Consider the following 113816-nt stretch of genomic DNA (forward strand, 5'->3'; position numbering starts at 1 on the left):
GGTCTGGGCGGGACGGGATTGGGCTGGACGGGATTGGCAGGGGCGGGGCCTACCGGGCGCGCGGGCGCCGCGTTGGGTTGCTGCGCAGCGGCTGCGGCCGCCGTGGCAGCCGCGTCCGCTTCCCGCCGGGCCTGCTCTTCGGCGGCGGCGCGCTTGGCCGCCTGGGCCGCCACGTAGGCAGCCTGCGCCGCCTGGCCCTGGCGGTACTCCCCCTCAAGGGCCGCCGTCGTACCTTTCAGTGTGGCCAACTGCGCTGTCAGCTCGGTGCCCTTCCGCTGCTCCTCTGCCACCTGCCGGGCCAGTCCATCCCGGGCAGAACTGGCGGCTTCGAGTCTTGCCCCGGCTTCCCCGGACAGCCGCTCCCGCTCGCTCCTGGCAAGCTTTTCCTGTTCGGCGAAGGCGGTGGCTGCCTTCTCCGCGGCCGCAGCATTGGTGACCAACGTGGCAGTCTTGTCGCCCGCGAGCTTGACCAGGTTGAGCCCCTGGACACTGTTGGATTCCAGCGCGTCCAGCGCGACGAAGAATCCGGTATTGGTCCCGCCGGTTTTGTAGGACTGAACGGCCAGTGCGCCAAGGTCTTTCCGGTAACGGGTTAGCTCAGCATTGGCGTGGGCGGCCCTGACGGAGAGCGTGTCCACCCGGGCGGCGGATGCTTGAAGCGCAGCGTCTGCGGCGGCGTACCCGGCAGCTGAACGCACGGCCGCATCGCCGGCTGCTTCCGACTCCGCCTCGAGGCTGCTGAGGAGCCCGGTAATGGTGGCGATTTCGGCCGCTTTTGCGGATTCGGAATCCTCCGCCGCCTGCACCTCAGCCCAGGAAGGATACCCGCCCGGCGGCTCGTCGGCGGCCGCCGGCAGCACAAACGTGGCGGCCAGGGCAAGGGCCAGGACGCTCCCGGATAACGGAAGCCTGGCCATGGTCACAATCAGGGGCATAGTCCCGAAGCCTACTGCTGTACACCGGCGCAGGGCAGGGGGCCGTTTCACTATTGTTACGCGGTGACCGGACAGGTGTCTCAACAGGGCGCCAGCCCGCCGCACCACAGGGCCGCAGGGCGGGCGGGGAATACGAGAGGGCAGCATCGCATGTTATCCAAATGTGACAATACTGCGGTTGTTGGGTTAGGGTCTTCAGGTGTCCCTCCCAGACGGGACATTCCCGTCAGCATGCCGAGCCCTGCCGCTGATCATGGGATCCAACCGCTCCAGTTGGCAGGGACGGGGGAACCAAGTTTCCACGGCCACATGTGGCCTAGGGGTTAAGTCGAAAGAGACTTCGCTGCGGCGAAGCTACTTCCGGCCGGGTATCTCCAGCCCGAACCCGACAGCTCACCCCGCAGGCATGGGAGAGGCGATCAACCGTGTCAAAAAATTCCATTACAGCCCGTCACCGCGCGACTCCGGCACGCTCCATTGTGCTTGAAGGCATCGCCGTAACAGCCAAGTCACAGGCCCGCACGCTGGGCCGCCCGGCGCTCGCCGTTGCCGCAGCGTCCGGTATTGCATTCGGCGTCGGAGCCCCGGCCCACGCAGGCGTGACCGCTCCGGACAACACCGCGCAGGCCACCGTCCAGGCTGCTTCCGCCCCAGCGGCTCCCGCTGCTCCGGCTGCAGCAGGAAACGTCCACACCGTTGCTTCCGGCGACACCCTTGGCGCCATCGCCGCAGCCTACGGCGTCAGCCTTGGCGATCTCCTGTCCGCCAACGGCCTGGGACTGTACTCCATCATCTACCCGGGTGACCAGATCCAGATCCCCGGCGCCGGCTACACCGCAGCCCCGGCTCCGGCCCCCGCAGCAGCACCGGTTCAGGCAGCAGCCGCCACCGCACCTGCCAACACCGGCATGAACATGTCGTACGCCTCGGCCACCCCCGTGGCATCCACCACCGGCACGGGCACCGGCGCCGCAATCCTCGCCTCGGCCTATGGCCAGCTCGGCGTCCAGCAGGACTGCACCGCCATGGTGGAGAAGGCACTGCGTTCGGTCGGCAAGTCTGTGGGCGACCTCGCTCCCACCCAGTTCTTCCAGTACGGCACCGTGGTTGGGGCCCCCGCTCCCGGCGACCTGATCATCACCGCCGGCCACGTGGGCGTTTACGCCGGCAACGGCCAGGTTGTCAGCGGCGGCGTCAACGGGTTCGACACCCAGGTCCACTCCATCAGCTGGCTCGGCGGCTACTCCGCCGTACGCGTAGCCTAGTCTTCGCAGTGTCCGGTGCCCTTGGCGGCGCCGGACAGACCAGGAGGGTGGCAGCCGGGAAGACCGGCCGCCACCCTCCTGGCGTTTAACCACGGCCGGGCAGCGCTTAGGTTCCGCAGAAAGTGGTGTAGCTGCCGAAGTCCTCCGGCGGGCCCTGCAGGTAGCGTTCAAGGCCTGGCCGCTCGGTGAAGGGGTCAGTGACGGCCACCAGCAGCCGCCGTACCGGGGCGAGGTCACCTGAAGTGGCAGCGGCCAGCGCCTCTTCCACCAGGTGGTTCCGCGGGATATAGGCCGGGTTTACGGTGTCCATCAGCTCCGCGTCAGGCTGCAGCGCCTGCCACCGTTCCAGCCAGGCGTCAGAGCCGGCCAGGTCACGGACCATCCCGCGCACCGGCCGCAGGTCCCCACGGGCTGCCTTACCGAGGCTGCGGAAGAAGAGGGTGTAGTCCACTGACCCCTCTTTGAGGATGGCGATGGCGTCGTCCACCAGGGCTGAGGCGGCGTCGCCGTCGTCTTCCTGGTTGCCTCTCAGGCCCAGCTTTGCCGCCATGCCACGGGTCCATGCACTGCTGTACTGACCCCGGAAACCGCCCAGAACCTCCACCGCTGAGGCCACTGCCTTGTCCTGGTCCGCGTCAATCAGCGGCAGCAGGGCCTCGGCAAGCCGGGCCAGGTTCCATTCGGCAACGACAGGCTGGTTGGAGTAGGCGTAGCGTCCACTGACGTCGATGGAGCTGTAGACGGCAGCCGGATTGAAGGTGTCCATGAACGCACATGGACCGTAGTCGATGGTTTCCCCGGAGATGGTCATGTTGTCCGTATTCATGACGCCATGGACAAATCCCACCAGCATCCAGCTGGCCACCAGCTCCGCCTGTGCGGAGACGACGGAACCGAACAGGGCGAGATAGGGGTTGGCGGCGGCTGTGGCGCTGGGACAGTGCCTGTTGATGGCGTGGTCAGCAAGCCGTTTGAGGAGGTCCATGTTCTCGGTTGCCCGGGCGTACTGGAAGCCGCCGATGCGGAGATGGCTGCCGGCAACCCGAGCCAGGACCGCGCCGGGAAGCATGCCGTCGCGCCGGACCTGACGCCCGGTGGCGACAACGGCAAGCGAGCGGGTCGTCGGAATGCGCAGTGCGTGCATGGCCTCACTGACGATGTATTCACGCAGCATGGGCCCGACGACGGCCCGCCCGTCCCCGGCGCGGGCGAAAGGCGTCCGTCCCGAGCCTTTGAGATGAATGTCGACCAGCCGGCCACCTCGGTCGGTGACCTCGCCCAGCAGGAGCGCCCGCCCGTCGCCGAGCAGGGGCGAGTACCCGCCGAACTGGTGGCCGGCGTAGGCCTGCGCCACGGGCGTGGCCCCGGCGGGCACATGGTTCCCCACCAGGAGCAGTACACCCTCCGGGCTGCGCAAGTATTGCGGGTCCAGGCGCAGATCGGTCGCCAGCCTGTCATTGAGGACCAGAAGCTCAGGGTTCGGTGCGTCCTCTGCCTGCCAGGGGACGGCGAGTTCCGCCAGTTCGCGGGCGAAATGGCCTTCAAAAGTGACCGTGGATTCAGCTGCTGCCGTCATGGTTCAACCCTATCGCCGCCACCGGGCCGCATCCCCGCCACCGGTTATTGCAGTTGCGCCACCGGATCAGGTTCCCGCCGCCGTACCGTCGCGCTCTGCCGCTCCGGCGTGGAGCCCTTTGGCGTAGGCAGCCTGGCCAACGTGCTGGAGGCAATCACCCAGGATGCTGACCAGCCGCACCCCCAAGGTCACTGGCGGATTCCAGTGCCTGTCAACCACGCGGTCCAGGGCGGGATCATCAATATCCGCCAGGACGTTGGCGGTCTGGCGGTGGACGGCGTCGTAATACTCCTGCAGCAGTTCCCGGGGCGCCCTGACCGCTTCGACTTGTTCACTGGAGTGGCCGTACCCTGTGTCCCGGTCCCCCAGCGGAAGGCCAAAGCGCGTCACAAACCCTTCCGCCAGCCACACCTGCTCCAGGCCGGCAGCGGAGGCTATCTGCGCATCTTCCACCCGGGCCGTATGCCAGATCAGCCAGGCGATGGAATTGCCAGTGCCGCCCGGTCGACGCTGCAGCTGTGCCGTATCCAGCCCCTTGAGGGATTCCGCAACAAGGGCAGGAAGCCGGTCAAAGGCGTCCATCAGCAACTCTTTGGAATGCATGGATCTCTTCCGTCCAGGGTTGGGTTCGCCGGATTTCCGGGGTTGCTAGTGCTCCAGATCCTCTGGTTCGAACTCGCTAAGCGGCGAGCCACCAAAGTTTTCCTCGTCATCGCTGGCATCCGCCTCAAGGCCGGAGGGGACTTCCCCGAAATCGACATCCGCTGCAGCTTCGCCCAACGTTGGGGCGTCCGGCGGCACCTGCTCGTCGCCGGAAAGATACCGTGCCCCTGCGCTCTCGTCCCTCAGCAGCTGCTCACTCAGCGGCTCATCCCCATTGGCCGGAAGGGCCTCTTCCTGCAGCAACGGGTCCTCCTGCCAGCGGTCCGGGTTGTTTTCCGCTGCACCGGGGTAGCTGTCCGGTTCCCCGCCGACCGGGTCGAGTTCCAGGGACGATGCCGCCCCCGGAGTTTCGTCAAGGAGTATGTCGTCCTGATCCACGACTTCCAGCTCATCCTCGGGGACGTTCTGTTCCGACATCATGGCGCCTTTCTGTGTGGCCGTTGGGAAATCAATAGTAAGCCTACTGAGCAATAGTAGGGATGGGAACCACTTCTGATGCGCCGGCGCCGTTGCTACCTGACAGAAGCGGCAGGTACCCCGTCCCCGGGTTCATGGTCAACGAGCGGACCCGACGTCCTGCCGACGCGGCTACCCTGCCCGGTCGTAGCCGCCATCACCTGCACCCCAAACTCGAAGCCTGAATAGCGGGTCCGCCTAAACATTCCGGCCTTGGGTTCAGCGTGCGCGCCGGGTCCGACCGCTGATACAAAGACATCGCCGCCCTCGTCACCACTAGCGGTAAAGGTCACCCTTCGGTGGAATATCTCCGAGTCGAATCGGGCGCGCAGCTCAACGATAATTTCGCCGCCAACTTCCACATCCGGATGCAGAACACGTAAATCACCCAATGTGATTTCGCCGGCGGGCTTCAACGATCCGTCCGGTTGCCGGACCAGTACGGTCGCACTGCCCTCCCGAATCCTGCCATCCTTTGCCCACGAAACGTCATCACGCGGATAACACCCCATGGTCACCTGGTCCGTTTTCAGAACACCAACTCCCTGATTCAATTAATTACCGGGCAGAATGTCCCGATAATATCCGGGCCTCATGTTCAGACCCGTTCGCATCGGCAGCTGTGGGTATCCGCGGTCAGAATTTCCTTTCACTGCTGTTCTGTGGGCAGAACGGGAGCAGTAGGCTCCGGGCATGCGCATACGCGAGGCGACCGTGGATGACCTTCGGCAGGTCGACGCGATCTGCGACGCCAGCGGCCGGGAACGCTGGACGCCGAAGATGGTGGTCCCGGCACGCGATCGGACCGTGCTGGCAGCGATCGTGGACGATGGGATAGCCGGCATAGCCAAGACACACTTCCACGGCGAACCGGAAGGCGGTGCCCCGGGAGGCCACTATCTTGGGGGTGTCATCGTCTCCCCGGATCACCGCCGCCGGGGCATCGGTTTTGCTCTTACCCGCGCGCGGCTGGAGTGGATCTGGGACCGGTCTTCCACTGCCTACTACTTTGCGAATGAACACAATACGGCGTCCATCAGATTGCACGAACGACTGGGATTTCAGCCCCTCGGCAGATTCCCGACAATCCGCGGAGTAACGGCCGACGACGGGCGCTCGGATTTGGTGCTATTTCGGGCTTTCCGGGCTTGAACAACCGGCCTGCTGATTTAGTGGGGAAACAGCACAACCATTGTCGCCATTCCCGTGCGCGCGGGCCCATGGCCTGAACAGCGCTTCCGTGACTTTTGGCCCTAGAGGGGCGCCCAGGCCCGGGCCAGTCTTGAAACGCAGGAATCCCAGTTCACCACCGGCAGGAAGTGCGGCAATGACATCCCAGAAACCCATAGCTGTGGGCACCAATGACTCCGCCCAAAGCCAGGCAGCGGTCCTGTGGGCAGCCCACCGCGCCCACCGCGCAGGCCTGCCGCTGGTGGTCCTCCATGTCGTGGACGATCGCTGGGTTGCAGAGCCCTATCCGTGGTTCGGGACCCTTCAGCAGGCGGGCGAGGAGCTCCTCAAGACCGCTGCGGGCCGGCTTGAAGGGGCCGTTCCCATCACCCCCGCCACGGAACTGCTCACCGGAAGCGTCGGCGGCTCCCTGGCCAAGTACTCCAAGAGAACCTCCATGATGGTCATCGGCTCCGGCAGCGGTCACCTCGGTGGCACCCTCGCCGACCGCGCCCTCCAGGTTGCCACCGCCGCCAAAGTCCCTGTCGCCGTCGTCGGAACACAGGACCTCGAAGGCAGGTCGGGAGTGGTGGTGGGCGTTGACGGCTCACCCGAGGCTACCCAGGCCGTTGCTTTCGCAGCCGCCGAAGCTGACCGCGACGGGGACGAACTCACCGTTGTCTATGCCGTCAGCGTGCCGGACCCCATCATCGACGTCGGCCTGACGCCGGGGAGGATTTCGGAGCTGGTGGTGGATGAGGAGCGGGTTGTCCTTTCCGAGACCGTGGCCGGCCTCAAGGAAGACTATCCGGACCTCACGGTGCACCAGCAGCTGGTGACGGACAAGGGCGCCGTGGATGCCCTCGTCGAGGCCGCCGCAGGAGCCCGTCTCTTGGTGGTGGGGAGCCGGGGCCGGGGCGCCTTCAAACGCCTCCTGCTCGGTTCCACCGCCCACGGCGTCCTGAAGCACCTGCCCTGCCCCACCATCATCACCCGGACCCAGGCGGCTGCGGCCGGCATCTAGGCCGACGGCCCGCGAAGCCTGCACCGCCCCGCCCGCCGCAAGCGGAAGGTTCACTCCATGAAGAAGCCCGCAGCCGTCATCATGCTGATCCTCGGGATCCTGATCACCCTCCCCGGGTTGGCCGCGTTGGCGGGCGGGGCGCTGGCGTCGGCCGTGGGGACCATCCAGGGCGACGGATACCTGACGTCGGGCACGTCGCGTTTCTCCGTCAGTTCTTTTGCCCTGACCTCGCCACGGGCGGACGCCATTGGCGAGGACGTTCCCGGCAGGCTGCCCTTCGACGTCGGCACGCTAAGGCTGCGCGTTGAATCAGTGGCACCGGAAAAACCCGTGTTCATTGGCATCGGCCCGCAGTCCGACGTCGAACAGTACCTGGCAGGCGAGCACCACTCCGAGCTACTCAATATCCGCCAGCGGCCGTTCCGGGCCGAGTACCGCGACGTACCCGGCGGAACTCCGGCGTCGCCGCCGGCCGGACAACGCATCTGGACCGCCTCCGCGTCCGGCACGGGGCAGCAGGAACTTACCTGGAACATCGCTCCGGGCGCGTGGGAGGTGGTGGTAATGAACGCCGACGCCTCCGCCGGCGTTGATGTCCAGGCACAGGCCGGGTTCCGTTCGGACCTGATCCGGCCGGCAGCCACGGGCATGCTGGTGGGCGGCATCATCGCCCTGCTGCTGGGTGTTCCCCTCATTATCTTCGGGGCTGCGGGCCTGGGCCGGCACGCCGTGCCTGCGCCCGCTGGCCCTACCGGCGGCCCGGGCACGCCCGGCATTCCCTCCGGCGGACCCGTGGCGGCCAGCCCGGGGCAACCTTCCACGACGGGTGTCCGGACGCCCCCCGGCTACCCGGCACGACTTACCGGCGCACTCGATCCTGCAATTTCACGCTGGATGTGGCTGGTCAAGTGGTTCCTGGCCATTCCGCACATCATCGTGCTCTTCTTCCTCTGGTTCGCGTTCGCCATCACCACCATTGTGGCCGGGTTCGCCATCCTCTTTACCGGCCGCTATCCACGTGCACTGTTCGAGTTCAACGTCGGCGTCCTGCGCTGGAACTGGCGGGTGGCTTTCTACGCATACGCCGCGGTGGGCACGGACGTGTATCCGCCTTTTACCCTCAAGCGCACCGACTATCCTGCCGATTTCGACGTCGCCTATCCGCAGCGCCTCTCGCGCGGACTGGTCCTGGTGAAATGGTGGCTTCTGTCCATCCCGCACCTCCTGCTGGTGGCCGTCTTCACAGGGACAAGGGAAACGGTCTGGCGCCAGGAGGGAGAGGTCAATGTCCTCGGTGCAACCTACGAGCGGGTGTCCGGGCCGTCCCTGCTGGGGCTTCTGGTCCTGATTGCTGCCGTGATCCTGCTGTTCACCGGGCAGTACCAGCGACCGTTGTTTGATTTCATCCTCGGCATCAACCGCTGGGTCTACCGCGTCCTGGCGTACACCGCACTGATGCGGGACGAATACCCGCCGTTCCGGCTTGACCAGGGCCCCTCCGAGCCGGACTGGCCCGAAGGCGCCGGTCCCGTGGGCGAGGCACCAGTGGCCGGCGCCCCGTGACCTTCGGCACTGGCCCGGGGCCGGGTACCCGGGCATGATGGGCGTGACAACACGGGTCCGACGAGGGAGCAGACATGAGCATTGCCGGGGCACCAATAGCCAGGATCGTGGTAGGCGTCGACGGGTCGGAGGCATCCGTGGAGGCGCTCCGGCAGGCCCAGCGCATGGCTGTTCCGCTGGGGGCCAAGGTCGAGGCCATCGCCTGCTGGGAATACCCGCAAATGTACAGCGGCTACGCGATGATGGGCGTGGAAGGCTTCGAGGAGGGCGCCCGGAAGGTCCTGGACGATGCAGTGGCCCAGGCTTTCGGCGCCGAACCACCGGCCAACGTCAGCTCAACCCTCGTCCGCAACCATCCCCGCGAAGCGCTGATCGATGCCAGCCGGGATGCCGACATGATCGTGGTGGGCCGCCGGGGGCACGGCGGTTTCGGCGGGCTGCTCCTGGGCTCGGTCAGCTCCGCCATCGTGGCCCACGCCCATTGTCCCGTCCTGGTGGTCCACACCCCGGAAACAGAGACCGGCAGTTCACGGGCGTCCTGACCCCGGCACCGGCGTCCAGGACGCATTCCAAGGCAGGTGATGGTGGTGCCGGCCATTGAGGCACGACGGCGGGCGCCCGCCATAGCGCTCGCCGCCGCCCTGGCGGTCCTCGCCATCATCCTTGCCCTGCTCCTGCCGGCACCCACGGCCGGGCCGCCGTCGGCTTCCCCGTCCCCGGCGGTCCCAACACCGCTCCCGGGATCAACCAGTCCGGCGGCCACTGGCAGTGCCCCACCGGCGCAGGAACCACAGGAAACCGGCACCCCCGAAGCAGGCCAGGCTCCGGTGGAGCCACCCGTGAGCGTGCCACCGGTTCCCGAACCGGAGCCGCCCGAAGGCCCGGCCCCGCCTTCGGAACAGGCCCCGCCGCCGCCGTTTCCGGAGTCCCTCCGGGGCCAGGACCTGACCGCAATTCCCGGCGCCGGCCACGTGGTGGCCCTGACTTTCGATGCGGGAGCCAACGCGGCGGGACTGGCAAAAATCCTGTCCGCCCTTGCCGCCCGCGGCGTGGCCGGGACGTTCTTCCTCACCGGGAACTGGGCGGCGAACAACCCGCAGGCCGTGGCAGGGATCGTGGCCGCCGGGCACCGCGTGGCGAACCATTCGATGACCCATCCGGGTTTTACCGGCCTGGATGAGGGCTCGATCGCACAGCAGGTGCGCGGTGCAGAACAGGCCATCCTGGCCGCCGGGGCCGACCCGCGGCCGCTGTTCCGCTTCCCTTACGGTGAGCGGGATGCCCGCACGATTGCAGCGGTCAACAGCCTGGGCTACGTGGCGGTGCGGTGGACCGTGGACACCCTCGGCTGGAAGGGAACCAGCGGGGGCGCCAGCGTCCAGACGGTGGCCGACCGCGTCCTGGCAGGCCTGCAGCCAGGCGAAATCGTCCTGATGCACATCGGATCCAACCCCGACGACGGGACCACGCTGGACGCCGACGCCCTCCCGCAGGTCATCGACCGCATCACGGCTGCGGGGTATGGCTTCACCACCCTCGATGCCCTGCCGGGACACTGATCAGGGCGGCCGCACCCATGGCGAAGAGCAGGTCCACCCGGAACAGCCGCGTGACGGCCCGGCAGCCGGACCCGTCCGGCAGCGGCACCGGATACGCCGGCGATCCTGCCCACCACGGGCTCCCTGTGCACGAGGTGGTGCTGCTGCTTGAGACGGACGCCGCACGGGGTCTGGAAGAGCCGGAGGTGGCACGCCGGCGCGCGCAGTTCGGGGCCAACGAGTTGCCCCGGCCGCCTCGGGGCGGCATCGGCCGCAAGCTGGGACGGCAGTTTAACAATCCCCTGGTCTATGTCCTGCTGGCAGCCGCCGCAGTCACCGCCTTCCTGGGCGAATTCCTTGACTCTGCCGTCATTGCCGCGGTGGTCCTGGTCAACACACTGATCGGATTCATCCAGGAGGTCCGGGCGGAGGCGGCCCTTGATGCCCTCCATGCACTGGTCCGCACGCATGCGGCGGTGCTGCGGGGCGGCGAACGGAAGCATGTGCCCTCCGAGGACCTGGTCCCCGGCGACCTCGTCCTGCTGGAAGCCGGTGACAAGGTGCCGGCCGACCTTCGCCTGGTCCGCCTCTCAGCTCTTCGGGTGGACGAGTCCGCGCTGACCGGAGAGTCAGGGCCCGTCGCCAAGGACGAAGTAGTGCTCCCCAGGGTCACGCCCGTAGCGGACCGGCGAAACATGCTGTACAGCGGCACCCTGGTGACCACAGGCACCGGCGCCGGAATCGTCGTGGCCACCGGCGGCGAAACCGAACTCGGCGAGATCCACCGGCTCATGGGTGCTGTCCGGCCCGCGGCCACACCACTGACCCTGAAGCTGGCACGGTTCAGCACCACCCTTACCGTCGCCATCCTGGCCCTCGCCGCCGTAGCATTCCTTGCCGGCGTGGCACACGGCGAAAAGCCGGCGCAGATGTTCACAGCCGCCGTCGCCCTGGCCGTGGGCGCCATCCCCGAGGGACTGCCGGCCGCGGTGACCGTCACGCTTGCCATCGGCGTCCGGCGTATGGCCAGGCGCCGGGCCGTGGTGCGGCGGCTGCCCGTGGTGGAAACACTGGGCAGCACCACCGTGATCTGCTCGGACAAGACGGGCACCTTCACCCAGAACCAGATGACGGTCCGTGCCATCTGGACCCCCTCCGGCCTGTACGACGTGTCCGGGACCGGCTACGGCCCCGAGGGACACATCACCCCGGCCGCGGGACAACACCCGGGTGCGGGACATCTGCCCGCCGACACACCGCGTCCCAGGGACGCGGCACTGGACTGGTCCCTGTTGGGCGGAGCAGCCTGCAATGACGCCAGCATCCGCAGGGAGGGATCCGGCTGGCAGGTGCACGGCGATCCCACGGAGGCCGCGATGCTCGTGGCGGCAGGAAAAGGCGGCGTCAAGGTCCAGGACTACCTGGCTGCCAACCGTCGGCAGGCGGAACTGCCCTTCACGTCCGGGCGGCAGTTCATGGCCACGCTGCACGCATCCGGGCTCCCGGAAAACGGCGGCACAGTGTTCGTGAAGGGTGCCGTGGAAAGTGTCCTGGAACTCTGCGCCTACGAAATGGACGGAGCAGGCGCCGGCAGGCCGGTGCGCAGGCAGGCTGCACTCGCCGGAGCCCACGCGCTGGCGGACAGCGGGCTCCGGGTCCTCGCCACTGCCATGATGAAGCTTCCTGCCGGTTCCCGTTCCCTCTCCGCCACGGAACTGCGGGGCAGGATGACCCTGACCGGCCTGCACGCCATGCACGACCCCCCGCGTGCGGCAGCGGCAGCGTCGGTGAAGGCCTGCCAGCGCGCCGGCGTGGACGTCAAAATGATCACCGGCGATCACGTGCGCACGGCCGTGACCGTGGCGGCGGCCGTGGGCCTGGCCGCTGACAGCGCCGCCGGGACCGCCCTGACCGGCGCAGAGCTCGATGCGATCCCGGCGGAACAGTTCCCTGAGGCCGTGGACCGCGCCACGGTCTTCGCCCGGGTCTCCCCCGAACAGAAGCTGCGCCTGATCGGTGCCCTGCAGTCCCGCGGCCATGTGGCCGCCATGACCGGGGACGGCGTCAACGACGCACCTGCCCTTCGCCAGGCGAACGTCGGTATCTCCATGGGTCGCAGCGGAACCGAAGTAGCCAAGGAGGCCTCGGACATCGTGCTGACTGACGACGACTTTGCCACCATCGAGGCAGCCGTTGAAGAAGGCCGCAATGTTTTCGACAACCTGACCAAATTCATTGTCTGGACCTTGCCCACCAACATGGCCGAGGGACTGGTCATCCTTGTCGCCGTCCTGCTGGGGGCGACGCTGCCCATCCTTCCCACCCAGATTCTCTGGATTAACATGACCACCGCCGTCGCCCTCGGCCTGATGCTCGCCTTCGAGCCGAAGGAACCGGGGCTGATGTCGCGTCCGCCAAGGCCGCCGGGCCGTCCGCTGCTGACCTGGGCGCTCACCGTGCGGATCCTGCTCGTCTCAACCCTCCTGGTGGCGGGCACGTGGTGGCTCTTTGAACACGAGGTGGCTTCCGGGGCATCGGTTGCCCAGGCCCGCACCTCGGCTGTGAACCTCTTCGTGGCCGTGGAGGTCTTCTACCTGTTCAGCTGCCGGTCCCTGGCCAGGCCGGCCTGGCGGCTGCGTCCCTTCGGCAACAAATGGCTCCTCCTTGGCGTGCTGGTGCAGGCTGCCGCCCAGCTGGCCCTGACCTACACGCCGTTGATGAACCAGTTGTTCCGCACCGCCCCCATCGACGGAGACGCGTGGCTGCGGATCATCGGCCTGGCTGTACTCGCCTCCCTGGCCGTCGCTGTGGACAAGAGGCTGCGCCCCCGCGGCTTCTAGCCGCCGTGGGCAGGCCGGAAAATGGCCGCCGGTGCGCTCTGGACAGGACCAATGGCTCTCCCGCACGGGTCCGGCACAGCCCAATACTGGAAGGGAAAGCAGACGGCTGGCGTCGGCCTTTCAGTGGACCGGAGGTCGCGGAAGTGTACGGCTGGAACGACGGCATGGGCCTGTGGGGCTATGTCCTGATGAGCATCAGCATGGTGGTGGTCTGGGGAGCAATCATCACCGGAATTGTCCTGCTGGCCCGTTCCCTGCGGGCTCCCTCGCCGTATGGCACCCATCCCCAACCACCGCGGGTGGCAGAAGACGTCCTGGCTGAGCGGTTCGCCCGCGGGGAGATCGATGCTTCTGAATACCGTGACCGGCTGGCTGTCCTGCGCGGCCACCCGGGCACCTGAGACCGTGGCACCCGCAGGCAACGGACACGGGGATGCAGCCATGCCGCTCTCTGAATTCGAGAAACGCGAACTCGACCTGATCGGCCACAGCCTGGAAGCGGAAGATCCCCGGCTGGCGGCCCTGCTCAACAAGGACGCCTTTGAGCTTTCACTGCGCAGGCGGTTCCGGCGGGGCCTCATCCTCGTCGCAGCCGGCGCGTGCATCCTGATTCTGGGGCTGATGATCCGGGTTCCAGTGCTGGGCATCGCCGGATTTGCCGTCATGAACGGGGCCGCTTACTGGGCCATCAAAGACTTCCGCTGGTCCCTGCGGCCAACCAACCGGAACGTCACCCAAGTGGAAGGCAACAGCGAGTGAACGACGACGGCGCCCCGGCTCCCGGAGCCAAGGCGCCGGGCGTCGGGGCATCAGGGCATCAGGCGTCACGGCAGCTCGGAATTCCGGGGCGAGGTGTCTCCTGTTCCTGCCTCCGGAGCGTGCACCACCAGGACGGGACAATGTGCGTGGCTCACGCACGCTGAACTGACGGACCCTGGCACAAAGTTCCCGTGCCCCCTCCTGCCGACAATCAGCAGTGACGCATTGCGGCTCGCATCGATCAGCGCCGGGCCCGGCCTGCCGCGCACCAGGCGCGGGTGCACAAAGGCCGGCACGTCCTCGAAAACATCCGCCAACGCCTGCTCCAGCACCTGGTGGGCAGCATACTTGAAGCCTTCGATCCCCACCGCCAGGTACACGCCGTAGCCTGCCGGAACGTCCCAGCAGGCCCAGGCCTCCACCGGCGCGGACAGTGGCTCGGCCAGGGCCCTGGCCACCCGCAGCGCCGCGATGGATGACTCGGAGCCGTCCACCCCCACAATGATCCTGGACCTCGGGCCGTTGGCAGGCGCCGCTGCCCCGTTCCCTGCTGCTGCCACGTTTCCTCCTGTTGACGTCCACCCCAGCGTGGACCAGAACCGCTGCCTGGTAAAGGGTCAAAGGTCATCATGGGCTCCCGCATGCCATCAAGCCATGCCCAGCACCGGCCGCGACATGCGGGGCCCGCGGACTTTGGTCCCTTCCGGCACAGTGCCGGGCAGGTAACAATGGGACCAGGCCCTTCCCGGGGGCCGCCCCGCGCAGGCGGGACTGGGCGTAAAGATTTTGGGAGTGTTCGGTGCAGATGCATGAAACTGGGGCTGATGAAGCAGCGGGATCGCCCGGCCAGGTCCGCGTGTTCATCCTCGATGACCACGAACTCGTCCGGCAGGGGCTGAAGGACCTGCTGGAAGGCGAAGGTTTCCTCGTCGTCGGCGAAAGCGGATCCGCGGCCGAGGCCACCCGGCGCATCCCCGCCCTGCACCCTGACATCGCCATCCTGGACGGCAGGCTCCCCGACGGCACGGGGATTGAAGTCTGCAGGGACGTGCGCTCGCTTGATCCGCGCCTGCGCTGCCTGATCCTCACCAGCTACGACGATGAACAGGCCCTCCGTGGGGCAGTCCTTGCCGGTGCGTCCGGATACATCCTGAAGCAGATCAGGAGTGATGACCTCCTGGCCGGTATCCGCAGGGCTGCCGCAGGGGAATCCCTGTTTGACCCGGGAGTGGAGCAGCAAATCATTGCCGGCCTGTCCACGGCCCCCACCGATCCACGACTGGATGGCCTGAGCGCGCAGGAGAAAAAGGTACTGGCCCTGATCGGCCAGGGACTGACCAACCGCCAGATCGGTGATGACCTGTTCCTGGCCGAAAAAACCGTCAAGAACTACGTGTCGTCCATCCTGGCCAAGCTGGGCTTCGAACGCAGGACGCAGGCCGCCGTCTACGTCACCAAAAGCTCCACGGACTCAGCCTGATCCAGCCCGGCAACGTCCTGCGACGGGTTACGCCAGCGGGACGCGCCACTTAATGCTGGTTCCGGCGCCGGGGACGCTGTCTATGACGCAGCTGCCTCCCAGTTGCCCGGCGCGGTGGCGCATATTTGCCAGGCCGCTGACGTGGACGGGCCCGGCAAACCCCTGGCCGTTGTCGCTGATGAGGAGCTGCACCTGGTCCGGGCCAACGGTCACGGACACCTGGATGTCATCCCCGCCGGAGTGCCTCAAGGCATTGCTGAGTCCTTCCGATGCCACCGACAAGAGGTGGACAGCCACATCTTCCCCGATCGAATCCACCGGGCCGTCCAGTGACACCTTGGGGGTGACAGGGTAGCTGCGGGAACTCTCCCGGACCACGCGCAGGAGGCGGCCCGTCAGCGGCTCGCGTTCCTCGTCAGCGGTCCGCAGCGAGTAGATGGTGTCCCGGAGCTTGCGGATGGTGTCGTCGAGTTCGGTGGTTACGGCGGCAATCCGCTCGTGCGCCACCGGGTCCATCGTGTAGCGGCGCAGGCTTTGAATGCTCAACCCTGCAGCAAACAGGCGCTGGATGACCAGATCGTGGAGGTCCTGGGCAATCCGTTCACGGTCGGTAAAGAGGAGGTTCTGTTCACGCAGGGCGTTAACCCGCGCCAGGTCCAGTGCCAGCCCTATCCGGCTCCCGAAGATGGCGCCGGATTCCGCCTCGGCCTGCGTGAACGCGGGGGCTCCCTGCGGGCGGGCCAGCAGGAGGACGCCGTTGGCGCCGGAACTGTGCCCCAGCGAACACACCAAAACTGAGCCCAGCTTCTCTGCCATGCCGTCGTCAAAGACCTGCTGCGGGTCACGCGCCACGAACGATCCGCCGTTCTGGATCACGGCGGCAACCGCCCCCGATGCCATCAGTTCGTGTCCGGTCGGCAGTCCCTGCACCCCAAGGCAAGCCCTGCACCGCAGCACGCCATCGCCCGCCGGTACGGCGATCACGGCAAGCGCCGAATCGGACACTTTGAAGGCGGTATCGGCGACGAGGTCCAGGATGGCCGCGTCCCCGGGTTGGGACGTCATGATCAGCCGGCCGCTCAGTTCCATGCCCGCCTCCAGCCACTTCTGCCGGCTGTTGCTGCTTTCAAAAAGGCGGGCATTCTGGATGGCTACGCCTGCCGCGGCCGCCAGGGCAACGGCGAGTCCTTCATCCTCCCCGGTAAAGTCCTGCCCACCCTGCTTCTCGGTGAGGTAGAGGTTCCCGAAGACTTCATCCCGGACCCGGACGGGCACGCCAAGGAAGGTCTTCATGGGCGGGTGGTTGGGAGGAAACCCGGAAGTGATGGGATGCCGGCCAAGGTCATGGAGGCGCAATGGCACTGGTTCACGGATGAGCAGGCCCAGGACACCGTTGCCGGTGGGCAGCTCACCAATGGATCGGATGGCTTGTTCATCGATGCCAACGGTGATGAAGTGGCTCAGCCGCTGGTCCTCGCCGATGACACCCAGGGCCCCGTATTTGGCACCCACCAGGGCGCACGCGGAACGGACAAGGCGGTCCAGGACTGCTTCCAGGCTCAGGTCCTCAGCGATGGCCACCACCGCAGCCAACAGGCCGTTGATGCGCTCCTGGTTATCGGGCAGGTCGTCTCCCCCGACGGTGAAGTCCCGCAGCAGGTCCTCCACCCCGTGCTCGACCGGAGAACTCCAAGGGTGCTCAGTGCCCACGTACCACCTCCTGCGGCAAGAACCTGCGGCGCTGCAGATCCCTGGCGCGGTCTAAGAGTCCGAAGCGGAAGTGCCGGCCCCCGCCCCCAATACCGCCTTCACATGAGCATGAAGACGCCCTTCCCTCCCATGGTAGGAGAGCGCGGCGGGAAATGCCCTCAGTAACCTTGGCATCTGCCGCGGGAAGGCCCTGCCCGGGACCTTCTTCCCTATCGGCAGCCGCATGGCGGCCCTAGGCTACGGCCATGAACAGCGCTGAGACAGAGCCGGAAATCAAGGAACTCGGAGTCCACGATTGCTGGCGATACCTCCGGTCAACGTCCCTCTGCAGGATTGCCTTCACTGACGGCGGCGCGGTGGAGAACTATCCGGTGAACTTCGTCCCCACCAACGGCACGTTGCTCATCCGCACCGGTGAAGGAACAAAGCTCGCATCCCTGGCCGACCGAAAACCAGTGGCCGTCGAGGCGGACGGGATGAACCAGTACGGCACCATCGCCTGGAGCGTCATCCTGAAGGGGCACGCCCTGGTGGTCTCCGACGAGGAAGAAACCAGGGATGCCATGGAAGCGGGCCTGTCCCCGTGGCAGCCGGGTCAAAAGAACATCCTGATCCGGATCACGCCGGAGGACATCAGCGGCCGGAAGTTTGTCATCGCCGCCCCCACCCACTGGTGGCCGCCCAGGGAGCCCACCGCAGACTAGCCTGCACGCCCGGACCTACACCCCACCAGAACCCCAAAGGATGGACCCCATGGCACCTGCCAAGCCAATCGCCGTCGGCATCTCAGACACCTCGGCGTCCAACGCCGCCCTGTTGTGGGCAGCAGCCCGGGCCAGCCGGCTCAAGTGCCCGCTCGCCGTCGTGAACGTTGTGGATGACCGATGGATGGCCGCGGAAGTCCTCCCGTACCTCGAGGTCCTGCGGGAATCCGGCATGGGCCTGCTGAAGGAAGCGGGCGAGAAGGCCACCGCCGCCGAACCCGGCCTGCAGATTTCACTCCAGCTCCTGGAGGGTGGGGTGGGTGCCGCCCTGGGCGACTACTCGAAGAATGCCTCCATGCTGGTGCTGGGAACCAGCGGGCAGAACCGTGGCGCCCTGACGGACCGCGCGCTCCAGGCGGCAGCAACCGCCGAATGCCCTGTGGCTGTGATCGGTGACGGCCAGGCGGACGGCCGCGGCATCCTGGTGGGCGTGGACGGCTCCCGCGAGGCAACCCAGGCAGTGGCATTCGCGGCAGCCGAAGCAGACGCACTCGGTGAGGAACTGACCGTCCTCTACGCGTTCACCGGCCCCAACCGCTGGATTGCGGCCGGGCTCCCGCAAAGCAGCTTCGCCACCCATGTGGTTGAGGAAGAGCAGATTGTGCTGGCCGAAACCGAGGCGGGCCTGCGGCAGGACTACCCGGACCTTGTGGTGCACACCGTGATGGAAACCGTGCTGGAGCCAGCCGACGCCCTGCTTCGCGCTGCTGAGGGCGCCCGTTTGCTGGTCCTGGGCAGCCGCGGAAAGGGCGGCTTCGGACGGTTCTTCCTGGGCTCCACGGCGCACGCAGTGATGGCCCAGCCGCCCTGCCCCACCGTGATCACCCGCATGCACAAACAGCACAACGACTGACCGGGCCACCCGCCTGGCCACACCATGTCCATAGCTGGGGAAAGCGGGCCGCCGGTCCGGGGGGTGGACGGCCACCATGCCCGCGGGGGCCTCACCTCTGCCCAGGTACAAGAGCTGACCGCAGCCGGCCGCATCAACAGTGTTCCAACAGCCACCAGCAGGAGCGTCGGTGACATCGTCAAAGCCAACGTGCTCACCCTCTTCAACGGCGTGGTGGGCGGATGCTTCATCCTGCTCCTGGTCCTTGGCCAGTGGCGGGACGCGCTCTTCGGCCTGTCAGCGATCAGCAATTCACTGATCGGCATCATCCAGGAATACCGGGCCAAACGCTCGCTGGACCAACTGGCCATTCTGCAGACAGCCAGGAACACCGTGGTCAGGGACGGCGTCCGCGAAAGCATCTCCTCGGAAGAACTGGTTCCCGGCGACCTCGTTGTCCTCTATGCCGGAGACCAGGTCACGGCGGACCTGCTGCTTTGCCACGGGGATCAGCTTGACGTGGACGAATCCCTGCTGACCGGTGAATCCGAGCCGGTCCCCAAAACAGGTGGCGAGGTCCTGCTGTCCGGCTCACTGATCCTTGCGGGCAGGGGCATGGCAACGGTGATGCGGGTGGGTCCGGAAACCTCCGCCTACCGGCTGGCCGCCGACGCACGCCGGTTTTCCCTGGTCACATCCGAGATCCGCCGCGGCCTGGAACGGGTGTTCATGGTCATCACCTGGCTGCTCCTTCCCACCGCACTGCTCCTCACCAACGCGCAAATGCAGGACCAGGGTGGGTGGGCAGGGGCTTTGGGATCTGAGCGGTGGATACCGGCGGCCGTTGGGGCGATTGCGGGCATCATGGCCATGATTCCTTTAGGCCTGCTGCTGATGACCAGCGTTGCGTTCGCAGTGGGCGGGCTGCGGCTGGCCCGGAGGAAGGTATTGATCCAGGAACTTGCCGCCGTGGAGGTCCTGGCCAGGGTGGATGTCCTCTGCCTCGATAAGACGGGCACGTTGTCCTCCGGCTCCATGGTGTTCGATGCCCTGCACGACGCCGGGACGGCGCGGCCTACCGGCTGGCGGTCTGCGCTGGAATGGTTCGGCGCCACCCCGGACGCCAGCAGCACCGCCGCTGCCATCGGGGCTGCTTTTCCCGGGCAGGATCCGCTCCGGGAGCAGGATTCGGTTCCGTTTTCGTCGGCCCGCAAATGGAGTTCGGCCACGTTCGCGCCCGGATCGGCCGCTGCGGGCACCTGGGTCCTGGGCGCTCCCGACGCGGTGCTCGGCTCGCCTGGAAGCGCCTGGGCCCACGGCAAAGCAGTTGCCCTTGCCGGCAGCGGCCTCCGGACCCTGGCGCTGGCCCACTTCCCGGACCCCCTGCCGCCGGGCGCCGCAGACAATGGCCTGCCGCAGGGGCTGGTGCCGGTCCTGCTGCTGACGTTCCGCGAGAGCATCCGCCCGGACGCTGCCGCGACCCTCGACTACTTCCGCCGCCAGGGGGTCGCCGTCAAGATCATTTCCGGCGACGACCCCCGCACGGTGGCGGCACTGGCGGGCGCTGTGGGTTTTGGCTCCGGCAGTGCCTGCGACGCCCGCACGCTGCCGCTGGACCCTGTCCAGCTGGAGGAGACCGTGGAGGCCTGTGACCTCTTCGGGAGTGTGACGCCATCCCAGAAGCGGGACCTCATCCAGGCCCTGAAGCGGCGTGGGCACACGGTGGCGATGACCGGCGACGGGGTCAACGACGTCCTGGCACTGAAGGAGGCTGACCTCGGCATTGCCATGGATTCCGCCTCCCCGGCCACCAAGGCAGTGGCGCGGATGGTGCTCCTGGACGGCCGGTTCGAACGGCTGCCGGCGGTGGTGGATGAGGGGCGCCGGGCCATCAGCAACATCGAGCGCGTCTCCCTGGTCTTCCTGAGCAAGACCGTCTACGCAACGGTGATTTCCGTGGTGACCGGCATTATATTGCTGGCTTTTCCGTTCCTGCCCCGGCAACTGTCCGCGCTGGACGGGCTGACCATCGGCCTGCCCTCCTTCTTCCTGGCACTGCAGCCCGGCGGCCAGCGCTACCAGCCGGGTTTCCTCCGGCGCTCGCTTGCCTTTGCCGTCCCGGCCGGGATCTGCACCGCCCTGTGCGTGCTGGGGGTCAGCGGCTTTGCCCAGTCCTGGGGCGGCCAAAGCCAGGAGGCTGCGCAGTCCGGGGCGACAGTGACCCTGGGCCTGGTGGCCGCCTGGATCCTGGTCATGGCGTCCCGGCCGCTCAGTGCCACCAAGGTCCTGATTCTTGCCGGGATGTACGCCGGCCTGGTGCTGCTGTTCACCGTGCCCTTGACGCAGGAGTTCTTTCGCGTGGAGTTGCCGCCAACGGACCTGCTGGTGCCGGCCGTCGCGGTGGCGGCGGCAGGGTGCCTGGCCATTGAATTCATTGGCCGTACCACTCTCCGCCGGGCAGCGTCCGGCGGCAGAAAGCGGCTGGGACCTTTGACTCTGGAACCGGCATCAGGGGAAGGGGAAGGTAGAAATGCCGGGCACCGCGATGGTCCGGCATCCATATGAGCAGGAGATAAGAATGAGTGACCTGATGAAATGGTTCGAGAGCCGCCGTTCCCCCATGGATGTCATCGAACGGCTTTTCGAAGGCGACATGGGATCTTCGGCCATCCGGGTTGAAGAGATGATGGACGGCAACACGCTCGTGGTGCGCGCTGAACTGCCCGGCATCGATCCGGAGAAGGACGTCGACGTGACGGTGGCCGACGGCGTGCTCTCCATTAAGGCCGAACGCGAGGAGAAAAAGGAGCACAAGGACAAGGACAGTTACCGGTCGGAGTTCCGGTACGGGTCGTTTGTCCGGCGGATTCCCCTTCCCAACGGGGTCCAGCAAAGCGACGTCACCGCCTCCTACAAGGACGGTCTCCTGGAGGTCCGGGCGCCAATGCCGGACCAGGGACAGGAAACCGCGGCGTCGAAGATCCCCATCAGCAGGGGCTGAGGACAGCCAAGGGTACGACGCCGGTGCCTGGCTCCCTGGAGGAAGAATTCCGCCGGGGTGCCAGGCATTTTCAGGTGGCGGGGCTGCCGGCGTCCTGGCCCTTGGCGGTGGCCGCCTCCGCCGCCGCGATCACGGGCAGCGTCCTGACGTACGTATCAGGGTTCAGGGACACCGAATCGATCCCCTGGCTGACCAGGAACTCCGCCAGGTCCGGATGGTTGCTGGGCCCCTGCCCGCAGATGCCGATCTTAATGCCGGCAGCGTGGGCCTTGCTGATTGCCTGCGAAATCATGGCCATCACCGCCGGGTCCCGCTCATCGAACAAGCCCGCGAGTTCCTCGGAGTCCCGGTCAACGCCAAGCACCAGCTGGGTGAGGTCGTTGGAGCCGATGGAGAAGCCGTCAAAGCGCGTGGCGAACTCCCCGGCCAGGACCACGTTGGCGGGGATCTCGCACATCATGTACACCTGCAGTCCCGCCGCACCGCGAACCAGCCCGTGCTCCGCCATGACCTGGATGACCTGGTCCGCCTCCCGCACCGTACGGCAGAAAGGAACCATCACAATGACGTTGCCGAACCCTGCCTGTTCCCGTACGCGTTTGAGTGCCGCACATTCCAGGGCGAACCCTTCCCGGTAACGGCTGCTGTAGTAGCGCGAGGCCCCGCGGAAGCCCAGCATGGGGTTTTCCTCCTGCCGTTCGAAAGCACTGCCACCAACCAGGTGGCTGTATTCGTCGCTCTTGAAGTCGCTCAGCCGGACGATCACCGGCCTGGGATAAAACGGAGCGGCGATCTTGGCGATCCCCGTGGCGAGCACGTCGATAAAGTATTCCTTCGGGTCCGCGTAGCCGCTGGTGAGCTGCCGGATCAGGGCCGCCTCCGCCGGGTCCGTCACCAGCTCCGGATGGACCAGTGCCATGGGGTGGACGCGGACCAGGTTGTTGATGATGAACTCCATCCGGGCCAGGCCCACGCCGGCCGCGGGCAGCCGCCACCATTTGAAGGCGGCCGCCGGGCTGGCGATGTTGATCATCACGGCCGTCCGGGTGGCCGGAAGTGCCGTCATGTCCACTTCCTCGACGGAGAAGTCCAGCAGGCCCTGATAGACGCGGCCCTCCTCCCCTTCAGCACAGGACAGGGTGACCTGGACGCCGTCGGAAAGCACGTCGGTGGCGTTGCGGGTCCCGACGACGGCGGGCACCCCCAATTCCCGGCTGACGATCGCAGCGTGGCTGGTGGGGCCGCCATGATCGGTGATGATGCCCGCCGCCCGCTTCATCACGGGCACCCAGTCCGGATCGGTCATCCGCGTCACCAACACTGAACCATCAACGAAGGACTCGATGTCCTTGGCATCCCGGACCACGCATGCCGTACCGCGGGCGATGGAGTCCCCAATGGCGGCGCCGGTCACCAGGACCTGCCCCGGCCGGGCCAGGTGGTAAGTCCTGAAGGTGGATGTGCTGCGCCGCGCCTGGACGGTTTCGGGCCGGGCCTGGACCATGAAAAGTTCTCCGGTGACGCCGTCCCTGGCCCACTCCATGTCCATCGGCCGCCCGTAATGGTCCTCCACCGCCACTGCCCACCGGGCCAGCTGCACCACTTCCGGATCAGCCAGCACCAGGGAGCTCCGTTCCCGCTCCGTGGTGTCGACGGTCCGGGTCCGGGCGTCCCCGCCCTGGCTGTAGACCATCTTGCGTTCCTTTGCGCCCACTTCCCGCTCAATCACCGGGCTGAAGCGCTGGTCCGCCAGAAGCGGCTTGAACACCTGGTACTTGTCCGGGTTGATGGTTCCCTGGACCACGGTCTCCCCCAGCCCCCAGGCAGCACTGATGACCACCACGCCGGGGAAACCTGATTCGGTGTCGATGGAGAACATCACCCCGGAGGCACCGAGGTCCGAACGGACCATCCGCTGCACCCCCACGGACAGGGCAACGTCCAGGTGGTCATAGCCTTTCACTTCGCGGTAGCTGATGGCCCGGTCCGTGAACAGCGACGCATAGCAGCGGCGGCATGCCTCCAGGACGCCGCGTTCTCCTGCCACATTCAGGAACGTTTCCTGCTGGCCGGCGAAGCTGGCGTCCGGAAGATCTTCGGCGGTGGCGCTGCTGCGGACAGCGACGGCGGCCTGCGGCTGTCCGGCGCGCCGGCACAGGTCCCGGTAGTGCTCCTGGATCCCGTCCGCGATGTCTGCGGGGAACGTGGCCTGCAGGAACAACTCGCGGATCGCCGCTCCGGCCTGGCGAAGGGTGGAGCGCCCGGTGCGCTGGTCCTCGAGGTGTTGACGGATCCGGGGTTCCAGGTTGTTGGCGGCCAGGAAGGCCCGGTAGGCGGAAGCGGTGGTGGCAAAGCCCTCAGGAACCCTGACGCCGGCGGACGCCAGTGCGCGGCTGAGCTCCCCGAGGGAGGCGTTCTTCCCGCCTACGGAGGCGATGTCCGCGATCCCGGTCTCCTCGATCCATATGACGTTCGTGGCAGTAGCGGCGGATTCTGCGGCGGCACTCATGGCTCGATTCTTGCCCGGCGCTGTTGGGGCAGTCAGAGTCTTTGGTCCCGGCGCCCGGCGCCTAGGTGCGGCGCAGGTTCCCCCGGACGGATTTGTGGATCCAGTCCGCAAGCAGGACCGCCGGGGCTGCGAGGAGGGCGAGGAGAAGCCCTTCCGGGGGCGGCGGGGACTGCCCCAGCAGCGCGGCAAGGGACGGCAGGTAAAGGCACGCCGCCAGGATGGCCGCCTCTGCCAGCACGGCCCACACCAGGAGCCGGTTCGTTCCCCAGCCCAGTTTCCACGGGGGCACCGTTGCGCTCCGGCAGGCGAACGCGTTGGCCAGCTGTCCCAGGACGACTGCGGTGAAGGCGGCCCCGGAGGCGGCCATCAGCAGGGCCGTGTGTGGGTCCTGCCCCCGGGTCCAGCCGCCACCGGCCAGCACAGCGGAGAACACCGCCATTTCGACGGCCGCTTCAACCGGGCCCAGGATGCAGAACACCCTGATGATCAGGCGCCGGTCCATCAGGTGCCTGCGTTCGGGCGGACGGGAAAGCACCCGTTTCCCCGGCGGCTCGGCACCCAGGGCGAGTGCCGGCAGCAGGTCGGTACCGATGTCCAGGGCAAGGATCTGGAGGACCCCGAGGGCCAGCGGAAAGTGGCCGCCGGAGAGCGCCCAGATCACGAAGGGGGTCAGTTCGGCCACGTTGTCCGTGAGGTGGTAGGTGAGGAACCGGTGGATGTTGGCGTAGGTTGCCCTGCCTTGTTCGATGGCGGCCACTATGGTGCCGAAGTGGTCATCGAGGAGAACCAGGTCCGCGGCCTCGCGCGCCACGTCAGTTCCGCCCAGGCCCATGGCCACGCCGATGTCCGCTTCGCGCAGGGCGGGGCCGTCGTTGACGCCGTCGCCGGTCATGGCCACCACGTGCCCGCGGGACTGCAGGGCCTTGGCGACGCGAAGCTTTTGCTCGGGTGAGACCCTGCTGACCACCACGCCGTCCCGGTCAAGGAGGGCTCCGAGCAGCTGTTCGTCTTCCGGCAGGTCAGCGCCTTCCAGCACGTATTCCGGCGTTCCCGTCAGGCCAATCTGCCGGGCGATCGCGGCGGCGGTGGCCGGATGGTCGCCGGTGATCATGGCCACCCTCAACCCCGCTGTCCGCGCGGTGCGGATGACGTCTCCGACGTCGGGCCGGGGCGGGTCCTGCAGCCCGATCAGGCCCAGGAACTCCAGGCCGGTTTCGAGCCCGGATGCAGGGGCACTCTGCCAGGTACCGGGGGTTTCGCCCAGCCGCCGCCGGGCCACGGCAATGACGCGCAGGCCGCGTCCTGCCATCACTTCCACCTGGTCCGTGACCTCTCCCGGCACCGGTCCGCACACGGGAAGGACGGTTTCTGGGGCTCCCTTGCAGAAGAGGTCCGGGCCAACGATGGCAGACTCCCTGCGCCGTTCCGGGTCGAAGGGCAGCCGCCGGGACGGCGCGGGACCGGAGAGCGTTCACGTTAGCCTGCGGGCCAGGACGTCCATGGCGGCTTCCATCGGGTCGCCCTGGGCACGCCATTGCCCGTCGTGCAGTTCGGCACGGCCTTGGGACGCCGAGCGGGCGGCGAGCGCCGCCTGTGCTGCCTTTTCCACGCCGCGGCCCTCGATGTGCGCCTCCGGGGCGTAGCCTTCGCCTGTCACATAGATCGTGCCGTCCGGCGTGAAGACTTCGACGGCGTTCATCCGGTTCTGCGTCAGGGTTCCGGTCTTGTCGGTGCAGATGAAGGTGGTTGAGCCGAGGGTTTCCACGGCCTCCAGATTGCGGACCAGTCCGTTGCGTGCGGCCATGCGTTGGGCGCCCATGGCCAGGGACAGCGTGACGGTGGGCAGGAGTCCTTCCGGTACCAGTGCCACGGCCACGCCGATGGAGAACAGGAATGAATCGCGCCATTGGAAGCCCACCAGCAGGGAGGCCAGGAAGAAGACGGCAGCGATGCCAAGGGCCATGCCCGCCGTGACGCGGACAATGCGCCGCAGTTCCAGGGACAGCGGCGTGGGGGGCGGAACCGCTCCGCTGGTGAGGGCTGCGATCCCGGCCAGCCTGGTCCCGGCGCCGGTTGCGGAGACTGCCGCCTCCGCATAGCCGTTGACCAGGAAGGTGCCGCCCCAGGCCTGGGTCCCCGGGTCTTTCAGGACCGGCTCGCTTTCGCCGGTCAGCATTGATTCGTCCACCGCACAGGCCGAGGCCGTCAGGAGCCGCACGTCCGCCGGTACGCGGTCGCCGGCGGCGAGGAGCACCACGTCCCCCACCACCAACGCGCTCGCGTGGACCTTGCATATCCTTCCGTCCCGCTTCACCACCACGTCGGCGGGCAGCAGGCTGCGCAGCTTCGCGGCGGCGTGCTGGGCGCGTTCCTGCTGGATATGGGCGAACACCCCGTTGACAAGGACGACGACGATGATCGCCACGGCGAGCTGCGGCATGTCTGCGATGAAGGCCAACCCGGCGGCGCACCACAGCATGAGGGCGAAGAAGTGCGTCATCTCCCCCCAGAGCTTCCGCAACTGGGAAACGGGTTTCTCCGTGGGTAGCTGGTTGGGGCCCGCCTCCTTCAGGAGCTGCGCAGCCTGTTCAGAGCTCAGGCCCTCCGCGGCCCTCACACAGCGTCCGCCTCCTGCCCTACCAGGAGCACCGGACAATGCGAATGGGCGGCGCAGGCCTTGCTGACGGACCCCATGGCCGTTTTCAGCCGCCCGCCTTCACCGTGGCGTCCAACCACCAGCATCTGCGCCCGCCGGCTCTCTTCGACCAGCACCTTCGCCGGCGGACCGAATTTGATGGTGACGCTGATGTTTTCGGGCCGTTCCCCGGAGAAGGCCCGGCCGAGGGCGTCTTCAACCAGCCGCCCTGCAGCATCCTCCAGCCTGGCGGTGAATTGCCGGTCCGCCCCCTCCAGGCGGGACATCACCAGGTAGTCCGGCATTCCCACGCAGGAGATGACTTCAAGGTGCGTGCCCAGCCGGGCCGCCAACGTGCCCGCGTAGCGGAGAGCTGCGGAGGAGTATTCGGATCCGTCCACGCCCACGATGACGGGCTTGGCCCCTGTTTCTGCGTTCATGGACACCACGATCCCGGCTGTGCAGTAGGGCGGGAAGGGCCAAAGGTCACGCGGGCCCGGCGCGTGCCGGCCGGATCAGCTGGAGGGTCAGGTTCAGCTGATGCCGGCCGGTCCACGCCGGACAGCCGGCTGCCGGTCCGCTTTGTCTTTCCGTTCCCCGCTGTGCAGTGCCCTCAGGCCGTTCAGGATGGTGGCCAGGTCCACCAGCTCCTGCAGGAGCGCGCCGGCGACAGCCGGGATGTAGCCCGTCATGGCGATGGCCATCAGTACCAGGCTGAGTCCTATTCCTGTCCGGATACTCACCAGGGCCACCGCTACCGTTCGCTTTCCAATGGCCACGGCCTGCGCAACTTTGGAGACGTCGTCGAGCATGACCACGACGTCGGCGGACTCGCTTGCCGCAGTGGCACCCTTGGCGCCCATGGCGATTCCCACGTCCGCCGCGGCAAGGACGGGAGCATCGTTGACACCGTCACCCACCATCAGGACGGGCCGTTCAAGGATGCCGGCAACGGTGTTGACCTTGTCCTCCGGAAGGCATTCGGCCTGCACGTGGCCGATTCCCGCTTCCTCGGCGATGTGCGCGGCCGTAGCGTGGGCGTCACCGGTAAGCAGCATGGTGTTCCGTACGCCCAGGATCTTCAGGCGGGCCAGGGTATCCACGGCATTGCCGCGCAGCGGATCCTTCATGATCAGCGCTCCGGCATACTGGCCATCCACCGCCACGTGGACTGCCAGCTGGCCGCTGTGGACGGCAGCCTCCCGGAACCCGGTGGCCGTGCTTCGGACCAGTCCCGCTTTGCCCACCACCACGGTCTGGCCGTCACAGACGGCTTCCACGCCGTGGGTGGCATTTTCCGTGGCGTGCTGCACGGTCAGGAGTCCAAGGCCGGCAGCCTTGGCGGCTTCAATCACCGATCCCGCCAGCACATGCGAGGAGTATTGCTCGGCGGAGGCGGCCAGCTGCAGGATCCGCCGGCTGCCCAGGTTTTCGCCATAGCCGGGTGCCACCTGGATTCCGTCCAGCACAGGGCGCCCGGAAGTGAGTGTGCCGGTCTTGTCGAACACGGCGGTTTGTGCCTTTGCCAGCTGTTCCAGCGTCCGGGTGTTCTTGATGATGATGCCCTTGTGGGCTGCCTGGCTGGTACCGGCCAGGAAGGCCACCGGGGCGGCGATGAGGAGCGGGCACGGCGTGGCCACCACCAGGACCTGGGCGAAGCGGAGCGGCTCGCCGGACAGGAACCAGGCTGTCCCGGCCATGGCCAGGGCCAGGATGGTGAAGGGAACGGCGTAGCGGTCGGCGAGGCGGACCACCGGAGCCCGGCTGTTGGATGCTTCCTCCACCAAGGCGATGATCCGGCTGTACTGGGAATCGGCCGCTGTGGCTGATGCCCGCATGCGGATGGCCGCCGTGCCGTTCACTGCGCCGCTCAGCAGCGTTTGTCCCCTGGTGCGTTCGACCGGGAGGCTTTCTCCAGTAAGCGACGATTCATCCAGGGTGGCTGAATCTGACAGGAGTTCGCCGTCAACCGGGACAAGCTCCGAAGGCCGGACCACCAGGACATCTCCCGGAGATACCTCGCCGATCGGGGTGTCCTCGAGGACAGCACCGGTACCTTCACGGTGGGCGAAGCGCGGAGCCCGGTCCAGCAGGGACCGGAGTTCGCGGGCGGCACGCCCCTGGGCAAAGTTTTCCAGCGCTTCGCCGCCCGTAAGCATCAGGATGACCACCAGGGCGGCGAGGTACTCTCCCACCACCACAGTGCTGGCGATCGCCATCAGGGCCAGGAGGTCGATCCCCCAGCGTCCTTGGCGCAACGATCTGACCATACCGGCCGCACGTACCGCCACGACGATGGCCGCGTAGGCTGACGCCAGCAAGCGGACCTGGAGTTCCAGGTTCAGCTGCAGCAGCACCAGGGTGGCCAGCAGCACCAGGAAGGTCAGGGCAACGATGGGATACCGGCTGAGGAAACCCCGGACTTTCTGCAGCGGCGAACCGGCGGCCTCCCCGGCGTCAATGCTGCCCGGGCCGCCGGCAGCCGAAGGAGGGGCAGCCTGCTTCCTCATCCGGGACACTTCGACAAAGGACGGCAACGGTCAGAGCGCATGCAGCCGAACCTACCCTGATGCCGCCGCCGGGGGTAGGGCATTTGGCCCCGCCCATCCAGGGGTGACCTTTGGCACTGCCGTGGGCAGCTGCAACGGGACAGAGTTGACAGCCACCCTCGAATGAACCCAGACCCGGAGCGTGCCATGAATTCCGCGCCGTGGACAGTGGAACGGTACTTTGCTGGCGCACCCAATGCCTTGGAGCTTTACCGGACGGTGGAACGGATGGCAGCCGGGGTGGGTCCGCATGAAACCAGGGTCAGTAAAAGCCAGATCTCCTTCCCCCGGCACCGCGGGTACGCCTACTGCTGGCGGCCGGATCTGTACGTGAAATCCACGGTTCCGCTGGTGCTGTCCCTCGCCCTGCCCAGGAATCTGGGCTCTCCGCGCTTCAAGCAGATTGTCCACCCCGCTGCCGGGATTTGGATGCATCACCTCGAGCTCGCAGACGGCACCCAGCTCGACTCCGAAGTCCTGGGCTGGATGCGGGAGGCGTATGACTCCGCCGGCTGAGGAAGGCAGTGATTTAGAGTCCTGTGACCCTGTCCCGCTGCTGTCCGGCTGGGAAGGCTGATGCCATGACTGAAAACGGCCAGCAGCCGCAGAAGATCCACATCACCGAACAACCCGTTGCCGTGGTCCGCGAACGCGTTCCCATGGACGCACTGACCAGCTTCTTCGGCCGGGCGTTCGGTGCCGTGATGGCAGCGGTCCAGATGCAGGGCGCCAGCCCCGCAGGACCTCCGTTCGCGCTGTACCACGGCACGCCGGGCGAAACGGTGGACGTCGAGGCAGGGTTCCCGGTTGCCGGTGATTTCCACAGCACCGGCGAGGTGGCCAGCAGCACGCTTCCCGACACAGATGCCTTCGAAGCCATCCATACGACACCCTGGGCGCCACCTACGATGCCATTCGGAAGAGCATTGAAGCCGATGGCGCCTCCCCTGCCGAGGCCATGTGGGAGTACTACCTCACGGATCCGGAACAGCAGCCGGATCCAGCCACCTGGCAGACCAGGGTGGTCTGGCCGGTCGCCTGAGGCCGGGACCATGCGGGTTAGGCAGGGCTGGGGGCCGCTCTACCTCGTGGCGGGAGCGTCGTCCATCCTGTTTGTCTTTCTGCTGATCACTGCCCTGGTACTCGACTTCATGGCTCCCCCGCCCGTTCATGGCGGAACAGCCACCCTCAAGTTCATAGCGTTGAACAAGGCCGGCTACGTGGCCGAGCAGATCCTGTGGATCCTGCCGAACATCCTGCCGGTGCTTGTTTTTACAGCGCTGTTCGTCGCACTCGTGGGTCACGGGAAGAGCCTGCCGCTGATAGCTCTGGTCTTCGGTGCGCTGCCGTGGGCGTTGCTGCTCGCCGTCCCGGTCAGCAGCCGGGGGTCCCTCACCCTTGTCTACCTCAGCGACCGCTATGCAGCAGCCGCCACGGATGAGGAACGCAGCACGTACGCCACCGCCGCGGAAGCCATCATCGCCGAGAACAACACCCCAGCGATCGCCGGTGTCCTCTCCGCCCTGGGGATCCTCCTGATGGGCCTGGCCATGCTCAGCGCTGGCGGGGCGGCTCTCCCCCGGCACCTGGGATGGCTGGGCTGCGCCACCGGATCCGTAGGAGTGGCCAGCGAGATCCTTCGGTACGCGGCTCCCGATGTCTACTGGGGTTACGGCGTTCTGCTGTGGGTATGGTTCATCGCCACGGGAATTGCCTTGATCCGTTTGTCGCGCGCAGCCGCGCTGCCTCCCCCGCCGGATCCGATCCGGGACCTTGGGCCCTAAAGCCGGGCAGGAGCCTCTGGGAAGGTGGGTTAGGTCGGAAGGCGCACCACGACGAGGTGGTGCGTCCTGGTTGTGCCGTGCCGGAACCCGGCAGGGCATCCAGCCTCTCCAGGAGGCAGGACGATTTGAGGAGAACAAGGCTTATGGCAGGTACGTTCGAACTGTTTGTCGACGATGATGCACAGATTCGTTTCCGGCTTGTGATGCCCGACGGCCACGTGCTGGCGGTGTCCGGACAGTTCACGGACAAGCATGCGGCAGCCGCCGCCATCGAGGAGGTCCGTGAATGCGCAGGCACCGGCCTGATCCAGGACGTCGCAACCCCGCCACCAAACCGCCGCCCTGCTCCACCGCACCCGCGTTATGCAGTCCGTGGCGGGACCCGCAGGCTCAACGCCCTGGGGGCAGCGTAGCCCGGGTGGGGCCGCCGTTCACTACAAGGCCGACGGCGGAACCCACCGTCCCGGCACACTGATCCCGACGAGTGGGGCGCGTCCAAGAGCGGGCCCCACTTTTTGTGTTCCCAGGAGGGTGGGTGCCCTCTGCCCTAGAATCCTGAGGAGCTGCCGGAACCGGAAAAGCTGCCACCGCTGCTGCCGTATCCTGTGGTGCTGCCTCCGCCCCGGGCGGAATTGACGCTGGTAACCGCAGTATTGAAGCCGGTGTTGAACGTGGCCACGGAAAAGAATGTGTAGGAGGGGTACACCGTGCCCAGGATGCTCGGTTCATAGGTCCGCTGCCTGCGGTGGTCCGTGCCGCCTTCCGCCGTCTCCATTCGCTCACGCATCATCCGGGCCTCACGGTCGTTGCGGGCGAATCCCTGGATGACCGTCTCGGCATGGTTCTCCAGCAGTTCCGAGAGCTTCGAACGCGCCGCGTAGAGCCGGTCCAGGGCCTCTTCCGCGGTGATCCGCCGGTCGGCAAGCTCAGCGGTCCAGCGTTCGATCTCCTGCTGGTTTTGGTCGCGGAAGAACCGGAGCGCCGCGGCCGTTGCCGAGTCCCCCTGCCCGTGGCGTTTGGCCAGGAGCTGCTCCAGCCCGGCCAGGTCCTTGCGGAAGGGGGCCAGCTGGCGGTCCCAGGCCGTGGGCCAGGTTTCGGCACGGTTCAGCAGCGCGTTGCTGTCCGCAATGACGTCATCCAGGGCATCCAGCTCGGCCGCGGTGTCGGCAAACTTCCGGGCAAGCTTGAGGTTCTTCCTGCTGGCCAGGCCTCGTTTGTCCAGTGCGTGCACCTGGTTGGACAGCTCTGTCGCAAGGGCATACCTGCTGAGGAAGGTGCGGTGTTTCGCCAGCACCTGGCTGCCGTAGCGCGACGATTCAGGGATGGTGCCGGCATTGAGTTCCGTCACCTCCAGGTCCATGCTGACGCTGGAGTAACTACGGTCTCCGCGTTCAATCTGCTTCCGGCAACCTGTCCTGGTCACTGCCCGGACAACCAGCCATGCCGCTGCACCCAAGGCAGCAATCCCCGCAGTCACCCATGCGGTAACCAGGAAAGCCGCGGACTGGTACCAGGGCTGGTTGATGAGCTCTGCGCCGCGGCGGATGCCGGCCAGGGTGCCCTCCGTCCACTGGGCGTCGCGGAACAGGTCCTTTGCGGCGTCCTGAATGGCGCTGCGCTGCTCAAGCGATACCTTCCGGTCCTCGCCCATATACGTCCCAACATGCCGGCCCACGGGATCGAGCGCGAAGATAAAAAGACCGTCGGCCCATTTTTGCCCGTCCGGACTGATCCACTCCGGATGCCTGGACCGTGCGAACTTCAGGACCTCTTCGTTGAGGTTGTCCTCCGCTGCGCCGTTGTACGTATAGACGGCCACGCGGGTGGGCTCATGGAACTGGATCCCTTCCACCGCGGGTACCAGGGTGTTCCGGTCCAGCACCCCTGCCGTGTCCTCCACAATGACCGCTGCCGGTGCCACAGCGGCGCCCGGGGCCGCTGCCCCCACCAGCAACGCAGCAAGAGCAAACAGTGCTGCGGTCATCCGGCGCACCATGCTGCCCATATCCCTCCCCAATGCTTAAAATCAGCATGAAACCATTAGGCGGCACGGCCAAAGGGCCGAAGGTCCCGCCGGCGAACTTCGTGGTGGTCAGGAGCGCAGAGACGTGGTGCACGATTCCGGGTCCATTGTTGTTGGTTTTGACGGATCGGAGGAAGCGGCTGCTGCCGTCCGCTGGGCGGCGCGCCATGCTCACAGCGCCGGCGCCTCCCTTCATGTGGTCCACGCGTCGATGTGGCCGCTGCTGACCCGGCACCTTGGCCCCATTCCTGGCGTTTCAGGCAGTGGCCTGGAACAGTCCGCCAAATCCATTCTTGAGGAGGGTGTAGCGCTGGCCGCCGCGGAGGTACCTGGGCTTGGGATCACGAGCACGCTCCTTCATGGCCTCCCTGCGCAGTTGCTGGCCGGGATTGCCGACCGGGAACGGATGCTGGTTGTGGGCAGCCGCGGGCTGGGTGGTTTCCTGGGCCTCCTGGTGGGCTCGGTGAGCCTTGAACTGGCAGCCACCGCCACCTGCCCCGTTGCCGTGATCCGGCAGGAACACCACCCGGACGGACCAGTGGTGGTGGCTGTTGATTCCACTGGTTCCCCGGCCGCGCTCGATGATGCATGCGCACTGGCAGCAGCATGGGGTGCACCCCTCAAGGTGGTCCATGTCCGGCATCAGCCCGCCGGGTATCGGCTTCCGGACGGACAGGACGCTGATGCGGACGCACGGAGCATCCTGGGCTCGGCCCTGGAGCGGGCAGCGGCCGCGGCGCCCACTGTCCGTGTTGACGGTTCAGTGCTCACGGACAGCTCGGTCCCGCACGCCATCCTTGAGGCCGGCGGGGAAGCCCGGATGGTTGTGGTGGGCTCCCAGGGCCACGGCATCCTCAGGGAAACCATGGGTTCCACCGCGCACGCGGTTCTGCACCACGCGCGTGGACCGGTCCTCATTTCACGGCACGGGGCCTGATGCTGCTGACGCCCGTCCCCGCGGCCTAAGCTGGTGCGATGACCCCAGCTCCCACCCCCGGCACCCTGGACGTCGTGGTCCACTCCGGACCGGCGGAGTGGTGGGTGATCCTGGCCGGACTGGGACCCCTGGCGGTCCTCGTCGCCGCACTGCTGGCCTTTTACATCAACTGGCGTACCCTCAAGCAGCGCACCGCTGCTGACAAGACAGCACTGGACCAGAAGCGCGAGGCTGACGCCAACGCCCTGCAGCAGAAGACCGCGGCGGACAGCCGGGCAGAGTGGTGGCGCCGCACCCAGTGGGCGCTGGACCGGGCGCTCGACCCTGATGAGGGAACCAAGGCGCTGGGGCTGGCCACGCTGGAAGTACTGGCCAGGAGCGAACTGGCACGCACTGAGGAGCTCGAACTGTTCGACATTGCCTGGAAGAGCGTGTCCGGCGATGAGAACGGCTACGAGACCGACCCGGGCTCCGGTCAGGAGGCCGACGTCGTGGACGGCCGCCGCAACTTAGGCGAGAATGGATTAACGGATGAAGACAGCACCCAGGAGGTTGGACCATGAGCGCAACGTCGCCTGAGCACCGGTTTGTCCACACTCCACGGAACAGCGCTGCACAGCCTGCCAAGAAGAAAGCCACCCCGGCCGAGCACCGCGTCCAGGTTGCTGCCGCCCGGTTGCGCGTCACGCTGGATGAACGCCTGGGGCGCGAGACACCCGCAAAAACCAAGGCGCTCGCCAAGGAACCGATCTAACCGCTTTGCCTGAACGGGATGACCGACGGCGCGTGGCGGGTTTCGGTGGACAATGGCGGCTGTAATTCTTGGCTGCGACGCCACGGCGCTGCGTCGCTGGAACTACCGCGCCGCCGTCGAACAGGTGGCACGGACCGGAACCTTCCTGGACCGCTGGCAAACGTTCCTTCGCCCTGATGTCTGCCCCGGGACCGAGGCCTGGCTTTTCCTGTCCGGCAGCACCGATGCCGCCAGCGGCCTGATCGGTCACGGGTTTGTGGCCTCCGGGCCTTTCCAAGGCGCGGATCCGGATCCCGGCTCCACTGACTGGTTCTTCGCACTGACGCTGGATGGACTGCTGCCGCCCGGCGAACAAATCCGTCCCGGCACCCTGGGCGGAACCCTTTCCGGTGATCTGCTGGCCAAGGTGACGGGGCCGGCCCTGGTGCCCCTCCCGCCGTCGTCCGGGCCTGGCCTGCGCCGGCTGTGGGACGCCCATGGGCCCTCCACCGCGGGTCCCGGCGAGGTATTGGGCGGCACCTTCCCGCCGGATGCCGTCAGCACCGTCCACGTGAACCGGTACGAACGCGATCCCGACGCGCGCCGGGCCTGCCTGGCGTTCCATGGCACATCGTGCGCCTCCTGCGGGTTCTCGTTCGAGGCCGCCTACGGCGGGGCGGGTTCCGGCGTCATGGGCGTCCACCATCTGACTCCCCCGGCATTGCTTGACGACAGCTACCAGCTGGACCCTATTGCCGACCTCATCCCGCTCTGCCACAACTGCCACGCCGTGGCGCACACCACCAGTCCGCCTTTGACCATTACTGAGCTTCGCCGCATCAGCTCCGCGGCAGGCCACTTGAACGGCGAGGTGGTCCAGGACCTGGCGCTCCGGGCGCAGGAAGATGCACAGCGGATCCTCGATGGCGGCCAGATGTAGGCGTTCCTGGACTATCTTTGGACCATGGCGGAGCCGGGCCGGAAAGAATACGGGGTTGACCCCGAGGAGTTCGGCTCTGCGCGGGTGGACGCGGCCGCGCTGCTGGATGCCGGACTGGGCGACGTCGACTGGTCGGTTCCGCCCCCGGGCGCCGTACGGTTCGGCATTGATGTTCCCAGCGGGACGCTGGCCGCCATGGCGTTGGGCAATCCGGCTGATCCGGGCGTCGTGCTGGTGCCCGGCGCAACAGGGTCGAAAGAGGATTTCTCGCTCATGATGCCGGATCTCGCCGAGGCCGGCTACTACGCCCTGACCTACGATTTGGCGGGCCAGTACCAGTCCGCCGGTGCCGGCCCGGAGAATCTGGTACCGCCCAGGCGGCACTACGACTACCAGCTGTTCGTGGATGATTTCCTGGCGGCCCTGGAATCCACAACCACTCCGGCCCACGTTGTGGCCTACTCTTTTGCCGGCATCATTGCCCAGATGGCCTACGTTCAGCGGCCGCAACTGTTCCGGTCCATCACGTTGCTGGGCTGCCCGCCGGAACCCGGCCAAAGCTTCCGTGGCGTAAGCCGGATTGGCCGGTTCAGCACGTGGGTGAACGGGCGTGCGGGGGCAGCTTTGCTGATCTGGGGAATCCGGAGCGGCAGGGTGGCGCATGTTCCGCCGGGCCGGCAGCGGTTCGTCAACTACCGCTTCCGTTTCACCCGCCGGGCCTCCGTCAGGGATATCTACACCCTGATGCAGAACGTTCCCGACCTCCGGGCCGCCCTGGCGGATGCGCCGCTTCCCAAGTTCGTGGCAGTGGGTGAACACGACCTCTGGCCGCTCCGCCTGCACCGGCTATTCGCCCAGGCCATCGGGGCCAGGCTGGGGGTCTACCGGGGCGGCCACAGCCCGTGCGAGACATCTCCGCATGAGTTCAGCCGCGATCTCCTTGTTCTCTACGCCAAGGACCGGGACACGTAAAAGGTTCATGTGCTCCGCGGCAGGGCAGCCCCACCGCCACCCCGATGTCGCCTAAAATACTGACATGCCTACACTTGTCCACGAGTTTGCCTGGCCTGACCGGGTGGTCATCGGTACCATCGGCGCTCCGGGGGCGCGCACGTTCTACCTGCAGGTACGCGCAGGCGCGCAGCTTGTGAGTATTGCCCTGGAGAAGCAGCAGTCGTCCCTGCTCGCCGAAAAAATCGACGAGATCCTGGACCAGCTCATCACCATCGAGGGCAATCCCTTCAGCGTTCCCACCAGCACTCCCATCGAGTTGGTGGACAACGATCCGCTTGAGTCGGTCCAGGAACAGTTCCGCACCGGTGCCATGGGCCTTGGGTGGGATCCCGCGACGGCCCAGGTGGTCATAGAGGCCTACCCCATCGGCGATTCCGACACCGATCCGGAAGACGAAGGGTTTTCCGGGGACGGCGCGGAGGCGCCGGAGATGCTGCTGGTGCGGATGCCCGTGGGCACCGCCCGGGCCTTCACCAAACGCACTCGTGAAGTGGTGGGCGCCGGCCGCCCCCTGTGCCCGCTCTGCGGGTACCCCATGGACCCCGACGGGCACGTCTGCACTCCCCCCGGTCTGTGATGCCGCACCTCCGGCAGCCACAGGTTACGGGGACGGCGATCCCACGGCGCGCCTGATTCTGCGCAGGGAGTCCGGACCGGCTGCGATCTCAATGGTGCCGTGGTCCGAGTCCAGGGCAAGGATCAGGAAGTCCAGGGGTACGTCCTGGTGATTGTCGTGGCGGTTGGCCTTCCGCACCGGGATGTCCAGGGCCGCCAGCCCGCCGAATGCCCTGCTCCGGCCGCCGGGAGTGAGCGCGTCGTCCACGATCGGCTGGAAGTCAATCCGTTGGGGGCCGGGGCCGGCGATTCCCATTTGCCAGTTGCCGTTGAGCGAGCCCGGCGGCGCATCGGCCAGCCGCAGGAAGATCACCAGGGTGCCGTGCTGATCAAGCTTCACTGCGGCAGTGGGGAAACGCTTTGTCATGAAGAACACCGCGCCACCGATCATCAGCCCGTAGAACACGGAGTTTGCAATGGCGTCTTCGGCACTTCCTCCGGCCATCAGGCCGGCCGCCAGGATCACGGCGAAGGCAACTGCGCCTATCAGGGCGGCCCGGAGCGCGGGATGCATCCCGCCCCACTTCCTCATGGCGCCATCCTAGGGGCAGAGCGGACCCGCAGCTACGGCTCCAGGCGTCCGCCGTGGGAGCCGGTGCCCTTGCGGTCGAAGGCTTTGAGTGCCGCAAGCCGTGCTTCCACTTCCGTCTGTTCGCCAAGGTCTTCCAGCGAGGCGAACTGCGCCTCCAGCGAGGACGCGGCCAGCTCCTGCTGCCCGCGCACGGTTGCTTCCGCTCGGCGGACCTCTTCCTCGTAGCGGCCGACGGCGGAGGTTGGGTCTCCGTTACCCAGGGCTTGGAGGGCGTCGTTGACCTGGGACTGGGTTGCCACGATGCGGGCGCGGCCCACCAGTTCGTTGCGTTTTGCGGTCAGTTCCGCGAGCTTGCCCCGCATCACCTCCAGGCCGTTCTTCAGCTGACCGACAACCTGGTTCTGTGCTGCCAGGGCCGGGGCCTGGGAGCGGGCCGTCGATTCCGAGTCCAGCTGCCGGGCTATGGCGAGCCGGGCCAGGGCGTCGAACTTCCCGGCGTCCACAGCATTGCCGGCGGCGCGGAACTCGTCTGCCTTGCGTGAGGCTGCCGCGGCCTTGTTGCCCCATGCGGCCGCGTCGTTCAGCGCCCGGTTGTAGTCATCTTCGGCCATCCGGAGGTTGCCGATGGTCTGCGCGGCGGCGGCCTCGGCTTCGCGGATGTTCCCGGAGTAGTCCCGGATCATCTGGTCCAGCATTTTCTGCGGGTCCTCGGTGGAGTCCAGGCGGGCGTTCAGGTTTGCTTTTGCGAGCTGGGCAACACGGGCGAAAATACTCTGCTTCACGGCATCTTTCTGTCGTCGGTGGGATTCGCATCCTACCGGAACCGCGCGTGCGCCCACCGGCGCGGCCGGAAGCTCCGGCCGCCTCCCTTAGCGGATCCCGGCCGCGCGCAGCGTCCGCGCCAGTTCAGCCGCCGCGGACTGCAGGGTAGCCACCGTTTTCGTGAGGGTTTCCGCTGTGGCCAGCTCCACAGGAATGGAACAGCTCATCGCATCGGTTCCCGGAATCCGGTACGGCACCACCACACTGACACAGCAGAGGCCCACCGTGTTCTGTTCCCATTCCACGGCGTAGCCGGTTTTGCGGAACTCCGCGAGCTCGGCCTGCAGCGCATCAAAATCGGCCACGGTATTGGGCGTCAGGCTGGAATACGGTCCAGGGCCCAGCCGCTGCAGCACCTCCCCGTCCGTGTATTCGGACAGGATGGCCTTGCCCAGCGCCGTCACCTGCGCCGGCAGTTTCCGGCCAACACGCGAAGAGAGCCTCCGCCGGTCCACCGCCTGGCGCGTGGCGAGGTAGATGACGTCGGAGCGGTCCAGGCGCGCGAAGTGCGTTGTGAACGTGGTCGTGTTGCGGACCTTCTCCAGGATCCCGGTGACGTGCTCCATCACCGGGTCCCGGTCCAGATAGGCTGTTCCGCACAGCAATGCGTGGGTACCGATCCTGTAGGCGCCCTCCGGGGTCTGCTCAATCCAGTTGAGTTCCGCCAGCGTCAACAGCAGCCAGTGCAGGCTGGAGCGCGGGTACCCGGTGAGCTTGAAAATTTCCGTCGCGGTCAGCGGCTGGGGAGCAGCGGCCACAAGTTCCAGGATCGCTATGGTCCGTTCCGCGGACTTGACCAGCTTGACCTCGCCGCCCGGAGCTTCCACAGGGGTGCCGGCCTGCACGTCAGTCGATGTCATTACTGCTCCCCCTGTCGCCACAACCGCCACCTGCTGCCCGTCACTTCGCCCCCAGGTGCGGATAGTTGTCCATTCCCACCCTATGGCCTGGCGCGGTCCAGGCACCGCCCAGCAGCCCTGCGTGTGCGTTCTCAACCCCGGTGTCCACCCCGGCAGCGTACGCTTCAGCATCGTCCTGGGGCTCGAAGCCAATGGCCCGCCCGGCCTCCAGGTTGGCCCAGCCGCGGGTATTCGCTGACACGGCCCACACCACATGGTGGCCGGGCGCCCCCGCGTCGCTCAGCGTCGCCTGGACCAGGCGGAATGAGTCCGCCGGCGACAGCCAGGAGCCGAGGGTCCTGGAGTTTTCCGGCCGTTCACCGCCGGTCCCGATCCGGGCGCTGACCACCTTCATGCCGTACTTGTCGGCATAGAGGCTGCCCAGCGCCTCCATCGCCGCCTTGCTCACCCCGTAATAGGTGTCCGGGCGCGGCGCCAGCACGCGGGCAGACGACGCGGCGTGCGTGGGGTGGAACCCCACGGCGTGCGTCGAGCTGGCCAGCAGGACACGCCCGACGCCGTTGCGACGGGCCGCTTCCAGGGTCACCTGGGTGCCGGTGATGTTGGTGGACACCAGTTCCGCCCAGGTCTTTTCCCGGTGGAGGCCGCCGAGGTGGATCACCGCGTCGGCGCCGGCGAGGGCGTGGTCCATGAACTCGCTGTCAGTGACCGATCCGACGTATACGGCTTCGCTGGTGTCCAGCCGGCCGGGCGCCACCAGGTCCAGCAATCGAACGGCGTATCCGGCTTCCGCGAGGTACGGCCGGAGCAGCGTTGCCATCATGCCGGCACCCCCGGTGACGGCAACGGTGACGGGCTTGGATGCTGCGGACACGTTTCCTCCTGATATTGACAGCGTGTGATGACGATCATACTCTCATGAAGTACGTTTCATATCGTAACAGCCATTCACATATATAAAAGGGAGAATCAAAGTGGATTCGAAAATCAAGACGCGCTCCTGCACCGCGGCGGCCATGGCCCTGGCGGCTGCAGCCGTGCTGACCGGCTGCGGGGGTGGCTCTTCGGCCCCGGCGGCCAAGGATGACGGGCAGCCCATCGAGGTATGGGCACGCGCGGGCACCGACGCCGCCACCACGTATTCGGCTTTGTTCAAGGAGTTCACCGCCAAGACGGGCGTGCAGGTCAACTTCCAGGGCGTCCCCGACCTGGACCAGCAGCTGCAGACCCGGGCAGCTTCCAAGAAACTGCCGGACCTCGTCATCAACGACTCCGCTGCCCTGGGCAACTACACTGCGCAGGGCTACCTGCAGAAGATCGACAAGTCTTCCGTGGCAGGCAACGACACCATCGCCGACTCCCTCTGGAAGGAGACAGTGGGCCTGGACGGCGCGACCTACGGCGTCCCGTTCTCCCGGCAGACCATGGTGACCTTAATCCGCAAGGACTGGCGCGAAAAGCTCGGCCTGCCCGTGCCCACCACCCAGGAGGAACTGGCCAAGCTTGCAACCGCCTTCGCCACCCAGGATCCCGACGGCAACGGACAGGCCGACACTTACGGCATGACCGTCCCCGGCTCCACCGAACGCGGATACCTGGGCTGGTGGGCCTCGTCCTACCTGTGGCAGGACGGCGGCTCCTACCTCAAGGACGAAGGGAACGGAAAGTACTCTGCCGCCGCTTCCGGCGCACAGCAGGGCGTCACCTGGATCAAACAGCAGTTCTGCACTCCAGGCAACACCCAGCCGGGCGCCCTCACGGCCGCCACCAGCGTAGCGTCCCCGTTCTTCCAGACGGGCAAAACCGGCATCATCCTCACCGGCCCGTACAACTTCTCTTCCTTTGATACGTCGCTGGGCAAGGACAAGTACGAAGTCATTCCAACCCCCAAGGGCACCAAGGACAACACTGTCCTCGCCGAGGGGGAAAACATCTACGTCACGGCCACCAACGGCAAAAAGGACCAGACCAAGCAGGTCATCGATTACCTGGTCTCGGCAGATGGACAGAAGGCCGGCATGACGGCAGGGAAGCAGCCAATCGTCCGGGTTCCCGTGAACTCCAAGGTCGACGCCGCCGCTGTCTACAACGATCCCCGCTGGTCCGTGGTCCAGGCCGCCCTCAAGAATTCCTCCAAGTCCTTCCCCTCGGCCATCAACTTCGTGCCGATCAAACAGGCTGCTGCCGAAGCACTGAACAAGATCGTCTCGGACTGCGGTACCGACAACGTCGCCTCCGGCCTCAAAGACCTCGACACCGCCATCAACAACGAACTGGCAAGCCAGAACGCGAAGTCATGACCGCAACTCCGACAAAACCGGCCAACACCCAGGCGCCGCCGAGGCCCGGCGGCCCTGTTCAACAACGCAAAGCGCGCCGCAACAACAGCCAGCTTCTTGCCATCTGGCTGTTCCTTATCCCGGCGGCCCTGCTGGGGGTGTACTTCAAGTTCATCCCCATGGTGGAGGGGATCAGGCTGAGCTTCTTCAAGGTGCAGCCGTTCCTGGGTGACGTCTTCGTGGGCCTGGACAACTATTTGGCCGTCCTGACAGATGTCCGCTTCATGGAAGCATTGGGCCACACGGTGATCCTGGGCCTCACCCAAACGCTCGGCGCACTGGTGGTGGGCTTCGCGCTTGCCCTGCTCCTGGAAGGCCAGGCCCGGTCGCTGTGGATCCTTCGCACCACCATCTTCCTGCCGGTCGTCACGGCACTGGCCGTCGTGGGCGAAATCTGGCGGATCCTGTACTTCCCCACGGCAGACGGACCGTTGAACAGCATCCTCGGCTGGCTCGGCCTGGGCCCGCTGCAGTTCCTCAACGGAACGGACACCGCCCTCTGGTCCATCGCCGTCGTCGGAATCTGGTCGGGGGCGCCGTACAACATGGTGATCATCCTCGCCGGCCTCACCGGTGTGGACCGCTCCCTGTATGAATCGGCGGGAGTTGATGGCGCCACCATCTGGCAGCGTTTGCGCTACATCACCCTGCCGGCGCTGCGGCCTTCCCTGGTGATAGTCCTGACGCTCGCCGCCATCCGCAGCCTGCGCAGCTTCACGGAGGTCTACGTCCTGACCGGTGGCGGCCCGGCGGGGTCCACAGAAGTCTGGATGACACGGATGTACTCCCTGGGCTTCCAGCGCAACGACATCGGCGTAGCCTCCGCGGCCGCCGTCCTCCTGCTGGTGGTCACCCTGCTGCTGACCGTCGGCACCCAACTCCTGGCCAAGAGGAAGGCAGCACGATGACCCACACGGTATCCCGCACCAGGACACGCCCGGCCAAACCGTCAGTAGGAGCACGATTCGACACCGCCCTTGGCTGGTCCCCCCGGCTGGGTCCGAACATGGTCCTGCGGATTGTGCTCTGCGTGCTTGTCTTCTGTATTTTTGCCCTGCCTTTCCTGGCCATTATTTCCGGCGCCTTCGACCGGAACTCCAGCCCCACCGACATTTCACTGCTGCCAAAGAGCTTCACATTGCGGAACTTCGAGGCCGCCACGGAACAAGGGTTGTGGGGCTACCTGCTCAACTCCCTGGTGGTGGCAGGCGGCGGGCTCCTGCTGCAGATGACGGTTTCCGTTTTCGCCGCCTACAGCCTGAGCCGGAAGAAGTTCCGCGGACAGGCCCTGGTGCTTCTGCTGGTGCTGATGACCATGATGCTGCCGGAAGAGATCATCGGCATCCCGCTGTCCCTGGTCCTTGGAGACCTGCCGCTGCTGGGCATCAGCCTGCGCGGCTCCGTCCTGGCCGTCATCCTTCCCGTCGGCATCTGGGGCTTCTCCATCTTCATCATGAGCGAATTCATGAAGGAGATCCCGGGTGAGATTGAAGAAGCCGCCCGGCTGGACGGCGTGGGCGAATTCAGGATGCTGTTCACGATCATCCTTCCGCTCTGCAAACCGGCCCTGGGCGTCATTGGCATCTTCGGCTTCATGATGGTGTGGGACCAGTACCTGCTGCCTCTCATCGCCGCCAACGATCCCAGCGACTACACCCTCACTGTTGCCCTCTCGGTGCTGCGCAATGACACCACGGTGGGCCCCGGCGTGCTGCTGGCCGGCGCCCTGATGGCAATGATTCCGAGCCTGCTGGTGTACCTCTTCCTGCAGCGGTCCATGATCCGCGGAATCACCTCCGGCGCCACCAAGGGATAGGCGGCCTGCCCGCTCCCCCGCCCCCTTTCCACGAAAGTAGTTCAATGAAAACCAGCTCCACCATCCAGGCAGCGTCAGCGCCCACCGCGGCGGACCTCACCATCACGGACATCACCATCACCCCCATCGCCTTTTCCGATCCGCCGCTGCTGAACGCCGTCGGGGTTCACGAACCCCTGGTCCACCGCGTGGTGATCGAAGTCCGGACGGCCAACGGACTGCTGGGCCTGGGCGAATGCGCCGGCGGACGCAGCCGGCTGGACAACCTGGCGGCGGGCGCCGCCGCCATCAAGGGCGTCAGCGTCTTTGAAACCTCGCGCATGGAGCAACTCATCGACCAGGCGCTGGATCCCTCCCTCTCAGCCTTCGAGCGTGCGGCAGTGTTCTCGGCCTTCGAAGTGGCGGCCCTGGACATCCAGGGGCATGCCACGGGCAGGACGGTCAGCGAGCTGCTGGGCGGCACCGTCCGCAACGAAGTCCCTTTCAGCGCCTACCTCTTTTACAAGTGGGCCGAGCACCCGGCGATGGACGGCAGAGCCGCCATCGGAGACGAATGGGGCGAAGCGCTGGACCCCGCCGGCATCGTGCGGCAGGCACAAAAGATGATCGCCGACTACGGCTTCAAGTCCATCAAGCTCAAGGGCGGGGTGCTGCCGCCGGCAGAGGAAATAGAGGCCATCAAGGCGCTCCGCGAAGCCTTCCCGGACATGCCGCTCCGGCTCGACCCGAACACGGCATGGACGGTGGAGACGTCGCAGTGGGTGGCCCGGGAAACTGACGGTCTGCTGGAGTACCTGGAGGATCCCACGCCCGGCCTGGAGGGCATGGGTGCCGTGGCCGCCACCGCACCCATGCCGCTTGCCACGAACATGTGCGTGGTGGCGTTCGAACATATCCGGCGGAGCGTCGAACTGGGCTCCGTCCAGGTCATCCTGGGTGACCACCACTACTGGGGCGGGCTGCGCCACACCCGTGAACTTGGGACCATCTGCGAAACGTTCGGCATAGGGTTGTCCATGCACTCGAACTCCCACCTGGGCATCAGCCTCGCCGCCATGGTGCACGTGGCCGCGGCCACCCCGGCCCTGACGTACGCCTGCGATACCCACTACCCCTGGAACGGGCACAACGATGTGGTCAAGCCCGGTGTCCTCCGGTTCGTGGACGGCAGCGTCCGGGTGCCCACCGGGACAGGACTGGGCGTGGAATTGGACCGGGAAAAGCTGGCCGAACTTCACCAGCAGTACCTGGATGCCCGGATGACGGCCCGGGATGACACCGGCTATATGCAGCGCTTCGTGCCCGGATTCACGGCGGATCTTCCCCGGTGGTAGGCACGCAGGCGCCACAGGTCACGGGCTATCTCTACCCGTGGGACGTGCTGGGTGACTCCGCCGCGGTTGCCTGGATTACGGGCAGCGGCGTGGACCGCGTGGCGCTTGCGGCGGCCTACCACTCGGTCCGTGCCGGCACCCCGCGGCACCCCTCCCGCCGCGTGGTGGATGCCCGCTCCGCGGCGCTCTACGTTCCCGCCGGCAATGCGTTCGCGGGCCGGCCCCTGGTCCCCGTCAGCGCGGAGGCGTGGACTGGAACGGACAACTCTTTCGGCACGGCGGCTTCGGCGCTGCGGGCAGCCAACGTTCCGGTGGACGCCTGGACTGTCCTGACCCACTCGAGCGCGGCCGGCGGAAACAACCCCGGCCTGTGCGTCCGCAACGCGTTCGGCGAGGTGTACCGCTACGCGTTGTGCCCGTCGCACCCGTCAGTGCGTGAGTACGCGGCCGGGATCGTGGCCCAGGTCCTGGCCCACGGCCGCCCGGACGGCCTCATCCTGGAGGCCGTGGGACCGCTCGGATTCAGCCACCAGAACCGGCACGAGAAGACGGAGGGGGCAGAGTACTCGCCGTTTGTCCAGGCGCTGCTGTCACTGTGTTTTTGCGCGGCATGCTCGGATTCCTATGAGGCGCGGGGGCTCTCCGCCACCGTGTACCAGGACCGGGTACGCGCCGCGGTCGTCCGGTCAGAGGATCCGGAACTGACAGCGGCCACGGCGGCCGACAGCCATGACTTCCTGCCGCTGCTGGAAGTCCGGTGGGAAGCCGCGGCGGCGCTGCTGGATCAGTGCCTGGCAGCCATCGATGCCTCAGGGTCCTGTCCCCGCTTATCCCTGCACGCCTCGCCGGACCCCTGGAGCACGGGACCTTTCCTGCCGGTGGAGGCACTGCGCCGGAGCCGGCTCTGGGGGCAGCGTGGTGACGCCACCGCCGTCGTGCCTTGCTGGGGAAGTCCACGTGAGGGCGCGCTGACGGTCGAGGCCATGACAGCCGCGGGACTGCGCACTGGCGCGTACGTGTTGGCGTTGCCGCCTAAAACGCCTGACGGCGGCGGGTTGGCCAAGGAGTGGGCCGCGCTGCACGCGGCGGGCGCCGATGAACTGCACGTGTATCACCTGGGACTCGCCTCGACCAGGCGGCTTTCGGCGATTTCGCAGGCAGTCGCAAACCTGCGCTAGGGGTGCGGCATCGCAGCCAACCGGCGCGGCCGGCCGGGCACAAGGGACGGGACCGGGGCCAGCGCGTGCACGGATCGCGGCTGCTGGCCCTTTCCTCACCGGACCGCCACGTCCCTCCAGACGGCCAAACGTCCCACGGCTGCGGCGAGGCCAACCGTTGACCACAACCCCAGGGCCTCGATCGACCAGCCGAAACCGAGCGTGGAACCAAGGGCCCAGAAGCAAAGCGTCGGCACGATGAAGAACGCAGCAACATGGATCCATTGGTTCCGGACCGGACGGAGCAGGAGCCCAAGGATCCAGGCCAGGGGGACGCCGGCAGCGAACGCAATGCCGTAGCCGTACATCAGCACCATCAGTGCGAGGTTGAGCAGGAACCCCTGGGACGTGGCCGCCAGCACGGCGTACAGGCCGAGCAGCCACAGCGTCGTCGTGATGGCCCAGCCCTTGAACAGCGCCCGGCCGGTGAGGATGACGCCCCTCCGGATCAGGACCTCGCCGCCCGGAGTAGCGTCGGCGCCGGGATCACGCGTCACTGCCCGCGCCCTTCAGCCTGGCGGCCGGCTGGCTGGGCGCCGGTACGGACCGCGAATCCTTGCCGTGGCATTCCACGCAGCCAAGGGCAGGTTTCTCCGTCATGCCACCTGAGCGTACCCCCTTGCGCCCCGTCCACTGCCTCCTGGTAACGTTTCAACGATGGGGGCCGACAAGAGATCCGTCAGAGTTGTCATCGTTTTCCTCGCGGGCTTCGTGCCGTGGGCGCTGCTGTGGCAGTCGATAGGAGCGGTGACCGCGTTCTTTGCGGGCCTTGCCGTTGCCGTCGTTGTCTCGGTGCTCCTTTCCCGCGGAACGCGAAGGGCCCGCCGGTGAAATTCAGGTACGGCGCTTTGATCTCCGTGGCCACAGTAGTGCTGGCCTACTGCGTCTTCCGCATCGTCCAGGGTGCAACGGTGATGTGGCTGACCGCCCTCGGCATGGTGTGCGTCATCATTTCCACGGCCGTTACCAGCCGCAGGGAACGGTAAAGAGGCGCAGCCGCAGCGCTTTGCATCCGGTACTTTTCGTACCGGATCCGAAGCCTCCCCGGCGCCCGGCTGCTGTGCCGTGGATTCTTCTCCTTATTTAGCGGCGAGCTCGCTGCGGCGGAACGTCCCGGCGATGGAGAGTTTCCGGCCGTATTCGATGGACCCGTACCTGAACAGGTGGACGGCAAGGCGCAGGATGACAAACCCGACGACGAACAGTTCGACCACCACGATGGTTGCTTCGACGGCGTTCAGGGTACCGAAACCGTTGCGGAGCAGGGCAGTCACCGGTGCAGTGAGCGGGAAGTACGTGAAGATCTGCACGATCAGCGCATCCGGGTTGGAGATGATCAGGCTGAATGTGTAGAAGGGGATGAACATCATGGCCACCAGCGGGCCGAAGACGGTGCCGGCCTCCTTGGCAGTGGGCATGATTGCCCCAATGGCCACCAGGACCCCCGTAAACACCGTGAACCCGCCCAGCGTGAGCAGGGCCCCTGCAATGATGGGCCCGGGCTCGAAGACCAGGGCGGTCAGGTCAACCTCAGGCAAGGCCAGGCGGTCCCGGAAGAACAGGTAGGCCAGGCCAACTGGGGCCAGGAACACCAGGATCTGGACCAGGCCGACGGCGAACAGCGAGATGATCTTGCCGGTGATCAAAGTGGTGGGGTTGAGGGTGGTCAGGATCATTTCGGTGACCCGGTTTTCTTTCTCCTCAAGGGTTGAGTTCAGCATCTGGTTTGAAAGAAGGATCATCGAAAAGTAGAACACCACGAGGAAAAGGAGCGGCGGGATGATTCCGCCGACGCCTGCCGCGGCGCTGCCGTCCCTGAAGGTTTCGGATTCGAATTTCACGGCCCCGGTCAGGGCGGCCGTCAGCTGCGGCGAGCCCACCTGGTTCTGGGCCGAGACCGCCAGAAGCTGCTTGGCCTTTGCCTGGTATTTGTCGTTCTCGAACATGCCTTTGTCGGCGCCGTAGACCTTCACTGTCTCCTTCGCCGGGTCGGCGGGGTAGGCGAAGTAGGCATCGGAGGTACCGTCCTTCACGGCGGCGATCGCAGCCTCCGGATCGCTGCTGACCGTCCCGCCGGCCAGCTTGGCAGCAGAGGGCACAATGATCCCGGAGGCGTCGGAGTACGTGAACGCGAACCGCGCGCTCTTCTGCGCGTCCGCGGTGTCCTTGGTGCTGGCGTTGGACGCATATACGAGGGCGAAGATGAGCACGAGGATCACCGGAAGCGCCAGGGTGGCGATCACGAAGCCCCGCTTCTTGATGGTCCGGACGAATTCGAACGAAATGACGGTGCCGAGGTTGTGCTGTGTCAGTGCCATGGTCAGCCTTCTCCGAGTTCGTGCTGTTCGCCGTAGACCTTGATGAAGATTTCATCCAGGGAGATCCGTGCCGGGGTGAATGAACGGACCCCTGCGCCGGCTTCCACCAGTACCCGAAGGACCTCCTCCTCGGTTGCCCCGGCCCGCGGCGACAGTTCGGCCCGGCCGTCTTCATCGGAGACGACGTCGAACAAGGCTGACGCGGGCAACGAACCGTCGTGGGTGACCCGGTAGACGGTACCGCCGAACTCCTCCTGGACAGCCTCCACGGTGCCGTAGGCGCGGGAAACGCCGTCCTTGAGCAGGATGACGCGGTCGCAGAGCCGCTCTACTTCCTCCATCTGGTGGGTGACCATGATGACTGTGGCGCCGGCCCGTTTGTGTTCTTCGATGATGTCCATCAACAGGCGCCGGTTGACCGGGTCAAAGCCCTTGGTGGGCTCGTCGAGGATGAGCAGCCCCGGGTTGTTCATGATGGTGACACCGAGCTGGACTTTCTGCTGCTGGCCGCTGGACAGCTTATCCAGGCGGATCTTGGCTTTGCCTGCCAGCCCCACCCGCTCCAGGTACTCCTCGGACCAGGACCGGGCCGCGGACTTGGACAATCCTTTGAGCCGGCCGAAATAGACCATCACGTCCAGGACCTGTTCCTTCTTGTACAGTCCCCGCTCTTCGGGCAGGTAGCCGAGGCTGGCCCCGTCCCGCGGTTCAAAGACCTTCCCGCCGATGTGCAGCGTGCCGGCCGTGGGCCGGTAGATTCCCAGGAGCGCCCGGAGAGTGGTGGTCTTCCCCGACCCGTTGGACCCCAGGAACCCGAACGTCTCCCCCGCATGGACGTCGAAGGACAGGTCACGGATGACCGTGGTGTCCCCGAAGTCCATCCGGAAGTCCTTGATGTGCACAAGCGGCTCCGCCGCGTCCCCCAACGTCATGTCCCCAGCCTATCGGCTCGCCTGCCTTCCGTCCCCGGCGTATTCCCACGCTTCGACGCCGGGTCACACAGGGATGTGAATGCATCCTTGACGGGCAGACCATCAGCATGCTTATGATGTTGCCATTCGGATGGGGATCCGGTTGTGGGGAAGCGAAAAGGGTGCGCTCAGCGAACGGGGCGCACCCTTTGCTTGTCCTGAAGGACATCGCGGGCCGCTGCCAAAGCTTTCCTGAATCGATCCCGCGGCTGGCTTTCGTACCGGTACCGTGGCGGAGCCTGCAGGAAAGGGGGCCACATGAAGCGGCTGCTTCGGATTTGCCTGGTGTTCCTTTTCATTGCCGCCGCTCAAACCCTCATTACGCTAGCCCGTCCCCTGCTGGGCGGGGAAGAAATCGGACCCGAACGCGTCCTCCTGTCAGCTGCCGCAGGCCTCGTGGGTGCCGCCGTTCTCTTTGCCGTCGTCCGCTGGCAGCAGGCCCGGGAGAGCAGGAAGCCCACGGGATTCCCGACGACGATGCGGTTCCGCACGGCGGTTTCGCGCGGGAGGCTTCCGGCCGAAGCTGACCGGGAGCAATGGCAACGTGAGCTGTCCAAAACCATCCGAGTGGAGAGGCCTTTCATCTGGATTGGCCCGCTGATGTTCAGGGGCTTTGCCGTCGTCGGTGTATTCATGGTTGCAGCCGATACCGGCCACCGTGGTTCTGGGTGTTTTGCATAGCCGTCTTCGCCGGCCTGGCCATGTGGGCGCCGGTCTCCGTCCTCCGACGGCGGCGCAAGATGGTATCGCTGATCTCCCAGGCCAGGGAAGGCCAGTAATCATAAGGCGGCGCCGGAAGTTGGCGTTGGCCGGCCGTCCGCACTGAAACCGATCGTCCCGTTGATTGCCACGTAGGTGACCGGATGGGAGACTGCGGGATGGGGAAACAAAAGGGGGACAAATAATGGGTGTAGATCTTGGCGCGGTACTCGCCATCGGACTTGGCGTGGCCGCTCTGCTGCCATCGTCATCCTCACCGTTGTGGCGGTGGTGCAGATACTTCGAGTCCCGTTTACGGATGAGCCACTGCTGCGCTGGCTCTGGCTGGCGGCCGTGGTCGCAGGCCCCGCGGTCGGCCCGGGATTCTGGTTTCTGATGCGGTCGAACAACTCCCGCTGGGCGCGGTAATCAGTACAGGAGCCGACAGGGACGTATTTTCGGAAGGCGAACCAAGGACCCGGCACGATCAGCCGGCCTTGATGATCCTTGGTCTTGGCTAGGTTTGCGCGTAGGGAGCAGACCCTGGCATCAGCAGCTATGGCGTCGGAACAAGTTTGAAGGCGTAACGGGTCTTGACCTCGGCGCTTGGGGCCATGGTGAAATCTGCGCCGTTGGTCTGCAACTCCACCCGGGACGTGAAGACCTCGCCGTTGCAGGGAACGAGTACTGGAGCCAAAATTTGTGCTCCCGCCCAGCTGGAAACTGTTAGCTCAGCTTCTGGTGCCCCCTCGCAGAGGAACTGCACCTCGTAGCTGCCCGCATCTGCCGACACTCCGTGCCCGGTGGTCGAACGTGAGGCTGCGGATCCCGCGAACTCCCCAGGCAGCCGTGGTTGCAGTTGCTGGGCTGACCACTCCGACATGTCCTGCAGCTCTGAAGCGCGGGGATCAGTATTGGGTTGAAGGGTGACACCCGCTGCGGCCAGCTTGTCCAGGGGCGCTACGGCTCGGATGGTGATGGGCCCTCCGGCGTGCCGGATGAACCGCTCCAGAACGGCGTCACACCTGTAGGGAACCGTCATTGTCGGCTTTTCACTGTGAACGATCGAGACCTCGACGCCGTGGACGCCGGCACATGCGCTCCTGACCGTGTAGTCACCGGGGGCGAGGACAACCGACAGTTCCCCCAGAGGCTTCCGGTCGGTCGGCATTCCAGGCTCGTCCCCAGATGCATCGAGCAGGCGCGCCACCTTGCCGAGGTTCTCCTCCATGGAAGGCTTTTGCCCGGTGCTGGACGGAGCGGGTGAACTGACCACTGCATCCGCCGGCCCCGTGTACTCACATCCTGCCAGCGGGACGATAAGGACTGTTGCCATAAACCAGCAGGTCATTGAACGCATATGCTTTGCTTCCCCCAGAGCTCGCTTCGTTCAGAGTCTAGTCCCCGGCCGCACCCAGGTTATGACAGCGGGCCACCTCCCGTGGAGGTCGACACCCATGTGCGTCGTGTTTGTCGCGATGACGCTGTTGGTTGCCGAAAAGCGCCTCCACGGAACCGTCGACAACTCGATGATGGCGTGGTTGACTCGATGAAACCGATGGCAGAGGGGGACTGCTTATGTATCCGGTAGGGCTGGGCCCAGATTGCGTTAGCCAATGCCGAAGCGCTGCCGCGACGATCGTCCGGTGGCCTAATTACGCCGGGTACCCACGTTGAGCCGCAGAACCTCGAGTGCGGTGCGGTTCGGGCTTCGCCTGTTTCTCCTTATGACTGTCCTGCTGCAGCTATGGGTCGTGCCCGCCTCGGTCGAGCGGGCGGTTTTAGCTTTTCCTGAAGTCGAGCCACTCGCCGGCCAAGCAATCGTCTGGGGTGTCTGCGCGATTGTGTGTTGGCAAGCCATCGCAGTCCTGGCTTTGCGGCTGGTTTGGCGAACTGGTGAAATCACTGAGGTCGTATCGGCTCGACGCTGGCTCTACGCGGTAATCGGATGCCTCCTCACCTTTTCCGGCCTCGTAGTTTCGGCTTTCGTCGCACTAAACGAACAGGGATACGCGCCGCCGGGCGTGATGCTCGGACTCATGGGAGGCGGACTACTAACGCTGATCGCGGCAGGTGTCCTTGCCCTCGTCGTTGAAAGTGGGTCCTAACTCCGCGTGCGCACGGGAATGCCCGGCTCGGGGCCAGCGCCGTCGGCGCTGTAGCAGCGGGGTTCGTTGTGAGCCGCCTTTCCCGTCGGGAACGCGGGTGAGCGTCTTGCGCGGCGCCGTCGTCGGCTTGGCCCTCTTTCTCCTCCTCAGCGCCGTCGGTGGGATGCTGATCGGCCGGACTGAGGTGTGGCCGACAGCGCTTGCCATGATCCTCGTCATTGCGTCAATGGTGTTGGGCGGCCGGAAGGCGACTGCCGCACTGCCCAGGCGGAAGCGTCAGCCGTGAAGCCGAGGAAGTCCCCGTCCTGGCCCTTGACCCGAGTGTGGGCCTGGGTAGTCGGCCTTGTCGTCGTCGTCATTTTCGTTCTGCCATGGTCCCTGCTCTGGGTGGGACGCTGCGTCGACTATGCACCGGGCTACGGGGAAAGCTTCTGCGAAAGCGGGCCGGTGATCGGCCAGCCCGCAGCAGGAATAGTGGGTGCAGTATCGGCGCTTCTCATGCTGTACTGCCTGTACCGGATCGTACGCATCCTGATCCAGCGCTGGAGAAACCAGCCGGCCCGGACCAAATAGTCCGCCCTGCGGCCCATCACTCGGGCACCGGTCGTAGACTCGGTCCATGAAAAAGGGTTGGGGGATCCTGGGGACGCTGCTGTTTGCCACATCGTCCGTCACCGGCTGCGGGGCCGCATGCAGTGCCGTGGGCTACGTCAGCATCATCACCGTCACCCTTGAAGGGCACGCGGCGGCTGTTGACGAGGTGCAATTGTGCAGCGACCAGGGGTGCTCCCAACGGTCGGCGGACGAGACTGCCGGCTCTGTCCAGACGGTTGCTCCAGGATCATCTGCGGATCCGTCCCCATCCCACGTCATGCAGCCGGCCTTCCTCTCTTCACGGAAGGACGCCACCACATGGCAGTTCACCGTCGCCCAAAGCGGTAACCCGCACCGCGTGACGGTCCGCGCCCTGGGCGCCGACCACACGGTCCTGGCACAGCAGCAGAACGACCTGGTCTGGACGTCGGCGGAAGGCTACGCGCCGTGTCCCGGCCCCGTCACAACACCGTCTATCACCCTCAAAGTCCCCTAGCGCTTTTAGTTCATCCGAAAGCTTGGATCAACTTCGTAGCCTCAGGCCTCCTCCCGCTGTACCGTCGTCCGAGGATTAGTTAGCGGGCATGGGGGTCGAATGGGCGGCGTGGACGATCTGCTGGCAGCGTCCGACGATCGGTGGTCCGCGGCAGAACGACGGTCAGCAGGCGTCGCCGACAAGGGACTCGGCAAAGCACTCGGGGTTTACTTCACCCTTTACTTTCCGCTCGGCCTTGCGTTGCTCTTCGGCATTGGGGTTGCACGTGGGATGCTGCTGTTCCGCGGCGAATGGGCTGACACGCTCTCCTACCTGTTCCTCGGGACTGCGCTGGCATGGCTCGGAGCCTTTTCCGGAGGCATCATCTACAACGCGAAAGTCATTCGTCCAGCCGTGGACATGGGAACGATGGGTGTCCTCATGTCCCTCACCGCCAGCGAGCAAAAACAGCTTCGACGGGAAATACTCAGCAAGGTTCCGGTGGAACCGAGGCACATCTCTGTCAAACGTGCGGCAGCGGTCTAGATGCGTAAAGGGCTGGCCACCCAGCTCATCGTGCTGGCGCCCCTCCTCGAGTTTCAGTTCCTGTTCCAAGTACTGAACGCGAAGTTTTCTGTCTGGTGGTGGTTCATGGGACTCCTGGCCATCGCATTTGGAGTATCCCTTATCGTCCCGGCCCGCCAATTCCGGGCCCTCGGACGGTTCCTTTCCGCCACATCAGAACTCACATAAAACACGGCGCCCGCTGCCTCTGTGTCAGCTGATGGACACAGTGGCAGCGGGCGCCGGCGAGCGTTGGACTAGAAGTCCCAGTCCTCGTCTTCGGTGTTCACGGCCTTGCCGATCACGTAGGAGGAGCCGGACCCTGAGAAGAAGTCGTGGTTCTCGTCGGCGTTCGGGGACAGTGCGGAGAGGATGGCCGGGTTCACGTCGGTGACGGAAGCCGGGAACATGGCCTCGTAGCCCAGGTTCATCAGGGCCTTGTTGGCGTTGTAGTGCAGGAACTTCTTGACGTCCTCCGCCAGGCCGACGCCGTCGTACAGGTCATGCGTGTACTGGACCTCGTTCTCGTACAGCTCGAACAGCAGCTCGAACGTGTAGTCCTTGATCTCCTGGCGCTTCTCCTCGGAGACCTTCTCCAGGCCCTTCTGGAACTTGTAGCCGATGTAGTAGCCGTGCACGGCTTCGTCGCGGATGATCAGGCGGATCAGGTCTGCCGTGTTCGTCAGCTTGGCGCGTGAGGACCAGTACATGGGCAGGTAGAAGCCCGAGTAGAACAGGAAGCTCTCCAGCAGCGTGGAGGCCACCTTGCGCTTCAGGGGGTCGTCGCCCTGGTAGTAGTCCATGACGATCTGTGCCTTCTTCTGAAGGTTCTCGTTCTCGGTGGACCAGCGGAACGCCTCGTCGATCTCCTTGGTGGAGGCCAGCGTGGAGAAGATGGAAGAGTAGCTCTTGGCGTGGACCGACTCCATGAACGCGATGTTCGTGTAGACGGCCTCTTCGTGCGGGGTCAGCGCATCCGGGATCAGCGAGACGGCGCCGACGGTGCCCTGGATGGTGTCCAGCAGGGTCAGGCCGGTGAACACGCGCATAGTGAGCTGCTGCTCTGCCGGGGTCAGGGTGTTCCACGACTGGACATCGTTGGACAGCGGCACCTTCTCGGGCAGCCAGAAGTTGTTGACCAGGCGGTTCCAGACATCCACGTCCTTGTCGTCCTGGATGCGGTTCCAGTTAATAGCCTCGACGTGGCTAAGGAGCTTTACTTTCTCGGTCATGATTCCGACTCACTTTCTGAAGAGAGACTTGGTTTGGCTGAGTCCTCGACGCAGTACTTGCAGTCGGCCTTCTCGATGCCTTTGTTGGTGTGATGTCTGGTGTGTGCGCTTCGCTTGCTGGAAGGCATCGTGCGGCCCTTCCGTACTGCTGACATTTTCGCACGTGTTTCGGCGCTGGCCTTCTTCCCGAAGTTGGGATTGCCGGCACCTTTTCTGGCTTCGGACAGCGCCGCACGGGACTCCGGGCTCAGTGCCTGTCCATAGCGCGGATGATCCGGACCAAACTTTCCATAGGCGGGATTGTTAGGACCAGATATCGTGCCCTTTCGTTCACGAGACCACTTTGCCCGCTGCTCCAAGCTGTGGTTCTTGCCGTAAAAGGGGGCACCCGGTCCAGACTCCCTTTTAGTCTTGCGTCCGGTTGACCGGATTCGCGCGGCTTCACGCATCGCCTCCGACCATACGACGCCAGTCGGTCCAAGACCCCCATCTGCCAGATTTAGTAGCCGGTCGCCCTCACGACGCAGGTAGCTAATCCAGTCCATTTCGGCTTGGCCCAACTCCGCTAACCCTTCGATCCAGTCCAGCTCATCAGCAATCAAATGTGCTGGGTCCTGCTTTCGCACCCAGTCGTAGAAGGGCGTCTTGCGTCCTCCCGCCGCCACGCGAAGATGCTGATAGAAACGACGACTGGCCGTCTTGGTGGTGATCCCGACGTAGCGGTACTCAACCTCCCACCGAAGCCGGATGCCTTAGACCAAGCCGCCCGTCGCCGTCGTCGTTTCCTTCCTCCCGCTCACGCAAAATCAACCTTTTCTGGTTGTCAGAGCATGCAGCTGACGCAGCCTTCCACCTCGGTCCCTTCCAGCGCGAGCTGGCGAAGGCGGATGTAGTAGATGGTCTTGATGCCCTTTTTCCAGGCGTAGATCTGGGCCTTGTTGATGTCGCGGGTGGTGGCGGTGTCCTTGAAGAACAACGTCAGCGACAGGCCCTGGTCCACGTGCTGGGTGGCGGCAGCGTAGGTGTCGATGACCTTCTCGTAGCCGATCTCGTACGCGTCCTGGTAGTACTCCAGGTTGTCGTTCGTCAGGTACGGCGCCGGGTAGTACACGCGGCCCAGCTTGCCTTCCTTGCGGATCTCGATCTTGGACGCCACCGGGTGGATCGAGGAGGTGGAGTTATTGATGTAGGAGATCGAACCGGTGGGCGGAACAGCCTGCAGGTTCTGGTTGTAGATGCCGTGCTCCATGACGGAAGCCTTCAGCGCCAGCCAGTCAGCCTGCGTGGGGATGTGCACGTCCCTGAAGAGCTCGCGGACCTTCTCGGTCTGCGGCACCCACTCCTGCTCCGTGTACTTGTCGAAGAACTCGCCGGAGGCGTACTTGGACTTTTCGAAGCCGCCGAACGTCTGGCCGGTTTCGATGGCCAGCAGGTTGGAGGCGCGGACCGCATGGAACACCACCGAGTAGAAGTAGATGTTGGTGAAGTCCAGGCCCTCTTCGGAGCCGTAGTGGACCCGCTCGCGGGCCAGGTAGCCGTGCAGGTTCATCTGGCCCAGGCCAATGGCGTGGCTCTGGTCGTTGCCCTTGGCGATGGACGGCACCGAGGTGATGTTGGACATGTCGGACACTGCGGACAGGGACCGGATGGCCGTCTCGATGGTCAGGCCGAAGTCCGGCGAGTCCATGGTCTTGGCGATGTTCAGCGAGCCGAGGTTGCAGGAAATGTCCTTGCCGGTCTCGTCGTAGGACAGGTCATCGTTGTACGTGGTGGGCTGGGAAACCTGGAGGATTTCCGAGCACAGGTTGGACATGATGATCTTGCCGTCGATCGGGTTGGCCCGGTTCACCGTGTCCTCGAACATGATGTAGGGGTAACCGGATTCGAACTGGATCTCGGCGAGGGTCTGGAAGAACTCGCGCGCCTTGATCTTGGTCTTCTTGATCCGGGAATCGTCCACCATCTCGTAGTACTTCTCGGTGACGGAGACGTCGGAGAAGGGCATGCCGTAGACGCGTTCCACGTCGTAGGGCGAGAACAGGTACATGTCCTCGTCCTTCTTGGCCAGCTCGAACGTGATGTCCGGGATGACGACGCCCAGCGAGAGGGTCTTGATGCGGATCTTCTCGTCAGCGTTCTCGCGCTTGGTGTCCAGGAACCGGTAGATGTCCGGGTGGTGTGCGTGCAGGTACACCGCTCCCGCACCCTGGCGGGCACCGAGCTGGTTGGCGTAGGAGAAGCTGTCCTCGAGGAGCTTCATCACGGGGATGACGCCGGAGGACTGGTTCTCGATCTGCTTGATGGGCGCGCCCACTTCACGGATGTTGGTCAGCGCGAACGCCACGCCGCCACCGCGCTTGGAGAGCTGCAGTGCGGAGTTGATGGAGCGGCCGATCGACTCCATGTTGTCCTCGATGCGGAGCAGGAAGCAGGAGACCAGCTCGCCGCGCTGCTTCTTGCCGGCGTTGAGGAAGGTGGGGGTGGCCGGCTGGAACCGGCCTTCGATGATTTCATCGACCATCTGCAGTGCGAGCTGCTCATTGCCGCGGGCAAGGTGCAGGGCAACCATGCAGACGCGGTCCTCGTAGCGCTCCAGGAACCGCTTGCCGTCGAACGTCTTCAGCGTGTAGGAGGTGTAGAACTTGAAGGCGCCCAGGAAGGTCTCGAACCGGAACTTCTTCTTGTAGGCGCGGTTGAACAGCTCACGGATGAAGTTCATCGTGTACTGGTCCAGCGTCTCGCGCTCGTAGTACTGGTTCTTCACCAGGTAGTCGAGCTTCTCTTCCAGGTCGTGGAAGAACACCGTGTTGTTGTTCACGTGCTGCAGGAAGTACTGATGGGCAGCCTCGCGGTCCGCACCGAACTGGATCTCGCCGTTGGGACCGTAGAGGTTCAGCATGGCGTTCAGCTCGTGATAGCCAAGACCCTTGTAGGCAGCGGGCATCTCCGGCTTCTCGGCCTTCGTTACTTCTGCGTCTGCGACAGTCGTGTCCAAAACGTCTCCAATCCTTTTTGGACCCTGGAGACGTCGTCCGGGGTTCCCATGAGTTCAAATTTGTAAAGTTGGGGCACTTTGCACTTGGCGGCCACGATGTCTGCCGCCAGGCAGTAGTTGCCCCCGAAGTTTGTGTTGCCGGCCCCAATGACGCCGCGGATCAGGTCCCTGTTCCGCGGTTCGTTCAGGAACCGGATGACCTGCTTGGGCACGGAGCCTTCTCCCCCGGTTCCCCCGTATGTGGGAAGAACCAGGACGAACGGCCGGGTGGCAACCAGGGGTGCGTCTTTGGCGTACAACGGAAGCCGGGCGAAATCAACGCCCAGCTTCCGGACGAATCGAAGGGTGTTCTCTGACGATGAGGAAAAACAGATCAGCTGGCTGTCCGTTGTGGTGGCTTCAACCGTCGATACTGCCACGGAAGTTACCTCGGTTCAGTGCTGGATAATGCGAAAGGGGAATCAGGCGACGGAGGACACAGCCGATTCGGCGAGCCCGGCGATCTTGTCCGGGCGGAAGCCGGACCAGTGGTCCTGGTCCGTGACCACGACAGGTGCCTGCATGTATCCGAGGGCCTTGAGGCGCTCCAGGGCCTCAGCGTCCTGGGAGATGTCAACGCTCTCGTAAGCGATGCCCTTCTTGTCAAGCGCGCGGTAGGTCGCGTTGCACTGAACGCAGGCCGGTTTCGTGTAGACCGTGACAGTCATATTCCCAATCCCCTTGTGTAAGTCTGCTCTTGCTGGAGACCACGGCCAGCAGGTCCGTCTCCGATGCTGCCCGGGGCTTCCGGCCTACTCAGCCAGTTGCTTCCCGAAACCAAATGTGCATCTGTCCGGGCCCCGTTCTGCATGGCGCCCGTTCCGTAAATCGATACTACATCTAGTGCGGAGCGGCCGCATTGACCCCTAGATGATGTATTACAAGTATGTCATTCCCTGCACGTTTAATCCACAGGCAGGCCCTGCTTAAATCGCCTGAAACACGGTCTTTTGGCGATCCCCGTCCACACCCTGTGGACGGAGTTGCACACATTTGCACACTGCGCGTGTCGTGTTTTTCCGGCGTGTCGCAATGTGGTCCGCCGCACGCGAAAGGGCCCGTGGACACAACATGCAGTGTCCACGGGCCCTTCGGATGTCCGGGAGGCCGTCCAGGAACGGCCGCGGGAGCCGGCGGCCTAGGGCTTGCCCGGATTGAGCCTGGCAATAGCGGTGGAGAGGACGGTGGCAAAGCCGCACCATGCCGCGTAGGGAGCCAGCGATATCCCCGCGGCGCGGTTCAGCTGGTAGGTCCGCCGCACCAGGTCGGCACTGCTGGCCGCCAGGACGGCTGCCTCGGCGGCAGCCAGCCAGGGCCGGCGGGAGCGCCAGAAGAACCAGCTCCACGAAGCGTTGAGGACCAGGTTGGCGGCCAGGGCTCCCCGGTATGAACGGAGCGCCCGGCCGTGGTCCTTCCCGGCCGCGTCCGGAGCGTCAGAGGCCCGGTCCAGCTCCGCCGCACTGTCGAGTGCGGCGGCTGACGTCACCGCCAGGTCCGCATACAAGGCCGTCCACACCAACGGGAAAGCAATGGCGGGCGGCTGCCACTCCGGTTTCCGCAGCTTCAGGTACCAGCTGCTCCGGGGATCCGTCGCCAGGCCGCCCGCCGCGGACGTGGCAACCGTCGCGGCGGCGGTCCACGCCAACGTCTTCAATCTCATGCTTCCTCCTTCTTGCCCAACCGGTACCCCACCGGGTTGCCGGTGCAAATTACAGCTGCGCCTCCCGGCGGTCCAGCACAATCTGCTGGACGTCCAGGTATCCGGACTGGAAACCGGCCCGCGAGTAGCAAAGGTAGAACAGCCACATCCGCTGGAACACGGCGTCGAAGCCCAGCTCCCCCACCTCGCGGGAGCGGGCCAGAAAGCGTTCTTCCCACAGCCGCAGCGTGGCGGCGTAGTGGTCGCCCATGCCCATCCGCTCACGGACCCGCAGGGTGGTGTGCTGCTGGGTCACGCCCTCGATGGCCCGGACGGAAGGCAGGAAGCCGCCGGGGAAGATGTACTTGTGCACCCAGGTGTAGGCGTTGCGGGTGGCCAGCATGCGCCCGTGCGGCATGGTGATGGCCTGGATAGCCACCTTTCCGCCCGGTGCCAGGACGCGGTCGATCGTCTGGAAGTAGATGGGCCAGTACTCGTAGCCCACGGCCTCGATCATCTCGACCGACACCACGGCGTCGTACTCCCCCTCCACGGCGCGGTAATCCTGCAGGGCCACGGTCACGCGGTCCGAGAATCCGGCCTTTTCGATCCGCTCCTGTGCCAGCGCCTGCTGCTCGCTGGACAGGGTGACGCTGTAGACGGTGGCGCCACGGGCTGCGGCGCGGAGGGCAAGCTCGCCCCAGCCGGTGCCGATTTCCAGCAGCCGGGTCCCCTCCCCTACGCCTGCTTTGTCCAGCAGGCGGTCGATCTTCGCCTGCTGCGCCCCCGCCAGGGCATCCCACTCAACGCCGGAGAGCGGCCCTGCCCCGTCCGGGAACAGTGCCGAGGAATAGCTCATGGTGGTGTCCAGGAAATTGGAGAAGAGATCGTTGGACAGGTCGTAGTGCCGAGAGATGTTGCTGCGGGTGTTTTGTTCGGCGTTGCGTTCCTGGCGAGGCGTCCGCGGCAGGTACAGCGAGCGCAGCTTCTGCAGCGGCATGGGGATCAGCGTGTCCACCGAGGCGGCGAAGACTTCCAGCAGCGCGGCCAGGTCTGATGCCTCCCAGTCGCCGGCCATGAAGGACTCTCCCAGCCCGATCAGCCCGTTGTCGCCAATGCGGGCCTCAAAAGCGGCCGGCCGCAGCATGGTCATCACGGGGGCGTCCGGTCCGCCCGTTCCCAGGACTGAACCGTCAGGGTATTGGACGCGCAGCGGCAGCCGCTTGATTGCACCCCTGAACATGAGGCCCGCGGCTTTGCCGGCAACATCGGCTTTGAGGCCCGACGGCGGCTGGGCAACACCGGGCCACAGTGCGGGATCGATGGTGGCCGGCGCAGCCGGGACACCGTCGGCGGTCCACGTTGCGGGGGTGTGCGTGGCGGCCTGGCCGTGGGCGTTGTGGTCGACGGAAGCCGGAGCGGTTCCGTTGTCGTCAGTCATTGTCATTGAACTGCCTCCTGTGAGGGGTGATGTGGTCTGGCAACGACGGGCAGGCGTCTTGCCCAGAGTTTAATGCCCTGGACCCGGATCAGGGCGGATACCAGCAGCGGCGCGGCCGGCACCGTCAAGGCGGCCGCAAGGATATTGGCAACGGTGGCCGGCTTGCGGCGGCCGTCCATGGTGGCCACGAAGGGACGCTGCCCTTCACGTTCCAGGACGATGGACACCGCAAGCCTGTCCCCGGGGGCGGGGAGTTTCATCCGGTACTGCCCGTCGACGTCGTTGAAAGGTGAAACGTAGAACTCTTTCGGCACCGAGGCACGGCCGTCCGGCCCGGTTTGCAGCAGGTAGCAGTGCCGCTCGCCGTAGGTGTTGTGGACCTCAGCCACCACGCACAGGAGTTCACCGGTGGAGCGGTAGCACCAGAAGAGGCTGAGCGGGTTGAAGACGTAGCCAAAAACCCTGGCACTGGCCAGCATGTGGATGGCGCCGCCGTCGGGCTCCAGCCCTTGGGTCCGCAGGTACCGTTCCACGTTGGACCGGATGCCTGCGTGCGGGTCACCCAGGTGGTCCCCGGCGCGGAACACCGCCAGGGGGCGCAGCAGCAGCGGCAGCCGGGGCAGGTTGTCCACGTCCACCAGCCAGCTGTAGCTCCGGTAGGTGAAGGAGTTCTTCAACGGGGTGCGCCGCACATGGGAGATGGACGTGCGGTAGATCGAGGCGTCCATGGTCAGACGGGTTCTGCGGACAGCAGTTCCCGCTCCCCCTCGCCGGTTGGGTCCGTGGAGTCCCCGGCCCGGGCCACCGGCCAGGTGCGGCCCAGTTTCTCCGCGGCGCGGACGCCGGAGAGGGCGCCGTCCTCGTGGAAGCCCCAGCCGAGGTACGCCCCGGCGTAGGCGATCCGGCCGTCGCTGATTGCGGCGATGGCCTGCTGGGCCTTCAGGGAATCAGGGGTGTACTGCGGGTGTTCGTACACCATGCGTTCCAGCACGGCACTGTCCGAGATCAGCTCGGATTCACCCAGGCTGACCAGGTATGGGAGCCCGTCTGCAGGCTCGAGCCGCTGCAGCCGGGTGAGGTCGTAACTGACCAGCACTTTGTCGGGGCGCGCATCGCATGCCGGGAGCCGGTAGTTCCACGACGCCCTGGCGTTGTCCGCCGCGGGCAGCACCGCAGGGTCCTGGTGGAACACCGTGTGGTTCACCGAGTACGGCATCCCGCCCAGGGCTTCCTTCTCCGCCGGTGTGGCGTCGGCCAGGAAGCCGAGGGCCTGTGCCGGATGGGTTGCGATCACCACGGCGTCAAAGTCTTCCGTACCGCCGGCCGTTGCCAGTTCCACGCCATCGGGTTGGCGCCGGACGGCGGTCACGGGGGTGCCAAGGCGTACGTCGGGCAGCGTGGCGGCAAGCTTTTCGACGTACCGTGCCGATCCGCCGGTTACGGTGCGCCACTGCGGCGAGCCTTTGAGGCCCAGCATGCCGTGGTGGCCCAGGAACGTGAAGAGGTACCGTGCCGGGTAGGCCAGTGCGGTGGTGGGATCGCAGGACCAGACGGCGCTGACCACCGGAGTCATGAAGTGGGAAATGAAATAGGCGCTGAACTTCTCCCGCGCCAGGAATTGGCCAAGCGTCAGTTCCGGGACCTCAACGTCGCCACTGACGGCCGACGGCGGCGCCGTCCTGAGCAGTTCCCGCGCTTTCCGGTAAAAACGGGTGACTTCGAGCAGCATCAGCAGGTAGCGGCCGCGCAGCAGGCTGGACGGCCGGGCGATGATCCCCCGTGCTCCGTCACGGGCACCGGCGTATTCAAGTCCGCAGCCGTCGCAGCGGATGGACATGCTCATCTCGGAGTCCTGGGTTTCGACGCCCAGCTCGGCGAACAACCGCAGGAGGGTGGGGTAGGTACGTTCGTTGTGCACGATGAATCCCGTGTCCACCCCGAGGGCGCTTCCGTCGGCCTGTGGCATGTCATGGGTGTGGGCGTGGCCGCCCAGCCTGGCATCTGCCTCGAAGAGGGTGACGTCGTCCTGCCTGTTCAATACGTAGGCGGCGGTCAATCCGGCCACCCCGCTGCCGATCACGGCTATGCGCCGCCGGCCGCCTGCACTTACTGCTGGGTCAAGTGACACTTCATGCTCCTCCGCTGAACATTTGCCGCTGCGCTGGTTGTACAGATGGCAATTCGGCGCGGTCGAAGCGCCGGATGGGTGCAGTACTGTGAACTGGTGGTAAATCCCGTGCACCTGAAGACCCTACTGGAGGTCACACGGCTGGGCTCGTTCGCCGCGGCGGCAGCGACGCTGGGTTACACCGCCTCTGCCGTTTCACAGCAGATGTCCGCGTTGGAGCGGGAAACGGGCGTAACCCTCTTCCAGCGGTCGGCACGTGCCGTGATCCCTACGGAAGCCGCCGTCGTCATGACCCGGCATGCTGCGAAGGTGCTCACTGACATCGAAGCGCTGATGGCCGCCGCGTCCCGCACGCAGGAGGCCGGAAGCCAGGAGCTGCGGCTGGGCATCTTTCCCAGCCTGGCCACCTATGTCCTGCCGCGGATCCTCAAGAATCCTGCGTGGAAGGACCTTGGCATCGACCTGCGGGTTTCCGTCGCCGAACCGGGGCAGACCATCCAGGGGCTGCGGACCGGCGGCGACCTGGACCTGGCCGTGGTGTTCCAGGTGGGACAGACCGGGTTCGCGTGGCCGAACACCATCAACCGGCAGTGGATCGGCGACGACGATTTCCGCGTGGTCCTTCCTGCCCGTTGGGGCTTCCGGGCCGACGCAAGGGTGGCGGCCGACCACCTGTCGGAGATGCCCTGGATCATGCACCATCCAGGCACCAGCGACGCCATGGTGATCGAACGGCTCTTCGCCGGCTGCAACCTGCACCCCCGGGTGGTGGCGCACAGCGATGATTTCCACGCGAGCCTGGAGATGGCGGCTGCAGGGCTGGGCGCCGCCCTGGTCCCGGAACTGGCGCTGCGGAACAAACCTGCGGGCGTGGTGGTGCTGGATGTGCCCGAGATCCGGTTGGCGCGCAACGTCTTTGCGCTGCTGATCAATGACCGGAAGACGGCCCGGGTGCAGCTTTTCGTGGACCTGCTGGCGGAAACTCTCGCGGGGATGCGCACCGCGGTGAATTAGGCCCGAATGCTGGAATGGTCTGCCCTTGGGGTCTATGTTGAGACTATGAACAAGGTAGCGAGCCAGCACTTTGGGGAGATTGAGCTCAACCACGGCAGGGACCACCTCTTCGCCGCCAAACATGAGCTGCGCGGCCATCCGCTGGAACTCGACCTGAACATCAACGCCCATGACCACTTCGATGAAGCCGCACTGCGCAAAGTCGAATTCCGGCTGCGTTTCCTGCCCGAACTGGTGGACGAAGTCCGGGAAATGATCGCCGCGGAACTGGAGCAGGAGGGCACCAGCCCCCAGGAGTACCTGCATTTCCACTGCAACGCTTTGAAGGACGAACAACTGCACAAGGTGTTTGGAGTGGAGGACCGGAGCCAGCTGACCAACGAAGTTTTCCTGAAGGCCCTGAAACTGGGCCACGTGGCTATTTTCCCCGGCCAGCCGGAACGCTACTTCGTCCTGGATTTCACCCTCGGGGAGCACTTTACCGACGAAGTCCTGGTTGCGTCGGCGGACCAGGACGGCGTGGTGGACGACGAAATCGTCTGGGAGTCCTGATTTTTTAAGCACGACGGCGGCCGGTCACCCATGGTGACCGGCCGCCGTTTTTAGTGCGGTCCTTTACTTCGCTGTTTCCAGCAGGCCGGCGCGGACCGCCTGGGTGGCCTTGACCAGGTTCCGCAGGGACTCTTCCGTCTCGGCGTAGCCACGGGTCTTCAGGCCGCAGTCCGGGTTGACCCAGAGCTGGCGGGTGGGAACGTGCTTAACGGCGGTGCTGAGCAGTTCGGTGACTTCCTGCTCGCCCGGGACGCGCGGCGAGTGGATGTCATAGACGCCCGGCCCCACGCCGCGGCCAAAGCCGTGCGCCTCCAGGTCGTGGACCACCTCCATGCGGGACCGTGCGGCTTCAATGGAGGTTACGTCCGCATCCAGGCCGTCGATCGCATCGATGATCACACCGAACTCGGAGTAGCACAGGTGGGTGTGGATCTGGGTGGAGTCGGCGGCACCGGCCGTGGCCAGGCGGAAGGAGTCAACCGACCACTTCAGGTAGTCAGCCTGGTCTGCCTTGCGCAGCGGGAGCAGTTCCCGCAGGGCGGGCTCGTCCACCTGGATGACCTTGATGCCGGCGGCTTCGAGGTCGGCGATCTCGTCGCGCAGCGCCAGGCCCACCTGGTTGGCGGTCTCGCCCAGGGGCTGGTCGTCGCGGACGAAGGACCAGGCCAGGATGGTGACCGGACCGGTGAGCATGCCCTTCATCGGCTTGCTGGTCAACGACTGCGCATACTCCGCCCACTTGACGGTGATCGGTGCGCTGCGGGTGACGTCGCCCCAGAGGATGGACGGACGGGTGCAGCGTGAACCGTAGGACTGGACCCAGCCGTGGACCGTGACGTCGAAGCCCTCCAGGTTTTCGGCGAAGTACTGGACCATGTCGTTGCGCTCGGGTTCACCATGGACCAAGACGTCATAGCCCAGCTCTTCCTGGAGCTCCACCACGCGCTTGATTTCGTCCTTCATGAGCTGCGCGTACTGCTCATCACTCAGCTCACCCTTGGTGTTGCGCGCACGGGCCGAGCGGATCTCTGCCGTCTGCGGGAAGGACCCGATGGTGGTGGTGGGCAGCGGCGGCAGGTGCAGCGCCTCTTCCTGGGCGGCTTCGCGGGCCGCATAGTCGGACCGGGTGAAGTCGGCTGCGGTCAGGGCCTCGGTGCGGGCCCGGACGTCAGCGCGGTGGACGCCTTCTGCGGTGGCGCGGGAGGCAATGACAGCTGCTGCCTCGTTGATCGCGTCCCTGGCTGAGGCGGGCTCCGCCAGGTAGGAGGCCAGGGTGGCAACCTCGACCGCCTTCTGGTCCGCGAACGCCAGCCAGCTGCGGAGCTGCGCGGGCAGCTGCGTTTCCTCGGCGACATCGTGCGGGACGTGCTGCGTGGACGTGGACGTGGAGACCGCCACTGCCCCGGCGGCGGCTTTGAGCTGATCAAGCTTTGCAGCGGACGCGGCAAGGTCGTTGCGCCAGATGTTGTGGCCGTCCACGACGCCGGCGACCAGAGTCTTGTTGCCCAGGCCCGCCAGTGCTGCCGCGGAGGGAACGGCGCCCTTGAAAACGTCGATGTGCAGGGCGTCGATGTTGGTGGCGGCAAGGGTCCCCAACTGGGCGCCAAGTGAACCGTAGGGGGTGGACACCAGGATCTGGGGGCGGTGGGCGGCAGCCGCCAGGACGTCGTACGCCCGGGCAACGGCGGCGTCGATCTCTGCGGCCGGGGTGTCCTGGTCAACCACCAGGGCGGGCTCGTCGAGCTGGACCCATCCGGCGCCGGCGGCGGCCAGCTTCTCCAACAGCTGGACGTACACCGGCAGGATGTCCTCGAGGCGGGACAGCGGCGCAAACCCTTCCGGGGCGTCGTCGGAGGCCTTGGACAGCAGCAGGTAGGTGACCGGGCCAACGATGTACGGGCGGGTTTCAATGCCGTTGGCCAGGGCGAAGGCGAACTCGTCCACCTTGGCGGTGGAGGCCAGGCTGAATGCGGTTTCGGGGCCGATCTCCGGGACCAGGTAGTGGTAGTTGGTGTCAAACCATTTGGTCATTTCCAGCGGCTGCTGGTCCTTGGTGCCGCGGGCCAGGGTGAAGTACCCGTCCAGGCCCAGCTGTCCTTCAGCGTTAAGGAGCCTGCCGAAGCGGGCCGGCACCGCGCCCAGGTGGGCGGTGGTGTCCAGGACCTGGTCGTAGTAGGAGAACGTGCCGGGCACAGCTGCCGCCTCGGTCAGGCCAAGGTCCTGGAGCCGCCTGGCGGTGGCAAGCTGGATGTCCTTGGCTGCCGCGTCCAGTGCCGCGGCATCGATCCGGCCGGCCCAGTAGGCTTCGACGGCCTTCTTGAGTTCGCGCCGGCGACCGATGCGGGGGTAGCCGAGGAGCGAAGCGGAGGGGAAAGGGGTGTTGTTTTCAGGCATGGCAAAAGTCCTCAGGTCGGAGGTAAGTCAAAAGGGCGTGGGTTATCGCGGTAAGGCGTGGAACGGTGCCGGGGCGGCGGTCAGCTGGCCAGCTGGGGCCGGGCAACTGCACTGCGGGCAGGGCTGCTGCGGTTGTGGCGCGGCAGGGCCAGTTTGTCCAGTACTTCCAGGGCACTCTGGTGCTCGTTGAACGTGTACAGGTGGATTCCGGGGGCTCCGGCGTCCAGGGCGGCATTGGCCAGGTCAACCGTGGCGTCGACGCCGACGTGCAGCCGATCGATGTCGCTGTCAGCGGCCGCGAGGCGTTCCATCAGCTTCACGTCCGGTTCAACTCCGGCCAGTTCCCCCAGCCGGTTGAGCCGGCGGAGGCTGGTGAACGGCATGACCCCGGGGATGATGGGGATGGTCACGCCGGCACGGCGGGCACGGGTGAGCAGGTCCGCGTACTGCGCGGCTTCGAAGAACACCTGGGTGATGGCAAAGTCCGCGCCGGACCGCTGCTTGGCAAGCAGGACTTCGACGTCGTGTTCCTCGCTGGGTGATTCCGGATGGCGCGTGGGGTACGCCGCCACACCGACCGCGATCTTACCGGCGCACAGCAGGGCCGAACGGCGCTGCTCCACCCGGCGGATGAGGTCGATCAGGTCCTGGGCGTAGCGGAGCGATCCGTCTGCCGGCCTGCCGCCGTCCCGGGGGAGGTCGCCGCGCAGGGCAAGGATGCCCCGCACGCCGATGTCCAGCAGGTCGCCGATGATTCCGGCGAGTTCCTGGGGCGTGTTTCCCACACAGGTCAGGTGGGCCAGCGGCCGCAGGGTGGTTTCGACCAGGAGCCGGTTGATGAGATCCAGGGCGGTGTCCCGGTTGGACCCGCTGGCACCGTACGTCACGGAGACGTAGTCCGGGGCCGTGGTTTCCAGCTCCCGGATGGTGGTCCAGAGGGTTTCCGCAGCAGCTGGCGAACGCGGCGGAAAAAGTTCGTAGGAGAGCGCCACCGGGGCGTTCTCGGACAGATGGGGATGTGCGTCAATAAGGCTTGGTGGTGACATTTGCGTCCTTGGCTTTGGGCCATTGGGGCGTCCTGCCCGAGGGGTCGGGAAGCCGGCAATGAATTTGAGTTTGGGGAACACGGAGGGACTCCACGAGGACGCAGCCGCGACTGTTACGCCTGGAATGAAGTAGTCCGTGAGCAAATGTCAGGCCCACATGGGGGCACCCACACCCTCCGGAGCGGAGGATCGCTGACACGTTACCGCGGTAACTTGTCTACGACTCTAGGGGTGCTTCGGTGTCCCTCACAAGTCGGCACCGAATTAAGACGCAGTTTTACAGCCCATTTCCGTCGCCACCGGAATTTTCTTCGCCGGCACGCCGGGCTACCAGGGGCGCTCCGGTGCGGTCCCGCTGCTGCCGTCCAGGTATTCTTCCCGCTCGCGTCCGCTGTTCCGCTCGCGTTCGGCCTGCCGTGCGCTGTCCTGCAACTGCTTCAACTGGTCCTGGCGGGGGTCCGCGGACGGTTCCGGCGACGGTTGCTCCCCCGGCGCGGGTTCCGGGTGCGGGGACTGGTTCGCGGCGCTGAGCTTGCCCTCCAGCCGTTCCCTGGCAGCCGCCAGCCGGCCGCCGGTTTCCGATCCGGCTGCCAGGCAGCCTTCGGGGGCACGGGCACCGGCGTCGAGCGCCTCTTTGAACAGTGGAACGGCCGACGCCGGGTCCCCAGCCTGGACGCGCTGGTCCCCCAGGCGCTCAATGACGAGGACCAGATTCACCCGGACCGGGCATTCGTCCGTGGAACCGGCGGGAACCAATCCCAGGCTCTCTTCGAACAATGCCCTGGCGGCTCCGTCATCCCCCGCCAAGGCAGCTGCGTCACCGGCGGCGAAGGGCGCCTTGTGCCGTTCCACCACGTTCGCCAGCCCAAGGCCGTCCGCAGCGGCGTGAACGGCATCCGCGTCGCCGGCGGCGAACCCGGTGGCGGCCCGGTCCGCCAGGATGCCCAGGCTGAGCAGTTTGGTGGCGACGCACAGCAGCAGGAGCACGGGCAGGGCTGACCACAGCAGCAGGCGGCGCCGGCGCACGCGTGGAGTCGATTGTTCAGTCACGGGCCCACCTGTCCTCGACTGACACCCGGGAACCCACGAAGCTGCCGCAGGATGGCAGTTCCCTCCGGCAGTGCCAGCAGGAAGGCGCCGGCGGCGAAGATCCAGTAGAGCTCGGTCCCGGCTGCCACCACCCCGTCTTCATCAGCACGTTCCGCACTTCCCGGGCGTGCCTGCCGCATCATGTCGGCCACCGGATCGCCGGCGGCGCGGTGGACGTAGGGCACCCCCAGTTGCCCGGCGATGCTGCGAAGCCGCCCTTCGTCGATCATGGAGAGCGCATCGCCGGTGCTGCCTGGCCGGTTGTCCTGGACGTAGCCGCGCCGGGTGCCGGCAGTCCCGGCGTCATCCTCCATCCCCGTGTTCTCCTTCATCCGGCCGCCGCCGGGCGTCCCGTACCCCAGCACCGCTCCCCCGGAGACCATCCCGCCGTCGACCTTCAGGGCGGCCGGCTCCGTGCCGCTGGTTTGTTCACCGTCCCCCAGGTAGAACACCAGCCTGGGCCGGCCGGGACGGCTCCCGCGGGCAGCGTCCAAACGTTCGGAAAGCACCTTCCCGGCGGCAGTAATGCTGCTGCCCCTGGCATAGGCGGTCACCTGCGGTTCAAGGACGTCCGCGATGGTTTCCAGCGCCAGGGTGTCGGTGCTGAGCGGCATCCGGACGTGCGCTGTGGTGTCAAAGGTGATGACGGAAAAGCGGGCGCCGGGCAGCTGCCCGGCAATCGCCTTGATGTCCTTGCGGACGCCCTCCAGCCGCGGGGCTGCGTTCCCATAGTCCTCGGCCACCATGCTGGTGCTGGTGTCCACCACGAAGAAGACGTTCAGGTCAGTGGCGGCAGCCGGCACGGAACCGCCTGGCAGGTTCAGCCGCAGGGCTGCTGCCAGGAGCAACAGCACCAAGGCGCAACGCCGCAGCCAGGCCCTGCTCCGCAACGGAGCTTGCCGCATGCGCCACAGGATGGCGCACAGGACCAGCCCGGCGAACAAGGCGATGCCCAAAGGTACGCCAGGCACCTCCGAGAACACCGCCCTCGGCGCCCCCTGGATCGAGGATGTTTCCGTCTTTTCCACGGCGTCGACGATCCCGGGTATTGCATCGGGGCTGTCCAGGGCGTAGTAGGAACCGCCCGTGGACTCCACCGCCGCACGCAACTGCGCACCGGGCTGGCCGGCACCGCTGCCATAGTCCAGGTCGCCCGGATTCAAGGCGTAGACCCGCACAGACCGCTCCCTGGCCAGCTGCGCGGCCTGCTCCAGGGTCATGATCGGCTTGCCGGAAAGGAAGTTGTCCGTGGCCAGCACAACCGACCGCGAGCGCGTGGGCGCACTGCCCGCACCTGCCGCGGTTCCGCCAGCGGCGGAGGGTCCGCCGGGGAAGCTGTTGAGGCAGGATGCCAGTCCGTCCCCGATCAGTGAGGACCCCCGCCCGCTCCATGTTCCGTCCAGGAAGCCGGAGCTCCCGGGCTTGCCGTCAAAGGCGTCCTTGGCAGCCTGGAGCTGCTCCTGGGCGTAGGCGTAGTCGTCCGTCAGCGGGAAGGCCTGGATGGCGCTGCTGTCGAAAATGGTCAGGCCGATCCGTTCGCCGTCGAACTTCTTTGCCAGGCCGGCGAAGACCTCCACCACTGCCGCGTCGGCACTGCTCATGGAGCCGGAGGCGTCCAGGCAGAGCATGATGTCCCGGTTGTGCTGCTCCGGGCGGATCGTCGTCACGTCGGCAGGCCGGGCCGCCGCCACGGCCGTGGAGACCAGCAACAGTGCGCACGCCGTTCCTGCCGCTGCCAGCAGGCGGCGGTGACGCCGGAGGGCTGCCTGGTACTCCGGCAGGCCGGTGAGCCTTTCGGCGTGCGCCACGGGCCTCCGTCGTTCCCTGGACCGGTTCCGGCGCAAGGCCACCCATGCCGCCGCCACCGCGGCCAGTGCCGCACACGGCAGCAGCCACCAGAACATCAGTTCCACGCGCGCACCGCCTCGGAAGCCCGCGCTGCCGAGACCGTCACGGCAGGCAGCGGGCCGGGCCCGAATTCGGCAGGGTACAGGGACTCGATAACCTGGGCAGCCGCAGGCAGCGGATGCCGGGCCAAATCCTGATGCGTCATCCTGGTGGCATCGACGCCCGTCGCGTCCCGGACGAATCCGCGTACCAGGAGGCTGATTTCCTGGTGCGCTGCACGGGCATCGACCGTTCCCGCCGCCGCTTCCCGCTCCACATCACGGATCCGCTGCAGGTACGCCGCCTTGAGGGCCGGCAACTCTGTCAGGGCAGTCCGGGCGGCCGTCCGCGTGGACCGGGGGGCCGGCCGGGTGCCGGCGATGACAAAGACGTACCAGCCGGCCACCAGGGCCAGGACGGCTGCGCCGCACCACATCCAGGCGGGGTTGTACTGCAGGGGGCCGTAGAGTCCAGGGTCAGCCTGCACGCCGGTGCCTCTCCAGGAGGGCGAACAGGCCGGTGACCACATCGGCGCTGGAGGCCACGTCACCCTCCGTGATCCCGGCCGCGCGCAACATGGCATGGCGGCCCCGGTCGCGTTCCGCCGCCGCCGTGGCGTACGCGTCCGCCACTGCGCCGGACAAGGCGGATTGCCGGACCAAAAGGGCGGAATCGGCCACGCTGAAGGACTCACGTCCGGCGTCCGCATCCTGGGCGTCCCGGGCCGGTTCCACCAGTTCGGCGTCCCTGACGGTCAGCCAGAGGATCTCGTGCTGGGCACGCAGCCTGCGCAGGAGCCTGCCAGTGGCATCGTCCGCGGCCAGTTCATCGGCCACGACGAACAGCAGGTTGCGGCCCTTGATGTTGCGGGCCACGAAATCGAGCTGGTCCTGGATGCTGCTGGCAGCCGCGTCCAGGCCTGTGTGGGAGTCCACGTGCCGCAGCAGCCGCTCCAGGTGGGCCTCGCCGCTCTTTGCCGGGAACGAACGGGAGCCCGACGAGTCACCGCACACCAGCCCCACCACATCGCCGTGCCGGTGGGCCAGGTAGCCCATGACGCCGAGGGACAGTACGGCGATGTCCTTTTTCATTTCCCCGGACCGCGCCTCCGCCGCCATGTTGCGTCCCGTGTCGGCAATCAGGATGACTGTCTGGCGGCGGACGGCCACGTAGCGGCGGATCAGGGGTGAGCCGTGGCGCGCCGATGCTTTCCAGTCAATGTCGCGGACCTCGTCGCCGGGCACGTAGGCGCGCAGGTCGTCAAAGTCCAGGCTCCGGCCCTTGAACACTGAACCATATTCGCCGTCAAGCATGCCGCGGGCTTTGCGGTGCGCGAAGATCGCCATCTTCGATTTCACCCGCTGGAGGAGGCTGGCCATGCCGGGTCAGGGCGTCTGCACGGCGGCAACGATGGCGTCGATCACCGATTCCACCGAAACCTGCTCAGCCACCGCATCGAAGTTCAGGATGAGCCGGTGCCGCAGCACCCTGTGGGCCAGCGACCTGACGTCTTCGGGGATCACATGGTCCCTGCCGTTCAGCAGCGCCACCGCGCGGGCTGCCCGGCTGAAGGCGATGCTCGCACGGGGACTGGCGCCAAACTCGATGAAGCCGGCAATCCTGGCATCGATGTACTGGGCCGCGTTCCGGGTCACATACACCAGCCCGACGATGTAGTTGATGACTGCCGGGTCGATGTAGATGCGGGCGGCGATCTCCTGGATTTCGGTGACGGCGTCCAGGGACGCCGCTGCGGCAGGTTTCTGGTCCGGGGCATACACGCCGGCGTCGATCCTGCGGATGATCTCGGCTTCCTCGGCGGGGCTGGGGTAGTCCAGCACGTCCTTGAGCATGAACCGGTCCATCTGTGCTTCGGGCAGCTGGTAGGTGCCTTCCTGCTCAATGGGGTTCTGGGTGGCCAAAACCAGGAACGGTGAGGGCAGCCGGTAGTCCTGGCCTCCAATGGACGTCTGGCGCTCCTGCATCGCCTCCAACATGGCGCTCTGGGTCTTGGCGCTGGAGCGGTTGATCTCATCCAGGAGCACAATGTTGGCGTGAACCGGGCCGAGCTGGGTGTGGAAGCTGCCCTTGGCGGCGTCGTAGATCTGGGTGCCCACAATGTCGCTGGGCAGCAGGTCCGGGGTGCACTGGATCCGGCGGAAGTCGCCGCTGACGGCATCAGCCAGGGTTTGGGCGGCCGTGGTCTTCGCCAGGCCCGGGACGCTCTCCAGCAGGATGTGGCCGCCGGTCAGCAGGCCCAGCAGCAGCGATTCCCGCAGCCGCGACTGCCCCACCACCCTGGCGTCGAAACTGCGTGAGATGTTGGCGGCCACCTGCTGCGCCCTGGCCAGCTCCGCGGGCTGGATTCTGGCGGGCACGCTGGTCGAAAGCACTGGATTCCCCCTGGTAACGGTGTTGGGCGCACGGACCGGACCGGTAGTGTCCCGCCCGCCATCCTATCCAAGCCGCACCCCTGGAGCCCGGCAATGGGGACCCCTCCCCTTGCGGCGGGTACAGGTCTATCCTTTTGCCATGATTGAGCTTCCAGCCACGTACAAGGAGTTCCTCGCCGACAAAAGCCAGCTGTTCATCGACACGGTCAGGCCTGTTCTGATGCAGTCTGCCGCCGATAAACTCCACGGCGTTCGCGTGGTGGACACCCACCACGGCCACCAGGCACACCTGGACGAGACCCTGCCGTTCGGCGTAGTGCTTGAGGACATCGACTAACCGCGGACAGCTCCCGACAGGGCCAGCGCGTTGCCGGACCCGCGGGACACCACGGCGTAGAGGGCCAGGACAGGGACTGAATAGAGGATGGAGAACGCGGCCAGCTGGCCGTACGCCACTGCCCCGTGCTGTCCGAAGAAGCTGAAGATCGATACCGCCGCCGGCTGGCTGCCCTCGGACAGCAGGAGCACAAACGGGACGAAGAAGTTTCCCCAGGCCTGGATGAACACGAAGATGAACACCACGCCCAGGCCCGGTCCCATGAGGGGAAGCACGATTGAACGGAGGCCGGCCAACCGGGAGGCACCGTCCACCCAGGCGGCTTCCTCCAGGGCCAGCGGCACGGAGTCCATGAAATTCTTGGTCATCCAGATCGCCATGGGCAGGCTGGTGGCAGCGAGGAACAGCACCGTGGCAGGCAAGGAATCCAGCAGTCGCAGCTGCACGAACAGGCCGTAGACCGGCACCATGATGGCCGTGATCGGCAGGCAAGTGCCAAACAGAATGCCGTACATGAACGGCGTATTGAAGCGGGACCGGTACCGGGACAACGGGTACGCGGCAAGCACGGCGGCCGTCAGCGTCACCACCCCCGTTCCCACGGACAGCAACAGGCTGTTCCACAGCGGCCGGAACAGCAGTTCCGGGGTAAGGACGGCAGCGAAATTATCCAGGCCGGGCCGCCCAGGGACCTTGACGGCGTGGCCTGCCGCCGGATCCACCGAAGCCAGGAACAGCCACAGCAGGGGCAACAGGAAGCAGGCGCCAACCAGCAGCAGGACTACGTCCGCCCAGGTGCTGCGGACCCGTTTGTGGGGGGTGGTCATGGCCGCTGCTCCCTGAGGAGGCGCAGATAGACGGCTCCGAACACAGCACCTATGAGGATCAGGACCGAGGCGACGGCGGTGCCGTAGCCGATGTCCCCGAATTTGAACGCTTCCTGGTAGGCCAGGACCGGCAGCGTGGTGCTGCCGGTGGCGGGGCCGCCGCCGGTCATGACCCAGATCAGGGTGAACACGGCCAGGGTCTGCAGCGTGACAAGCATCAGGTTGGTGGCAATACTGCCCCTGATCACGGGCAGGGTGATCAACGCCAGCCGCTGCCAGGCGCCGGCCCCGTCCATCTGCGCTGCCTCGGTCAGTTCGCCCGGGACCCCGCCGAGTGCCGACCGGTACACCAGCATGGAAAAGGCCGTCCCCCGCCACACGTTCGCCAGGACCACCGCCGCCATCGGTACCGCGTAGAGCCAGTCAGTTCCTGCCACCCCCACGCTGCCGAGCAACTGGTTGAGGGTCCCGTCCCGGCTGAAGAAGGCATAGGCCGCGAATGCCGCCACGATTTCCGGCAGGACCCAGGCGGCGACGACGGCGGTCCCGACGGTTGCGGAAACCACCGGCCGGGCGCGGCGCATCAGGACGGCGAGGGCCAGTCCCAGCACGTTCTGGCCCAGGATCGCCGAACCGGCAACAAACAGGAGGGTCAGTGCAAGGGACAGCGGAAAGACCGGGTCCTGGAAAAGCCGCTGGTAGTTCTCCAAACCGACCCAGTCCGGGTTCCTGGCATGCCGTCCGGTCAGTCCGGCGTTGGTCAGGGACGCGTGGAAAGCCCACAGGACGGGCCCGGCGAGGAACACGAGCAGGAGCACGACGGCGGGGAGCACCGGCAGATAGCGGAGCGCGTGCCGTGTGCGGTGGCTGGCGGGCACCGCTACTTCCGGATGGTCTTGTCGCCACCCACGATGCCGGCCACGGCCGCGTCGTAATCGGCTGCCGCCTCCTCCGGGGTCCTGCTGCCGGTGATAACGGCCTCGGTGGCTTCCTGGACGGCAGCGGAGATCCGGGGATAGTCGGACGTCGCGGGCCGGTATCTGGTGACGGCCACCAGGTCAGACACGTCCTTGACGAACGGGTTGCCCGACTGGTACCCGGGGTCGGCGGCAACGTCTTTGCGCACGGCGATCTGGGAACTGTTTACCGTGAACGCCAGGGAATTCCTGGCGTTCAGGGCGGTGGTCAGGAAGTTGAAGGCGAGGTCCGGTTGCTTGGTTTCCGCACCCACGGCAAGAGTCCACCCGCCGGACATGCTGACTGCCCCGGGAGCTGTCCCGTCCTGGGTGGGGAAGGGCGCCACGGCCATGTCCTGCCCGTACTCCGGCCAGGCATAGTTTCCACCCTTTTGCCAGAACGACGGCGCATAGGAACCTTCAACGGTGGCGCCGAGTTTTGCCTTGGGGAACCATTCGCCAAATACCTTTTTCCAGATGTTCGGGTCCAGCGCCTCAGCCGGAGGCACCGCCAGGTTCTCCGCATAGAGCGTGTGGAGGAACGTCAACGAATCCTTGAAACCGGCCGAGCCAACAACCCACTTTTTCGAATCGGGGTCGTAGAGGCCCGCCCCCGTGCCGTACAGCAGCTCGTAGAAACCCTGCATCACGCTGCCTTCGCCGGTGCCCTTGCCGGCGTACATGTTGAAGGGGACCACGTCCGGCTGGGAGGCCTTGATCTTCCGTGCGGTGTCCAGAATGTCCTGCCAGCTGGACGGCCGCCACGGAAGGCCGATGCCTGCCGCCCCAAGAACCTTCTTGTTGTACCAAATGGCCCGGGTATCGGTGCCCAGCGGCACCGCGTACGTCCCGCCGTCGTCCGCTTTCCCGGCTTCCTTGGCGCCGGCGTCGAACTTGTCCCAGTCCCCCCACCCGGACAGGCGGCTGTCCAGGTTCAGGAGGTAGCCGGCGTCCACGTCGGAGCGCACTTTGAACGTGTCTTCGTAGAAGACGTCCGGGGCCGTGGACGGCGAGCGCAGGGCAAGGGCCAGCTTGGTGCCGTAGTCGTCATCATTGGCCTGGATGGGCTGGAGGTCGACCTTAACGCCCTCATTTGCGGCTTCGAATTCCTTCTTTGCGTCCTGGAACATGGTGTCCAGGGCGGTGAAGGAGTCGGTCTTCTGGTATGCCACCTTGATGGTCCGGTCTCCACCCGCCGGATCGGCAGGCGTGCAGGCGGCGAGGACCATGGCGGCGGCGGCCACCACGGAGAATGTCCTGGATGCCCGGCGAAACATGTCCCGGTCAGCTTTCCAGCAGGAGCCGCTGGGCGCGGGGCGCGAGGGTATGTTCCAGGACCAGCGAGGCCGCACCGATCGCTCCGACGTCCTCCCCCACCCCGGTACCCACAACCTCAATGGGGTGGATCAGGCGGGCGGCGCTGTTGGCATCCAGCAGCGGCGGAACCAGTTCGAGGTAGCGCTGCGACAGGCAGGTCCAGAAGGGGCCGCCGAAGACCACGCGCTCGACGTCCAGCGTGTTGGTCACCACCGAGACGGCCCGCGCCACCAGGGCGGCGGACCTGTCCAGGATGGCCGCAGCACCTTCATCCCCTGCATAGGCACGGGCGCAGAGCTCGGCGAAGCTCTGCTGGATTTCGGCAGCGTTTCCTGCCGGGGGTCCCTCCAGGATGCCAGCGGCCTCCGCTTCCGCCACCAGGACCTGCGGAATGGCGGAAGATTTCACGCAGCCGCGCTGTCCGCAGTCGCAAAGGGGTCCGCCCGGGTCCACGATGATGTGGCCGATCTCGCCGGCATTGCCGGATGTCCCCCGGACTACTTCGTCGTTGAGGACGATTCCGCAGCCAATGCCGGTTCCCATGTACATGAACACGAAACTGCCGGCACCGCTGGGGCCACCCGCCCATGTCTCAGCCACGGCGGCGCTGGTCACGTCCTTGTCCACCAGGACGGAGTAGCCGGTGGCCTTGGCCAGCGCGTCCCGCAGTTCCACCCGGTCCCAGCCGGGGAGGAGCGGCGGATCCACCACGGTTCCGTTGTCCAGGTCGATGGGGCCGGGAGCAGCCACCCCCAGTCCGGCAATCCGGCCCTGGTCCACACCGGAATCCTCCACGAGCTGGGCCAGTTCCGCGGCGATGGTGGCGATAACGGCGGCCGGATCGTTTCCGCCGGGGGTCTTGATCCGTGAATGCCGTACCACCGCGCCCACGAGGTCCAGCACCACGAACGTTGTCACCGCAGGATCCAGGTGCACCCCCAGGGCGTACATGCCGCCGGGATTGAGGCGCAGAATGGTGCGCGGCTTGCCGGGGCCGCTGCCTTCCTTGCCTGCCTCGACGATCAGGTGCTGGTCCAGCAGCCGGCGGGAGATGTTGGAAATAGTCTGCGGCGACAAGCCGACGATCTGGGCGAGTTCAACCCGGCTGAGCCCGCCGGATGTCCTGCGGATTGCGTCGAGGATGACGGTGAGGTTGAAATCCCCCATCCTGGGCAGATTGGTTCCGCGCCTCGGAGAGGATTGGCGGGTCTCAGACACTGTGTCCCCTAAACGTCTTCGGCTACCTGGCGGTGGTGATGCTTTGAATCGTACGTTACGGGTGCGCCCGCGCCCATATGCGCGCGCGGTGGCGCGGCGGATGTTTTGGCCGGTGGGGCCGGGGTTCGGGTCAGCGAAGGCCGCGCGTGCTGCGGGTGACCGTGAACTTCGGGTTGCGGCCTTCAACCACTGTGGGTCCTACGTGCCGTTCCAGGGCGGGCAGGTAGGACAGGTGCCGGTTATAGACGGTCCACAACTCACCGCCGGGTGCCAGGACGCGTCCCGCCGCCTCGATCATCTTCAGTCCGGCGCCGGCGTGCACGCCCGCCCCTACGTGGAAGGGCGGGTTCAGCAGGACGGCGTCCACTGAACCGGCAGGGAACGTGCTGAGGGCGTCGTCCTGCAGCACGGTGATCCGGTCCGCCAGTCCGTTGGCGCGTGCGGTGGCCAGCGCGGACTGCACGGCGGCGGCAGACTGGTCCGTTGCCGTCACCGCGGCGGAGGGGAACTGCCTGGCATACATCGCGGCAAGGATCCCCGTGCCGCAGCCGAGGTCAACGGCGTGCCGGGCCGGCTTCATGGCCGGCAGGAACGTCAGGAGGAAGCGCGTGCCGATGTCCAGCCTGGGCCCGGCAAAAACAGCGCCGTGCGCGGCCACGTCCAGATCCAGCTCGTCAAGGTGCTCCATGACAGGAAACCGTGGGGAAGACGCAGGGGTTTTGGGACCGGAGGCATAAAGCACCCGGGATTTCTGCCGCGCGAGCTGGGGCTGGACGGAAGAGAAGTACCGTTCGAGGACTGCGTTCATGCCCAGTGACATGTGCTTCACCCGGCCACCTGCCAGCAGGCGGACGTCCGGCGCCGCGTACCTGGCCACGGCGGCCGCGATCTCCTCCAGCTCAGCCAGCGTCTTGGGCAGCTGCAGCAGGATGGTGTCCGCTCCGGCCAGCAGCTCGGGACCCAAGGGCAGCTGGAGGAAGTCGGATCCGCCGCTGCCCGGAGGGAGTCCGGCAGCGTCCCGCCGTGCTGAAAGTTCGGCAGCATTGAGCTGCAGCGCCCGCTCCCCGGTAACCAGGTCCTGGTGTACGCGCAGCGAGGCCGGGGCAAGCAGATCGGCGGCACCGAGCGTCAGGGCGCCGAAGCGGTCTCCGATAACGGCCACGGTGCTGCCCGCCCGCCCCAGCTGGACCGCCGATTCCAGCAGGAGCCGGTCGGTGGCGTCCCAGGCCTGCAGGTTGGGAGCTTCAACGTCGGGCCGCCGGCGCAGCATGTCGAAGATTTCCGCCAGGGTGTTTTCTGCCACCGGTGTCCTGCCGCCTTCTGTTGCCCTTGCCGGCCCCGGAGCCCGGGGCATCAACCCAACGTTACCGTTTCCGCCGCCGCCGCAAAGCCCGGCAGCTTCAGGATCGCAGCCACCGCAGCCCGCCCTGCCCGGTTGGCTCCGATGGTGGACGACGACGGCCCGTAACCAACCAGGTGGACACGCGGCTCGGGTGCCACCTGCGTCCCGTCCATGGCGATCCCGCCCCCAGGCCCACGGAGGTGGAGCGGCGCCAAATGCTCCAGTTCCGCCCTGAAGCCCGTCGCCCACAGGATGACATCGGCCCTCTGCAGGGTGCCGTCGGCACGGCGGACCCCCTCGGGTTCAATGGCGGTAAACATGGGCTGCCGGTCCAGAGCCCCGCGTTCCTTCGCCGCACGAAGGGCAGGCGTCCAGATCAGGCCCGTCACCGATACGACGCTTTGCGGCGGGAGCCCCTTGCGGACGCGCTCCTCCACGAGCGCTACGACGTCGTGGCCCGCCCTGGCATCAAATGCTTCGTCGCGCCACACCGGCTCCCGGCGGGTGAACCAGCTGGTGGAGGTGATCAGTGAAATTTCCGCCAGGAGCCCCACGGCGGAGATACCTCCGCCCACGACAGCGACATGCCGGCCTTTGAACTCCTCGGCGGAGACGTAGCCGGCAACGTGAAGCTGCCTGCCGCGGAACGTTGACTGCCCGGGATAGACGGGCCAGAACGGGCGGGTCCACGTGCCCGTGGCGTTGATGAGCGCCTTGGCGCTCCACTCACCGCGGGACGTCTCGATCCGCAGCCGCCCCACCGGACTGCTGTCTTCGCGCCGGACGGCCCAGACCTTGACGGGCCGGTGGACGGTGAGGCCCAACTCAGCCTCGTAGTTGCCGAAATAGCGCGTCAGGAACCCGGAACTGGGCTCCGCCGGATCTACGTCGGGTTTTGCGATGCCGGGCAGGTCGCTGATCCCGTTGACCGTACCCATGCGAAGGCTCTTCCACCGGTGCCGCCACGCACCCCCGGGACCTTCCTCGGCGTCGAGCACGGCATAGTCAACGCCCCGGCGCTGGAGGTGGTACGCGGCCGACAGGCCCGCCTGGCCACCCCCGATGACCACCACATCGGTTAGGTCAGCAATCACTCCCCAATGATAGTCGTGGAGGCCGGCCCGGCCTTAGGGTGGGCGCATGAACACAGAAGCAGCATCACCCGAACCAGGAACTACGGGGCACGCCGCGCGGCTGGAAAAGGCCTTGGGGGTTGTTTTGGGAACCGCGCACTCACCTCTGCGGCTCCGGGCGTGGGATGGCTCTGAAGCGGGACCGGCCGCCGCGCCCGTGCTGGAGTTCAAGTCCCGCAAAGCACTGCGGCGCATCCTCTGGTCGCCGGGACAGCTGGGCCTGAGCCGGGCATACGTGGCGGGCGACATCGACGCTCCCGGTGACATTTTCGCCGCCTTCACGGCCCTGAGCTCGGCGGGAAAGTTTGCAGAGCCAGGCCCGTTCCGTCCTCTCTCCGCCGGCGAGCTCTTGCTGCTGCTGCGCACCGCGGCCCGCCTCGGCGCCATTGGGCCCAACCCCGCTCCACCTCCCGAGGAAGCGCGGGTGGCCAAGAAGGGCAGGATGCACTCCCGCCGCCGGGATTCGGCCGCGATCTCCCATCATTACGACGTCGGCAACGACTTTTACGCCCTGGTGCTGGGGCCCTCCATGGTCTACTCCTGCGCCGTGTGGCCTGAGGATGCCGGGCCGGATGGTGGCCCAGTCGACGGCCTGGATGCTGCGCAGGAGGCCAAGCTGGACCTTGTCTGCCGCAAGCTGGGGCTCCAGCCGGGAATGCGGGTCCTCGACGTGGGATGCGGGTGGGGCAGCTTCGCGCTCCACGCTGCAGCCAGGTACGGCGCCACGATAGTGGGCGTGACGCTGTCAACAGAGCAGGCCACGCTGGCGCGGAAACGTGCAGCGGATGCCGGCCTCACGGACAGGGTCGAAATCCGGGTACAGGATTACCGCGACGTGACGGACGGGCCGTTCGACGCCATCAGCTCCATCGGCATGTCCGAGCACGTGGGCCGGGCCCAGACCCCCGCGTACGCTGCAGCGCTTTTCGGGCTGCTGCGCCCCGGCGGCCGGCTGCTGAACCATGCCATCTCCTGGAACGCGGGCCCCACCGCTCCGGATCCGGACTCGTTTATCCCCCGGTACGTCTTCCCGGACGGCGAGATGATCAGCCTGGGCGAGATGGTCTCCGCCCTGGAAACCGCCCGGTTTGAAGTCCTGGACGTGGAGGCCCTGCGGCCCCATTACGCCCTGACCCTCCGGGCCTGGGTCAGCCGGCTGGAGGAGAACTGGGAGGAAGCGGTGCGCCTGGCCGGTGCGGGGCGCGCACGGGTGTGGCGGCTCTACATGGCAGCCAGCGCCATCGGATTCGAAAATGGGCTCACCGGGGTCAACCAGGTCCTGGTGCGCCGGCCGGGCGGGGAGGAACCACCGCTGCGCCGTAGTGCCTGGCTGTGACGCCAGCGCCCTCCTGCCGGGACGTCACCCGGCAGGAGGGCGGTCTGGTGACCCTGCGGGCGGGCCTCAATCCGGCCCGGCTAGGCGACGGGGGAAGGTCCGCCCGGCTGGGTGAAGTGCCGCGTCTTGTCGATCTGCACCACTTTCGGATCCGTTTCGTCTGCTGCGTAGTCCGTGGGCCGGGTAAGGTCCACTCCCGCGCGGACTTTCAGGGCCCGCAGGATAAGGGTCAGCAGCGCTGCCACCACCAGGTTCAGCACGAACGCCGATACCGCGATGTAGACGCTGAAGTCCGTGCCCGGGATGGGCGCCACGGAACCGCCGAAGTGCGCCTTGGTCACGGGATTGACCACGTTGTAGGCGGATACGGTGCCGAAGGTGATCCCCACCGCCCAGCCCGCCAGGAGGGCCCAGCGGTCGAACCACCGGGTGTAGAGGCCTGCCACGACGGCGGGGAAGGTCTGCAGGATCCAGATGCCGCCCAGCAGCTGCATGTTGATGGCCGCAGACTGGTCCATGGCGATCACGAAGACCAGGGCGCCCACCTTCACCACCAGGGAGACAATTTTGGACACCTTCGCCTCGGTCTTTGGATCGACGTCCGGGCGGATGAAGTCGCGGTAGATGTTACGGGTGAACATGTTCGCCGCCGCGATGGACATGATGGCCGCCGGCACCAGCGCCCCGATGGCGATCGCAGCCAAAGCGATTCCGGCAAACCAGGCCGGGAAGTGGTCCAGGAACAGCTGCGGCACCACCAGCTGCGGATTCACCGACCCGTCCAGGTCTATGGGCCTGGTACCCGCCTTGATGGCTACGAAACCCAACAGAGCCAGGAAACCAAGCATCAGCGAATACAGCGGCAGGATGGCAGCATTGCGGCGGATGGTGTTGCGGGCCTTGGAGGCCAGCACCGCCGTGACCGAATGCGGGTACATGAAGAGCGCCATGGCCGAGCCCAGGGCCAGCGACCAGTAGGCGGAGTAGTTGGCCTCCCCGGGCACAAAGACACCTGCCGGTTTGCCCGTTGCCGGGTTGACGGTCCCCAGTTTGGTTTGCGCCGCCCCGAAGATGGAGTCCCAGCCCCCGAACTTGATGGGCAGGTAGATCACGGCGACGATCACGGCGAGGTAGATCAGCAGGTCTTTGACGACGGCGATCATCGCCGGGGCGCGCAGGCCCGAGGTGTAGGTATAGGCGGCCAGGACCACGAAGGCGAGGATCAGCGGGAGGTCCGTCAGCAGGACGTTGCCGGAACTGCCCAGGCCAAGGACGGTGAGCACCGCTTTGATGCCCACCAACTGCAGCGCGATGTAAGGCATGGTTGCGACGATGCCCGTCACGGCGACAGCCAGGGAGAGCCAGCGGCTCCCGTAGCGGCCTCCTACGAAATCGGCCGAGGTGACGTAGCCATGGCGGTGGGAGACCGACCACAACCTGCTCATGATGATGAAGATGATGGGATACAGGACGATCGTGTACGGCACGGCGAAGAAGCCGCTGACAGCGCCGGTGGCCCACATTGCCGCGGGCACCGCCACGAAGGTGTACGCGGTGTAAAGGTCCCCGCCCAAGAGGAACCACGTGATCCAGGTACCAAAGCCGCGGCCGCCGAGTCCCCACTCGTCCAGGCTGTGCAGCCCCTCCACCTCGGCGCTGCGGCGCCATTTGGCGGCCAGGAAGCCCATCACGGCCACGACGACGAAGAGCAGCACCACAATGATCAGGGCAGTCCAGTTGATGTCGCGGGCGTTCATGGCCGGTCCCCTCCGAAGCCCGATCCGGCTGAGCCGGTGCCCGCCCGCGGCGGGCCACCGGCACGGGCCTCGGCCCGCCGTCGCCGGTCTTCCCTGGTGACCAGCCAGTACGCGCTGCTGGTGAGGATCGCGGATATCGGAACCCACAGCAGCTGGTACCAGTAGAAGAACGGCATCCCGCCCAACCTCGGCGCATCAAAGGAGTAGAGCTGCGGCAGGAGGGGAATCAGGATGGCGGCAGCAAGCAGGATGCCGGCGCCGAGGTAAGGGGCGGGCCTGGCCGGTCCGCGGATGGGGGTGTCCCGCGTCAAGCGCCGCGGTTCTCCGGGAGAAGTGGGGTCTTTGGGGCTGTAGCCATCTGCGTGGGACATCTGCGACCTCCTCGTCAGCATGTCCCGCGGCCGCCGCCTCGGACGAAAGCGGTCCGGAGGCGGGACGATGTGCCCTCATTCACAGTTGTACCGCTCAGGGACCGGCATCGGAAGGGGTTTGGCCCATAACAGTTGCCGGTGGCAACAAAAAAAGGGAACCATACGGGGATGGTTCCCTTTTCTCTGTATCGGTGGAGCTGAGGGGACTCGAACCCCTGACCCCCTGCATGCCATGCAGGTGCGCTACCAGCTGCGCCACAGCCCCGTACTTTTCGCTGATCCGGTCGAATTCCCCGGAGCAACCTGACCAGAGTAATGCACTTTTCCGCCGGACGCCAATCGGCCGCCCCCTGGCGCTGCAGCGCCCTGAACGCACCCTGTCCCGGACACATTCCCCCGGAAGGCGCGGGTGCGGGTCCGGACCGCGGTGTACTTCATCTACGCCGGAGGCGCCGGGACGGGCGCACAAAAAAGTCCGCCGGAACCTTACGGTTCCGACGGACTTACCGGTGGAGCTGAGGGGACTCGAACCCCTGACCCCCTGCATGCCATGCAGGTGCGCTACCAGCTGCGCCACAGCCCCGGATGGTTGCTGCCCTTACGAGCTTTCTTCAGGGTCTCCCCCGAAGCAACTCAAATATCTTAGAACAGCAATTCCGAAAATTCCAAATCGGGAATATTCACCGCAGGGCGGGGCCTACTCGCTGTCGGAAACGGCACCGGCTTTGGCGGATGAGTCGTCACCGAGCTGGAGGTCAACCACGGGGCAGTCCTTCCAGAGACGCTCCAGGGCGTAGAACACGCGGTCTTCCTCGTGCTGGACGTGGATGACGACGTCGGCGTAATCGAGTAGGACCCAGCGGCCGCCCGACCTGCCCTCACGGCGGACCGGCCGCAGGTCCTGCTTGGCGAGTTCTACTTCGATGCCGTCCACGATGGCGTTGACCTGGCGCTCGCTGGGCGCAGATGCGATGAGGAAAACGTCAGCGAGGGCCAGCCGTTCACTCACATCCATGGCGACGATGTCCTGGGCGATCTTGTCCGCGGCAGCTTTGGCAGCTGTTCGGGCAATGGCGATGGACGATTCTGTTGCAGTCACGTGACTCCTTGGTTGGTTTAAGTATTGATGCCGGCAGGCGGGTCAGCGGGACATGCCGCTGATGATCAGGGTGACGCCGGCGATGAGGGCCAGGATCCCGAATACGAGAATGCTGAACTGGAGGACGCGGTTCCGGCGGGCCCTTGTCAAGCCCGCGGTGGCGGCGTCCAGGGGATCCAGTCCGTACGCGGACCGGGCCGGAACCCGCGGAAGATCCTCGAAAAGATCTTCCGACCGGTCCCGCGGCTTGCTGTCCCGCGTGGCGTGGGAGGTTTCCGCCGGTCCGGCTGCCTGGTTGGGACGGCCCGCAGACTTGGCGGCTGCCTCGGCCAGGGCGATGACCTGGGAACGGCCCGCGGCGGAGGCCGGGGCGGACGGCTTGGGACGGGCGGCCGGCCGCCGATTTCCTGGCACCGGAACCTTGGTGCCCGGCCTGGTGATGACCGGAACGTGGGAGGTAGCCGGTGGCTTCATGACCGGCCGGTCGACGCCGGGCACCTGGACGAACTCCAGCGGCGTCACCATCGCCAGGTTGTTCGCGGTGGACGGCCCCGGCTTGTTCTGGGGCGCAGAGTCCCGGGGAGCAGAGTCCTGGGGCGTGGGGTCTTTTGGCGCTGGCTCTTTTGGCGTGCGGCCCTTTGCTGCCGGGTCCTTTGGCGCTGGGTTTTTGCCCGGACCGCCGGCCGTACTGCCCGCCTGCTCGGCAAGCTTCTGCCGGGCGAGGGCTCGGCGGTTCATCACGGCCGCCCGTTCGGCCAGGGCAATCTGTTCGGCCAGGATGTCCGGATCCACGGCTTCCGGGTCCAGGGAGGCAATGTGCTCCATCTTGGCAATCTGGTTCCTTGCCTGCGCGGCAATCAGCGCGCGGGCCTCCAGTGCCTGTTCCACCGTCATGCCCTCAGGGGTGTTTCCGGGCGAGCCCTTGGAACCGCTGTTCTTCTCACCGGGAGCTTCAGGGCGTTCCCCCGCCGGCTTTGCCGCGGGCTCCGCAGCGGCCGGGGGTGCAACGACGGGATTGGCGGCAGTCAGCGCCTGCTCTTTGAGTTGCTGCAGACGCAGCTGGCGCCGGGTGGGCGGGCCGCCGGCGGCAAGCTGCCCCTCTTTTTCCTCAAGCTCCTTGATGGTACGCAGCGTGGCCCGGTCCCGGGCCCGGATCTGGGAGGAGCGCTGCGTGGCCGGCGACTCCGGGGCCCCTTGAGGTGGCGCCGCGGAGGTGGCTCCGACGGCGGCATCAGTGTGCGGTGCCGGATCCCGGCCGTCCCGTGAAGGTGCACTGGCAGCCGGCCGGTCCGCGGCAGGCAGGCGCTGCTCCGTGGCAGGCAGGGCAGCCTGTTGGGCGTCCCTGGCCTTCCGGAGTTCCCGGCGGCTGCGGATTGGGGGCTGTTCCTGACTCATTGAGAACTCATTCAGTACTGGCTGGTTCGCGTGCTTCGGAAGTTGGGTCGTCCACGCCTGCGGGCGGGTCGGAATACAGGCCGTACTTGGCGATGTACTGGACCACCCCGTCCGGGACCAGATACCACACGGGGTTGTTCGCCGCGACGCGGGCACGGCAATCTGTCGACGAGATGGCCATGGCCGGTACCTCCAGCAGGCTGACATCGTCGCGGCCCATGCCGTCCAGGACGTGCCCTGGACGGGTCACACCGACGAAGTGGGCAAGGGACCACAGTTCGTCGATGTCTTTCCAGGAGAGGATCTGGGCCAGGGCGTCCGCGCCGGTGATGAAGAACAGATCCGCGTCAGGGCGCTGTTCCCTCAGATCCCGCAGGGTGTCAATGGTGTAGGTGGGACCTGGACGGTCAACATCCACCCGGCTGACGGTGAAGCGTGGATTCGATGCCGTGGCGATAACGGTCATCAGGTAGCGGTGCTCTGGCTCGCTGACCTGCTTATGGGACTTCTGCCATGGCTGCCCGGTGGGGACGAAGACCACCTCGTCAAGGTCGAACTCGGCCGCTACTTCGCTCGCTGCCACCAGGTGGCCGTGGTGGATGGGATCGAATGTCCCGCCCATCACGCCCAGCCGCAGCCTCCCCCGGGCCCCGTTGCGGAGCAGGTTGTGGGAAATCTTAGTGGCCCTGCCCGCGATCGTGCTTGTTGGGGTGCTGGCGGTGCGGATCCGCGTGCTCCTCGGTGGCGGTGTGCCGGTTGCCCAGGTTGCTGTAGGACAGGGTGATGAACAACAGGACCGCCAGGATGCAGAACATGGATACGCCGAAGACCCACGGCTCAGCCCACAGGGGCGCAAGCTCCTCATGGCCTGATTCACCGGCGGCGGCGACGGACGTGGCAATCTGCTGGAGCAGCATTTTCTCCCCTATGTTCAAGGATTTACGGGCAGCGGAACTTTCCGCTGCTTTCCGGGTTCTGGTCTATGTTACCGCGTTGCTACCCGCGGACCTGGCCTTCACCCTGGACGATCCATTTGGTGGTGGTGAGCTCGGATAGGCCCATGGGCCCGCGGGCGTGCAGCTTTTGGGTGGAGATGCCCACCTCGGCACCCAGGCCAAGCTCGCCGCCGTCGGTAAACCGCGTGGAGGCATTGACGATCACCGCTGCGGAATCCACCTCCGCGATGAAGCGTTCGGCGTTGGCAAGGTGGTTGGTCAGGATCGCCTCGGTGTGCCCCGTGGACCAGGTCCGGATGTGCTGGACGGCTTCGTCCAGGCTGTCCACCATGGCCACGGCAAGGTCCAGGTCCATGTATTCCGTTCCCCAGTCCGCGTCTGTGGCGGGCTCGGTATCGATGCCGGGCAGCGCCGCCTGAACGCGCGGGTCCACATGGAGCCGGACGCCGGCTTTGCGCAGGGCGGCTGCGACGGCGGGCAGCACCGTTGAGCCGGAGTGCACCAGCAGCGTCTCCACCGTGTTGCAGACGCTGGGCCGCTGGGTCTTGGCGTTAAGCAGGATCTCCACGGCCATCTCCTCGTCGGCGGATTCGTCAATGAAGATATGGACGTTCCCCTCCCCCGTTTCGATGACCGGGACGGCGGAGTTGGTAACCACTGCCTGGATCAGGTCCCGCCCGCCGCGGGGAATCAGGACGTCGACGCGGCCACGGGCCTTCATCAGCACCGTGGCACCCGCCCTGCCGTACTGGTCCACCGTCTGGACGGCATCGGCCGGGAGCCCCACGGATTCCAGGGCGTCACGCAGGATCCGAACCAGCACCTGGTTCGTGGCCTCCGCTGCGCTGCCGCCGCGGAGGATGACAGCATTGCCGCTCTTCAAGGCAAGTCCGGCGATGTCAACGGTGACATTGGGCCGTGCCTCGTAGATGGCCGCCACAACACCCATGGGTACGTTGACCTGGCGGAGGCGCAGCCCGTTGGGGAGGGTCTGGCCGCGGACCACGTTTCCTACCGGGTCGGGGAGGTTGGCCAGGTTGTCCAGGGCCGCCACCAGGCCGGCCACGCGGGTTTCGGTGAGGGTGAGCCGGTCCAGGAGTGCGGCGGAAGTGCCGTTGGCCTTGCCGCGCTGCACGTCGGTGGCGTTGGCCGCGAGGATGGCCTGGACGTTCTCCCGGAGGGCCGTGCCCACGGCGCGGAGGGCGCGGTCCTTCCATGCACGGTTGGCGGTGGCCATCCGGCGGGCAGCGTGGCGGGAGCGGTCGGTGATGGCGTGGACAGCCAGCTCCACGTCCGCAGCGGACAGTTCTGAAACTGCCGCGGGAACCCCAGCCGCTGCCGGTTCTGCTGAGGCACCCGGCTGCACCTGGGCAGCAGTGGTTCCGGAATTTTCAGCACTATGGGTCAGGGCTTCAGTCATGATCCAAGTTTAGGCGAGGCTCCGGCTCAGACCAGCACCAGGTCGTCAACATGAACAACTTCACGGTCATAGCCGCTGCCCAGCGCCTCGCCCAGCTCATGAGTGGAGCGCCCCAGCATCCGCGGCAGTTCCTCGGAGGAGTAGTTCACCAGGCCGCGGGCAACAACGGTGCCGTCGGCTGCGGCGAGTTCGACGGCGTCGCCCGCCTCGAACTCTCCGCGCACTGCAGAGATTCCGGCCGGGAGGAGGGACGTGCGGTGGTGCCGTACGGCGCGCACTGCGCCGTCGTCCAGAACCAGCCTGCCCTGCACCGAGGCAACGTGCGCCAGCCACAGGAGGCGGACCGGCTTGCGGGAGCCATTGACGGAGAACCACGTTCCCACGTCCTCGCCGTTCAAGGCAGCTGCGGCGTTCGGCGTGGACGTCACTAGGGCGTGGATGCCGGACGCGGCCGCCATGCCGGCGGCCTCCACCTTGGTCATCATGCCCCCAGTACCCACGCCGGCCTTGCCAGCTTTGCCGATGGACACGCCCTCGAGGTCGTGCGCGCCGGTGACCAGCGGGATGCGCGTAGCACCCTGGGCGGGCGGTCCGTCATAGAGGGCATCGACGTCGGACAGCAGCACGAGCGCATCGGCGCGCACCAGGTGAGCCACCAGAGCGGCGAGCCGGTCGTTGTCACCAAAGCGGATCTCGTGGGTGGCCACGGTGTCGTTTTCGTTGACCACAGGCACCACACCAAGGTTCAGCAGCCGGTCCATGGCGCGGAGGGCGTTAGTGTGCTGGCTGCGGCGCATCAGGTCCTCAGCCGTAAGCAGGACCTGGCTGACGGTGACGCCATGCGCGCCAAAGGCCTGCGTGTACCGGGCCATGAGGAGGCCCTGGCCTACGCTGGCAGCGGCCTGCTGGGTGGCCAGGTCGCGGGGCCGCTTGGCCAGGCCCAGCGGAGCAAGTCCGGCGGCGATGGCCCCGGAGGACACCAGGATAATCTCGGCGCCCGCATTGCGCTTGGCAGCCAGTGCGTCAGCCAGGGCGGTCAGGGACTCCTCCGAGATGCCGCCCTTGATGCTGGTCAGGGAGGAGGAACCCACCTTGACCACGATCCGGCGGGCACCGGCAAGGGCACTTCTATCCGCGGCGCCCCCTGCCGGTACCGCTGTGAAGCCCTTAGAGGTCATCGCCCGTTTCCATGCCACTTTCCTTGACGGGCTGGGCAGCGCGGCGGCCACTGACGGACTCGGTCCAGATCCCGGCTTTCCGCTCTGCTTCGAGCTCGGCGCGGGCTGCAGCCTTGGCGTCCCGGCGTTCCTGCTGCTCTTCGCGCTTCTGGCTGCGCGTGGGGCGGTCGCCGATGTCGGCGAACCGGACATCGGTGCCGCGCGGCGAAGCAAGGAGCTCGGCACCGGCCATCATGGTGGGTTCCCAGTCGAAGACAACGCCGTCATCGTCACCGATGACCACGGTGTCCCCGGGCTTGGCGCCCTGCTTGAACAACTCCGTTTCCACTCCCAGCCGTGCGAGGCGGTCCGCGAGGTAGCCGATGGCCTCTTCATTGGTGAAGTCGGTCTGCTTGACCCAGCGCTCAGGCTTTTCGCCAAGAACGCGGAACAGCGGCTCCAGGTTCTTCTCCTCGCGCCGGATCTTGAACCCGGCTTCGTTGACGGCACGGGGCCGCAGCACGACGGGCTGCACCTTGGGCGGTGCAGCCGCGACGGCGTCGCGGGCCGCCTTGACGATCTCCGCCATGGCGAAGCCCAGCTGACGCAGGCCCTCGTGGCTGGTGGCGGACACTTCGAAGACGCGGTAGCCGCGGGATTCGAGCTCCGGGCGGACGAATTCGGCCATGTCCTTGCCGTCGGGCAGGTCCACCTTGTTGAGCGCGACCAGGCGCGGTCGGTGGTTCAGGGGAACCACTTCACCGTTCTGGCCGGCGTAGCTCATGTCAACGGCGTATTTCTCCAGCTCGCCCTCGATGATGGCGAGGTCGCTGAGCGGATCCCGGTCGGATTCCAGGGTGCCGCAGTCAAGGACGTGCACCAGTGCCGCGCAGCGCTCCACGTGGCGGAGGAAGTTGTGGCCCAGGCCGCGGCCCTCACTGGCGCCCTCGATGAGGCCGGGAACATCGGCAATGGTGAAGCGCACATCGCCGGCCTGCACCACGCCGAGGTTGGGAACCAGGGTGGTGAACGGGTAATCGGCGATCTTGGGGCGCGCGGCCGACATGGCCGCAATGAGGCTGGACTTGCCGGCTGACGGGAAACCCACCAGGGCGATGTCGGCGATGGACTTCAGTTCAAGGACGACGTCCCGGGAGTCACCCTCGATGCCCAGCAGGGCAAAACCGGGGGCACGGCGCTTCTGCGAGGACAGGGCCGCATTGCCCAGTCCGCCCAGACCGCCGGCGGCGGCCACGAATTCGGTGCCTTCGCCCACCAGGTCAGCGAGGACCTGGCCATCCTTGGTCTTGACCACGGTGCCGTCCGGTACAGGCAGGATCAGGGTTTCGCCGTTCTTGCCGCCGCGCCAGTCGCCCATGCCGGGGCCCCCGTTGCTGGCGTGCCGGTGGGGTGCGTGGTGGTAGTCGAGGAGGGTGGTGGTCTGGTGGTCCACGCGGAGGATGACGTCGCCGCCGTTGCCGCCATTGCCGCCGTCGGGTCCGCCCAGGGGCTTGAACTTCTCGCGGTGGACGGAGACGCAACCATGGCCGCCGGTTCCGCCGGATACATGCAGTACTACCCGGTCTACAAAGCTGGCCACGTGGTTCTCCTCAGGTGCTGTTTATCTGGCGCCCGGGGACGCCACATCGATTGTAATGCTGTTAAAAGAACAGTGGAGCGGACCCTCAGGCCCGCTCCACCGCTTCAGAACTTGTTGTTACTCTGCAGCTGCAGCAGCAACGATGTTGACCACGCGACGACCGCGGCGGGTGCCGAATTCAACGGCGCCCGGGGTCAGGGCGAACAGGGTGTCATCCCCGCCACGGCCAACGCCGGCGCCCGGGTGGAAGTGGGTGCCACGCTGGCGGACGATGATTTCGCCTGCCGAAACAACCTGGCCGCCGAAGCGCTTGACGCCGAGGTACTGAGCGTTGGAATCGCGACCGTTGCGAGTGGAGCTCGCGCCCTTTTTATGTGCCATCTGAAATGCCTGCCTCTAAATTCTGGGGAATCTGTTGAAATACCTGAACAGTAACCGGTGGTTACTTGATGCCGGTGATCTTGACCTTGGTCAGTTCCTGGCGGTGACCCTGGCGCTTCTTGTAGCCGGTCTTGTTCTTGAACTTCTGGATGACAATCTTAGGACCACGCAGGTCCTGAAGGATTTCAGCCGTGACAGTTACCTTGGCCAGGTCGGCGGCGGCGGAGGTGACCTTGTCACCATCAACCAGGAGCAGTGCGGGCAGCTCGATGGTGCTGCCGGCTCCACCGGCGACGCGGTTCAGGGTAACGAAGTCTCCAACGGAAACCTTCTCTTGGCGGCCGCCTGCGCGGACAATCGCGTACACCACTTGGGAACTCACTTCTCTCGACGTTTATTACAAAATTTGCGTGCGGAACCGACTCGGAAAAGCCAGGATTCTCGCTGTGCCTCAACGCCGTGGGGTCATAACCCAAGTGTTGGCGTAAGCACCGAAGATCCAGAATACGCTAAATCCATCTACGGCCGCAAATGAGGCTGGTTCCGGCGGCCCGGGTGTGGTAGTAACCACACCCAGCAGGCAGCACCGCAACCTTGCCTCTCCATGATACCGGCGGTGCTGCCCGTCGCGGTCAGGAATGAAGTCTCGGCGCGTCGAAGAATTCCACTTCGAGGCGGCAGGACTGTTTAAACGCGGTCACCATGGCCTCCCGTTCGCCGTCGGAGGCCCTTCGGCCAGCCGCATCCACGATGGCGACGGCCCGCCGGGTGGCCTCGGCGAAGCCCTCGTCGGCGTACGTGCGCAGCCAGGCCGCGTAGGCATGCCCGTCCGGTTTCCCCGAGGCAAGGAACTGCGTGTGCAGCTTTTCGCCCACCTCGGCGTAGAGCCAGAAGCAGGGCAGGACCGCGGCAGCCAGGACCGCATAGCTGCCCGACGCCGACGCAGCAGTGAGGTGGTCCACGTACGCCTTGGTGACGGGGCCAAGTCCGTCCTGGGCGGGACGGGTGCTGAGCCATGAGCGGTGCAGCTCGGACTCAACCTCCAGGCATTGTTGGGAAGACCCTGCCCAGAACAGCTGCTCCGCCTCCGAGGGGGCCAGGGCACTCGCGCGGGCCAGCACCCGTGAGTAGCCGTTCAGGTACAGGGCATCCTGGGCCAGGTAGTAGGCAAAGTCCTTCTCGGCGAGGCTGCCGGAGGCCAGGCCCTGAATGAAGTCCAGGGCGTAGATGTCCGTGAGGTGCTGCCGGGCGTCCACCCACAGGCGTGCGGCGAACCCGCCTTCCGCCACAGCCGGCCGCACATGGTGGAAATGGTGGACGGGACCGTTTCCGTGCCCCACCTCAAGCTGCGCCGAGTTTTCGAGCGCGCCGGCCAGCCAGGGTTTGACGGTCCGCAAGGAGGCCTCCCAGTCACCGAGCCGCGCCTGGACGGTGGCCATCGCAGAGGAGAGGGAGCAGCCGGTGCCGTGGCTGTTGCGGGTGGAGATGCGCCTGCCCTGGACCTCCACCACTTCCTGGGAGAGCACGCCGGCCGTGTTGACCAGCGCGTCCGGGCAGTCGGCCCCCGCCAGGTGGCCGCCCTTGACCAGTACGGTGGCTCCGGTGGCATCCGCCAGCCGCCGTCCCTGGTCCAGTGCAGCATCCCAGGTTTCCGCCGGGTCCAGGCCCGTCAGCATGGCGAGCTCCGGAAGGTTCGGGGTGATGAGGTGGGCCAGCGGGAGCAATTCCCGCAGGGCCGCCTCCGCGGATTCCTTCAGCAGCCTGTCGCCGCTGGTGGCCACCATCACTGGGTCCAGGACCACGACGGCGGGACGCACCGCGGCAAGCCATGAGCGGACGGTGCGGATCACCTCGTCGTCCCCCAGCATGCCGATCTTCACGGCGTCGATGGAAATGTCGTCACTGACCGCTTCCAGCTGCCGGGCCAGGAAGGCCGCCGGAGGAACATGGACGGACTGCACGCCGCGGGTGTTCTGTGCCGTCAGGGCGGTAATGGCAGCCATGCCGTATCCGCCGTGGGCGGCAATGCTTTTGAGGTCGGCCTGGATGCCGGCCCCGCCCGACGGATCCGAGCCGGCGATGGAAAGGACCCTGGGGACGTCGCGGCCTGCCGGAGGCGTGGCAGGAGCGCCGGAGACTGCTGGCAGGGGCATGGAAAGGATCGAAGACAAGAGACATCCCTTCGCCGGTACTAGCCGGACAGGTTCAACGGGTGTGGATCTCAGCCGGCCCTTTGCGCGGCACCCCGTGTCGGCTTCCACCCTAGCCCGTGGGCCGCGTCCGCAGGAAAGGATGACAGCCCCGCAACGGGACAGTCCCGGGACAGCAGGAATCCCCACCACCCGGACAGTCCCCGGAGTTCCGGGGGAATGGTCCGCGTGGCGGGGATTCCTGGATGCTGCGAAGGTGTCAGCCTGGTGGGGCTCCCCTGCCTAGAGCTCGGAGGCAGGCACGCCCACGCCGAGGATGATAGGTTCCCCCGCCGCCTTGGCCGGCTCCGCCGGGGCCTTCGCCGGTTCGGGTGCCTTGGCTGCGTGTGTGTGTCCCGCACCTGCAGCCTGGACGTTTTCGTGGTGCTGGACAGCGGTCTGGTTGGCTGCACCCTGGGCACGGCTGGCGGCACGGTGGCGCCGCGGCCTGCGCTGCCGCGACTGCTCCAGTGTGTGGTCCGAGTAGTCCTTTTCGGCAGGAGCTTCAGCTGCAGCGGGGGTGCGGGCTTCCGCTCCCCCACCGGCAGGCTGGCGTTCGGGCTGAACCGGTTCCGCCGCCGTCGCCGGTTCTGCAGCCTTGCCGGGCGCATTCCCCACGGGAGATGCCGGCTGGCCCAGGTGGGCGAAGGCCTCGGCGAGGCGGTCCAGGGTCAGGGCAGGCTTGGGATGCTGGTCCTCCGCGTGCTCCACGAACGGAAGCGGGACTTCCTCGCCGCCAAATGTCAGGACCGCTGCGGGGCGGGCCGGGGCGTCGTCGTCGTGCCTTTCCTCGACGGGCGCCGGCGCGGGCTCAACGGAAGGTACCTGCCGGGCAGCTGCCACCTCGTCGTCATGCAGATGGGCAGCGTGCGCGGCAGCGGCGATGTTGGCCAGGGCGAGCCGGGTGGCCTCCGCCTTGGCATGCCGCTCGGCATCCGTGGGTTCCGGATGGACAGTGTGGACGTGGACGGCCGGTGCCGGGGCTGCGGGAGCCTCGGCCTGCTGGCCGCCGCGTCCCCGCCGCCGCTTGCGTTCGGAACGGGCGCCGGGCTGGGCATCGGCGGTGCGCTGCCCTTCCGGACGCGTTTCCACCCGGGCCTCGGGCCGGTTGTCGGCGCGCTGGACGTGGTGCTCGGCCGCAACAATGTTGGCGCGGCGGTGCTCCACGGGGTCGTCGTGGGTCACCACGCCCCGGCCGGCGCAGGCCTCGCACTGCTCGCCGAAGACTTCCAGCAGGCCGGTGCCCATGCGCTTGCGGGTCATCTGGACCAGCCCGAGCGAGGTGACTTCGGCAACCTGGTGCTTGGTCCGGTCCCGGCCCAGGCACTCCACCAGGCGGCGGAGGACCAGGTCGCGGTTGGACTCGAGCACCATGTCGATGAAGTCGATCACGATGATTCCGCCGATGTCGCGCAGCCGCAGCTGGCGCACCACTTCCTCGGCGGCTTCCAGGTTGTTCTTGGTGACGGTCTCTTCGAGGTTGCCGCCGCTGCCGGTGAACTTGCCCGTGTTGACGTCCACCACGGTCATGGCTTCGGTGCGGTCGATCACCAGTGAGCCACCGGAGGGCAGGAAGACCTTCCGCTCCAGGGCCTTGTGGATCTGCTCGTCGATGCGCCAGGCGGAGAAGATGTCCTGGTCCTTGGTCCACTTCTCCAGGCGGCCCACCAGGTCCGGCGCCACGTAGGTGACGTAGGCCTCGATGGTGTCCCAGGCTTCCTCACCGGAGACGATCAGCTTGGAGAAGTCCTCGTTGAAGACGTCGCGGACCACCTTGATGGTGAGGTCGGGTTCGCCGTAAAGGAGTTCTGGGGCGAGGATTTTGGTGGACGCGGACTGGCTTTCGATCCCTTCCCACTGGGCGCGCAGCCGGTTGATGTCGTGCGTCAGCTCTTCCTCGGAAGCGCCTTCGGCGGCGGTGCGGACAATGACGCCCGCGTGTTCGGGCAGGCGGTCCTTGAGGATTCGCTTGAGCCGGTTGCGTTCGACGTCGGGCAGCTTGCGGGAGATGCCGGTCATGGAACCGCCGGGTACGTAGACCAGGTACCGGCCGGGCAGGGAGATCTGGCTGGTGAGGCGGGCGCCCTTGTGTCCTACCGGGTCCTTGGTCACCTGGACCAGGACGGTATCGCCGGACTTCAGCGCATTCTCGATGCGGCGCTGCTTGCCTTCAAGGTTGACGGCTTCCCAGTTGACCTCGCCGGCGTAGAGGACGGCATTACGGCCGCGCCCGATGTCCACGAACGCAGCTTCCATGGACGGCAGCACGTTCTGGACCTTGCCCAGGTATACGTTGCCGATCAGCGAGTCCTGCTGGGTCTTGGACACGAAATGTTCAGCCAGGACACCGTCTTCCAGGACAGCGATCTGGATTCTGTCGTCGCGCTGGCGGACGATCATCTGGCGGTCCACGGACTCACGGCGGGCCAGGAACTCGGCCTCGGTGATGACCGTGCGGCGGCGGCCGGTGTCGCGGGATTCGCGGCGGCGCTGCTTCTTGGCCTCCAGGCGGGTGGAGCCCTTGACGCTGGTGACCCGGTTGCTCACCGGTGCTTCAGTGACAGCACGCGGTGCGCGGACCCGGGTGACCGTGTTGGGCGGATCATCGTCCCCGCCCCCCGTGAGCTCAAGGTCCTGGTCCCCGCGGCGGCGGCGGCGCCGGCGGCGGGAGGTGACGCCGTCTTCCAGCTGGCCGCTGGTTTCCTCGTCAGATTCGTCGTCGGCGTCTGCCTCGGCGTTGCTGTCTTCGGTGTCCTCGTCGGTCCTGTCGCCGATGCGGCTGCGGCCACGGCGGCCACGGCTGCGGCGCCGGCGGCGGCCGTAGGAATCCTCGGTGTCTTCGGTTTCTTCTTCCTCGTCGGGCTCTTCTGCGGCGGCTGCGGCTGGCCGGGCCACGGTGCTGAGGTCCGGCGCCTGGAAGAGTACTGACGTGGGGGACGCCGGCTCGAGGAAGAGGGAACCGAAGGGGCTGGCAGCCGCGGACTGGGCGCCGTCCTTCACTTCACCTTCCTGGGGTGCCTGCTGGGATGCGGCCGCCTCCGGAGCGGCGGCAGACTCGACGGCGGCGGGCTCCTGGGTGGCCGGCTGCCCGGCCGGAGCAGTGGTCCGGGCTGGGGCGTCGCCGGTTGGTTCGGATACGGCGGGTTCGGACACAGCAGGTTCGGACACTGCGGCCTGCGGAGCTACGTCAGCGGCGGCAACAGTGCCGGCAGCGGGCGCGGAGGCGGGGGACGCAGCCTTGCGCGTGGCTACCCGACGGCGGCGGACCGGTTTGGTTTCGGCATCCTGCGCCACCTCCGGGACCGGGGAGGCGGTGGGGCTTTCGCCCGCTGCGCCGGAGGCCGCGGGCGCGTCGTTGGCGGCAGCGACGGACGGTTCCGTTTCGTGGGCGAAGTCGGGCAGCGGTTCCGCGGCGTCCACCTTTTTCCGTGCACGCGTGCGGCGGGCGGGGGCCTTGGGTGCCGTGGCGGACTCTTCACCGGCGGCAGCTTCGGCCGCTGCGTTGCCGTCGGAGCCCTGGCCGGCGGCTTCCGGCGCCGTGGCTACGGCTTCCGCCGGGGCGTCGGTCTTCGGGGCCGCCTTGCGGCGGACGCGAGGCGCCCTCTTGGGTGCAGCAGCCGCTGCTTCGTCGTTAACGGCCAGTTCCTGATCATTGTCCATATGTGGCGACACTCCTGCCCCTGACGTACCGCCACATCCGGCACCCATTGGGGCACATATTGTCAACACCCGCGGGCATTGACAGAAGTCAAGTGGATACTCCCAGGTTCGCACCGTCATTGGGGTGCGGCAGCCCGTGGGAGCCGGTGGCTGTTCTGAAAACCCGTTGTTCTGCGTGCTACAACCAGGTGCCGCCCAATGGAGTCGCGGGTGTGCCGGAGGAATCCGAAGCCTGCCCTGCTCATCATTGGCGGTCTTGGGAACAAACCACCGGACCGGAGTCCGAATGTGGATCGGCTTCCAGCCATGTTCATTCTCTCACACCCACGCCGGATCGCCGCGGAAGCGGCCGTTGCCGGTGCCGATGCTGTGTGGTGGGTCCAGCCGCCGGCGTTACAATCAGGCACAGGAGCACCGGACGAAAAGGACGCAAACACCCATGCCCAGCATCTCCCCCGTCAGCGCCCATGAAGAGGAACGGGCCGCGCACCCGCGGACCCGTACCGAAGGCAGCATTCCACGCATGGCCGGGAACCGGCCTTACGGCTGGTTGCTGGTGGTCACCGGAATCGTGGGCTGGCTTGCCTCCGGAACCTTGGTTCTGGAGAAACTTGAGGTACTCAAGGATCCCAACCACACCACGGTGTGCGATGTGAATCCCTGGATCTCCTGCGGCCAGGTGATGCAGACCTGGCAGAGTTCGCTGTTCGGCTTCCCCAACATGTTCATCGGGATCGTGGCTTTCGCCATCATCATCACGGTGGGCATGGCCCTCCTCTCCGGCGCGACCTTTGCCTGCTGGTACTGGCTGGGGCTGCAGGCGGGCGTGACGCTCGGTTTCGCGTTCGTCGTCTGGCTGTGGTCGCAGGCACTGTACTCCATCCACATCCTGTGCCCCTTGTGCATGATCGTCTGGGCGGCCATGATCCCGCTCTTCGTGTGGACCACCATCCGGAACATCTCCGCCGGAGTCATTCCGATGCCGGCGGGCGCGGCGCGCATTGTGGCTGATTCCGGCTGGATCATCACCGCGCTGCTGTACGTGGCGGTCATCGCCACCATCTTCTTCGCGTTCATCCAGGTCTTCGCAGGAACCTCGGGGTTCTAGCGGCGCACTCGCCCACTCCTGACGCCCGATCAACAGATAAGGCCAATGTTCACAAAGAACATTGGCCTTATCTGTTATGCCGCCGGGCTTACTGGAACCAGATCTTGATTTCCCGGTCCGCGGATTCCGGAGAGTCGGATCCGTGCACCAGGTTCTGCTGCACCTTCAGGCCCCAGTCCCGGCCGAAGTCGCCGCGGATGGTGCCCGGGGCCGCCGTCGTGGGATCCGTGGTACCCGCCAGGGAGCGGAAGCCTTCGATGACGCGGTGGCCTTCGAAGATGGCCGCCACGACGGGTCCGCTGAGCATGAATTGCACCAGGGGCTCGTAGAAGGGCTTGCCAACGTGCTCCTCGTAGTGCTGCTCCAGCAGCTCACGGGTGGCATCTACCTTCTTGAGCTCAACAAGGCTGTAGCCCTTGGCTTCAATCCGGGCCAGGATGTCGCCGGTCAGGTTACGGGCGACGCCGTCGGGCTTGATCAGGACGAGGGTGCGCTCTGTGGTCACAACTGCTCCAATGCGTTGGTGGGTTTTCGGGACAAGTCTACGGGGACTGGCTTACGGGGATTGCGGCTGGGCGGGGCCGGCGGCCTGGTCCGGGTGGGCGGCTTCCCATTCGGCCTGTTCGCGTTCGCGCTGCACCGCTTCCCGGTCAAGCCGGATGCCGGTGCGGATGCCGTACCACCAGGCCAGAGCGAACAGCGCGCCCACCAGGAACATGGCGGGCTCGAAGATGCCGGTGAGGATCAGGACGAGCTGGAGGATCCAGCCCAGGCCGATGCCCCACGGTTTGTTCAGGACCGCGCAGGCGAAGACGATGACCACGCTGAGGCCGATGCCCACACCGAGGATCAGGGCTGGCGGGAACTCCCCGCGGCGCAGGCCGAACACCACCAGGGTGGCGAAGAACATGACGAATGCTTCCAGGAGCAGCACCGTGGAGGCAAACATCACCTTGGTGGAGCGTCGCTTCTTCGGCATGCCGGGACGCCATTCCCGCTGCGCTTTTGTCAGTCTGGCCATGCTCACGCCTCCGTTTTTCCGAGCAGGATCCGGGCCTCGGCCACCAGGGTGATCGATCCGGTGACCAGCACGGCCCCGGAGAGGTCATCATTGGCTTCGGCCCGCTCCACGGCCCATTCCAGGGCATCGTCCAGTTTCTCGGCGACGTGGACGTTGTCCTCGCCGAAGCCCAGGTCGATGGCAAGCTCTGCGAGGTCCGCCGCCGGTACGGCGCGCGGTGAGTTGGACTGGGTGAAGCAGTACTCCACGGCCACGTCGCCCAGGGATTCCCTCAGCTCGCGCAGGATTTCTTCTGCATCCTTTTCCTTGAGCACGCCCACCACGGGCACCAGGCGCGTAAAGGTGAATGCCTCCTGCAGGGCCGCAGCGGAGGCCCTGATGCCGTCGGGGTTGTGCGCGGCGTCCACAATGATGGTGGGTGCCGTGCGCACCACTTCGAGGCGGCCCGGTGACGTCACTGCGGCGAAGCCTTCCTGCAGGACCTCGAAGTCGAGCTCCTTTTCGCCGCCAAAGAATGCTTCGAGGGCGGCCACGGCTACGGCGGCGTTCTGAGCCTGGTGGGCGCCGTGGAGCGGTACCAGCAGGTCAGGGTAGCGGCCGGCGATGCCCTGGATGGTGACCATTTGGCCGCCTACGGCCACAGTCCGCGATTCAACGCCAAACTCCACGCCTTCGAAGCGGAAGGGCACGCCCACTTCCTTGGCCTTTTCCAGCAGCACCTGGGCCGCGTCGAGGGGCTGCGCCGCGCTGACGAGGTAGCCGCCGGGCTTGATGATGCCGGCTTTTTCGTAGGCGATGTCCTCGGTGGTGTCGCCCAGCAGGTCCGTGTGGTCCAGCGAAATTGGCGTCACCACGGACACCTGCCCGTCGCCCACGTTGGTGGCGTCGGTGATCCCGCCCAGGCCCACCTCGATAATGGCCACGTTGACCGGCTGGTCGGCGAAGATGGCGAAGCCCAGGATGGTGAGGCACTCGAAATAGGTCAGCCGGGGCTGACCTTCGGCTTCCAGCTCGGAGTCCACGATCTGCAGGTAGGGCCGGATTTCGTCCCAGATCCTGACGAACGTCTCGTCGGAGACGGGGTGGCCGTCGATGCTGATCCGTTCGGTGACCTTGGACAGGTGGGGGCTGGTGTACCGTCCCGTGCTCAGGCCGTGGGCGCGGAGCACGGATTCGATCATCCGCGACGTGGAAGTTTTGCCGTTGGTTCCGGTGACATGGATGATCGGGAAGGCCTTGTTGGGCTCGCCGAGCACGTCCATCGCACGGAACAGCGGCGCCAGGCGGGGCTCCATCTTGTTTTCCGGCGCCCGGCCCAGCAGTTCGGCGTAGACGCTTTCCACGGAGAATTCGTCGGTCATGTCCTAGGCCTCCACTTTTTCGACAACGACGGCGGGTTCGGACACGTCGCCCGGCCCGGCGGCCAGCTCCACCGTCAGGGTTTCGCCCTTGACCAGTTCAGCGTTGGCCAGCAGGGCATCCACCACGTTCTGCTGCGCCGTGACGGTGGTCCGGATCCGGTCGCTGACGTTGAGTCCGGCGTCCTTGCGGGCCTGCTGGATGGCACGGACCATGTCGCGCGCCAGGCCTTCAGCCTCCAGCTCGGGGGTGACTTCCGTGTTCAGGACCACGAACCCGCCGCCGGGCAGCACGGCGACTGCGGCGGAACCGCCCTCGGACTCGGCCACCACGGTCTCCAGCGTGTACTCCTGGGGCTCCAGCTGCAGGCCGCCGGCGGTGACCACACCGTCGTCGTCCACGGACCAGTCACCGGACTTGGCCCCCTTGATGGCCACCTGGACGTTCTTGCCCAGGCGCGGGCCGGCAGCACGGGCGTTGACCACCAGTTTCTGCTGGATGCCGAACTCCTCGGGGGAAGCGGTGGCAGCGTCCAGCAGGCGGACGGAGCGGAGGTTGAGTTCATCGGCGACGACGGCGGCAAAGCCTTCCAGCGCATCCGCCCCGGGTGCCACCACGGTGAGTTCCTGCAGCGGGAGGCGGACACGGAGGTTGGCTGCCTTGCGGAGCGAGGAGCCGGTGGAGCAGATCTGCTGGACCCGGTCCATGGCTTCCACCAGGGATGGGTTCGCGGGGAAGAGGTCAGCGTCCGGCCAGTCGGCCAGGTGCACGGAGCGGCCTCCGGTCAGGCCGCGCCAGATCTCCTCCGAGACCAGCGGCAGCAGTGACGCGGCGGCGCGGGCCACGGTCTCCAGGGCGGTGAACAGGGCGTCGAAGGCGTCCTGGTCCTCGTCGAAGAAGCGCTGCCGGCTGCGGCGGACGTACCAGTTGGTGAGCATGTCCAGGTAGCTGCGGAGCGAGTCGCAGGCGCCGGAGATGTCGTAGGTGTCCAGCTGGGCGGTCATGTTCCGCACCAGGTCGCCGGTGTTGGCCATCAGGTACTGGTCCAGGGTGTCCGCGTAGCCGTCGTAGCGCAGCTTGGCGTCGTATCCCGAGCCGCCATTCGCAGCATTGGTGTACAGCGTGAAGAAGCTGTAAACGTTCCACAGCGGCAGGATCACCTGGCGGACGCCGTCGCGGATGCCCTGTTCGGTGACGATCAGGTTTCCGCCGCGCAGGATGGGGCTGGACATCAGGAACCAGCGCATGGCATCGGAGCCGTCGCGGTCCAGGACCTCGGAGACGTCCGGGTAGTTGCGCAGGCTCTTGGACATCTTTTGTCCGTCGGAGCCGAGCACGATGCCGTGGCTGATGACGTTCCGGAACGCCGGCCGGTCGAACAGCGCGGTGGAGAGGATGTGCAGCATGTAGAACCAGCCACGGGTCTGGCCGATGTACTCCACGATGAAGTCGGCCGGGTTGTGGGTGTTGAACCAGGCTTCGTTCTCGAACGGGTAGTGCACCTGGCCGTACGGCATGGAGCCGGAGTCGAACCAGACGTCCAGGACGTCCTCCACGCGGCGCATGACGGACTGGCCTTCTTCGGGCGTGCGGGGGTCATCCGGGTTGGGCCGGGTGAGCTCGTCGATGAACGGGCGGTGCAGGTCCACCTGTCCGTCCTTGTTCAGCGGCAGCCGGCCGAAGTCGGCTTCGATCTCGGCCAGCGAGCCGTAGACGTCCGTGCGGGGGTATTCGGGGTCGCTGGACTGCCATACCGGGATGGGGCTGCCCCAGAAGCGGTTGCGGCTGATGGACCAGTCACGGGCGTTGGCCAGCCACTTGCCGAACTGGCCGTCCTTGACGTTGCCCGGGATCCAGTTGATCTCCTGGTTCAGTTCGGACATCCGGTCCTTGAACTTGGTGACCTCCACGTACCAGGAGGAAACCGCGCGGTAGATCAGGGGGTTGCGGCAGCGCCAGCAGTGCGGGTAGCTGTGCTCGTAGCTGGCCTGGCGGACCAGGCGGCCCTGCGCGCGGAGCACCTGGGTGATGGGCTTGTTGGCCTCGAAGACCTGCAGCCCCACGATGTCGTGGAGGTCGCCGTGCTTGAACAGGGGCAGGAACTTTGCTCCCTCGTCCACGGAGAGCACCACGGGGATGCCCGCCTCCTCGCAGACCTTCTGGTCGTCCTCACCATAGGCGGGTGCCTGGTGGACGACGCCGGTGCCGTCCGTGGTGGTGACGTAGTCGGCCACCACGAAGCGCCAGGCGTTCTCCATGCCGTACTTCTCGTTGTCGGCGAAGTCGTCCCACAGCCGCTGGTATTCCAGCCCTTCCAGCTCGGCACCGGTGTGGGTGGAGACGACGGCGGCTTCCGCTTCCTCGAAGCTGTCGTAGCCCAGGTCCTTGGCGTAGCTGCCCAGCAGGTCCGCGGCGAGCAGGAAGCTGCCGGTGACGGGGGCGTCCGCCGAGGCCGCCTTGATGCCGTTGGGCCCGGCGGGCAGCACGGCGTAGGTGATGGAGGGCCCGACGGCGAGCGCGGCGTTGGTGGGCAGCGTCCAGGGGGTGGTGGTCCAGGCGAGCGCCTGCACCCCGGCAAGTTCCCTGGAGAGAGCGGACTCCCCGGCGAGGATGGGGAACGTGACGGTAACGGTCTGATCCTGGCGGTTCTTGTAGACGTCGTCATCCATGCGCAGTTCATGGTTGGACAGCGGCGTTTCGTCTTTCCAGCAATACGGCAGGACCCGGTAGCCGTTGTAGGTCAGGCCCTTGTCATGGAGCTGCTTGAACGCCCACAGGACCGATTCCATGTACTCGACGTTGAGGGTCTTGTAGTCGTTGTCGAAGTCCACCCAGCGGGCCTGGCGGGTGACGTAGCTCCGCCATTCGTCGGCATACTTCATGACGGAGGCGCGGCAGGCGTCGTTGAACTTGTCGATGCCCATGGCTTCGATCTGGGTCTTGTCCGTCATGCCCAGTTGCTTCATGGCTTCCAGTTCGGCGGGCAGACCGTGGGTGTCCCAACCGAAGCGGCGCTCAACGCGCTTGCCGCGCTGGGTCTGGTAGCGGCCCACCAGGTCCTTGGCGTAGCCGGTCAGGAGGTGGCCGTAGTGCGGCAGTCCGTTGGCGAAGGGCGGGCCGTCGTAGAACACGAATTCGTTGCTGCCGGGCTCCCCTCCTGGGGCGTCGGCACTGCGCTGGTCGATGCTGGCCTGGAAGGTGCCGTCCTGGTCCCAGTACTTCAGGATGCGCTCTTCGATCTCCGGGAACTTCACGGAGGCGGATACGCCGGCGCTGGCGGAGGTGCTGGAGGCGGAGGCCTTGGGGTAAAACGTCATGTTCGACATCCTGGGTTGAGCGTGGTGAACCCCGGCATTGCCGGAGGTTCCGTTCAGGATGCGAGGACGGCTTCCGTGCCGTCTTTGAAAGACTGCACACCCACCGCGGTACCACCTCACTTACCGGCGCCGCGTGTCTTCCGTGCGGAACACGCGCTGCCCCGGCCTCTCATTACTGCTGTGACGGGCTTACCCGTCCGGTTCTAATGGCGCTGCCGCCCCGGCAGGGGAAACTGCGTGTTCTTCCGGAAGCTCACCGGTGATTGCCGGGTCATAGCCGTATTGAGTCTACTATCGCCGCGGCGTCCTGTGCCATTCAGGTGCTCCGGGAACATTGGGGCTGACGCCGGCTCAGCCCATTCCCTAGACTCGGCACATGACTGCTTCCGGGCGCCCGGCCGGGTGGAGGCGCGCGGCCACGGCATGCCGGTGGCTGTTCGTCCCTGTTGCACTGCCGGTCGCGGCGGTGTCCGCCGTGCGCGCGGTGCCTGCGGAGTGGCCTGTGCTGGGGGTCCAGCTGGTGGCGTTCACGCCGTGGCTCGCAGTGCCTGCCGTGGCGGCGCTGGGACTGGCTTTCCTGGGGAAAAGCCGGTGGCAGCAGGTCCTGGCGGCTTTCCTGGTGGTGTGCCAGGCGTTCTGGCTGTTCCCGGTGGATGTCCGCGGGCCGTCGGCCGAGGCCGCGGGCCGGCCCGTTTCCCTCGTTGCCATGAGCATCAACGCAGAACTGGGCGGCGCGGATGCTGCCGGCATTGTGGACCTGGTCCGGGAACAGCACGTGGAGGTGCTGGCGGTGGAGGAGTTCACGCCCCAGCTCTCCAGCAGGCTCACAGCGGCAGGACTGGAGGCCTTGCTCCCCCACCGGGTTGCCCGTGCCCGCGACGGCGCGGGCGGCACCGCCATTTTTTCCTCGTTCCCCCTGAAGACCGTCGGGGTGCTGCCGGACACGCAGTTCACCATGCCGGTGGCCAGCGTTGAACTGGCCGACGGCAGCGGCGCAGCCCTTCGGGTGGTGGCCGTCCACACGCTGGCGCCGGTGGGTGGTGCGGTGGCCCAGTGGCGCCGGGACCTGGCCGTTGTGGGCAGCGCCGACACCGGTTCTGGTCCCCTCCTGCTGGCGGGCGACTTCAACGCCACGTACGACCACCGGGAGTTCCGGACGCTGCTGGCCGGCCAGGGCGGGGGCCGGTCGCTGGTGGACGTGGCTGCATCAGTGGGCAGCAGGCTGGTTCCCACCTGGCCCATGCGCGGTTACCGCCTGCCCGGAATCACGCTGGACCACCTGGTGACCAGCCGTGACATTACCGCTGCCGGCTACTCAGTCCACCGGGTCGGGGGAACGGACCATGCGGCGGTGGTGGCCACCCTGCGCATCCACCTTCCCTAACCGTTTCTGATGAGCTTGTGCGTGGCTGCCTGGGCCACCGGGCGGATGACGATCTGGTCGAGGTTGACGTGGTGCGGGGCGCTGACGGCGTAGCGCACGACGTTGGCCACATCCTCTCCCGTGAGCGGTTTCTCCACGCCCTGGTAGACCTTTTGCGCGGACTGCGCATCCCCCAGGCGGTTGAGCGCGAACTCTTCAGTCTGCACCAGGCCAGGAGCAACTTCGATGACCCGGACGTTGTGCTCGGCCTCCTCCAGCCGGAGGGCCTTGGTCATGGCGTGCTGCCCGAACTTGGCGGCGTTGTAGCCGGCCCCGCCTTCGTAGGCGTCCAGCCCAGCAGTGGAGGTTAGGTTGAGGACCGTGCCACGGCCGGTTGCCCGGAGCATGGGAAGGAACGCGCGGGTCAGCTTCAGGGTGCCCAGGACGTTGACCCTGTACATCCATTCCCAGTCGGCGGTGTTGGCGTCGCCTACCTTGTCCGCACCCCGGGCGCCGCCGGCAATGTTGATCAAAGTGTCAATGCCGCCCGCCGCGGTGACCTGGGCAAGGAGCCGGGACACGTCGTCGTCCTCTGCAATGTCCGCGGGCAGCGCCACGGCGCCTGTCTTGTCCTCCAGCGCCGCGAGCCTGTCAGCCCGGCGCGCCACGGCAAAGACCGTCCAGCCGGCGTCGCGCAGCGCATGCACTGTTGCCTCTCCGATTCCGCTGCTCGCGCCGGTCACCAGTGCTGCCTTTTTCTGCATGTCCTCTGTCATGGCACCACCCTAGCGGGATCAGCCGGCCGGCCGTCCACGGAGGTATTCGAGCAGCACCAGCGCGTGGTTGGCTTCGGTGTTGCGTGCCGCGTACAGCAAGGTGGTGCGGGGGTGTTCCGCGGCGAGCTTGAGGAGTGCCTCTACGGCTGGGTTGGCGTCCAGTTCCAGCCGGTAGCGTTCGCTGAAACCGGCAAACCTTTCCGGCCGGTGGTTGAACTCCTTGCGGAGCTGCGTGGAGGGAGCCACGTCCTTGAGCCAGAGGTCGACGGCGGCGTCTTCCTTGGCCATCCCCCGCGGCCAAAGCCGGTCCACCAGTACCCGGAACCCGTCGCCGTCCGCCGGCGGCTCGAAGATGCGCTTCACGCCGAAGGTTCCCCGGGACTCTCCCATGGACCGCATGCTACCCGCGTTCGCGGCCGCCCGTCAGGGACGGGTTGGGTGGGATGGAAGCGGGCATGAAAGAATTGCCCAATGGCTGAAGACACGCAGGGTACAGACACGCCCACCACCGCCCCCATCAACGTTCCGGACAAGCCGGCCCTCGAAGGCCTCGAAGCCGCGCTCACCCGGCGCTGGCTGGCCGAGGGAACCTACAAGTTCAATCCCGACACCACCCGGGAACAGGTCTACTCGATCGACACTCCCCCGCCCACCGCGTCGGGCTCCCTGCATGTGGGGCACATGTTCTCCTTCACCCAGACGGACGTCCAGGCCCGCTACATGCGCATGACCGGCAAGAACGTCTTCTACCCCATGGGCTGGGATGACAACGGACTGCCCACCGAACGCCGCGTCCAGAATTACTATGGCGTCCGCTGCGATCCCGCCATCCCATACAACGCCGACTACCGGCCGCCTGCGCAGCCGGCCAAGAACCAGCGCGACTTTGACGTCGTGTCCCGGCAGAACTTCATCGAACTCTGCGAGGAACTGGCTGTAGAGGATGAGAAGGTCTTCGAGAACCTGTTCCAGACGCTGGGCCTGTCCGTCGACTGGGACCTCACCTACCGCACCATCGATGACACCTCCCGCGCGGTGTCCCAGCGCGCGTTCCTGGCCAACCTGGCCGCCGGGGACGCCTACATGGCCGAGGCACCCACCCTGTGGGACGTCACCTTCCGCACTGCCGTGGCGCAGGCCGAGCTGGAGGACCGCGAGGTTCCCGGCGCGTACTACCGCTACCCCTTCTTCACCGAAGACGGGCAGAAGGTCTTCATCGAAACCACCCGCCCTGAGCTGCTGGCCGCGTGCGCTGCACTGGTGGCCAACCCCGACGACGAGCGGTACCAGCCGCTGTTCGGCAAGACCGTCACGTCGCCGCTGTTCGACGTGGAGCTTGAGGTCAAGGCCCACCCGCTGGCCAAGGCGGACAAGGGGTCCGGCATCGCCATGGTGTGTACCTTCGGCGACCTGACCGACGTCACCTGGTGGCGTGAACTCCAACTGCCCACCCGCGCCATCATGGGCCGCGACGGGCGCATCATCGCAGAAACCCCCGAGTGGATCACCACCGAAGCGGGCAAGGAGGCCTACGCCGCCATCGCCGGAAAGACTGCCTTCTCCGCCAAGGAAGCCGTGGTGGAGCTGCTGAAGGAAGCCGGCCTGCTCGACGGCGAACCCAAGAAAATCACACACCCGGTGAACTTCTTCGAAAAGGGCGACAAGCCCCTGGAAGTTGTCACGTCCCGCCAGTGGTACATCCGCAACGGCGGCCGCGACGAGGACCGACGCGAACGCCTCATTGGCCGTGGCAAGGACATCGACTTCCACCCGTCCTTCATGCGCTCCCGCTACGAAAACTGGATCGCGGGCCTGAACGGTGACTGGCTGGTCTCCCGTCAGCGCTTCTTCGGCGTGCCCATCCCGGTCTGGTACCCGCTCGATGCGCAGGGCAACCCGGACTACGACAACCCGGTCCTTCCCGCCGACGGGATGCTCCCGGTGGACCCCGCCGCGGACGCCGCCCCGGGCTTTGATGAGTCCCAGCGCGACCAGCCCAACGGCTTCACGGGCGATGCCGACGTCCTGGACACCTGGGCCACGTCCTCCCTGACCCCGCAGATCGTGGGCGGCTGGAGCCGGGACGAGGACCTGTTCGCCAAGGTGTACCCCTTCGACCTGCGCCCGCAGGGCCACGACATCATCCGTACCTGGCTGTTCTCCTCGGTGGTCCGCGCGGACGCCCTCCAGGACTGCGCGCCATGGAAGCACGCAGCCATCTCAGGGTGGATCCTTGACCCGGACCGCAAGAAGATGTCCAAGTCCAAGGGCAATGTGGTGGTCCCCACGGACGTACTGAACGAGTACGGCTCCGACGCCGTGCGGTACTGGGCGGCCTCGGCACGCCTGGGCGCCGACACGGCCTACGAAATTGCGCAGATGAAGATCGGCCGCCGCCTGGCCATCAAGCTGCTGAACGCCTCCAAGTTCGTGCTGAACCTCGGCGCCACGGAGAACTCAGTGCTGTCGGCGGACCTGACGGTCCTGGCAAATCCCCTTGACCGCGCCCTGCTGGCCCAGTTGGCCGACGTCGTGGCGCTCTCCACCAAGGCGTTCGACAACTACGACTACGCCCGCGCACTGCAGCTCACGGAGTCCTTCTTCTGGCAGTTCACCGACGACTACGTGGAGCTCATCAAGGACCGCGCGTACGGTGCCGCGGGCGAGGCCGAACAGGCCTCGGTGCTGGCCGCACTGGCCACCACGCTGGACACCCTGCTGCGGCTGTTTGCCCCGTTCCTGCCGTTCGCCACCGAGGAGGTCTGGAGCTGGTGGCGCAGCGGGTCCGTACACCGCGCCGCATGGCCGGAGGCATTGGAGATTCCCGGCGGCGACACCACCATGCTCGCCACGGTGGGCGTGGCACTCAGCGGTGTGCGCAAGGCCAAGTCCGAAGCCAAGGTCAAGCAGCGCACCGAAGTGCTCTCTGCGACCATTGCTGCCCCGGAGGCACTGGCCGCACAGCTGCAGGCGGGCCTGGCTGATTTGAAGGCTGCGTCCAACGCCCGGGACATCTCCGTCGAGGTGGGCGACGGGGAACTCACCGTCACCGACGTTGCCCTGGCGCCCACTGACGAGCCTGCGAAGGCCTGATACCGGCACGGTTCAAGCCTGGGCGTGTTCCGGGCAAAGGGGAAGCCCCATCAGCGTTTTGCCGTTGGTGGGGCTTCGACTTTTTCGGCCATCCGGTGACGTGCTCTGATGGTCTGGCAGGATCCGCTGACTTTCAGGTCTTACTACCCCGTCACTGGTAGCTTGCAGTCGACTTTGCCGATGGCTGCGTCGAGATACACATCACTGAATCTTTGGTTCCTGCGTCCCCTTCTTTCGAAGTGGTAGGAACCATTGTTCTCCTCCGCAGGTCCACGTGCAAGGGCCCCGGAAAAACTACAATCAGGTAGTTTTCCCAGGGCCCTTGCGGAGCGGCTGCGCGCCGCGTTCAGCGGTCCGGCCGGAAGCTCAGTCGAACTCGGGGCTTTCCGTACGGCTGCGCTTCAGTTCGAAAAAATGCGGATATGCGGCGATGGTTGTGGTGGCGTCCCAGATCCTGCCGGCGTCTTCTCCACGGGGGATGCGGGTCAGGACCGGTCCGAAGAACGCTGTTCCGTTGAAGGCAACCACGGGGGTTCCCACATCCTGGCCCACCAGGGAAATGCCTTCCTCGTGGCTCGCCCGCAGCTGCTGGTCGTAGGCGTCCGTCGCAGCGGCATCCGCGAGGGAAGCGGGGAGGCCGCACTCTGCAAGCGCCTTGGCGATGACCTGGGTCCGATCCTTCTCGCCCTGGTTGTGGATCAAGGTTCCCATGGAGTCATAGAGCGGCTTGATGACCTGCGGCCCGTGTTCTTCGCTGGCCGCGATGATCACCCGGACCATGCCCCACGCGTTGTCCATGGATTCGCGGTAGCCGGGTTCCAGGTCGCGCCCTTCGTTCAGGACGGCAAGGCTCATCACGTGCCATTCCGTCTCGATGTCCCGGACAGCTTCCACTTCCCCGATCCAGCGGGACGTGACCCACGCGAACGGGCAGAGGGGGTCGAACCAGAAATCGGCTTTGTTTTTTGCAGGGGAAGTCACAGAGGTCCTCTCGGTCAGGCAGACTTGCGGCGCTTGGCCACGTGCGGCACCATGGTGGGCTCGGCCCCGCGAAGCACCACATCTTCGGTGATCACCACGCTGGCCACGTCCTCACGGCTGGGAAGATCGAACATTACGGGGAGCAGGACTTCTTCCAGGATTGCGCGCAGGCCACGGGCTCCGGTGCCCCGTTCCAGCGCCTGGTCGGCGATGGCTTCCAGGGCGGTGTCGTCGAAGACCAGCTCCACGCCGTCGATCTGGAACATCTTCTGGTACTGCTTCACCAGGGCGTTCTTGGGGGTGGACAGGATCTGGATCAGGGCATCGCGGTCCAGGTTGGACACGGTGGTGATGACCGGGAGCCTGCCGATAAATTCCGGGATCAGGCCGAACTTCAGCAGGTCCTCCGGCATGACCTCACCGTAGGAGTCCACCTTCTTGCTTGCCTCATTCAGTGGGGCACCGAAACCAATGCCCTTGCGGCCGGAGCGGGAGCCAATGATCTCTTCCAGGCCCGCGAAGGCACCGGCCACGATGAACAGGACGTTCGTGGTGTCGATCTGGATGAATTCCTGGTGCGGGTGCTTGCGTCCGCCCTGCGGCGGTACCGAGGCAACCGTCCCTTCCAGGATCTTCAGGAGGGCCTGCTGGACACCTTCGCCGGAGACGTCACGGGTAATGGAGGGGTTCTCGCTTTTGCGGGAGATCTTGTCGATCTCATCGATGTAGATGATGCCCTGTTCGGCCTTCTTGACGTCGTAGTCAGCGGCCTGGATGAGCTTGAGGAGGATGTTTTCCACGTCCTCGCCCACATAGCCAGCCTCCGTCAGGGCGGTGGCATCAGCGACGGCGAACGGCACGTTCAGGCGGCGGGCAAGGGTCTGGGCGAGGTAGGTCTTGCCGCAGCCGGTGGGACCGATGAGGAGGATGTTCGACTTGGCGATCTCGACGTCGTCGTGGTGCCCGCCGTCCCCCAGGTTCCCGGACTTGGGCGCGTGGCCCGCCTGAATGCGCTTGTAGTGGTTGTAGACCGCGACGGCGAGGGAGCGCTTGGCAGGCTCCTGGCCGATGACATATTCCTGCAGGAAGTCGAAGATTTCACGCGGCTTGGGCAGTTCGAAACTGCCGAGGTCAGCGACCTCCGCGAGCTCCTCTTCGATGATTTCGTTGCACAACTCGATGCACTCATCGCAGATGTAGACACCGGGGCCGGCAATGAGCTTGCGCACCTGCTTCTGGCTCTTTCCGCAGAAAGAGCACTTCAGCAGATCCGTGCTCTCGCCAATCCGAGCCATATATGAACCCCTTAGTATCCTGCTGCCAGGCAGCGCTGCACCATTGCTGAAATCTTTCCCGGCCGGCACGGCCCGGTTTGTGACAACATCCACTCTAGGTCACATTCGGCCCGGAGGGTGGAAGGAAAAGGCCGGTGCGGCCAAATGAACTGGCCGCACCGGCTTTTGGTACTGCTTAGCGCGTGATCGCCTGGGGCTTGATCTTGCGGGAATCAAGAACCTGGTCGATGAGGCCGTAAGCCTGGGCCTCGTCGGCGGTGAGGATCTTGTCGCGCTCGATGTCGTTGTTGACCTGCTCCGACGTGCGGCCGGAGTGCTGGGCCAGGGTGTCCTCGAGCCAGGAGCGCATGCGCATGACCTCTGCAGCCTGGATTTCCAGGTCGGAGGCCTGGCCGCCCTGGCCGCCGGACAGCGCCGGCTGGTGGATCAGCACGCGGGCGTTGGGCAGGGCCAGGCGTTTGCCGGGGGTGCCGGCTGCCAGCAGGACGGCGGCCGCGCTGGCTGCCTGGCCCAGGCAGACCGTCTGGATCTCCGGACGGATGTACTGCATGGTGTCGTAGATCGCCGTCATGGCCGTGAACGAACCGCCGGGCGAGTTGATGTACAGCGTAATGTCGCGGTCCGGGTCAGTGGACTCCAGGACCAGCAGCTGGGCCATGATGTCGTCAGCGGAGGCGTCGTCCACCTGCACGCCGAGGAAGATGATGCGGTCCTCGAAGAGCTTGGTGTACGGGTCCTGGCGCTTGAAGCCGTAGGGGGTGCGTTCCTCGAACTGCGGCAGGACGTAGCGGCTGGACGGAAGATTGCCGGCTGACCACCCGAAGTTGTAGTTCATTGTGTTTGCTCCTGATCGAAAGGGGTTCTGGATGCCGGTTAGTTCTGGGAGGCTGATTCGCCGGAGCCGTTGGACGTTCCGCCGCCGCCTGAGACGGATCCCGCGTGCGCGGCGATCTTGTCGAAGAAACCGTATTCGAGGGCTTCTGTGGCGGTGAACCACTTGTCGCGGTCGTTGTCCTTGAGGATGGTTTCAACGGTCTGGCCGGTCTGTTCGGCGGTGAGTTCCGCCATGACCTTTTTCATGTGCAGGATGAGTTCAGCCTGGATCTTGATATCCGAGGCGGTGCCGCCAATGCCGCCGGAGGGCTGGTGCATCAGCACGCGGGCGTTGGGGGTGGCGTAGCGCTTGCCCTTGGTGCCGGAGGAGAGCAGGAACTGCCCCATGGACGCGGCCAGGCCGGT

Annotated in this window: 104 protein-coding genes, 2 tRNA genes, 1 pseudogene and 2 riboswitches (1 of these 109 running past the window's edge); of the genes and pseudogenes, 41 read left to right on the plus strand and 66 right to left on the minus strand. The window is 66.3% G+C overall.

Annotated features, from left to right (window positions below; translation table 11 throughout):
- Window positions 1-935: lytic transglycosylase domain-containing protein (locus HNO81_RS07125; RefSeq protein WP_175317437.1), on the minus strand; the 935-nt coding region annotated here is incomplete at its 3' end.
- 224 nt (window positions 936-1159) lie between these two features.
- A riboswitch (cyclic di-AMP (ydaO/yuaA leader) is annotated at window positions 1160-1357 on the plus strand.
- Window positions 1358-1360: 3 nt separating this feature from the next.
- On the opposite strand from HNO81_RS07125, the gene HNO81_RS07130 reads away from it, so the two are divergent.
- A complete protein-coding gene (locus HNO81_RS07130) occupies window positions 1361-2200 on the plus strand; it encodes a LysM peptidoglycan-binding domain-containing protein (RefSeq protein WP_175317438.1) in 840 nt (279 codons plus the stop codon).
- Between the two features lie 106 nt (window positions 2201-2306).
- Here the strand turns inward: HNO81_RS07130 and HNO81_RS07135 are convergent, their stop codons facing one another.
- The 3 genes from HNO81_RS07135 to HNO81_RS07145 all read right to left on the minus strand — a co-directional run bounded on the left by HNO81_RS07135 (window position 2307) and on the right by HNO81_RS07145 (window position 4859).
- Window positions 2307-3776, minus strand: coding sequence for a YdiU family protein (locus HNO81_RS07135; RefSeq protein WP_175317439.1), 1470 nt, complete (start codon window positions 3774-3776; stop codon window positions 2307-2309).
- Window positions 3777-3842: 66 nt separating this feature from the next.
- Window positions 3843-4379: a DUF664 domain-containing protein gene (locus HNO81_RS07140; protein ID WP_175317440.1), complete on the minus strand. Its 537-nt coding sequence runs from the start codon at window positions 4377-4379 to the stop codon at window positions 3843-3845.
- Between the two features lie 45 nt (window positions 4380-4424).
- The gene (locus tag HNO81_RS07145; protein WP_254703354.1) at window positions 4425-4859 is read right to left on the minus strand and encodes a hypothetical protein; all 435 of its coding nucleotides are present in this window, start codon (window positions 4857-4859) and stop codon (window positions 4425-4427) included.
- A gap of 729 nt (window positions 4860-5588) precedes the next feature.
- Between HNO81_RS07145 and HNO81_RS07150 the strand changes: the two genes are divergently transcribed.
- The 8 genes from HNO81_RS07150 to HNO81_RS07185 all read left to right on the plus strand — a co-directional run bounded on the left by HNO81_RS07150 (window position 5589) and on the right by HNO81_RS07185 (window position 13789).
- Window positions 5589-6047, plus strand: coding sequence for a GNAT family N-acetyltransferase (locus HNO81_RS07150; RefSeq protein WP_175317441.1), 459 nt, complete (start codon window positions 5589-5591; stop codon window positions 6045-6047).
- A gap of 175 nt (window positions 6048-6222) precedes the next feature.
- Complete coding sequence (locus tag HNO81_RS07155) at window positions 6223-7089, plus strand: universal stress protein (protein WP_175317442.1); 867 nt, start codon at window positions 6223-6225, stop codon at window positions 7087-7089.
- Window positions 7090-7146: 57 nt separating this feature from the next.
- The gene (locus HNO81_RS07160) at window positions 7147-8652 is read left to right on the plus strand and encodes a DUF4389 domain-containing protein (RefSeq protein ID WP_175317443.1); all 1506 of its coding nucleotides are present in this window, start codon (window positions 7147-7149) and stop codon (window positions 8650-8652) included.
- A 74-nt stretch (window positions 8653-8726) separates the two neighbouring features.
- Window positions 8727-9194, plus strand: a complete 468-nt coding sequence (locus HNO81_RS07165; protein ID WP_175317444.1) for a universal stress protein — start codon at window positions 8727-8729, stop codon at window positions 9192-9194.
- Window positions 9195-9233: 39 nt separating this feature from the next.
- Window positions 9234-10211: a polysaccharide deacetylase family protein gene (locus HNO81_RS07170; protein ID WP_175317445.1), complete on the plus strand. Its 978-nt coding sequence runs from the start codon at window positions 9234-9236 to the stop codon at window positions 10209-10211.
- Window positions 10212-10228: 17 nt separating this feature from the next.
- The gene (locus HNO81_RS07175; protein ID WP_175317446.1) at window positions 10229-13030 is read left to right on the plus strand and encodes an HAD-IC family P-type ATPase; all 2802 of its coding nucleotides are present in this window, start codon (window positions 10229-10231) and stop codon (window positions 13028-13030) included.
- Between the two features lie 143 nt (window positions 13031-13173).
- Entirely contained in the window at window positions 13174-13431 is a 258-nt protein-coding gene (locus HNO81_RS07180) for an SHOCT domain-containing protein (RefSeq protein WP_371818186.1), read from the plus strand.
- Entirely contained in the window at window positions 13376-13789 is a 414-nt protein-coding gene (locus HNO81_RS07185; RefSeq protein WP_254703355.1) for a DUF3040 domain-containing protein, read from the plus strand. The genes HNO81_RS07180 and HNO81_RS07185 overlap by 56 nt, the downstream gene beginning before the upstream one ends.
- 65 nt (window positions 13790-13854) lie before the next feature.
- On the opposite strand, the gene HNO81_RS07190 is transcribed toward HNO81_RS07185, so the two are convergent.
- A complete protein-coding gene (locus HNO81_RS07190) occupies window positions 13855-14349 on the minus strand; it encodes a universal stress protein (protein WP_371818187.1) in 495 nt (164 codons plus the stop codon).
- A gap of 245 nt (window positions 14350-14594) precedes the next feature.
- Here HNO81_RS07190 and HNO81_RS07195 point away from each other — a divergent pair, with 245 nt between their 5' ends.
- Window positions 14595-15269 (plus strand): response regulator transcription factor, encoded by a 675-nt coding sequence (locus HNO81_RS07195; protein ID WP_175317447.1) that lies wholly within the window; start codon window positions 14595-14597, stop codon window positions 15267-15269.
- 27 nt (window positions 15270-15296) lie between these two features.
- On the opposite strand, the gene HNO81_RS07200 is transcribed toward HNO81_RS07195, so the two are convergent.
- Window positions 15297-16979, minus strand: a complete 1683-nt coding sequence (locus HNO81_RS07200; protein WP_175317448.1) for a GAF domain-containing sensor histidine kinase — start codon at window positions 16977-16979, stop codon at window positions 15297-15299.
- 245 nt (window positions 16980-17224) lie between these two features.
- Here HNO81_RS07200 and HNO81_RS07205 point away from each other — a divergent pair, with 245 nt between their 5' ends.
- The 4 genes from HNO81_RS07205 to HNO81_RS07220 are packed head-to-tail and all read left to right on the plus strand — an operon-like array spanning window position 17225 to window position 21576.
- Window positions 17225-17683 carry a pyridoxamine 5'-phosphate oxidase family protein gene (locus tag HNO81_RS07205; protein WP_175317449.1) on the plus strand — a complete coding sequence of 153 codons (459 nt, stop codon included), beginning with the start codon at window positions 17225-17227 and terminating at the stop codon, window positions 17681-17683.
- Window positions 17684-17732: 49 nt separating this feature from the next.
- Window positions 17733-18596: a universal stress protein gene (locus HNO81_RS07210; RefSeq protein WP_175317450.1), complete on the plus strand. Its 864-nt coding sequence runs from the start codon at window positions 17733-17735 to the stop codon at window positions 18594-18596.
- Window positions 18597-18620: 24 nt separating this feature from the next.
- Entirely contained in the window at window positions 18621-21140 is a 2520-nt protein-coding gene (locus HNO81_RS07215; protein WP_175317451.1) for an HAD-IC family P-type ATPase, read from the plus strand.
- 13 nt (window positions 21141-21153) lie between these two features.
- Complete coding sequence (locus HNO81_RS07220) at window positions 21154-21576, plus strand: Hsp20/alpha crystallin family protein (RefSeq protein ID WP_175317452.1); 423 nt, start codon at window positions 21154-21156, stop codon at window positions 21574-21576.
- Between the two features lie 70 nt (window positions 21577-21646).
- Here HNO81_RS07220 and ppsA read toward each other — a convergent pair whose 3' ends face one another.
- The 4 genes and pseudogenes from ppsA to HNO81_RS07240 all read right to left on the minus strand — a co-directional run bounded on the left by ppsA (window position 21647) and on the right by HNO81_RS07240 (window position 29230).
- Window positions 21647-24085, minus strand: coding sequence for a phosphoenolpyruvate synthase (gene ppsA, locus HNO81_RS07225; RefSeq protein WP_175317453.1), 2439 nt, complete (start codon window positions 24083-24085; stop codon window positions 21647-21649).
- 61 nt (window positions 24086-24146) lie between these two features.
- A pseudogene (locus HNO81_RS07230) lies at window positions 24147-26702 on the minus strand (cation-translocating P-type ATPase).
- Window positions 26699-27160 carry a universal stress protein gene (locus HNO81_RS07235; RefSeq protein ID WP_175317454.1) on the minus strand — a complete coding sequence of 154 codons (462 nt, stop codon included), beginning with the start codon at window positions 27158-27160 and terminating at the stop codon, window positions 26699-26701. The pseudogene HNO81_RS07230 and the gene HNO81_RS07235 overlap by 4 nt, the downstream one beginning before the upstream one ends.
- 93 nt (window positions 27161-27253) lie before the next feature.
- Window positions 27254-29230: a heavy metal translocating P-type ATPase gene (locus HNO81_RS07240; protein ID WP_175317455.1), complete on the minus strand. Its 1977-nt coding sequence runs from the start codon at window positions 29228-29230 to the stop codon at window positions 27254-27256.
- Window positions 29231-29392: 162 nt separating this feature from the next.
- On the opposite strand from HNO81_RS07240, the gene HNO81_RS07245 reads away from it, so the two are divergent.
- The 3 genes from HNO81_RS07245 to HNO81_RS07260 all read left to right on the plus strand — a co-directional run bounded on the left by HNO81_RS07245 (window position 29393) and on the right by HNO81_RS07260 (window position 31466).
- The gene (locus tag HNO81_RS07245; protein WP_254703356.1) at window positions 29393-29785 is read left to right on the plus strand and encodes a DUF5655 domain-containing protein; all 393 of its coding nucleotides are present in this window, start codon (window positions 29393-29395) and stop codon (window positions 29783-29785) included.
- Window positions 29786-29850: 65 nt separating this feature from the next.
- A complete protein-coding gene (locus tag HNO81_RS20395; RefSeq protein ID WP_371818188.1) occupies window positions 29851-31053 on the plus strand; it encodes a DUF4386 family protein in 1203 nt (400 codons plus the stop codon).
- Window positions 31054-31196: 143 nt separating this feature from the next.
- The gene (locus tag HNO81_RS07260) at window positions 31197-31466 is read left to right on the plus strand and encodes a DUF1508 domain-containing protein (protein WP_175317457.1); all 270 of its coding nucleotides are present in this window, start codon (window positions 31197-31199) and stop codon (window positions 31464-31466) included.
- A 134-nt stretch (window positions 31467-31600) separates the two neighbouring features.
- On the opposite strand, the gene HNO81_RS07265 is transcribed toward HNO81_RS07260, so the two are convergent.
- Window positions 31601-33058 (minus strand): DUF5129 domain-containing protein, encoded by a 1458-nt coding sequence (locus tag HNO81_RS07265; protein WP_175317458.1) that lies wholly within the window; start codon window positions 33056-33058, stop codon window positions 31601-31603.
- A 103-nt stretch (window positions 33059-33161) separates the two neighbouring features.
- On the opposite strand from HNO81_RS07265, the gene HNO81_RS07270 reads away from it, so the two are divergent.
- From HNO81_RS07270 to HNO81_RS07295, 6 genes are all read left to right on the plus strand, one after another.
- Complete coding sequence (locus HNO81_RS07270; RefSeq protein ID WP_371818189.1) at window positions 33162-34013, plus strand: universal stress protein; 852 nt, start codon at window positions 33162-33164, stop codon at window positions 34011-34013.
- A 38-nt stretch (window positions 34014-34051) separates the two neighbouring features.
- On the plus strand, window positions 34052-34576 hold the full coding sequence (locus HNO81_RS07275; protein ID WP_175317459.1) for a hypothetical protein: 525 nt from the start codon (window positions 34052-34054) through the stop codon (window positions 34574-34576).
- Window positions 34573-34767 (plus strand): hypothetical protein, encoded by a 195-nt coding sequence (locus tag HNO81_RS07280; protein ID WP_175317460.1) that lies wholly within the window; start codon window positions 34573-34575, stop codon window positions 34765-34767. Before HNO81_RS07275 ends, HNO81_RS07280 begins: the two co-directional genes overlap by 4 nt.
- 52 nt (window positions 34768-34819) lie before the next feature.
- Window positions 34820-35686: a restriction endonuclease gene (locus HNO81_RS07285; protein ID WP_175317461.1), complete on the plus strand. Its 867-nt coding sequence runs from the start codon at window positions 34820-34822 to the stop codon at window positions 35684-35686.
- Between the two features lie 24 nt (window positions 35687-35710).
- On the plus strand, window positions 35711-36658 hold the full coding sequence (locus tag HNO81_RS07290; protein WP_175317462.1) for an alpha/beta fold hydrolase: 948 nt from the start codon (window positions 35711-35713) through the stop codon (window positions 36656-36658).
- Between the two features lie 64 nt (window positions 36659-36722).
- Window positions 36723-37277 carry a DUF3090 domain-containing protein gene (locus tag HNO81_RS07295; protein WP_175317463.1) on the plus strand — a complete coding sequence of 185 codons (555 nt, stop codon included), beginning with the start codon at window positions 36723-36725 and terminating at the stop codon, window positions 37275-37277.
- Window positions 37278-37301: 24 nt separating this feature from the next.
- On the opposite strand, the gene HNO81_RS07300 is transcribed toward HNO81_RS07295, so the two are convergent.
- The 4 genes from HNO81_RS07300 to HNO81_RS07315 form a co-directional block, all read right to left on the minus strand.
- Entirely contained in the window at window positions 37302-37847 is a 546-nt protein-coding gene (locus tag HNO81_RS07300) for a hypothetical protein (protein WP_175317464.1), read from the minus strand.
- A gap of 32 nt (window positions 37848-37879) precedes the next feature.
- Window positions 37880-38629, minus strand: a complete 750-nt coding sequence (locus HNO81_RS07305; RefSeq protein ID WP_175317465.1) for a PspA/IM30 family protein — start codon at window positions 38627-38629, stop codon at window positions 37880-37882.
- A gap of 87 nt (window positions 38630-38716) precedes the next feature.
- Window positions 38717-39529: an IclR family transcriptional regulator gene (locus HNO81_RS07310; RefSeq protein WP_175317466.1), complete on the minus strand. Its 813-nt coding sequence runs from the start codon at window positions 39527-39529 to the stop codon at window positions 38717-38719.
- A gap of 40 nt (window positions 39530-39569) precedes the next feature.
- Window positions 39570-40403, minus strand: a complete 834-nt coding sequence (locus HNO81_RS07315) for an NAD(P)-dependent oxidoreductase (protein WP_175317467.1) — start codon at window positions 40401-40403, stop codon at window positions 39570-39572.
- Between the two features lie 100 nt (window positions 40404-40503).
- Here HNO81_RS07315 and HNO81_RS07320 point away from each other — a divergent pair, with 100 nt between their 5' ends.
- From HNO81_RS07320 to HNO81_RS07340, 5 genes are read left to right on the plus strand one after another with little or no spacing between them, the layout of a single operon-like run.
- Window positions 40504-41829: an extracellular solute-binding protein gene (locus HNO81_RS07320; protein WP_175317468.1), complete on the plus strand. Its 1326-nt coding sequence runs from the start codon at window positions 40504-40506 to the stop codon at window positions 41827-41829.
- Window positions 41826-42776, plus strand: coding sequence for a carbohydrate ABC transporter permease (locus HNO81_RS07325; protein ID WP_175317469.1), 951 nt, complete (start codon window positions 41826-41828; stop codon window positions 42774-42776). The genes HNO81_RS07320 and HNO81_RS07325 overlap by 4 nt, the downstream gene beginning before the upstream one ends.
- Window positions 42773-43684: a carbohydrate ABC transporter permease gene (locus HNO81_RS07330; RefSeq protein ID WP_175317470.1), complete on the plus strand. Its 912-nt coding sequence runs from the start codon at window positions 42773-42775 to the stop codon at window positions 43682-43684. Before HNO81_RS07325 ends, HNO81_RS07330 begins: the two co-directional genes overlap by 4 nt.
- A 44-nt stretch (window positions 43685-43728) precedes the next feature.
- Window positions 43729-45018 carry a glucarate dehydratase family protein gene (locus tag HNO81_RS07335; protein ID WP_175317471.1) on the plus strand — a complete coding sequence of 430 codons (1290 nt, stop codon included), beginning with the start codon at window positions 43729-43731 and terminating at the stop codon, window positions 45016-45018.
- Complete coding sequence (locus HNO81_RS07340; RefSeq protein WP_175317472.1) at window positions 45012-46196, plus strand: hypothetical protein; 1185 nt, start codon at window positions 45012-45014, stop codon at window positions 46194-46196. The genes HNO81_RS07335 and HNO81_RS07340 overlap by 7 nt, the downstream gene beginning before the upstream one ends.
- 95 nt (window positions 46197-46291) lie before the next feature.
- On the opposite strand, the gene HNO81_RS07345 is transcribed toward HNO81_RS07340, so the two are convergent.
- Window positions 46292-46732, minus strand: coding sequence for a hypothetical protein (locus tag HNO81_RS07345; RefSeq protein WP_175317473.1), 441 nt, complete (start codon window positions 46730-46732; stop codon window positions 46292-46294).
- 330 nt (window positions 46733-47062) lie between these two features.
- Here HNO81_RS07345 and HNO81_RS07350 point away from each other — a divergent pair, with 330 nt between their 5' ends.
- A complete protein-coding gene (locus HNO81_RS07350; RefSeq protein WP_175317474.1) occupies window positions 47063-47221 on the plus strand; it encodes a hypothetical protein in 159 nt (52 codons plus the stop codon).
- Between the two features lie 93 nt (window positions 47222-47314).
- Here the strand turns inward: HNO81_RS07350 and HNO81_RS07355 are convergent, their stop codons facing one another.
- Together HNO81_RS07355 and HNO81_RS07360 are read right to left on the minus strand one after the other, a co-directional pair.
- Window positions 47315-48553, minus strand: a complete 1239-nt coding sequence (locus HNO81_RS07355; protein ID WP_175317475.1) for an ABC transporter permease — start codon at window positions 48551-48553, stop codon at window positions 47315-47317.
- A gap of 2 nt (window positions 48554-48555) precedes the next feature.
- Window positions 48556-49485 (minus strand): ABC transporter ATP-binding protein, encoded by a 930-nt coding sequence (locus HNO81_RS07360; protein WP_175317476.1) that lies wholly within the window; start codon window positions 49483-49485, stop codon window positions 48556-48558.
- Between the two features lie 297 nt (window positions 49486-49782).
- Between HNO81_RS07360 and HNO81_RS07365 the strand changes: the two genes are divergently transcribed.
- Both HNO81_RS07365 and HNO81_RS20400 read left to right on the plus strand, forming a co-directional pair.
- A complete protein-coding gene (locus tag HNO81_RS07365; protein WP_175317477.1) occupies window positions 49783-50205 on the plus strand; it encodes a hypothetical protein in 423 nt (140 codons plus the stop codon).
- Window positions 50206-50505: 300 nt separating this feature from the next.
- Complete coding sequence (locus tag HNO81_RS20400; protein WP_371818190.1) at window positions 50506-50652, plus strand: hypothetical protein; 147 nt, start codon at window positions 50506-50508, stop codon at window positions 50650-50652.
- A gap of 127 nt (window positions 50653-50779) precedes the next feature.
- Here the strand turns inward: HNO81_RS20400 and HNO81_RS07375 are convergent, their stop codons facing one another.
- Window positions 50780-51559 carry a hypothetical protein gene (locus tag HNO81_RS07375; protein ID WP_175317479.1) on the minus strand — a complete coding sequence of 260 codons (780 nt, stop codon included), beginning with the start codon at window positions 51557-51559 and terminating at the stop codon, window positions 50780-50782.
- A gap of 1084 nt (window positions 51560-52643) precedes the next feature.
- On the opposite strand from HNO81_RS07375, the gene HNO81_RS07380 reads away from it, so the two are divergent.
- The 3 genes from HNO81_RS07380 to HNO81_RS07390 all read left to right on the plus strand — a co-directional run bounded on the left by HNO81_RS07380 (window position 52644) and on the right by HNO81_RS07390 (window position 53946).
- On the plus strand, window positions 52644-52904 hold the full coding sequence (locus HNO81_RS07380) for a hypothetical protein (protein WP_175317480.1): 261 nt from the start codon (window positions 52644-52646) through the stop codon (window positions 52902-52904).
- Window positions 52905-52950: 46 nt separating this feature from the next.
- A complete protein-coding gene (locus tag HNO81_RS07385) occupies window positions 52951-53421 on the plus strand; it encodes a hypothetical protein (protein ID WP_175317481.1) in 471 nt (156 codons plus the stop codon).
- Between the two features lie 108 nt (window positions 53422-53529).
- A complete protein-coding gene (locus HNO81_RS07390) occupies window positions 53530-53946 on the plus strand; it encodes a hypothetical protein (RefSeq protein WP_175317482.1) in 417 nt (138 codons plus the stop codon).
- Window positions 53947-54221: 275 nt separating this feature from the next.
- Here the strand turns inward: HNO81_RS07390 and nrdF are convergent, their stop codons facing one another.
- The 9 genes from nrdF to HNO81_RS07435 form a co-directional block, all read right to left on the minus strand.
- Entirely contained in the window at window positions 54222-55196 is a 975-nt protein-coding gene (nrdF, locus tag HNO81_RS07395; protein WP_018761532.1) for a class 1b ribonucleoside-diphosphate reductase subunit beta, read from the minus strand.
- Entirely contained in the window at window positions 55193-55861 is a 669-nt protein-coding gene (locus HNO81_RS07400; protein ID WP_254703357.1) for an NUMOD3 domain-containing DNA-binding protein, read from the minus strand. The genes nrdF and HNO81_RS07400 overlap by 4 nt, the downstream gene beginning before the upstream one ends.
- A gap of 158 nt (window positions 55862-56019) precedes the next feature.
- Window positions 56020-58140 carry a class 1b ribonucleoside-diphosphate reductase subunit alpha gene (gene nrdE, locus HNO81_RS07405; protein ID WP_175317570.1) on the minus strand — a complete coding sequence of 707 codons (2121 nt, stop codon included), beginning with the start codon at window positions 58138-58140 and terminating at the stop codon, window positions 56020-56022.
- A gap of 20 nt (window positions 58141-58160) precedes the next feature.
- A complete protein-coding gene (gene nrdI / locus HNO81_RS07410; RefSeq protein WP_175317483.1) occupies window positions 58161-58610 on the minus strand; it encodes a class Ib ribonucleoside-diphosphate reductase assembly flavoprotein NrdI in 450 nt (149 codons plus the stop codon).
- Between the two features lie 42 nt (window positions 58611-58652).
- Window positions 58653-58898, minus strand: a complete 246-nt coding sequence (gene nrdH, locus HNO81_RS07415) for a glutaredoxin-like protein NrdH (RefSeq protein WP_175317484.1) — start codon at window positions 58896-58898, stop codon at window positions 58653-58655.
- Between the two features lie 470 nt (window positions 58899-59368).
- Entirely contained in the window at window positions 59369-59890 is a 522-nt protein-coding gene (locus HNO81_RS07420; RefSeq protein ID WP_175317485.1) for a TspO/MBR family protein, read from the minus strand.
- Window positions 59891-59939: 49 nt separating this feature from the next.
- Window positions 59940-61316 carry a class I SAM-dependent methyltransferase gene (locus tag HNO81_RS07425; protein ID WP_175317486.1) on the minus strand — a complete coding sequence of 459 codons (1377 nt, stop codon included), beginning with the start codon at window positions 61314-61316 and terminating at the stop codon, window positions 59940-59942.
- Window positions 61313-62044 carry a DUF1365 domain-containing protein gene (locus HNO81_RS07430; protein WP_217509207.1) on the minus strand — a complete coding sequence of 244 codons (732 nt, stop codon included), beginning with the start codon at window positions 62042-62044 and terminating at the stop codon, window positions 61313-61315. The genes HNO81_RS07425 and HNO81_RS07430 overlap by 4 nt, the downstream gene beginning before the upstream one ends.
- Window positions 62041-63438 carry an FAD-dependent oxidoreductase gene (locus tag HNO81_RS07435; protein ID WP_175317488.1) on the minus strand — a complete coding sequence of 466 codons (1398 nt, stop codon included), beginning with the start codon at window positions 63436-63438 and terminating at the stop codon, window positions 62041-62043. Before HNO81_RS07435 ends, HNO81_RS07430 begins: the two co-directional genes overlap by 4 nt.
- Before the next feature lie 96 nt (window positions 63439-63534).
- Between HNO81_RS07435 and HNO81_RS07440 the strand changes: the two genes are divergently transcribed.
- Both HNO81_RS07440 and HNO81_RS07445 read left to right on the plus strand, forming a co-directional pair.
- Window positions 63535-64452 carry a LysR family transcriptional regulator gene (locus tag HNO81_RS07440; RefSeq protein ID WP_175317489.1) on the plus strand — a complete coding sequence of 306 codons (918 nt, stop codon included), beginning with the start codon at window positions 63535-63537 and terminating at the stop codon, window positions 64450-64452.
- 45 nt (window positions 64453-64497) lie between these two features.
- On the plus strand, window positions 64498-65004 hold the full coding sequence (locus HNO81_RS07445) for a DUF2004 domain-containing protein (protein WP_175317490.1): 507 nt from the start codon (window positions 64498-64500) through the stop codon (window positions 65002-65004).
- 63 nt (window positions 65005-65067) lie between these two features.
- Here the strand turns inward: HNO81_RS07445 and metE are convergent, their stop codons facing one another.
- From metE to HNO81_RS07480, 7 genes are all read right to left on the minus strand, one after another.
- The gene (metE, locus tag HNO81_RS07450) at window positions 65068-67398 is read right to left on the minus strand and encodes a 5-methyltetrahydropteroyltriglutamate--homocysteine S-methyltransferase (protein ID WP_175317491.1); all 2331 of its coding nucleotides are present in this window, start codon (window positions 67396-67398) and stop codon (window positions 65068-65070) included.
- 80 nt (window positions 67399-67478) lie between these two features.
- Window positions 67479-68444 carry a methylenetetrahydrofolate reductase gene (locus HNO81_RS07455; protein ID WP_175317492.1) on the minus strand — a complete coding sequence of 322 codons (966 nt, stop codon included), beginning with the start codon at window positions 68442-68444 and terminating at the stop codon, window positions 67479-67481.
- 327 nt (window positions 68445-68771) lie between these two features.
- Window positions 68772-69494 carry a hypothetical protein gene (locus HNO81_RS07460; protein ID WP_371818191.1) on the minus strand — a complete coding sequence of 241 codons (723 nt, stop codon included), beginning with the start codon at window positions 69492-69494 and terminating at the stop codon, window positions 68772-68774.
- Complete coding sequence (locus HNO81_RS07465; RefSeq protein ID WP_175317572.1) at window positions 69491-71437, minus strand: VWA domain-containing protein; 1947 nt, start codon at window positions 71435-71437, stop codon at window positions 69491-69493. Before HNO81_RS07465 ends, HNO81_RS07460 begins: the two co-directional genes overlap by 4 nt.
- Window positions 71437-71907 (minus strand): hypothetical protein, encoded by a 471-nt coding sequence (locus tag HNO81_RS07470; RefSeq protein ID WP_175317493.1) that lies wholly within the window; start codon window positions 71905-71907, stop codon window positions 71437-71439. The genes HNO81_RS07465 and HNO81_RS07470 overlap by 1 nt, the downstream gene beginning before the upstream one ends.
- The gene (locus HNO81_RS07475; protein ID WP_175317494.1) at window positions 71897-72799 is read right to left on the minus strand and encodes a DUF58 domain-containing protein; all 903 of its coding nucleotides are present in this window, start codon (window positions 72797-72799) and stop codon (window positions 71897-71899) included. Before HNO81_RS07475 ends, HNO81_RS07470 begins: the two co-directional genes overlap by 11 nt.
- 6 nt (window positions 72800-72805) lie before the next feature.
- Window positions 72806-73813, minus strand: a complete 1008-nt coding sequence (locus HNO81_RS07480; RefSeq protein ID WP_175317495.1) for an AAA family ATPase — start codon at window positions 73811-73813, stop codon at window positions 72806-72808.
- Window positions 73814-73952: 139 nt separating this feature from the next.
- Between HNO81_RS07480 and HNO81_RS07485 the strand changes: the two genes are divergently transcribed.
- The gene (locus tag HNO81_RS07485) at window positions 73953-74150 is read left to right on the plus strand and encodes a hypothetical protein (protein ID WP_254703358.1); all 198 of its coding nucleotides are present in this window, start codon (window positions 73953-73955) and stop codon (window positions 74148-74150) included.
- On the opposite strand, the gene HNO81_RS07490 is transcribed toward HNO81_RS07485, so the two are convergent.
- The 6 genes from HNO81_RS07490 to HNO81_RS07515 all read right to left on the minus strand — a co-directional run bounded on the left by HNO81_RS07490 (window position 74147) and on the right by HNO81_RS07515 (window position 80904).
- Window positions 74147-74977 carry a carbohydrate ABC transporter permease gene (locus HNO81_RS07490; protein ID WP_175317497.1) on the minus strand — a complete coding sequence of 277 codons (831 nt, stop codon included), beginning with the start codon at window positions 74975-74977 and terminating at the stop codon, window positions 74147-74149. The two genes, HNO81_RS07485 and HNO81_RS07490, sit on opposite strands and share 4 nt — an antisense overlap.
- Complete coding sequence (locus tag HNO81_RS07495) at window positions 74974-75855, minus strand: carbohydrate ABC transporter permease (protein WP_175317498.1); 882 nt, start codon at window positions 75853-75855, stop codon at window positions 74974-74976. Before HNO81_RS07495 ends, HNO81_RS07490 begins: the two co-directional genes overlap by 4 nt.
- A 2-nt stretch (window positions 75856-75857) precedes the next feature.
- Window positions 75858-77210: an extracellular solute-binding protein gene (locus HNO81_RS07500; protein ID WP_175317499.1), complete on the minus strand. Its 1353-nt coding sequence runs from the start codon at window positions 77208-77210 to the stop codon at window positions 75858-75860.
- Window positions 77211-77217: 7 nt separating this feature from the next.
- The gene (locus tag HNO81_RS07505; protein ID WP_175317500.1) at window positions 77218-78417 is read right to left on the minus strand and encodes an ROK family transcriptional regulator; all 1200 of its coding nucleotides are present in this window, start codon (window positions 78415-78417) and stop codon (window positions 77218-77220) included.
- A gap of 181 nt (window positions 78418-78598) precedes the next feature.
- A complete protein-coding gene (locus tag HNO81_RS07510) occupies window positions 78599-79771 on the minus strand; it encodes a class I SAM-dependent methyltransferase (RefSeq protein ID WP_175317501.1) in 1173 nt (390 codons plus the stop codon).
- A gap of 50 nt (window positions 79772-79821) precedes the next feature.
- The gene (locus tag HNO81_RS07515) at window positions 79822-80904 is read right to left on the minus strand and encodes an NAD(P)/FAD-dependent oxidoreductase (RefSeq protein ID WP_175317502.1); all 1083 of its coding nucleotides are present in this window, start codon (window positions 80902-80904) and stop codon (window positions 79822-79824) included.
- 46 nt (window positions 80905-80950) lie between these two features.
- On the opposite strand from HNO81_RS07515, the gene HNO81_RS07520 reads away from it, so the two are divergent.
- Window positions 80951-82279: a class I SAM-dependent methyltransferase gene (locus HNO81_RS07520; RefSeq protein ID WP_175317503.1), complete on the plus strand. Its 1329-nt coding sequence runs from the start codon at window positions 80951-80953 to the stop codon at window positions 82277-82279.
- A gap of 80 nt (window positions 82280-82359) precedes the next feature.
- Here the strand turns inward: HNO81_RS07520 and mctP are convergent, their stop codons facing one another.
- The 15 genes from mctP to HNO81_RS07595 form a co-directional block, all read right to left on the minus strand.
- Window positions 82360-84036, minus strand: a complete 1677-nt coding sequence (mctP, locus tag HNO81_RS07525) for a monocarboxylate uptake permease MctP (RefSeq protein ID WP_175317504.1) — start codon at window positions 84034-84036, stop codon at window positions 82360-82362.
- Entirely contained in the window at window positions 84033-84407 is a 375-nt protein-coding gene (locus HNO81_RS07530; protein WP_175317505.1) for a DUF3311 domain-containing protein, read from the minus strand. The genes mctP and HNO81_RS07530 overlap by 4 nt, the downstream gene beginning before the upstream one ends.
- 192 nt (window positions 84408-84599) lie before the next feature.
- Window positions 84600-84672: transfer RNA gene (locus HNO81_RS07535), tRNA-Ala, on the minus strand.
- A 245-nt stretch (window positions 84673-84917) separates the two neighbouring features.
- Window positions 84918-84990 (minus strand) — tRNA-Ala (locus tag HNO81_RS07540).
- A 114-nt stretch (window positions 84991-85104) separates the two neighbouring features.
- Window positions 85105-85506, minus strand: a complete 402-nt coding sequence (gene rsfS, locus HNO81_RS07545; protein WP_175317506.1) for a ribosome silencing factor — start codon at window positions 85504-85506, stop codon at window positions 85105-85107.
- Between the two features lie 42 nt (window positions 85507-85548).
- Window positions 85549-86901 carry a hypothetical protein gene (locus tag HNO81_RS07550; RefSeq protein WP_175317507.1) on the minus strand — a complete coding sequence of 451 codons (1353 nt, stop codon included), beginning with the start codon at window positions 86899-86901 and terminating at the stop codon, window positions 85549-85551.
- Window positions 86902-86908: 7 nt separating this feature from the next.
- Entirely contained in the window at window positions 86909-87523 is a 615-nt protein-coding gene (nadD, locus tag HNO81_RS07555) for a nicotinate-nucleotide adenylyltransferase (RefSeq protein ID WP_254703359.1), read from the minus strand.
- A 55-nt stretch (window positions 87524-87578) separates the two neighbouring features.
- Entirely contained in the window at window positions 87579-87818 is a 240-nt protein-coding gene (locus tag HNO81_RS07560; RefSeq protein ID WP_175317508.1) for a hypothetical protein, read from the minus strand.
- Between the two features lie 79 nt (window positions 87819-87897).
- Window positions 87898-89277 (minus strand): glutamate-5-semialdehyde dehydrogenase, encoded by a 1380-nt coding sequence (locus HNO81_RS07565; RefSeq protein ID WP_175317509.1) that lies wholly within the window; start codon window positions 89275-89277, stop codon window positions 87898-87900.
- 26 nt (window positions 89278-89303) lie between these two features.
- Window positions 89304-90455: a glutamate 5-kinase gene (gene proB / locus HNO81_RS07570; RefSeq protein ID WP_175317510.1), complete on the minus strand. Its 1152-nt coding sequence runs from the start codon at window positions 90453-90455 to the stop codon at window positions 89304-89306.
- Entirely contained in the window at window positions 90445-92034 is a 1590-nt protein-coding gene (gene obgE, locus HNO81_RS07575; protein ID WP_175317511.1) for a GTPase ObgE, read from the minus strand. The genes proB and obgE overlap by 11 nt, the downstream gene beginning before the upstream one ends.
- A 117-nt stretch (window positions 92035-92151) precedes the next feature.
- The gene (rpmA, locus tag HNO81_RS07580) at window positions 92152-92415 is read right to left on the minus strand and encodes a 50S ribosomal protein L27 (RefSeq protein ID WP_009372867.1); all 264 of its coding nucleotides are present in this window, start codon (window positions 92413-92415) and stop codon (window positions 92152-92154) included.
- A 61-nt stretch (window positions 92416-92476) separates the two neighbouring features.
- Window positions 92477-92785, minus strand: a complete 309-nt coding sequence (gene rplU, locus HNO81_RS07585) for a 50S ribosomal protein L21 (RefSeq protein ID WP_003803420.1) — start codon at window positions 92783-92785, stop codon at window positions 92477-92479.
- Between the two features lie 262 nt (window positions 92786-93047).
- Complete coding sequence (gene thiD, locus HNO81_RS07590) at window positions 93048-94568, minus strand: bifunctional hydroxymethylpyrimidine kinase/phosphomethylpyrimidine kinase (protein WP_175317574.1); 1521 nt, start codon at window positions 94566-94568, stop codon at window positions 93048-93050.
- A gap of 7 nt (window positions 94569-94575) precedes the next feature.
- Window positions 94576-94673: riboswitch (TPP riboswitch) on the minus strand.
- Window positions 94674-94847: 174 nt separating this feature from the next.
- Window positions 94848-98264: an Rne/Rng family ribonuclease gene (locus HNO81_RS07595; protein ID WP_175317512.1), complete on the minus strand. Its 3417-nt coding sequence runs from the start codon at window positions 98262-98264 to the stop codon at window positions 94848-94850.
- Between the two features lie 439 nt (window positions 98265-98703).
- On the opposite strand from HNO81_RS07595, the gene HNO81_RS07600 reads away from it, so the two are divergent.
- Complete coding sequence (locus tag HNO81_RS07600; RefSeq protein WP_175317513.1) at window positions 98704-99372, plus strand: vitamin K epoxide reductase family protein; 669 nt, start codon at window positions 98704-98706, stop codon at window positions 99370-99372.
- A gap of 88 nt (window positions 99373-99460) precedes the next feature.
- Here the strand turns inward: HNO81_RS07600 and ndk are convergent, their stop codons facing one another.
- Genes ndk through ileS form a run of 4 tightly spaced genes read right to left on the minus strand, consistent with a single transcriptional unit; the run spans window position 99461 to window position 105069 of the window.
- Window positions 99461-99877: a nucleoside-diphosphate kinase gene (ndk, locus tag HNO81_RS07605; RefSeq protein WP_175317514.1), complete on the minus strand. Its 417-nt coding sequence runs from the start codon at window positions 99875-99877 to the stop codon at window positions 99461-99463.
- Window positions 99878-99928: 51 nt separating this feature from the next.
- Window positions 99929-100393, minus strand: a complete 465-nt coding sequence (locus tag HNO81_RS07610; protein WP_175317515.1) for a DUF4233 domain-containing protein — start codon at window positions 100391-100393, stop codon at window positions 99929-99931.
- 2 nt (window positions 100394-100395) lie between these two features.
- Complete coding sequence (locus HNO81_RS07615) at window positions 100396-101754, minus strand: folylpolyglutamate synthase/dihydrofolate synthase family protein (RefSeq protein ID WP_175317516.1); 1359 nt, start codon at window positions 101752-101754, stop codon at window positions 100396-100398.
- A 3-nt stretch (window positions 101755-101757) separates the two neighbouring features.
- Window positions 101758-105069, minus strand: a complete 3312-nt coding sequence (gene ileS, locus HNO81_RS07620) for an isoleucine--tRNA ligase (protein WP_175317517.1) — start codon at window positions 105067-105069, stop codon at window positions 101758-101760.
- 376 nt (window positions 105070-105445) lie between these two features.
- Between ileS and HNO81_RS07625 the strand changes: the two genes are divergently transcribed.
- A complete protein-coding gene (locus tag HNO81_RS07625) occupies window positions 105446-106453 on the plus strand; it encodes an endonuclease/exonuclease/phosphatase family protein (protein WP_175317518.1) in 1008 nt (335 codons plus the stop codon).
- Here the strand turns inward: HNO81_RS07625 and HNO81_RS07630 are convergent.
- Both HNO81_RS07630 and HNO81_RS07635 read right to left on the minus strand, forming a co-directional pair.
- Entirely contained in the window at window positions 106450-107208 is a 759-nt protein-coding gene (locus HNO81_RS07630) for an SDR family oxidoreductase (RefSeq protein WP_175317519.1), read from the minus strand. The genes HNO81_RS07625 and HNO81_RS07630 overlap by 4 nt on opposite strands.
- Window positions 107209-107226: 18 nt before the next feature.
- Window positions 107227-107607 (minus strand): DUF488 domain-containing protein, encoded by a 381-nt coding sequence (locus HNO81_RS07635; RefSeq protein WP_175317520.1) that lies wholly within the window; start codon window positions 107605-107607, stop codon window positions 107227-107229.
- A gap of 72 nt (window positions 107608-107679) precedes the next feature.
- Between HNO81_RS07635 and valS the strand changes: the two genes are divergently transcribed.
- The gene (gene valS, locus HNO81_RS07640) at window positions 107680-110301 is read left to right on the plus strand and encodes a valine--tRNA ligase (RefSeq protein WP_175317521.1); all 2622 of its coding nucleotides are present in this window, start codon (window positions 107680-107682) and stop codon (window positions 110299-110301) included.
- Between the two features lie 366 nt (window positions 110302-110667).
- Here valS and HNO81_RS07645 read toward each other — a convergent pair whose 3' ends face one another.
- The 4 genes from HNO81_RS07645 to HNO81_RS07660 form a co-directional block, all read right to left on the minus strand.
- Window positions 110668-111282: a DsbA family protein gene (locus HNO81_RS07645; protein WP_175317522.1), complete on the minus strand. Its 615-nt coding sequence runs from the start codon at window positions 111280-111282 to the stop codon at window positions 110668-110670.
- Between the two features lie 14 nt (window positions 111283-111296).
- The gene (gene clpX / locus HNO81_RS07650) at window positions 111297-112577 is read right to left on the minus strand and encodes an ATP-dependent Clp protease ATP-binding subunit ClpX (RefSeq protein ID WP_175317523.1); all 1281 of its coding nucleotides are present in this window, start codon (window positions 112575-112577) and stop codon (window positions 111297-111299) included.
- Window positions 112578-112752: 175 nt separating this feature from the next.
- Complete coding sequence (locus tag HNO81_RS07655; RefSeq protein ID WP_138606612.1) at window positions 112753-113412, minus strand: ATP-dependent Clp protease proteolytic subunit; 660 nt, start codon at window positions 113410-113412, stop codon at window positions 112753-112755.
- A gap of 38 nt (window positions 113413-113450) precedes the next feature.
- Window positions 113451-113816, minus strand: the 3' portion of a protein-coding gene (locus tag HNO81_RS07660; protein WP_305791421.1) for an ATP-dependent Clp protease proteolytic subunit. Its footprint extends 255 nt past the window's final position; 366 of the gene's 621 nt are visible here — the last part of the coding sequence; its start codon lies off the right edge, out of view; the stop codon is at window positions 113451-113453.

The sequence above is a fragment of the Pseudarthrobacter sp. C4D7 genome (assembly GCF_013359725.1).
Classification (GTDB): Bacteria; Actinomycetota; Actinomycetes; order Actinomycetales; family Micrococcaceae; genus Arthrobacter.

Bases quoted from the DNA above. Each gene is read 5' to 3' on its own strand.
- HNO81_RS07445 (WP_175317490.1), top strand. From the start codon at position 64,498: ATGAACAAGGTAGCGAGCCAGCACTTTGGGGAGATTGAGCTCAACCAC.
- proB (WP_175317510.1), bottom strand. From the start codon at position 90,455: ATGACCTCTAAGGGCTTCACAGCGGTACCGGCAGGGGGCGCCGCGGAT.
- HNO81_RS07150 (WP_175317441.1), top strand. From the start codon at position 5,589: ATGCGCATACGCGAGGCGACCGTGGATGACCTTCGGCAGGTCGACGCG.
- nrdE (WP_175317570.1), bottom strand. From the start codon at position 58,140: ATGCCCGCTGCCTACAAGGGTCTTGGCTATCACGAGCTGAACGCCATG.
- HNO81_RS07220 (WP_175317452.1), top strand. From the start codon at position 21,154: ATGAGTGACCTGATGAAATGGTTCGAGAGCCGCCGTTCCCCCATGGAT.
- HNO81_RS07360 (WP_175317476.1), bottom strand. From the start codon at position 49,485: ATGACGTTGGGGGACGCGGCGGAGCCGCTTGTGCACATCAAGGACTTC.
- mctP (WP_175317504.1), bottom strand. From the start codon at position 84,036: ATGAACGCCCGCGACATCAACTGGACTGCCCTGATCATTGTGGTGCTG.
- HNO81_RS07140 (WP_175317440.1), bottom strand. From the start codon at position 4,379: ATGCATTCCAAAGAGTTGCTGATGGACGCCTTTGACCGGCTTCCTGCC.
- HNO81_RS07420 (WP_175317485.1), bottom strand. From the start codon at position 59,890: ATGAGATTGAAGACGTTGGCGTGGACCGCCGCCGCGACGGTTGCCACG.
- HNO81_RS07505 (WP_175317500.1), bottom strand. From the start codon at position 78,417: ATGGGGGATTTCAACCTCACCGTCATCCTCGACGCAATCCGCAGGACA.
- ppsA (WP_175317453.1), bottom strand. From the start codon at position 24,085: ATGAGTGCCGCCGCAGAATCCGCCGCTACTGCCACGAACGTCATATGG.
- HNO81_RS07355 (WP_175317475.1), bottom strand. From the start codon at position 48,553: ATGGCACTGACACAGCACAACCTCGGCACCGTCATTTCGTTCGAATTC.
- HNO81_RS07565 (WP_175317509.1), bottom strand. From the start codon at position 89,277: ATGACTGAAGCCCTGACCCATAGTGCTGAAAATTCCGGAACCACTGCT.
- rpmA (WP_009372867.1), bottom strand. From the start codon at position 92,415: ATGGCACATAAAAAGGGCGCGAGCTCCACTCGCAACGGTCGCGATTCC.
- HNO81_RS07475 (WP_175317494.1), bottom strand. From the start codon at position 72,799: ATGGCCAGCCTCCTCCAGCGGGTGAAATCGAAGATGGCGATCTTCGCG.
- HNO81_RS07195 (WP_175317447.1), top strand. From the start codon at position 14,595: ATGCATGAAACTGGGGCTGATGAAGCAGCGGGATCGCCCGGCCAGGTC.
- HNO81_RS07285 (WP_175317461.1), top strand. From the start codon at position 34,820: ATGGCGGCTGTAATTCTTGGCTGCGACGCCACGGCGCTGCGTCGCTGG.
- HNO81_RS07245 (WP_254703356.1), top strand. From the start codon at position 29,393: ATGAACCCAGACCCGGAGCGTGCCATGAATTCCGCGCCGTGGACAGTG.
- HNO81_RS07185 (WP_254703355.1), top strand. From the start codon at position 13,376: ATGCTTCTGAATACCGTGACCGGCTGGCTGTCCTGCGCGGCCACCCGG.
- HNO81_RS07295 (WP_175317463.1), top strand. From the start codon at position 36,723: ATGCCTACACTTGTCCACGAGTTTGCCTGGCCTGACCGGGTGGTCATC.
- clpX (WP_175317523.1), bottom strand. From the start codon at position 112,577: ATGGCTCGGATTGGCGAGAGCACGGATCTGCTGAAGTGCTCTTTCTGC.
- ileS (WP_175317517.1), bottom strand. From the start codon at position 105,069: ATGACGTTTTACCCCAAGGCCTCCGCCTCCAGCACCTCCGCCAGCGCC.
- nrdF (WP_018761532.1), bottom strand. From the start codon at position 55,196: ATGACCGAGAAAGTAAAGCTCCTTAGCCACGTCGAGGCTATTAACTGG.
- HNO81_RS07600 (WP_175317513.1), top strand. From the start codon at position 98,704: ATGCCCAGCATCTCCCCCGTCAGCGCCCATGAAGAGGAACGGGCCGCG.
- HNO81_RS07170 (WP_175317445.1), top strand. From the start codon at position 9,234: ATGGTGGTGCCGGCCATTGAGGCACGACGGCGGGCGCCCGCCATAGCG.
- HNO81_RS07655 (WP_138606612.1), bottom strand. From the start codon at position 113,412: ATGAACTACAACTTCGGGTGGTCAGCCGGCAATCTTCCGTCCAGCCGC.
- HNO81_RS07215 (WP_175317451.1), top strand. From the start codon at position 18,621: ATGTCCATAGCTGGGGAAAGCGGGCCGCCGGTCCGGGGGGTGGACGGC.
- HNO81_RS07530 (WP_175317505.1), bottom strand. From the start codon at position 84,407: ATGTCCCACGCAGATGGCTACAGCCCCAAAGACCCCACTTCTCCCGGA.
- metE (WP_175317491.1), bottom strand. From the start codon at position 67,398: ATGCCTGAAAACAACACCCCTTTCCCCTCCGCTTCGCTCCTCGGCTAC.
- HNO81_RS07210 (WP_175317450.1), top strand. From the start codon at position 17,733: ATGGCACCTGCCAAGCCAATCGCCGTCGGCATCTCAGACACCTCGGCG.
- HNO81_RS07455 (WP_175317492.1), bottom strand. From the start codon at position 68,444: ATGTCACCACCAAGCCTTATTGACGCACATCCCCATCTGTCCGAGAAC.
- HNO81_RS07335 (WP_175317471.1), top strand. From the start codon at position 43,729: ATGAAAACCAGCTCCACCATCCAGGCAGCGTCAGCGCCCACCGCGGCG.
- nrdH (WP_175317484.1), bottom strand. From the start codon at position 58,898: ATGACTGTCACGGTCTACACGAAACCGGCCTGCGTTCAGTGCAACGCG.
- nadD (WP_254703359.1), bottom strand. From the start codon at position 87,523: ATGGGCGGGACATTCGATCCCATCCACCACGGCCACCTGGTGGCAGCG.
- HNO81_RS07260 (WP_175317457.1), top strand. From the start codon at position 31,197: ATGGCAGGTACGTTCGAACTGTTTGTCGACGATGATGCACAGATTCGT.
- HNO81_RS07500 (WP_175317499.1), bottom strand. From the start codon at position 77,210: ATGTTTCGCCGGGCATCCAGGACATTCTCCGTGGTGGCCGCCGCCGCC.
- HNO81_RS07205 (WP_175317449.1), top strand. From the start codon at position 17,225: ATGAACAGCGCTGAGACAGAGCCGGAAATCAAGGAACTCGGAGTCCAC.
- HNO81_RS07375 (WP_175317479.1), bottom strand. From the start codon at position 51,559: ATGGCAACAGTCCTTATCGTCCCGCTGGCAGGATGTGAGTACACGGGG.
- HNO81_RS07240 (WP_175317455.1), bottom strand. From the start codon at position 29,230: ATGAGGAAGCAGGCTGCCCCTCCTTCGGCTGCCGGCGGCCCGGGCAGC.
- valS (WP_175317521.1), top strand. From the start codon at position 107,680: ATGGCTGAAGACACGCAGGGTACAGACACGCCCACCACCGCCCCCATC.
- HNO81_RS20395 (WP_371818188.1), top strand. From the start codon at position 29,851: ATGACTGAAAACGGCCAGCAGCCGCAGAAGATCCACATCACCGAACAA.
- HNO81_RS07490 (WP_175317497.1), bottom strand. From the start codon at position 74,977: ATGACCACCCCCCACAAACGGGTCCGCAGCACCTGGGCGGACGTAGTC.
- HNO81_RS07610 (WP_175317515.1), bottom strand. From the start codon at position 100,393: ATGGCCAGACTGACAAAAGCGCAGCGGGAATGGCGTCCCGGCATGCCG.
- HNO81_RS07630 (WP_175317519.1), bottom strand. From the start codon at position 107,208: ATGACAGAGGACATGCAGAAAAAGGCAGCACTGGTGACCGGCGCGAGC.
- HNO81_RS07175 (WP_175317446.1), top strand. From the start codon at position 10,229: ATGGCGAAGAGCAGGTCCACCCGGAACAGCCGCGTGACGGCCCGGCAG.
- HNO81_RS07615 (WP_175317516.1), bottom strand. From the start codon at position 101,754: ATGACCGACGAATTCTCCGTGGAAAGCGTCTACGCCGAACTGCTGGGC.
- HNO81_RS07635 (WP_175317520.1), bottom strand. From the start codon at position 107,607: ATGCGGTCCATGGGAGAGTCCCGGGGAACCTTCGGCGTGAAGCGCATC.
- thiD (WP_175317574.1), bottom strand. From the start codon at position 94,568: ATGCCCCTGCCAGCAGTCTCCGGCGCTCCTGCCACGCCTCCGGCAGGC.
- HNO81_RS07385 (WP_175317481.1), top strand. From the start codon at position 52,951: ATGAAAAAGGGTTGGGGGATCCTGGGGACGCTGCTGTTTGCCACATCG.
- HNO81_RS07465 (WP_175317572.1), bottom strand. From the start codon at position 71,437: ATGTTCTGGTGGCTGCTGCCGTGTGCGGCACTGGCCGCGGTGGCGGCG.
- HNO81_RS07160 (WP_175317443.1), top strand. From the start codon at position 7,147: ATGAAGAAGCCCGCAGCCGTCATCATGCTGATCCTCGGGATCCTGATC.
- HNO81_RS07235 (WP_175317454.1), bottom strand. From the start codon at position 27,160: ATGAACGCAGAAACAGGGGCCAAGCCCGTCATCGTGGGCGTGGACGGA.
- HNO81_RS07290 (WP_175317462.1), top strand. From the start codon at position 35,711: ATGGCGGAGCCGGGCCGGAAAGAATACGGGGTTGACCCCGAGGAGTTC.
- HNO81_RS07280 (WP_175317460.1), top strand. From the start codon at position 34,573: ATGAGCGCAACGTCGCCTGAGCACCGGTTTGTCCACACTCCACGGAAC.
- HNO81_RS07135 (WP_175317439.1), bottom strand. From the start codon at position 3,776: ATGACGGCAGCAGCTGAATCCACGGTCACTTTTGAAGGCCATTTCGCC.
- HNO81_RS07520 (WP_175317503.1), top strand. From the start codon at position 80,951: ATGAACACAGAAGCAGCATCACCCGAACCAGGAACTACGGGGCACGCC.
- HNO81_RS07325 (WP_175317469.1), top strand. From the start codon at position 41,826: ATGACCGCAACTCCGACAAAACCGGCCAACACCCAGGCGCCGCCGAGG.
- HNO81_RS07365 (WP_175317477.1), top strand. From the start codon at position 49,783: ATGAAGCGGCTGCTTCGGATTTGCCTGGTGTTCCTTTTCATTGCCGCC.
- HNO81_RS07155 (WP_175317442.1), top strand. From the start codon at position 6,223: ATGACATCCCAGAAACCCATAGCTGTGGGCACCAATGACTCCGCCCAA.
- HNO81_RS07330 (WP_175317470.1), top strand. From the start codon at position 42,773: ATGACCCACACGGTATCCCGCACCAGGACACGCCCGGCCAAACCGTCA.
- HNO81_RS07265 (WP_175317458.1), bottom strand. From the start codon at position 33,058: ATGGGCAGCATGGTGCGCCGGATGACCGCAGCACTGTTTGCTCTTGCT.
- HNO81_RS07625 (WP_175317518.1), top strand. From the start codon at position 105,446: ATGACTGCTTCCGGGCGCCCGGCCGGGTGGAGGCGCGCGGCCACGGCA.
- HNO81_RS07165 (WP_175317444.1), top strand. From the start codon at position 8,727: ATGAGCATTGCCGGGGCACCAATAGCCAGGATCGTGGTAGGCGTCGAC.
- HNO81_RS07560 (WP_175317508.1), bottom strand. From the start codon at position 87,818: ATGCTGCTCCAGCAGATTGCCACGTCCGTCGCCGCCGCCGGTGAATCA.
- HNO81_RS07300 (WP_175317464.1), bottom strand. From the start codon at position 37,847: ATGAGGAAGTGGGGCGGGATGCATCCCGCGCTCCGGGCCGCCCTGATA.
- HNO81_RS07310 (WP_175317466.1), bottom strand. From the start codon at position 39,529: ATGACATCGACTGACGTGCAGGCCGGCACCCCTGTGGAAGCTCCGGGC.
- HNO81_RS07145 (WP_254703354.1), bottom strand. From the start codon at position 4,859: ATGATGTCGGAACAGAACGTCCCCGAGGATGAGCTGGAAGTCGTGGAT.
- HNO81_RS07485 (WP_254703358.1), top strand. From the start codon at position 73,953: ATGATTGAGCTTCCAGCCACGTACAAGGAGTTCCTCGCCGACAAAAGC.
- HNO81_RS07425 (WP_175317486.1), bottom strand. From the start codon at position 61,316: ATGACAATGACTGACGACAACGGAACCGCTCCGGCTTCCGTCGACCAC.
- HNO81_RS07550 (WP_175317507.1), bottom strand. From the start codon at position 86,901: ATGAGTCAGGAACAGCCCCCAATCCGCAGCCGCCGGGAACTCCGGAAG.
- HNO81_RS07595 (WP_175317512.1), bottom strand. From the start codon at position 98,264: ATGGACAATGATCAGGAACTGGCCGTTAACGACGAAGCAGCGGCTGCT.
- HNO81_RS07275 (WP_175317459.1), top strand. From the start codon at position 34,052: ATGACCCCAGCTCCCACCCCCGGCACCCTGGACGTCGTGGTCCACTCC.